The organism is Thalassotalea marina, from assembly GCF_014656435.1.
Taxonomy (GTDB): Bacteria; Pseudomonadota; Gammaproteobacteria; order Enterobacterales; family Alteromonadaceae; genus Thalassotalea_C; species Thalassotalea_C marina.
This window is the reverse complement of sequence record NZ_BNCK01000001.1, coordinates 1-115,343: the sequence shown is the minus strand read 5'-3', so window position 1 is coordinate 115,343 and position 115,343 is coordinate 1. Positions and strand designations below refer to the sequence as shown.

100 protein-coding genes and 1 tRNA gene (1 of these 101 running past the window's edge) are annotated in these 115,343 nt (G+C 40.0%); 53 read left to right on the top strand and 48 right to left on the bottom strand.

What is annotated here, in order from left to right:
* The 3 genes in view from IE199_RS00500 to IE199_RS00490 are tightly spaced (at most 16 nt apart) and all read left to right on the top strand, a layout consistent with a single transcriptional unit that may run on beyond the window.
* Positions 1–2,782: the 3' portion of a cobaltochelatase subunit CobN gene (locus IE199_RS00500; protein WP_189766762.1), read on the top strand. 1,634 nt of this gene lie to the left of the window's left edge; only the last 2,782 of its 4,416 coding nucleotides appear in the window; its start codon lies off the left edge, out of view; its stop codon occupies positions 2,780–2,782.
* A gap of 16 nt (positions 2,783–2,798) precedes the next feature.
* Positions 2,799–3,311 carry a MotA/TolQ/ExbB proton channel family protein gene (locus tag IE199_RS00495; protein ID WP_189766761.1) on the top strand — a complete coding sequence of 171 codons (513 nt, stop codon included), beginning with the start codon at positions 2,799–2,801 and terminating at the stop codon, positions 3,309–3,311.
* A 13-nt stretch (positions 3,312–3,324) separates the two neighbouring features.
* The gene (locus IE199_RS00490; RefSeq protein ID WP_189766760.1) at positions 3,325–3,651 is read left to right on the top strand and encodes a DUF2149 domain-containing protein; all 327 of its coding nucleotides are present in this window, start codon (positions 3,325–3,327) and stop codon (positions 3,649–3,651) included.
* 71 nt (positions 3,652–3,722) lie between these two features.
* Here IE199_RS00490 and IE199_RS00485 read toward each other — a convergent pair whose 3' ends face one another.
* Positions 3,723–5,924 carry a TonB-dependent siderophore receptor gene (locus tag IE199_RS00485; protein WP_229854442.1) on the bottom strand — a complete coding sequence of 734 codons (2,202 nt, stop codon included), beginning with the start codon at positions 5,922–5,924 and terminating at the stop codon, positions 3,723–3,725.
* 244 nt (positions 5,925–6,168) lie between these two features.
* Here IE199_RS00485 and IE199_RS00480 point away from each other — a divergent pair, with 244 nt between their 5' ends.
* From IE199_RS00480 to IE199_RS00410, 15 genes are all read left to right on the top strand, one after another.
* Positions 6,169–8,541, top strand: a complete 2,373-nt coding sequence (locus tag IE199_RS00480) for a TonB-dependent receptor domain-containing protein (RefSeq protein ID WP_189766759.1) — start codon at positions 6,169–6,171, stop codon at positions 8,539–8,541.
* A 48-nt stretch (positions 8,542–8,589) separates the two neighbouring features.
* Positions 8,590–9,192: a PepSY-associated TM helix domain-containing protein gene (locus IE199_RS00475; RefSeq protein ID WP_189766758.1), complete on the top strand. Its 603-nt coding sequence runs from the start codon at positions 8,590–8,592 to the stop codon at positions 9,190–9,192.
* A 16-nt stretch (positions 9,193–9,208) separates the two neighbouring features.
* Positions 9,209–9,727, top strand: coding sequence for a DUF2271 domain-containing protein (locus tag IE199_RS00470; RefSeq protein ID WP_229854440.1), 519 nt, complete (start codon positions 9,209–9,211; stop codon positions 9,725–9,727).
* 23 nt (positions 9,728–9,750) lie between these two features.
* A complete protein-coding gene (locus IE199_RS00465) occupies positions 9,751–10,584 on the top strand; it encodes a DUF4198 domain-containing protein (protein ID WP_189766757.1) in 834 nt (277 codons plus the stop codon).
* A 3-nt stretch (positions 10,585–10,587) separates the two neighbouring features.
* Positions 10,588–11,865 (top strand): NADPH cytochrome P450 oxidoreductase family protein, encoded by a 1,278-nt coding sequence (locus IE199_RS00460; protein WP_189766756.1) that lies wholly within the window; start codon positions 10,588–10,590, stop codon positions 11,863–11,865.
* Between the two features lie 158 nt (positions 11,866–12,023).
* The gene (locus tag IE199_RS00455; RefSeq protein ID WP_189766755.1) at positions 12,024–12,836 is read left to right on the top strand and encodes a hypothetical protein; all 813 of its coding nucleotides are present in this window, start codon (positions 12,024–12,026) and stop codon (positions 12,834–12,836) included.
* Positions 12,837–12,838: 2 nt separating this feature from the next.
* The gene (locus IE199_RS00450; RefSeq protein WP_189766754.1) at positions 12,839–13,876 is read left to right on the top strand and encodes an extracellular solute-binding protein; all 1,038 of its coding nucleotides are present in this window, start codon (positions 12,839–12,841) and stop codon (positions 13,874–13,876) included.
* Positions 13,873–15,393 carry an ABC transporter permease gene (locus IE199_RS00445; RefSeq protein ID WP_189766753.1) on the top strand — a complete coding sequence of 507 codons (1,521 nt, stop codon included), beginning with the start codon at positions 13,873–13,875 and terminating at the stop codon, positions 15,391–15,393. Before IE199_RS00450 ends, IE199_RS00445 begins: the two co-directional genes overlap by 4 nt.
* Positions 15,393–16,424, top strand: a complete 1,032-nt coding sequence (locus tag IE199_RS00440) for an ABC transporter ATP-binding protein (protein ID WP_189766752.1) — start codon at positions 15,393–15,395, stop codon at positions 16,422–16,424. Before IE199_RS00445 ends, IE199_RS00440 begins: the two co-directional genes overlap by 1 nt.
* A gap of 69 nt (positions 16,425–16,493) precedes the next feature.
* Entirely contained in the window at positions 16,494–17,063 is a 570-nt protein-coding gene (locus IE199_RS00435; RefSeq protein WP_189766751.1) for an RNA polymerase sigma factor, read from the top strand.
* 2 nt (positions 17,064–17,065) lie between these two features.
* Positions 17,066–17,434, top strand: coding sequence for a hypothetical protein (locus IE199_RS00430; RefSeq protein WP_189766750.1), 369 nt, complete (start codon positions 17,066–17,068; stop codon positions 17,432–17,434).
* Between the two features lie 347 nt (positions 17,435–17,781).
* Positions 17,782–19,005 (top strand): efflux RND transporter periplasmic adaptor subunit, encoded by a 1,224-nt coding sequence (locus tag IE199_RS00425; RefSeq protein WP_189766749.1) that lies wholly within the window; start codon positions 17,782–17,784, stop codon positions 19,003–19,005.
* The gene (locus tag IE199_RS00420) at positions 18,998–19,678 is read left to right on the top strand and encodes an ABC transporter ATP-binding protein (protein ID WP_189766748.1); all 681 of its coding nucleotides are present in this window, start codon (positions 18,998–19,000) and stop codon (positions 19,676–19,678) included. Before IE199_RS00425 ends, IE199_RS00420 begins: the two co-directional genes overlap by 8 nt.
* A 2-nt stretch (positions 19,679–19,680) precedes the next feature.
* A complete protein-coding gene (locus IE199_RS00415; protein WP_189766747.1) occupies positions 19,681–22,011 on the top strand; it encodes an FtsX-like permease family protein in 2,331 nt (776 codons plus the stop codon).
* 28 nt (positions 22,012–22,039) lie between these two features.
* Positions 22,040–22,612 carry a hypothetical protein gene (locus IE199_RS00410; protein WP_189766746.1) on the top strand — a complete coding sequence of 191 codons (573 nt, stop codon included), beginning with the start codon at positions 22,040–22,042 and terminating at the stop codon, positions 22,610–22,612.
* A gap of 67 nt (positions 22,613–22,679) precedes the next feature.
* On the opposite strand, the gene IE199_RS00405 is transcribed toward IE199_RS00410, so the two are convergent.
* From IE199_RS00405 to IE199_RS00385, 5 genes are all read right to left on the bottom strand, one after another.
* Complete coding sequence (locus IE199_RS00405; RefSeq protein WP_189766745.1) at positions 22,680–24,488, bottom strand: M61 family metallopeptidase; 1,809 nt, start codon at positions 24,486–24,488, stop codon at positions 22,680–22,682.
* Between the two features lie 240 nt (positions 24,489–24,728).
* Positions 24,729–26,132, bottom strand: a complete 1,404-nt coding sequence (locus IE199_RS00400; protein ID WP_189766744.1) for an MBL fold metallo-hydrolase RNA specificity domain-containing protein — start codon at positions 26,130–26,132, stop codon at positions 24,729–24,731.
* A gap of 114 nt (positions 26,133–26,246) precedes the next feature.
* Positions 26,247–27,161, bottom strand: a complete 915-nt coding sequence (locus IE199_RS00395; RefSeq protein WP_189766743.1) for a glutaminase — start codon at positions 27,159–27,161, stop codon at positions 26,247–26,249.
* 156 nt (positions 27,162–27,317) lie between these two features.
* Positions 27,318–27,404: transfer RNA gene (locus IE199_RS00390), tRNA-Leu, on the bottom strand.
* Between the two features lie 155 nt (positions 27,405–27,559).
* On the bottom strand, positions 27,560–28,180 hold the full coding sequence (locus IE199_RS00385) for a TetR/AcrR family transcriptional regulator (RefSeq protein WP_189766742.1): 621 nt from the start codon (positions 28,178–28,180) through the stop codon (positions 27,560–27,562).
* Positions 28,181–28,342: 162 nt separating this feature from the next.
* Here IE199_RS00385 and IE199_RS00380 point away from each other — a divergent pair, with 162 nt between their 5' ends.
* On the top strand, positions 28,343–29,443 hold the full coding sequence (locus IE199_RS00380) for an efflux RND transporter periplasmic adaptor subunit (protein ID WP_189766741.1): 1,101 nt from the start codon (positions 28,343–28,345) through the stop codon (positions 29,441–29,443).
* 11 nt (positions 29,444–29,454) lie between these two features.
* Positions 29,455–32,523 (top strand): efflux RND transporter permease subunit, encoded by a 3,069-nt coding sequence (locus IE199_RS00375; RefSeq protein ID WP_189766740.1) that lies wholly within the window; start codon positions 29,455–29,457, stop codon positions 32,521–32,523.
* Here the strand turns inward: IE199_RS00375 and IE199_RS00370 are convergent.
* The gene (locus IE199_RS00370; protein ID WP_189766739.1) at positions 32,515–32,871 is read right to left on the bottom strand and encodes a hypothetical protein; all 357 of its coding nucleotides are present in this window, start codon (positions 32,869–32,871) and stop codon (positions 32,515–32,517) included. The genes IE199_RS00375 and IE199_RS00370 overlap by 9 nt on opposite strands.
* A 167-nt stretch (positions 32,872–33,038) precedes the next feature.
* Here IE199_RS00370 and IE199_RS00365 point away from each other — a divergent pair, with 167 nt between their 5' ends.
* Positions 33,039–33,536, top strand: a complete 498-nt coding sequence (locus IE199_RS00365) for an RDD family protein (protein WP_189766738.1) — start codon at positions 33,039–33,041, stop codon at positions 33,534–33,536.
* Positions 33,537–33,560: 24 nt separating this feature from the next.
* Here IE199_RS00365 and lptG read toward each other — a convergent pair whose 3' ends face one another.
* Both lptG and lptF read right to left on the bottom strand, forming a co-directional pair.
* The gene (lptG, locus tag IE199_RS00360; RefSeq protein ID WP_189766737.1) at positions 33,561–34,628 is read right to left on the bottom strand and encodes an LPS export ABC transporter permease LptG; all 1,068 of its coding nucleotides are present in this window, start codon (positions 34,626–34,628) and stop codon (positions 33,561–33,563) included.
* Positions 34,629–34,633: 5 nt separating this feature from the next.
* The gene (gene lptF, locus IE199_RS00355) at positions 34,634–35,761 is read right to left on the bottom strand and encodes an LPS export ABC transporter permease LptF (protein ID WP_189766736.1); all 1,128 of its coding nucleotides are present in this window, start codon (positions 35,759–35,761) and stop codon (positions 34,634–34,636) included.
* 242 nt (positions 35,762–36,003) lie between these two features.
* Here lptF and pepA point away from each other — a divergent pair, with 242 nt between their 5' ends.
* From pepA to IE199_RS00335, 4 genes are all read left to right on the top strand, one after another.
* The gene (gene pepA, locus IE199_RS00350) at positions 36,004–37,512 is read left to right on the top strand and encodes a leucyl aminopeptidase (RefSeq protein ID WP_189766735.1); all 1,509 of its coding nucleotides are present in this window, start codon (positions 36,004–36,006) and stop codon (positions 37,510–37,512) included.
* A gap of 5 nt (positions 37,513–37,517) precedes the next feature.
* Positions 37,518–37,979, top strand: a complete 462-nt coding sequence (locus IE199_RS00345; RefSeq protein WP_189766734.1) for a DNA polymerase III subunit chi — start codon at positions 37,518–37,520, stop codon at positions 37,977–37,979.
* Positions 37,980–37,999: 20 nt separating this feature from the next.
* The gene (locus IE199_RS00340) at positions 38,000–40,855 is read left to right on the top strand and encodes a valine--tRNA ligase (protein WP_189766733.1); all 2,856 of its coding nucleotides are present in this window, start codon (positions 38,000–38,002) and stop codon (positions 40,853–40,855) included.
* 354 nt (positions 40,856–41,209) lie between these two features.
* On the top strand, positions 41,210–41,419 hold the full coding sequence (locus IE199_RS00335; protein ID WP_189766732.1) for a cold-shock protein: 210 nt from the start codon (positions 41,210–41,212) through the stop codon (positions 41,417–41,419).
* 82 nt (positions 41,420–41,501) lie between these two features.
* Here IE199_RS00335 and hemH read toward each other — a convergent pair whose 3' ends face one another.
* From hemH to IE199_RS00310, 5 genes are read right to left on the bottom strand one after another with little or no spacing between them, the layout of a single operon-like run.
* The gene (hemH, locus tag IE199_RS00330; protein ID WP_189766731.1) at positions 41,502–42,536 is read right to left on the bottom strand and encodes a ferrochelatase; all 1,035 of its coding nucleotides are present in this window, start codon (positions 42,534–42,536) and stop codon (positions 41,502–41,504) included.
* Positions 42,537–42,560: 24 nt separating this feature from the next.
* Positions 42,561–43,808 carry a c-type cytochrome biogenesis protein CcmI gene (ccmI, locus tag IE199_RS00325; protein ID WP_229854436.1) on the bottom strand — a complete coding sequence of 416 codons (1,248 nt, stop codon included), beginning with the start codon at positions 43,806–43,808 and terminating at the stop codon, positions 42,561–42,563.
* 4 nt (positions 43,809–43,812) lie between these two features.
* Positions 43,813–44,277, bottom strand: a complete 465-nt coding sequence (locus IE199_RS00320) for a cytochrome c-type biogenesis protein (RefSeq protein WP_189766730.1) — start codon at positions 44,275–44,277, stop codon at positions 43,813–43,815.
* Positions 44,277–44,822, bottom strand: a complete 546-nt coding sequence (locus IE199_RS00315; RefSeq protein WP_189766729.1) for a DsbE family thiol:disulfide interchange protein — start codon at positions 44,820–44,822, stop codon at positions 44,277–44,279. The genes IE199_RS00320 and IE199_RS00315 overlap by 1 nt, the downstream gene beginning before the upstream one ends.
* 5 nt (positions 44,823–44,827) lie before the next feature.
* On the bottom strand, positions 44,828–46,807 hold the full coding sequence (locus IE199_RS00310) for a heme lyase CcmF/NrfE family subunit (protein WP_189767280.1): 1,980 nt from the start codon (positions 46,805–46,807) through the stop codon (positions 44,828–44,830).
* Positions 46,808–47,090: 283 nt separating this feature from the next.
* Between IE199_RS00310 and ccmA the strand changes: the two genes are divergently transcribed.
* From ccmA to ccmE, 5 genes are all read left to right on the top strand, one after another.
* Positions 47,091–47,732, top strand: a complete 642-nt coding sequence (ccmA, locus tag IE199_RS00305) for a cytochrome c biogenesis heme-transporting ATPase CcmA (protein WP_189766728.1) — start codon at positions 47,091–47,093, stop codon at positions 47,730–47,732.
* A gap of 66 nt (positions 47,733–47,798) precedes the next feature.
* Complete coding sequence (gene ccmB / locus IE199_RS00300) at positions 47,799–48,449, top strand: heme exporter protein CcmB (protein WP_373304752.1); 651 nt, start codon at positions 47,799–47,801, stop codon at positions 48,447–48,449.
* A 1-nt stretch (position 48,450) separates the two neighbouring features.
* On the top strand, positions 48,451–49,197 hold the full coding sequence (locus IE199_RS00295) for a heme ABC transporter permease (protein ID WP_189766726.1): 747 nt from the start codon (positions 48,451–48,453) through the stop codon (positions 49,195–49,197).
* Positions 49,197–49,403 (top strand): heme exporter protein CcmD, encoded by a 207-nt coding sequence (gene ccmD, locus IE199_RS00290; protein ID WP_189766725.1) that lies wholly within the window; start codon positions 49,197–49,199, stop codon positions 49,401–49,403. The genes IE199_RS00295 and ccmD overlap by 1 nt, the downstream gene beginning before the upstream one ends.
* A 10-nt stretch (positions 49,404–49,413) precedes the next feature.
* Positions 49,414–49,896, top strand: a complete 483-nt coding sequence (ccmE, locus tag IE199_RS00285) for a cytochrome c maturation protein CcmE (RefSeq protein ID WP_189766724.1) — start codon at positions 49,414–49,416, stop codon at positions 49,894–49,896.
* Positions 49,897–49,940: 44 nt separating this feature from the next.
* On the opposite strand, the gene IE199_RS00280 is transcribed toward ccmE, so the two are convergent.
* From IE199_RS00280 to IE199_RS00255, 6 genes are all read right to left on the bottom strand, one after another.
* Positions 49,941–50,162 carry a TIGR02922 family protein gene (locus tag IE199_RS00280; protein ID WP_189766723.1) on the bottom strand — a complete coding sequence of 74 codons (222 nt, stop codon included), beginning with the start codon at positions 50,160–50,162 and terminating at the stop codon, positions 49,941–49,943.
* Between the two features lie 312 nt (positions 50,163–50,474).
* The gene (nagP, locus tag IE199_RS00275; protein WP_189766722.1) at positions 50,475–51,764 is read right to left on the bottom strand and encodes an N-acetylglucosamine MFS transporter NagP; all 1,290 of its coding nucleotides are present in this window, start codon (positions 51,762–51,764) and stop codon (positions 50,475–50,477) included.
* A 54-nt stretch (positions 51,765–51,818) separates the two neighbouring features.
* The gene (gene nagA / locus IE199_RS00270) at positions 51,819–52,952 is read right to left on the bottom strand and encodes an N-acetylglucosamine-6-phosphate deacetylase (protein ID WP_189766721.1); all 1,134 of its coding nucleotides are present in this window, start codon (positions 52,950–52,952) and stop codon (positions 51,819–51,821) included.
* On the bottom strand, positions 52,952–53,950 hold the full coding sequence (nagB-II, locus tag IE199_RS00265; RefSeq protein ID WP_189766720.1) for a glucosamine-6-phosphate deaminase NagB-II: 999 nt from the start codon (positions 53,948–53,950) through the stop codon (positions 52,952–52,954). Before nagB-II ends, nagA begins: the two co-directional genes overlap by 1 nt.
* 30 nt (positions 53,951–53,980) lie before the next feature.
* The gene (gene nagK, locus IE199_RS00260) at positions 53,981–54,874 is read right to left on the bottom strand and encodes an N-acetylglucosamine kinase (protein WP_189766719.1); all 894 of its coding nucleotides are present in this window, start codon (positions 54,872–54,874) and stop codon (positions 53,981–53,983) included.
* 231 nt (positions 54,875–55,105) lie between these two features.
* Entirely contained in the window at positions 55,106–57,787 is a 2,682-nt protein-coding gene (locus IE199_RS00255; protein WP_189766718.1) for a beta-N-acetylhexosaminidase, read from the bottom strand.
* A gap of 221 nt (positions 57,788–58,008) precedes the next feature.
* Between IE199_RS00255 and IE199_RS00250 the strand changes: the two genes are divergently transcribed.
* Positions 58,009–59,526, top strand: coding sequence for a tryptophan halogenase family protein (locus IE199_RS00250; RefSeq protein ID WP_189766717.1), 1,518 nt, complete (start codon positions 58,009–58,011; stop codon positions 59,524–59,526).
* Between the two features lie 35 nt (positions 59,527–59,561).
* Here the strand turns inward: IE199_RS00250 and IE199_RS00245 are convergent, their stop codons facing one another.
* The 3 genes from IE199_RS00245 to IE199_RS00235 all read right to left on the bottom strand — a co-directional run bounded on the left by IE199_RS00245 (position 59,562) and on the right by IE199_RS00235 (position 65,880).
* Complete coding sequence (locus tag IE199_RS00245) at positions 59,562–61,076, bottom strand: tryptophan halogenase family protein (RefSeq protein ID WP_189766716.1); 1,515 nt, start codon at positions 61,074–61,076, stop codon at positions 59,562–59,564.
* A gap of 16 nt (positions 61,077–61,092) precedes the next feature.
* On the bottom strand, positions 61,093–62,631 hold the full coding sequence (locus IE199_RS00240) for a tryptophan halogenase family protein (RefSeq protein WP_229854435.1): 1,539 nt from the start codon (positions 62,629–62,631) through the stop codon (positions 61,093–61,095).
* 126 nt (positions 62,632–62,757) lie between these two features.
* On the bottom strand, positions 62,758–65,880 hold the full coding sequence (locus IE199_RS00235; protein WP_189766715.1) for a TonB-dependent receptor: 3,123 nt from the start codon (positions 65,878–65,880) through the stop codon (positions 62,758–62,760).
* A gap of 692 nt (positions 65,881–66,572) precedes the next feature.
* Between IE199_RS00235 and IE199_RS00230 the strand changes: the two genes are divergently transcribed.
* Entirely contained in the window at positions 66,573–67,595 is a 1,023-nt protein-coding gene (locus tag IE199_RS00230; RefSeq protein WP_189766714.1) for a LacI family DNA-binding transcriptional regulator, read from the top strand.
* A 19-nt stretch (positions 67,596–67,614) separates the two neighbouring features.
* On the opposite strand, the gene IE199_RS00225 is transcribed toward IE199_RS00230, so the two are convergent.
* The 5 genes from IE199_RS00225 to IE199_RS00205 form a co-directional block, all read right to left on the bottom strand.
* Positions 67,615–67,776 carry a hypothetical protein gene (locus IE199_RS00225; RefSeq protein ID WP_189766713.1) on the bottom strand — a complete coding sequence of 54 codons (162 nt, stop codon included), beginning with the start codon at positions 67,774–67,776 and terminating at the stop codon, positions 67,615–67,617.
* 17 nt (positions 67,777–67,793) lie between these two features.
* Entirely contained in the window at positions 67,794–68,144 is a 351-nt protein-coding gene (gene rraB, locus IE199_RS00220) for a ribonuclease E inhibitor RraB (RefSeq protein ID WP_189766712.1), read from the bottom strand.
* Positions 68,141–68,854 carry a 1-acylglycerol-3-phosphate O-acyltransferase gene (locus IE199_RS00215; RefSeq protein WP_189766711.1) on the bottom strand — a complete coding sequence of 238 codons (714 nt, stop codon included), beginning with the start codon at positions 68,852–68,854 and terminating at the stop codon, positions 68,141–68,143. Before IE199_RS00215 ends, rraB begins: the two co-directional genes overlap by 4 nt.
* A 185-nt stretch (positions 68,855–69,039) precedes the next feature.
* Positions 69,040–69,795 carry an MlaA family lipoprotein gene (locus IE199_RS00210; RefSeq protein ID WP_189766710.1) on the bottom strand — a complete coding sequence of 252 codons (756 nt, stop codon included), beginning with the start codon at positions 69,793–69,795 and terminating at the stop codon, positions 69,040–69,042.
* 1 nt (position 69,796) lies between these two features.
* Complete coding sequence (locus tag IE199_RS00205) at positions 69,797–71,122, bottom strand: alpha/beta hydrolase (RefSeq protein WP_189766709.1); 1,326 nt, start codon at positions 71,120–71,122, stop codon at positions 69,797–69,799.
* Positions 71,123–71,308: 186 nt separating this feature from the next.
* On the opposite strand from IE199_RS00205, the gene IE199_RS00200 reads away from it, so the two are divergent.
* Positions 71,309–72,064 (top strand): hypothetical protein, encoded by a 756-nt coding sequence (locus IE199_RS00200; protein ID WP_189766708.1) that lies wholly within the window; start codon positions 71,309–71,311, stop codon positions 72,062–72,064.
* Positions 72,065–72,077: 13 nt separating this feature from the next.
* Here the strand turns inward: IE199_RS00200 and IE199_RS00195 are convergent, their stop codons facing one another.
* The 3 genes from IE199_RS00195 to IE199_RS00185 all read right to left on the bottom strand — a co-directional run bounded on the left by IE199_RS00195 (position 72,078) and on the right by IE199_RS00185 (position 75,363).
* Positions 72,078–72,734 carry a hypothetical protein gene (locus tag IE199_RS00195; RefSeq protein WP_189766707.1) on the bottom strand — a complete coding sequence of 219 codons (657 nt, stop codon included), beginning with the start codon at positions 72,732–72,734 and terminating at the stop codon, positions 72,078–72,080.
* 162 nt (positions 72,735–72,896) lie between these two features.
* Positions 72,897–73,469, bottom strand: coding sequence for a glutathione S-transferase family protein (locus IE199_RS00190; protein ID WP_189766706.1), 573 nt, complete (start codon positions 73,467–73,469; stop codon positions 72,897–72,899).
* A gap of 112 nt (positions 73,470–73,581) precedes the next feature.
* Positions 73,582–75,363 (bottom strand): acyl-CoA dehydrogenase C-terminal domain-containing protein, encoded by a 1,782-nt coding sequence (locus IE199_RS00185; RefSeq protein ID WP_189766705.1) that lies wholly within the window; start codon positions 75,361–75,363, stop codon positions 73,582–73,584.
* A 122-nt stretch (positions 75,364–75,485) separates the two neighbouring features.
* Here IE199_RS00185 and IE199_RS00180 point away from each other — a divergent pair, with 122 nt between their 5' ends.
* Positions 75,486–76,502, top strand: coding sequence for a hypothetical protein (locus tag IE199_RS00180; protein ID WP_189766704.1), 1,017 nt, complete (start codon positions 75,486–75,488; stop codon positions 76,500–76,502).
* A 70-nt stretch (positions 76,503–76,572) separates the two neighbouring features.
* Here IE199_RS00180 and IE199_RS00175 read toward each other — a convergent pair whose 3' ends face one another.
* Entirely contained in the window at positions 76,573–78,474 is a 1,902-nt protein-coding gene (locus IE199_RS00175; protein ID WP_189766703.1) for a beta-ketoacyl synthase, read from the bottom strand.
* A 108-nt stretch (positions 78,475–78,582) separates the two neighbouring features.
* Between IE199_RS00175 and IE199_RS00170 the strand changes: the two genes are divergently transcribed.
* From IE199_RS00170 to IE199_RS22045, 5 genes are all read left to right on the top strand, one after another.
* Entirely contained in the window at positions 78,583–79,596 is a 1,014-nt protein-coding gene (locus IE199_RS00170; protein ID WP_189766702.1) for a GlxA family transcriptional regulator, read from the top strand.
* 85 nt (positions 79,597–79,681) lie between these two features.
* Positions 79,682–80,308 carry a dUTP diphosphatase gene (locus tag IE199_RS00165; RefSeq protein ID WP_189766701.1) on the top strand — a complete coding sequence of 209 codons (627 nt, stop codon included), beginning with the start codon at positions 79,682–79,684 and terminating at the stop codon, positions 80,306–80,308.
* A 495-nt stretch (positions 80,309–80,803) separates the two neighbouring features.
* Positions 80,804–83,794 carry a TonB-dependent receptor gene (locus tag IE199_RS00160; RefSeq protein WP_189766700.1) on the top strand — a complete coding sequence of 997 codons (2,991 nt, stop codon included), beginning with the start codon at positions 80,804–80,806 and terminating at the stop codon, positions 83,792–83,794.
* A gap of 574 nt (positions 83,795–84,368) precedes the next feature.
* On the top strand, positions 84,369–87,362 hold the full coding sequence (locus IE199_RS00155; RefSeq protein WP_189766699.1) for a TonB-dependent receptor: 2,994 nt from the start codon (positions 84,369–84,371) through the stop codon (positions 87,360–87,362).
* Positions 87,363–87,740: 378 nt separating this feature from the next.
* Complete coding sequence (locus IE199_RS22045) at positions 87,741–87,869, top strand: hypothetical protein (protein WP_268245310.1); 129 nt, start codon at positions 87,741–87,743, stop codon at positions 87,867–87,869.
* Here the strand turns inward: IE199_RS22045 and IE199_RS00150 are convergent.
* Genes IE199_RS00150 through IE199_RS00135 form a run of 4 tightly spaced genes read right to left on the bottom strand, consistent with a single transcriptional unit; the run spans position 87,847 to position 90,020 of the window.
* Complete coding sequence (locus tag IE199_RS00150) at positions 87,847–88,296, bottom strand: protein tyrosine phosphatase family protein (RefSeq protein WP_189766698.1); 450 nt, start codon at positions 88,294–88,296, stop codon at positions 87,847–87,849. The two genes, IE199_RS22045 and IE199_RS00150, sit on opposite strands and share 23 nt — an antisense overlap.
* 1 nt (position 88,297) lies before the next feature.
* Positions 88,298–88,714, bottom strand: coding sequence for a YeeE/YedE family protein (locus tag IE199_RS00145; RefSeq protein ID WP_189766697.1), 417 nt, complete (start codon positions 88,712–88,714; stop codon positions 88,298–88,300).
* Between the two features lie 11 nt (positions 88,715–88,725).
* Positions 88,726–89,145 carry a YeeE/YedE family protein gene (locus IE199_RS00140; protein ID WP_189766696.1) on the bottom strand — a complete coding sequence of 140 codons (420 nt, stop codon included), beginning with the start codon at positions 89,143–89,145 and terminating at the stop codon, positions 88,726–88,728.
* Complete coding sequence (locus tag IE199_RS00135; protein WP_189766695.1) at positions 89,145–90,020, bottom strand: MBL fold metallo-hydrolase; 876 nt, start codon at positions 90,018–90,020, stop codon at positions 89,145–89,147. The genes IE199_RS00140 and IE199_RS00135 overlap by 1 nt, the downstream gene beginning before the upstream one ends.
* A gap of 136 nt (positions 90,021–90,156) precedes the next feature.
* Between IE199_RS00135 and IE199_RS00130 the strand changes: the two genes are divergently transcribed.
* The 7 genes from IE199_RS00130 (at position 90,157) to IE199_RS00100 (ending at position 94,845) form a co-directional block, all read left to right on the top strand.
* Entirely contained in the window at positions 90,157–90,459 is a 303-nt protein-coding gene (locus IE199_RS00130; RefSeq protein WP_229854433.1) for an ArsR/SmtB family transcription factor, read from the top strand.
* Positions 90,460–90,469: 10 nt separating this feature from the next.
* On the top strand, positions 90,470–91,243 hold the full coding sequence (locus IE199_RS00125) for a sulfite exporter TauE/SafE family protein (RefSeq protein ID WP_189766694.1): 774 nt from the start codon (positions 90,470–90,472) through the stop codon (positions 91,241–91,243).
* Between the two features lie 79 nt (positions 91,244–91,322).
* Positions 91,323–91,973 (top strand): DUF2726 domain-containing protein, encoded by a 651-nt coding sequence (locus IE199_RS00120; RefSeq protein ID WP_189766693.1) that lies wholly within the window; start codon positions 91,323–91,325, stop codon positions 91,971–91,973.
* A 138-nt stretch (positions 91,974–92,111) separates the two neighbouring features.
* Positions 92,112–92,822 carry a 5'-methylthioadenosine/S-adenosylhomocysteine nucleosidase gene (gene mtnN, locus IE199_RS00115; RefSeq protein WP_189766692.1) on the top strand — a complete coding sequence of 237 codons (711 nt, stop codon included), beginning with the start codon at positions 92,112–92,114 and terminating at the stop codon, positions 92,820–92,822.
* Positions 92,823–92,833: 11 nt separating this feature from the next.
* The gene (locus IE199_RS00110) at positions 92,834–93,799 is read left to right on the top strand and encodes a cobalamin biosynthesis protein CobD/CbiB (protein WP_189766691.1); all 966 of its coding nucleotides are present in this window, start codon (positions 92,834–92,836) and stop codon (positions 93,797–93,799) included.
* Positions 93,800–93,815: 16 nt separating this feature from the next.
* On the top strand, positions 93,816–94,205 hold the full coding sequence (locus IE199_RS00105) for a rhodanese-like domain-containing protein (RefSeq protein ID WP_189766690.1): 390 nt from the start codon (positions 93,816–93,818) through the stop codon (positions 94,203–94,205).
* A 7-nt stretch (positions 94,206–94,212) separates the two neighbouring features.
* The gene (locus IE199_RS00100) at positions 94,213–94,845 is read left to right on the top strand and encodes a trimeric intracellular cation channel family protein (RefSeq protein ID WP_189766689.1); all 633 of its coding nucleotides are present in this window, start codon (positions 94,213–94,215) and stop codon (positions 94,843–94,845) included.
* A gap of 3 nt (positions 94,846–94,848) precedes the next feature.
* Here IE199_RS00100 and IE199_RS00095 read toward each other — a convergent pair whose 3' ends face one another.
* From IE199_RS00095 to tyrS, 5 genes are all read right to left on the bottom strand, one after another.
* Complete coding sequence (locus tag IE199_RS00095; protein WP_189766688.1) at positions 94,849–95,448, bottom strand: outer membrane beta-barrel protein; 600 nt, start codon at positions 95,446–95,448, stop codon at positions 94,849–94,851.
* 139 nt (positions 95,449–95,587) lie between these two features.
* The gene (locus IE199_RS00090; RefSeq protein WP_189766687.1) at positions 95,588–95,911 is read right to left on the bottom strand and encodes a ribonuclease E inhibitor RraB; all 324 of its coding nucleotides are present in this window, start codon (positions 95,909–95,911) and stop codon (positions 95,588–95,590) included.
* Between the two features lie 122 nt (positions 95,912–96,033).
* Entirely contained in the window at positions 96,034–96,576 is a 543-nt protein-coding gene (locus IE199_RS00085) for a DUF4136 domain-containing protein (protein WP_189766686.1), read from the bottom strand.
* Positions 96,577–96,755: 179 nt separating this feature from the next.
* Positions 96,756–97,007 carry a hypothetical protein gene (locus IE199_RS00080; protein WP_229854431.1) on the bottom strand — a complete coding sequence of 84 codons (252 nt, stop codon included), beginning with the start codon at positions 97,005–97,007 and terminating at the stop codon, positions 96,756–96,758.
* Between the two features lie 241 nt (positions 97,008–97,248).
* The gene (gene tyrS / locus IE199_RS00075) at positions 97,249–98,448 is read right to left on the bottom strand and encodes a tyrosine--tRNA ligase (RefSeq protein WP_189766685.1); all 1,200 of its coding nucleotides are present in this window, start codon (positions 98,446–98,448) and stop codon (positions 97,249–97,251) included.
* 248 nt (positions 98,449–98,696) lie between these two features.
* Here tyrS and IE199_RS00070 point away from each other — a divergent pair, with 248 nt between their 5' ends.
* The 4 genes from IE199_RS00070 (at position 98,697) to IE199_RS00055 (ending at position 102,500) form a co-directional block, all read left to right on the top strand.
* Positions 98,697–99,977 carry a peptidoglycan DD-metalloendopeptidase family protein gene (locus tag IE199_RS00070; protein ID WP_189766684.1) on the top strand — a complete coding sequence of 427 codons (1,281 nt, stop codon included), beginning with the start codon at positions 98,697–98,699 and terminating at the stop codon, positions 99,975–99,977.
* The gene (locus IE199_RS00065; protein WP_189766683.1) at positions 99,977–101,107 is read left to right on the top strand and encodes an anhydro-N-acetylmuramic acid kinase; all 1,131 of its coding nucleotides are present in this window, start codon (positions 99,977–99,979) and stop codon (positions 101,105–101,107) included. Before IE199_RS00070 ends, IE199_RS00065 begins: the two co-directional genes overlap by 1 nt.
* 169 nt (positions 101,108–101,276) lie before the next feature.
* Positions 101,277–101,441, top strand: coding sequence for a hypothetical protein (locus IE199_RS00060; RefSeq protein ID WP_229854429.1), 165 nt, complete (start codon positions 101,277–101,279; stop codon positions 101,439–101,441).
* A gap of 183 nt (positions 101,442–101,624) precedes the next feature.
* A complete protein-coding gene (locus tag IE199_RS00055) occupies positions 101,625–102,500 on the top strand; it encodes an SMP-30/gluconolactonase/LRE family protein (RefSeq protein WP_189766681.1) in 876 nt (291 codons plus the stop codon).
* 63 nt (positions 102,501–102,563) lie between these two features.
* Here the strand turns inward: IE199_RS00055 and IE199_RS22130 are convergent, their stop codons facing one another.
* Both IE199_RS22130 and IE199_RS00045 read right to left on the bottom strand, forming a co-directional pair.
* On the bottom strand, positions 102,564–104,165 hold the full coding sequence (locus IE199_RS22130) for a methyl-accepting chemotaxis protein (protein WP_189766680.1): 1,602 nt from the start codon (positions 104,163–104,165) through the stop codon (positions 102,564–102,566).
* A 155-nt stretch (positions 104,166–104,320) separates the two neighbouring features.
* The gene (locus IE199_RS00045) at positions 104,321–104,935 is read right to left on the bottom strand and encodes a fumarylacetoacetate hydrolase family protein (RefSeq protein WP_189766679.1); all 615 of its coding nucleotides are present in this window, start codon (positions 104,933–104,935) and stop codon (positions 104,321–104,323) included.
* 210 nt (positions 104,936–105,145) lie between these two features.
* Between IE199_RS00045 and IE199_RS00040 the strand changes: the two genes are divergently transcribed.
* Positions 105,146–105,844: a hypothetical protein gene (locus IE199_RS00040; RefSeq protein WP_189766678.1), complete on the top strand. Its 699-nt coding sequence runs from the start codon at positions 105,146–105,148 to the stop codon at positions 105,842–105,844.
* An 86-nt stretch (positions 105,845–105,930) separates the two neighbouring features.
* On the opposite strand, the gene ssb is transcribed toward IE199_RS00040, so the two are convergent.
* Both ssb and IE199_RS00030 read right to left on the bottom strand, forming a co-directional pair.
* On the bottom strand, positions 105,931–106,590 hold the full coding sequence (gene ssb / locus IE199_RS00035) for a single-stranded DNA-binding protein (protein WP_189766677.1): 660 nt from the start codon (positions 106,588–106,590) through the stop codon (positions 105,931–105,933).
* 150 nt (positions 106,591–106,740) lie between these two features.
* A complete protein-coding gene (locus IE199_RS00030) occupies positions 106,741–107,145 on the bottom strand; it encodes an acyl-CoA thioesterase (protein WP_189766676.1) in 405 nt (134 codons plus the stop codon).
* A gap of 78 nt (positions 107,146–107,223) precedes the next feature.
* On the opposite strand from IE199_RS00030, the gene IE199_RS00025 reads away from it, so the two are divergent.
* The gene (locus IE199_RS00025; protein WP_189766675.1) at positions 107,224–107,919 is read left to right on the top strand and encodes a 2OG-Fe(II) oxygenase; all 696 of its coding nucleotides are present in this window, start codon (positions 107,224–107,226) and stop codon (positions 107,917–107,919) included.
* 14 nt (positions 107,920–107,933) lie between these two features.
* Entirely contained in the window at positions 107,934–109,481 is a 1,548-nt protein-coding gene (locus tag IE199_RS00020; RefSeq protein ID WP_189766674.1) for an amidohydrolase family protein, read from the top strand.
* Between the two features lie 52 nt (positions 109,482–109,533).
* On the opposite strand, the gene pssA is transcribed toward IE199_RS00020, so the two are convergent.
* The 3 genes from pssA to IE199_RS00005 form a co-directional block, all read right to left on the bottom strand.
* Positions 109,534–110,850, bottom strand: coding sequence for a CDP-diacylglycerol--serine O-phosphatidyltransferase (pssA, locus tag IE199_RS00015; protein ID WP_189766673.1), 1,317 nt, complete (start codon positions 110,848–110,850; stop codon positions 109,534–109,536).
* Positions 110,851–110,939: 89 nt separating this feature from the next.
* Positions 110,940–112,916 (bottom strand): methyl-accepting chemotaxis protein, encoded by a 1,977-nt coding sequence (locus tag IE199_RS00010; RefSeq protein WP_189766672.1) that lies wholly within the window; start codon positions 112,914–112,916, stop codon positions 110,940–110,942.
* Between the two features lie 115 nt (positions 112,917–113,031).
* On the bottom strand, positions 113,032–115,062 hold the full coding sequence (locus IE199_RS00005; protein WP_189766671.1) for an NADPH-dependent 2,4-dienoyl-CoA reductase: 2,031 nt from the start codon (positions 115,060–115,062) through the stop codon (positions 113,032–113,034).
* Positions 115,063–115,343: the final 281 nt, after the last annotated feature.

Sequence of the window (115,343 nt, the reverse complement as noted above, 5' to 3'; positions counted from 1 at the left end):
ATTAGAAGGCGTTGATCACAAAGGTCGTGCTCGTGCACTCGCACTTTTAGAACAATTAGAACATTGTTATCAGCAAGCGATTTCTGAAAAATCTAACCAAATCGCTTGTATGTCAGAAGCACCTAAAGTGATCACTGCGTTGCAACAAACTGGCATTGAAGGGTTAGGTGGCTGGGGCGAAGCACCAGGCAAAGTAATGACCTATCAAGGTAAGTTGTTATTCCCTGGCATTCAATTTGGCAATATTTATATTGGTCCTCAACCACCTCGTGGCTGGGAAATAAATGAAGAACTGCTACATGCCAATTTAGCGTTTCCACCGCCACATCAATACTTGGCGTTTTATCACTTTTTACAAAACCAATTTAAAGCAGATGCCATAGTACATTTAGGCCGCCACTCAACCTATGAGTTTTTACCTAAACGCTCTGTTGGCCTAGCCCAAGATGATTATTCACGCATTATTGGTGGCGATATTCCCGGCGTATATCCCTACATTGTTGATGGTGTCGGCGAAGGTATTCAAGCTAAGCGCCGTGGTTTAGCGGTGATGGTAGATCATTTAACACCACCACTTTCCAGCACACCACTTTATGACCAATTACTGCAACTTCGCCAGCTTATTGAAAGTTTTGAAGCCAGTCATGCCGCAGATAATGAAGTGGTTGAGCAACGATTAGTAAAACAAATTCGTGACAAGGTTGATCAGCTTGAGCTTAAAGATGAAATCGCCGAGGCCATTTCAGCTGAACTTGCCATCATGGGCATCAGTTTTGAAGAAGTTGACGATGACATGTTGGTACATGAAGTTGGCCATTACCTAACGGACTTACAAGAGCGTTTTATGCCTTTGGGTTTGCATATTTTTGGCAAAGATTGGCAAGATAACGCAATAGAGATGATGCTAAGCTCTATGATGTCGAAAAATCCACAAACAGCGGATCTGACATTAAACAGCGACAATGCCTTAAGTGAAGCATCATTAAAGGCGAGACTGATCGCCTCGCCGCAATCCGAAATGCAAAGTTTGTTAAATGGATTAAGCGGCGGCTACATTTCACCAGGCCCAGGCAATGATCCTATTCGCAGCCCTGCCAGCTTACCCACAGGCCGTAATTTTTATGCCCTAGATAGCTCACTTATCCCTAGCCGCTTAGCCTGGCAACTCGGTCAAGAAATGGCACAGGCTGCTAGGAAAAATAACCAGCAATCAGCGGATAAACGTGAAGCCGTTATTTTATGGGCCTCTGATGTAGTGCGTGATGAAGGGGTGATGATCGCCTTTGGTTTGGACATGTTAGGTCTTGAGCCAGTGTGGAATAGCCGAGGGCTAGTAAAAGGTCTAAAGCATCAATCACTGGATAATCGTGTCCGTCGTGATGTGGTGTTTACCACGTCGGGTTTATTTAGAGATCTATACAGTCAACAAATGGTGTTGGTGGATAAAGCCGTGTTGATGGCACTAGACGCCAGTGCCGATACTATTAAAAAAGAGCACCCTGCTCTTAGCCTAGCATTAACAGAAACCTTAGCACAACTGGGCAAGTATGCTAAAGGTGGCAATGAACCGCTTAGCCAAAACCAAGTGGCAGCTCATTGGGTTAAACAAACGCGCGCTTCAATGCAGGCGGGTTTAAGCGCTAAAGACGCCGGCACAAGCGCTGCTTATCGAGTATTTGGTGATGCACCTGGCAGTTACGGTGCGGGCATTAACCGTTTGGTTGAGCGTTCGGGCGCATGGGAAAAGCGTGAAGAACTTGCCAAGGTCTACATGCGACGTTTAGGTCACAGCTACGGTTTGTCAGGTTATGGTGCGCCAGCTCAAACGGCCTTTAAACAAGCGCTGGCCAATGTAGAAAATACGTATTTTGGCCGCTCAAGTAATTTATATGGCTTAATTGATAACAACGATGCTTTTGATTATTTGGGCGGATTAAGTTTAGCCATTGAATCCATTACAGGCCAAGCACCTAATAACTTTGTTATCGACCATGCTGATCCTAACCAAGTGAAAACTAGACCTCTAGGCTTAGCACTTAGACAAGAATTAAGAGGACGCTTTCTTAACCCTGAATGGCTAAAAGGTCAAATGGCACATGGTTATGCTGGTGCCCGTACCATGGGTAATGAGTTTTTAGAATACCTGTGGGGCTGGCAAGTCACTAACCCAACACTGGTTGGCGACTGGGCATGGGAAGAGGTTAAAGCTATTTACATTGATGATAGATATCAACTCGATTTAGATAGCTTTTTAGCCGAAGGCCATAACGCTCATGTTAAAAGCAATATGTTGGCTTTAATGTTAGTCGCTATACAAAAAGAATTTTGGCAAGCATCAGAGCAAACTATCCAAGATTTGGCACAACAGTTCTCGGCTTTAGTGGCACAACATGGATTACCAGGCAGTGGTCACACCGATCCTGACAATCCGATGCTGCCTTGGCTAGAGCAACATCTTAGTGCACAAGAGTTTCAAGCGATAGCCTCAGCCATCAAGTCGGCTAAAGGTGACATAGAGCAAAGCGAAACTGAAGTACATCGCATTAGCGAGTTAACGGTTGAACAAGACAGCAATTCACTAACTAAAAAGTCAGACACCTCTCAGCCAAATGCAGCTAGTGAGCAAAAATCGCCAAAATCACAAGAGCAACAAGCGGGAGGTGAGCAAACTAGTCAATGGCTTTGGTGGCTTACACTTGGAGTTTTATTGGTGATTGTTGCAGGTTTTTATCGCAGTAAACGTCAATCAGAACAATTAGCTAAGCAGCTCGCAAACAACTAGCCTAGGAGATTTAACAATGGAATATGGCATAGTACAAGGTGCACTGCACCTATTGGTCGGCTTGTTACTTTACCCAGTAATATTTGCTTTGATCATTTCACTTATTGTCACCTTATGGGAGCTGGGCAAAGCAATAGCGGAGCCTACCTTTGCATTAACTAAATTTAATATCGCGAGTTTGCAAGCAGAACAACTCTTTAAACACTACGCGACTAAACGACTAGAGCGCGTAGATTTGCTGGCACGCTCTGGCCCTATTTTGGGTTTAATGGGCACCTTGATCCCATTAGGCCCAGGGCTAACAGCACTAGGCTCTGGCAATATTGAACTCTTGGCGACAGCCTTGACGGTCGCCTTTGACACCACAGTCATCGGCTTACTAGTCGGTTTAGTGGCTTTTATCATAGGTCGAGTGCGCAGACGTTGGTATGAAAATACTTGGCAAAATATGCAACTTGTTCAACAACAAGAAACGGCAGTGATTGACATCACACAGCATCAAAAGCCAAGTAAAGTAGCCAGTCATTAGTAGGAGCGAGATTATGACTAAACCATCGTGGCAATCTTCTACCTTTGCTGAGCAAGAAAGTGACCCGCTAGCAGGTTTTGCCAATATTATGGACGTGATGTTAGTGTTTTCACTGGGCTTAATGTTAGCCCTTGTAGCCCAAAGTCCAGAATTACAGCAGAAACTCAATATTACCGCAGCACATAAAACTTTGGAGGTAAAAGCTGGCAAGGAATTAACCCAGTTGCCAGCACAGCTAGACCAAGCATTAAAAGGACAAACTCAAGGAATGGAGTCGCTGGGGCAAGTGTATAAAGACCCTAAAACGGGTAAGCTGATATTAATTAGTAAAGAGAACTAAGCTTAAATTAGTGTATTAATTGGCGTTGAAAGATAAAGGCGATAACTATCGCCTTTATCTTAATTAAGAAGTTACCAGTTATAGGTAAACTCAACAAAAGCACTGCGTGGTTTGCCCGGAAAATGCCCAGTTCTGTCAATAAAACCAGATTCAGCATATTCTTTGTCAAACAAGTTATCGATTCTAAACATTACTTTGTAGTCATCCACTTCAAAAATAATTGAAGCATCGGCAACAAAGTAAGATTTCACTTTTTGTCCAGACAGGCTTAACTGTTCATCAACATAATTGCCACCTAATGCAAACGCTAAATGTTGTTCAGGCAGTTGATAACGAGTCCAAAAGCCCAATTGATTTTTTGGTGCATTGGCAAAGCGATCACCAACGTTGTTGCGAATACCACTACCGCCAGCGCCTTTAGTAATTTGTGCATCATTGTAGGCATAGGCAGCACTGACTACCCAGTCTGGAGTAATATCAGCAATGACCTCAACTTCGACACCATCACTGGTTACCTCTCCAACAGCAGCTAAGTTATCTTCACCATCACCTTCAGGATCTAAACCCGTTGCTTGCAACAAATTTTGACGTTTAATTTGATAGGTGGATACACGCAATAACATAGTGTCATCAAATAGTTCAGCGTTAAGACCAGCTTCAACAATGGTACCTGTCGTTGGCTCAAATGGCCCACCGACAAGTTCGTTCTGACTGCCAACCCCCTGAGGCTCATAAGAATCAGCCCATTGTGCATAAAAAGAGATGTTGTCAGTAGCTTTGAATATACCACCTAATCGATAACTGACATTATTATCGTCAAATGACACTGTGCCCGAGGTATCGTCAAATTGGTCAAAACGCACACCGGTAACCAAAGTAAACTGCTGCCAAGCAAGTTCATTTAGCACATACGCCCCTGTGCGCTCTTGTTCTGTGTTACGCTTTGGGCGAAACTTTACATCGTACTTGTTCGATTGTGTTTTACCATAGTTAGGCTTGAACAAGCTAAGCGGTAAAATATCAGAATCAAGTGAGCTATTGCTTAAATAACGCTTGATATGATCTTTAGAAAATTTTGCGCCACCTAACAAAGCGTCTTCTTCACCTTGATAATAATCACCACCAAATGCAGTGCGTTGTTCAGCTCCCAATAATTGGCTTTCATAAACAAAATTGATACCAAATGATAATTGCTGCTGTTCACGCAACTGATCTCTAAATTCGCGCCCGACCAAATCAATTTGACCATCGCCATTGCTGTCAATTAAGGCTCTAGGCTCGTGATAATTTTGCTCCTGTTCATTATCGATGTAACGAATGGCTGCATCATAAGAAAGTTGCCCAGTTAAATGGCCAACTAACGATGCCTGCAACACATCAGAGCGCATATTTAAGAAATCACTTGGCTCGTTATGATTCCAGTCAGTTCCGGTTAAAAAGTTGCCATTATCATCTACTGGCACACCACGTAACCGGTTTGCCGCTAGGTCTTGTTGATAATGTGTGTATTGTAAAGTTAACAGAGAATCTTGCAGCTCTAGCGAATATCCAGTATCAACAATTGTTACTTCACTATCACTGTGTACTCTATGGGTATCTTGCTGCTCGTGAAACACCGCCACGCGTGCATTTTGTTTATCGGCAATTTCACCATTTAACTCCAAAGAGCCACCAAAGCGACTATCTGTACCAGCAATAATACGCCCCTGCGCCCTAAATTCACTGCTTGGCTTTTTGGTAACGTAGTTAAATAAACCACCTGGAGCCCCTGGACCATATAACATGCCAGCCGGGCCCTTCAAGAAATCGACACGCTCAACGTTAAACAGTTGTGGTACGTTAAAACCCACGTAAGGGTCACCACGTAGTCCATCAAAGTAAATTTCTTCCTGTCTAAAGCCGCGTGCGGTAACGCCTGCATAGCTAAACTGACTAACACCCGCAATGTTTCGGTATAAGTCTTTAGCGTCACGTGCGCCTTGGTCACGAATTAAACTTTCGTTGATAGAGCTGATCATTTGGGTGGAATTTAACGGGTCTGTAATTAACTTCCCTGTAGCGGAATCACCGTTACGATATAAGTTTACCGCTCTTCCGGTAACGGAAATAACTTCAATGTCTTGTTGTGCTTGTTTATCTTCGCTTAACTCTGAAGAGTTTTGCGCAAAAGTCGGTGTGCTTAATATCGCGGCAATCATTATTGCGGTTTTGGTTAGTTTTATCACGTATGCGTTCCAATGTTGAATATCGACGCGAATGATAATGATTTTCAATTATAGTTCAATAAATAATTTAGATAATGTATTAATCACACAAAAATTAAACTAAAAGTCCTTTAATTGCACACCGAATAAGTATTTATATTGATAATTATTATCATTTACATTGCGTTTAATATAATCATTGCTATAATCGCGCCCAAGAAAACAAGGCGTACCGCCAAATAATAATCGTTTTAATGCTCGCCCTTTAAAACAAATTTAAATATATCAACCAGTTGTAAAAGTTAGACACAATATGAACTCTTTAGTAAAACTTTCCTCTGTGGCTCTAGCCATGCAAGCTGCCTTTATTAATGTAGCTCAAGCCAACACATCACCTGAGCCAGAAGCAATTGAAACTATAGTTGTTACAGCCACAGGTTTTGAACAAAAACTAACGCAAGCACCAGCTAGCATTTCAATTATCACTTCTGACGATATTAAGTCTCGCGCATTTACTTCATTATTAGATGTAGTGAAATATCAAGAAGGTATTGATATTGGTACAAGCCGTGATAAAACAGGCCAAGGTAGCGTTAGCATGCGTGGCTTAACTGGTGAATACACTTTGCTACTTATCAACGGCAAGCGCCAAAATAACCATGGTGATATCTACCCAAATAATTTTGGTGGTAACGCGTTTAACCACTTACCTCCTTTAGAAACCATTGAACGTGTAGAAGTTATTCGTGGTCCAGCATCAACACTTTATGGTGCAGATGCACTAGGTGGTGTTATTAATGTGATCACTAAAAAACACGCTAAAGACTGGGCTGGTACTATTACATTTGGTCGCAGTTTACAGTCAAATGATGACTTTGGTGACGACATCACCACCGACGTAGCAGTTGCCGGCCCTATTATCGAAAACGTTTTAAGTTTGGGTTTACGCGCCAGTATTTATGAACAGCAAGCCTCATCACCAGAATTTTCTCCAGCGGTTGATCCAAACGGTAAAATTCATACTCGTTCATTAGGCTTTGGCAGTGGCGGTCAAACAGTTGATAATCAAAGCCAACACTACGGTTTTACACTTAACTACACACCAGTTGAAGGTCATGAGCTTTCTTTTGATTATGACAACTCTCACCAAGAATATGACAACACGCCAAGATACAATCTCGAAACTGGAAGCATTGTTTATCCACTGGGTACTAAAGACAGCATTGAAGCGCTTTGGCAAGATCGTCGTGGTCAAGTAAACCCTCGTGCAGGTTACGCTGCTGAGCAAGAGTTTGATCGTCAATGGTGGTCATTAGCCTATGATGGTGAATTCAGCTTTGGTGCAGTTTCTGCCTCTTTGGCCTACGTCGATACACAAAACAACGGCCGTACTTTGCCATTAAGTGTTGCAGAACGTCAGCTTTTACAAAAAATGTATGACGGTACTGGTGAATATGCAGATATGAGCGAAGATGAGCGTCGTGATCTAGCTGAAGCAACTTTCTTACCGCGCCCAGATCGCCCATTAGACAGCAGCCAATATACTTTTGATTTACGCTTTGATATTCCTATTGACAACGCAGCAGGAGATCACAACTTTGTGCTTGGTTTACAAGCAATTGACGGCGAGCTAAAAGATGGCGTTTTTGGCCTTGAATCTGGACAAGCAGGTGCGATTCAAGAACAAAAAATGTATTCACTGTTTGCCGAAGACAACTGGATGATTTCAGATAGCTTTACCTTAACGGCAGGTGTACGTTTTGATGATCACGACGTATTTGGTAGCCAAACATCACCTAGACTTTACGCCGTATATAACATCAATGACGAATGGACAGTGAAAGGTGGTGTAAGTACAGGTTATAAAACACCACAAACCACAGACTTATATGACGGTATTACTGGATTTGGTGGACAAGGCACTAGCCCTTTTGCCGGTAACCCTGAACTTGAGCCAGAAACCAGTGTTAACAGCGAAATTGCACTTTACTGGAGCCGTGGCGACCACAACTTCAACATCACCTACTTTGAAACTGATTTTGAAGATAAAATCGCGCGTGGCGACACAATTCAAAGCTGTGAAGTTACAGGCAACGTGCGTCCATGTGTCAACTTAGGTCAGTACGACCAACTGGGTTACACCAGCTATAGCCAAAAAATTAACATCGACGAAGTATCACTGAAAGGTGTTGAAATGGCGGGCCGTTACCAATTTAACGAACAATGGTCTGTTTATGCTAACTACACTTGGACAGACAGCGAACAAAAAAGTGGCCCTTATGAAGGACAACCGCTAACCAATACTGCAGAGCATATGGCTAACCTCAATGTGAGCTGGTCTATCAACCAAGATATCGATGTGTATTTACAAAGTGAAGTGCGTTCAGACAGATATCGCGGTTACGATTCAGTTCACGAGCGTGAATTGTACTTCAAAAATTACTCGTTACTTAATTTAGGTGCACGTTGGACCTTAAGTGACAATGTGATGGTTAACTTGCGTGTAAACAACTTACTAGATAGAGATTTTACATCATACTCAACTAGCTATGACGACCTAAATGGCGATGGCGAGTATGAGTATTTGACTGGCCGTGGTGTTGTCAGTGAAGTTGTTTTTGAAGATGATTACAACGTAAAAGACAAAGCTCGTAACTTTTGGGCTAGTGTTTCAGTTAGTTTTTAATCATGATGACGACACGTAAAGTGTCGTCAATTTATTTTTGGAGTCTAAATGCAGTTGACTTTAGGGTCAGTCAGACAATGGCATTGGATAAGTTCGGCAGCATGTCTTATAGGCATGCTGCTTTTTGCCATTACTGGGATCACATTAAATCACGCCAGTGAAATTAAAGTATCGCCAACAGTAATCCAAGTGGAATCGAACTTGCCCAAGAGCGTTTTGGAAGACTTAACGCTCGTTGCACAGACCGCAGATCAAACCTTGCCCAAATCACTGGTTTTCTGGCTTGCACAAACGCACAGTATACGGCTTTCTCAGCATGCAGTCGCTGAATGGTCGGAAGAAGAGCTGTATGTTGTGCATGCAGGCCCTGGTGTTGATACCTGGCTTTCAGTAGATTTTCTCAATGGTGAGCTAAGTTACGAAAGCACTGATAGAGGTTGGATAGCCTATTTTAATGACTTACACAAAGGTAGAGATACTGGCGTTGTTTGGGGCTGGTTTCTCGATATTTTTGCCCTAGCCTGCGTTGTATTTTGTCTTACTGGATTATTACTACTTTACCGCCAAACCAATCATCGTTGGATGACATGGCCGGTAACTATTTTGGGTGCGATTATTCCAGCAATACTGTTGCTGTTATTCGTGCATTAACAACAAGGAGAACTCAGTGTTAAAGCTTTCTAACCTAATATTAATCATGACTTTTTTATCCTGTGCGTTTATTGCTAAGGCGCAAGATAAGCTTCAGCTGGAGGTAAATATTCCTCGATTACAAGTTGCTGAATATCACAAACCTTATGTCGCCATTTGGTTGGAAGATTCACAACGTAAAGTTACCCAAGTTGCTGTTTGGTATGACGTTGAAATGGAAAATAAAAAAGGCGAAGAGTGGCTAGCCGATTTACGTCAGTGGTGGCGTAAAGGTGGCAGAAAACTAGCGCTACCTGTTGATGGTGTAACTGGTGCTACTAAAGGCCCAGGCAGCCATGTTGTCACCCTAGATTTAAGTAAACTATTAACAAAACAAGCACCGGGACAATACAAGTTAAGAGTGGAAGCTGCCAGAGAAGTAGGTGGTAGAGAATTAATAGAAATACCTGTTGAGTTACCACTAAACCCTAGCAACCTACCGTTAACTGCATCAGGCAAAAGTGAACTTGGCAAAGTTCAACTAACAAAAAATTAAACTAAAAGTTGGAGAATACAAATATGTTATCAAACAAAATCTTAAAGGCTGCAATCGTTGCGGCAACAGCGCTAGCTATTAGTACTTCAGCTAACGCACATCGTGTATGGATAAAACCAAGTAAAACAGTATTATCTGGTGACAGCAATTACGTTACTTTTGATGCTGCTGTATCTAATACTATTTTTGTTCCTGAACATTTCCCTTATCGTACTGATGGCTTAGTAGCCACTGGCCCAGATGGTAACACCATTGACCTGCAAAACGTTTCGACAGGTAAATACCGCTCAACCTTCGATATAGAGTTGACTAAAGACGGCACGTATCGCATTGGCGCGGCTTCTGCTGGCATTCGCGCTTTTTGGCGTGACGAACAAGGTAAGCGCCAAATGTGGCCACCTAGAAGCGGCGCAGCTGAAGGTGAAACCTTTGAAAATGCAGTACCTAAAAATGCAAAAGAGCTACGTGTTACTTATGGCTCACGTCGTGTTGAAACCTTTGTAACGCTTGGCGCGCCAAGTAATAAATCATTAGCGCCGACAAACAAAGGATTGGAGTTAGTTACTGTGACTCATCCAAATGACCTATTCGCTACCGAAACGGCAACATTTAAATTTATCATCGATGGTGAACCTGCTAAAGGCGTAGAAATTGAAGTAGTTAAAGGTTCAATGCGCTATAGAAATTCTTCAGAAACCATCACATTAACCACCAATGCAAAAGGCGAGTTTTCAGTGACTTGGCCACAAGCTGGTATGTATTTCCTTGAAGCTTCGTACAAAGACGATAAAGCAAAAGCACCTGCAACTGAACGTAGCGGCAACTACGCCGCAGTTTTTGAAGTACTACCACTTTAATTTATGAGTGATACATTTCGTATTAGCATCTCATTGGCACTGGGTTTATCTTGGTGCCTATGGGTTGCTTGGTTATGGTGGAAAAAACGCCCATTGATTGCCGTTAATGGTGGTCAACGTATAGTTGTATACGCCAGTCAAACAGGTAACGCGCAAACAAACGCAGCGTTGCATCAAACAAAGTTAGCCAACGCCATTGTATTGCCACTCAACAAACTCAAAACACAACATTTGACATTGGCAGATGAAATACACTTTCATCTGAGTACATATGGCGATGGTGAAGCACCCGATAACGGCAGAGGCTTTTTAAAGTTACTTAATCAGGTCAGCCAAGACATCATTGAAAAAATACAGTTTTCAGTGACCGCATATGGCGATAGCAGATATCCGAAATTTTGTGCCTTTGGCAAAGAAGTTCATCAATCACTGTTAAAAAAAGGAGCGACTTCACTTGCAGATATTCGCCTCGTCGACGCGAATAATGCACAATCAACCGAGAATGACCCGTCAACATTTACCGATGTTGTGATCACAGAGATCACTCATTTAAATCCAAAGAGTCAAAGTCCTGGATTGTATCGCTTAACATTAAAAGCCGAGCAGCTTACTTGGCAAGCAGGCGATTTACTTGATATTTTGCCGCCCGAGGGTCAAGGTTATAGCATTGCCCGTACCTATTCCATCGCCAGCGCTTCTAGTCATTTGCTAGACGAGTCACTGGTGACTTTATTGGTACGCTTACACATAACGGCCAACGGAGAATTTGGTTTAAGCTCTGGCTTTTTAACCCAACAATGCCAAGTTGGCACTAGTATCAAAGTCAAAGTGCGCCCCAACCCATCGTGTCAGCTCACCACAGAAAAGCACCCGCTGTTATTAATTGGTGCAGGCAGTGGCTTGGCAGGTCTACTAGGGCATATCGAACAACGTGCATTACTCAATAATTGTGGCCCTATTTGGCTGGTTTATGGCGAGCGCGAACCCGGGCATGATGAACACTTATCTACCCAACTCAACAAATGGGTTCAAAGCCAAGTAATACAGCACTTTGATAAAGCATTTTCACGCCAAGAAACTCAGGCAAAGTATGTTCAACAAGTCCTATTAGCAAACGCATCAATGGTGAAATCTTTTATTGGTGAGCAAGGGGATATATATGTTTGCGGTAGCCTATCGGGCATGGGAGAAGCGGTAAACACCACCTTAGAACAAATTCTTGGCTCAACGGCTCTAAATACACTAATACAGCAAGGTCGCTACCATAGAGACCTGTATTAAAAATAACAACATGAGATAACTGTACACGTTGAAAATATCAACTTCTCTTTTTAATTGTTAACACTTGTGTAAACGCTTTACTATCTAATTAAGAATAAGTATCATTTTCAAGTTTAAAAATATAGCTTAGCTCTCTGTATAAAAGGAATCCTTAACATATGAACCCTGTAAGCAAAAAATGCATGAAGTTGCTGCAATCTGCCATCGTTTGTACGGCATTATTTTCTGTAACTGCACAGGCTAATGGCCCAATTGGCGATCACGTTAACCACTTAACAGATAATCTTCCAACGTATGAAAAAGAAGTACATTGGTTATTAGAAAAAGTGGACGGTATTGTGGCTCGCTATGAAGAAAAAGGTGCCAAAGCCGCTCATTCAGATGCGATTGTAGAACATTGGGAAGACGTAAAGTTTCATTCTGCCATTGAATCAAATTATGTGTTAATTTATGCCTCAATTTGGCAAGGTCTATTTGGCGTAAAAGAAGCCATTGATAACGGTTTACCGGCAAGCGCGGTAAAAAATGAGCGTGAAAAATTGTCTCAATCACTATGGCAAGCACTAGGCGCTGTAAAAATGGCGGCAACGTTCCAAGACAAAGGCCTGCTTGCGCAAGTACAAACGCGCGAAGGTGCACCTAGCAATTCATTAGAAGCCTTAGATCAGATCAACGTTCAACTTAACCGTGTTGTGGCAAAATACGCAGAAAAACTAAACGATACCTCAGTAAAAATGGTTGCTGAAACCTACTTAAATTTATTTGAAGGTGTTGAAGGCGAACTTATTGCGTTAGATGCAAATTTAGTAGAAGATTTGGAAAAAGACTTCAACGTCACCTTACCTAAAGCCATTAAAGCAAACGCTAGTGTTGGCCAAGTGCGCGAAATTATTGCTGCGATGACCAGCAAAATTAACAAAGCGAGTGCACTACTGAAAGAAAAAGCGAACAATAAAAAGGATGTATTTTAATAATGCAACGTAGAACCTTTATACAAGCCCTATCACTGGCAGGATTAGCCGCAGCGTTTCCCAGCATGTCACTTAGTGCTTTTGCCAGTGCGCGTCAAAACGTATCGGTTAACGATCTACCTAAGCTAGAGGGTGAGTTAACCCTCTATTTAGGGCGTGGCGAAGGTGGTTTGTATGAAGATGTTCTTAATGCCATTAAAAAACGAAATCCTAACTTTAAGCTAAACATACGCCGTGGACCTACCGCGGCGCTTGCTAATACTATCCTCGCTGAAGCAAAGGCAGGGATCACACGTGCCGATTTATTTTGGGCGGTTGATTCAGGCGCAATAGCGCAGGTGGCTAATGCAGGTTTAGCGAATGCTTTACCACAAGATATTAAAGAACAGTTTAAGCCACAGTTTCAATTTAACAACTGGGCACCGGTAAGCGGCCGAATTCGTACCATGCCGTATAACCCCAAAAAAGTAGGAAATAAGCCATTACCGACAAGCATTATGGATTTGCCAAACAGCGACTTTAGAATCGCTTGGGCGCCATCGTACGCTTCCTTTCAATCCTTTGTTACTGCCATGCGCCTTACAGAAGGTGATGCTGCCACCACCCAGTGGCTAAAAGCAATGAAACGCAAAGCCAGAAAATATGCTGGTGAATTAGGTGTTGTGATGGCCGTTGAACGAGGTGAAGCAGATATTGGTTTAGCGAACCATTATTACACCTTAAGGTTAAAATCTGGCAAACCAGATGCTAATTTAAAACTTGCCTTTACTAACAATGACGCTGGCTGTTTAGTGAATGCCTCAGGGGTTATTGCCTTAAAAGAAAGCAAAACCGCTATCGACTTTATCCGTTATTTACTGAGTAGTGAAGTACAAAGTTATTTATCAAGCGAAGCCTATGAAATTCCGCTCGCGGGTATAAATCCACCGCCTAAAGGCATTCCAAGCTTAGATGAAATTTCGCCCCCAAAAATTGATTTAACCCAATTAGCCGATTTAAGACCAACCCTTAATTTAATGAGAAAAGCTGGCGTATTATGAAGCCTTGGCCAACCTCTTATATAATCGCCCTTATCGTGGCGATTTTTTCGTTATTACCTGTTGCCGTTTTGGTGTCACTTGCTGCTGATGGCAGTGAGTTATTCGACGCTTATAATCTCGAAGTGCTAACCAACACCTTATTATTAATGGGCATTACCGCTTTTGGCGCTATTTTACTCGGTGTGCCATTGGCCATTTTGTTAACCTACGTGCAACTGCCTTGGAAAAAGTTCTGGTTAGTACTATTGGCAGCGCCACTCGCCATGCCTAGTTACTTAGGTGCATTTACCTTTTACGCTGCGTTTGGTTACAGCGGTGAGCTAAACACCTTAACGGGTATAGAAACACCACCGTTTGAAGGCCTGTTTGGTGCCAGTGTGATCATGACACTTTACACCTACCCATTTGTTTTATTAAGTACTCGGGCAGCACTGAGTAGCTTAGATGCCAGCCAAGTTTATGCCGCAAGAACTTTGGGTATGTCACTATTTCCAGCATTATGGCGAGTTGCTCTACCACGTATTGCCAACGGAATCGCCGCAGGTGCTTTACTTGCCTCGCTCTATGCACTGTCTGATTTTGGCACGCCCGCTTTTATGGGCTTAGATACTTTTACTCGAGTGATTTATGTTGAGTACAACGCCTTTGGTTTAAGTCAGGCTGCCATGTTATCGCTACAGTTATTGGTCATTGTGGCCTTAGTGTTGTATTTAGAGTCGCGAGTCAAAGGGAGTCAAGAGCCTCCTGGTCGCCACTTAATGTTTTGGCCTAATCTGAAACAAAGCCTGTTAATGATATTAGCCATGTTACCTGTGGTGTTGTTTGCCATGGTATTACCACTGGCGGTATTTAGTTTATGGCTATGGCGTGATGGCGCAGGCAATTTTGAAATAGACTATGCATGGAACTCCGCTCAAGCGTCACTACTTGCTGCAATCGCTGCCGTCATCGTCGCCCTTCCTCTGGCACATGCTTCCATTAAGGGCAAAGCAGGAAAGTTGATGGAACGTATCGTCTTTGTTGGCTTTGGTATTCCTGGCATTGTCATGGGTACAGCATTAGTTTACCTTGGTTTACAATTGCCGTTTTTATATCAAACCTTAGCCTTGTTAGTCGCCGCCTATGTACTTCGTTTTATTCCTCTGGCGGTAGGCAGTATCCGCACCGCTCATGAAAACTTAGATGGCACTATGGTTAATGCCGCCAGATTATTAGGAGCAAGTCCACAAGAAGCATTTCGCCGCATCACTCTCCCTCTGATCATGCGCGGCGTCGTTGCCGGTGGTGCTTTAGTTTTTTTGGAAGCGATGCGAGAATTACCAGCAACTTTATTACTCGGGCCAACTGGCTATGAAACCTTAGCCACTTATTTATGGCGAGTATATGAAGCGGGTTACTTTGGTTTAGCGGCAATTCCTGGGCTACTGCTTATATTTATTTCCGTCCTTGCGCTGTTACTGATGTTAACTGGCGAGCGTTTTAATGATATCGAATTGAATAAAGGTTCAGAAAAATAATGATCAACCTTGAACACTTAACCATTAATTATGGTGATAACACCGTCGTTAAAAATCTGAACTTTTCTCTTGGGCACGATGAAATCTTAATGTTAGTGGGCCCTACTGGCTGCGGTAAATCAACCATTTTAAAAGCGATTGCTGGCCTAGTACCTATCGCCGATGGAAAAATCACCAATAGCCACTGGGTAGCTGACGCCAAACATCAGGTACCACCTGAAAAGCGTAATTTGGGCATGGTATTTCAAGATTTTGCGCTATTCCCTCATTTAAGCGTGCTTGATAACGTTAGCTTTCGCTTAAAAACAACAAAAAAGGCTGAACATTGGTTAGCCGTATTGGGGTTAAGCGAGTTTAGCCAGGTAAAACCAAGCCAGTTATCGGGCGGACAAAAGCAACGTGTTGCATTGGCTAGAACCTTAGCCCATGAACCTGCCTTGGTGTTACTAGACGAGCCGTTATCTAGCTTAGACGCCGCACTAAAAGATGAGCTTCGCTGGCAAATTCGTGACGCATTAAAAGCCGCTGGTGTGCCGGCGATTTGGGTAACACATGATCAAGAAGAAGCGTTATCAATTGGCGATCAAGTAGGTGTTTTGCGTGCAGGCAATTTAGAGCAGTTAGCCGACCCACAAACCTGCTATAACACGCCAGCTAATGAGTTTGTTGCAGGCTTTTTAGGTGATGCCAACTTTCTCGATGGCCAACTCGACTCCAACAACAACAACAACAACTGCGTTAACACCGTACTTGGCAGCGCAGCTATTCATCCAAATCAACACAGCACCAATCAAGTAAAAGTGCTGCTGCGCCCTGAAGATATTGATTTACAAGCAAACGAGCAAGGCAACGGCAAAGTTATTTGGTCACGATTTGAAGGCAAAAGCAGTTTAGTGTTAGTTGAGCTAAGCGATGGCGAACAAATACGTGTTAGACAAAGCAATAAAGTGACGTTGCATACCAATCAAACCGTACAACTAACCATTAACACACAAGCACCACTTAGCGTTTTTCCTGTTACAGAAAAATAAATAAAAAAGTTTGAACCGACTTTTGACTCGCTTCGTCCTTTAGTCATAAAGGTTTGATTTAGGCAATAAATGGATATTTACGCTGCTAATAATTTGAAAGTTCAATTAATTGTTTTGAGAGCCCAGTCGGGCTCTAAATCAGCGTTTAAAGAGCTATATGAACTTTTTCATCAAGCAACATTTAAATATCTAGTGTCATTAATCAATGAAGCAGATGCTCAAGATGTTAATCAGCGGGTTTGGCTTAAGGTCTATCAACAACTGACTAAATTAGTGAGCCCGTTTGGTTTTAAACGTTGGCTCATGCAAATTGCTCACCGTGAAGCTATCGACTTACTTAGAAGAGAACGTAAATACTCAGTGCTTGAACAAGTCGATGAACAAGTTGACGAGCAAAACAGTGAGCAGCAAGCAACATTAGTGACGACGTTTGAGCTGCCAACCGATTACCAGCATTTACACGCCGCGATAAAATCTCTGCCTTTTACACAAAAAGAAGTATTGCTATTGCACTACTGGCAAGACTTTAGCTGTATCGAAATAGCACACATTTTAAGTTGCTCTGAAGGTACAGTGAAATCCCGGCTGTTTAATGCCCGACAAAAACTGCAACTGATCAACAAGGTTAAAGGAGAATAGCAATGGACAACAACACACCAAACTTGTGGCAAAAGGTAGAACAAGATCAGAAAAAATATAAATGGTTAACCTTGGTTGGTGTCACCATGTGGCTTATCGCCTTGGGCGCATTGGCTTACATTGGTTATTTGTTTTACCTTGAACTTCAAATTCTTACGCGACGGTATGAGGTTGGTTTAGTTCAAATGGTCGACATTTACAATGCGAAAAAAAATATCTATGTCGTGGTACTGGCAATCTCCATTATCATCGCCTGCCTGACCAGTATTGTGTTATTGATGCGCCAGCGCAGTAATGCCTTACACGATATTCAAATACGTTTAGCCTTACTGGAACAACATATTAGTGGCACCAGTAAAGAAAAACTTTAATTACTAATCTTAACGTTTTAACGTTGCGGGAAATTTAATCAATGTTCTCGCAACTCATTTGCTCATACACCTAAATAGGTAAACTGACAAAGCTTTAGCTGTAGTGCACTCGGCTAAGTTGATTTAGTGTGCAGTGTTTGACATGAACGGTAAATAATGTAATTTATTAAATGCTTCGTAGTTATTTTTATTTTTTAATAAAAATAACTTAGTAACATTTAAGGATAGTAAATGGAAATTACATCGCTCACGGACATTGACGTCAAAAATAATTTACTGTTTAGCAAACACATTAACACCAAATTCAAAACACTGAGTACTCAGATGAATCAGTTTGGGGTTAAATAATGCAAATTCCAAACGATAAACCGTCCTCAACTAAAAAGCTGCTGATAATACCTAGTATATTTTGCCTTGGTTTATTAGTCGCTGCGCTACTTTGGCCTAGTGCTAAAGGCAGTACAAATTTCGCCTATACATCACCTATACATGCGCCTATTGTAACAACCGTCGCGGCATTTGGCAGTTTACAACCAAAAACTCGACACACTATTTTGGCGCAGGTGAGCGGAATTGTTGAACATATAAACAAACGTCCAGGGGATAGAATAACAGCTGGCGTAACCATATTATCGCTAGCCAACCCTAAACTTTCACGAGAAGCAGACCAAGTGTTGCTTGATTTACAAACTGAACAAGCAGAATTAGAAAAACTAGCAGCTATTCAGCAAAAGGCGTTTAAAAATCATCAAGCACAAATCACTCTAGCCCAATACGATTTAACTATTGCAAAAAGTAAACTCGATGCACAAAAAAGGTTAAAAGAGCTCAGTGTGGTATCTGCGTTGGATCTACAACAAGCTGATCTCGCTCATCAAAAAGCTAAACTGATACTTGAACAACAACGAACCGCTTTAGCTACATTAGAGGTCACACAAAAAACAGAACGTAAGGCACAGTTATTATCGCTGCAACGTGCCGAAAAGCAGGTGGAGCTGCTGAAAAAAGATCTAGAAAACCTTGATATCAGTGCTGGAATAGATGGCGTGATTGTCAAACTAGATGCTGAATTAGAAGAAGGTATGCACATTTCAGAAGGTCAAGTACTGGGACAAATTGCAGAACCTTCAAGCTTATATGCGTTATTGCGTGTACAAGCAACACAAGCCTCTTTACTCGCGTTGCAACAAAAAGTGGATATCACGTTAAAAGGTCAAAATATCGAAGGAAAAATTTCAAGAATTTCACCCAATGTAGACAATGCTACTATTGAAATAGCAGTAAGTTTTGATAAAACACTACCAAGTAGCGCCATGTCTAATATGGCTGTAACTGCCAATATTCACATAACATCTGCGCAACCGACTTTGTTAATAGATAGACCTGAACATATTAGTTCCCCCGGGGCACATAACGTAGTTGTACAGCAAGGCAACAAACAACCGGTACTGCAGCAGATCAACGTTGGTTGGGTAGGTGACAGCCAAATCGAAATACTGCAAGGGCTATCAGTTAATGATCAAATTTTATTAATAGACCCAGATAAATGGCAGGAATCCAGAAATGAGTGAGCCAATACCGTTAATTCAACTAACTTCGTTATCTAAAACGTTCAACAGCAAAGCAGGCCAGCTATCCGTATTGAGGGATATAGACTTAGCGGTTAACCGTGGTGAAAGTGTAGCCATTGTTGGTAAATCAGGTAGTGGTAAATCAACGTTACTTTCTATTATTGGCTTGTTAGATGATGCAAGCTCTGGCGCATATCACTTATGTGATACAGAAGTTACGACACTTTCACATTATCAAACCAGCATATTACGAAACCAAAACATAGGTTGGGTCTTTCAAAATTTTAATCTAGTTTCATCACTGACAGTACAAAAAAATGTAGAAATGCCTTTACGTTACAATAAAAACATTAGTAAGTCAGACTATCAAAATATGGCTCTAACACAACTCAAATTAGTGGGGTTAGAGGATAAGGCTCAGAGTTATCCCGATCAATTATCAGGAGGTCAACAACAGCGAGTTGCCATTGCAAGGGCCTTAATTAGCAACCCAGATGTTCTGCTATGTGATGAACCAACGGGTAATTTGGACTCTGAAAACTCCGATCAAATCATTAATTTATTATTAAAATTAAACCAAAATGGCACCACCTTACTCATGGTCACTCATGATATGAATCTAGCTCAGCGTTGTCGACGAGTAATAGAAATTAAAGACGGCACGGTGATCTAACAATGTGGCAAGATATTCAATTTGGCTGGCGCTGCTGGCAACATCAGCGACTTCGTTGGCTATTTCTGGTCATTGCTTGGGGCATTTTTAGCGCTTTAGCCGTCATTGTTGTTCAACTTGCTTGGAGTTTAAGTGACGATAGGCCGAAGTGGGCAAACAATACCTCAACACTCTATACGGTAGGCTATAGCCTGCAACAACAGTTGATGACGGCAAAAGGTATTCATTTAGATACTGCTCAGTCAACACCTAGAGTCACTGGCTATAGCAAATACGCTTTGATGTCACAGCAGATTAAAATAAACGGTAGTGAACACAAAGTCAGTGTGCTTTTTTATGACAGTGCTTTTTTTGATTTACTTGGTGTTGATGAGCAATTTGCCTTTGTTGATCAAGGTGGTATTTTTGGCACAAACTACTTGCGCGATAGATTAAATTTAACTTCTGCCAACACAACTATTACTTTAGGTAAATCACAATCACCAATCACTCATTGGTTTCCTAAAGAATTTGATAGTTTGTCTAATAAATTTATCGACCTTTATTTACCTTTAGAGTTTTTCAGTACACTAAACCCTTTTTTCACTGGCGCGAATGCCACTGAAACTCAAGTGATGTTGAACTCGTTGCCCTTTTATTTTGGCTTAATCGCTGTTGATGAGCAATTTAACCCCGATGTAGCCACAGCCACCATGCAAAGTCAGGTTGATGAACTAGGTAATATCCAAGTTAACCTTAATTTGGACACCAATATTAGTTTAGTGGGCGGTGTTGAGTTGTTCCCTCAACAGCGTCAAGAATTAACAAGACAACTTATCATTCTAAGTATTATTTTAATTGCTTTTGCTTTTGTCCTTTTCAGTAATTACTTTTCCGTGATGGCAGCAATGGCATTAACACGCAAACAAGAATTATCATTAAAGTTTGCTTTGGGTGCTCCTAACCAAGTTCAGTTGTTGCATTTATTTCGAGAGAATATTCCAATGCTAAGTTTGGTATTTATCGTTGGCCTTTTAAGCGCCCTTTCAATACAAAATTTTCTACTTAATAGCGACATTTATCAAAAATATTTTGGTGAAAACATCCCCTTTTCCTGGTCCTTGTGGGCGGCGGTACTGATTTCCTGTTTACTTGCCATTACTTTTATAAGTCTGTTACCAATGCTTAACTTATTAGTTAACTCTCATTTCAGCCGCACCAAAGCGGGGTTAAGTAAAAGGCAACAACAACTTAATTATTTGCAATTTGGCACTCAAATACTTCTAACTTTATTCGCCATCAACTTTGCATTGGCGAGCGCCTATCAAGAATGGCTTAACCAAAGAACAGACACTGTTGATATGACAGTGCAAGGCCATAAAATTACACGTACAGACAACAGAGCATTTTCAATACCTTCAGCCTGGCTATTGGGACAAAACAAGCAGCTAACTGTTAGTGACAGTCCACTGATAAAGAAGCACTTTCCAGAATTGAAAATACAATTACTAGGCGACACGGAAAGCGACACAATTTTTACTGACAAAATGTCGGTTGCTAATAACTTTTTTTCGCTTCTAAATGCTAAATTTATACACTCAGGTGTGCTTTCACCCGGATCAGTGATTATTAATCAAGCGTTAGCGAAAAATCTAACAAGTAATACTGACCTAAGCCAACTTATCAATAAACAATTCACTGTAGAAAACGATCCTGAACAAATATTTACAATTGCCGGCATTGTGGAAAACTTGCCACACGCTGGCGTAAACTTGTCAGAAGTACCTATGCTTTATACCTCAATGCAGCAGTTGGGCGCATTACACGCTGAGATCTATATTTACACCGCTTCAAGTTGGCCTGATAACAACCTTTTAGCGCAACTCGATTTGACAAACGAATGGGGGAAATTAGAACAATTAGGTGATGTTGAACAACAACTTATCGAATTAAATAAAAGCCGCAGAGGGCTGTTACTAATTACCTTACAGATTGCCTTGTTTATTTTTGTCATGTTAACAATTGGTGTACTTTACCAATTAAAAGCGATGTTAATGGCTGAACAACGGACCTTAGGTTTACAACTTGCTCTAGGGCAGCACAAATCACAACTTATTATTCATAAACTTTTGCACAAGTTGTCACTTTGTTTAATAAGTATTGTCATTTTTATTAGTGCATCTTGGCTGTGCACCTCTTCATTTAAAGAATTGATTGGTTTAGATATTTGGCAGATTCCATCTATATTAACCAGTATAGTTTTAGTGTTATTCAGTGTCGTTTTTGCTTCAACTCTAACCCTGAAAACTAGTACCAAAAAAAATATCCAACAGCTACTCACGGCTGCAGTTTAAGTGAGAACATTCAAAGGAAGGTTTAATCGTGAATACAAAAATTAGAATTTGTTTATCTTTTATCATTTTTGGCTTGCTTTCATCGGTAGCAAACAGTGCAACTATTAAGGAGCTTGATGATGATACTTTTAAAAAAATGTACAATACCATGATGATTGATACATACAAATTGCCCAACAATTCACCGTTTGCAGGTATGGGTGGCGCACCGGATCCGTATGTACTAATTTATTCTACCGCCGAACAAAAATTTGTCAGCGACATTAAAAAATTTGAGCTTTTAGAGCTAAAAACTGCTGATAAAAAACAACTCACAGATCCACCAAAAGTTATTAAAAATCACCCTGTAAATCATCATTACTTTGATTCGTTACCGTTTAAAGAGTTACAGCAGTACCTACCAGATGCGAACATAAACAGTGAATACATTGTCTTCATGTCACTACCGACACACGAAGCGGCTGTTATTACCGAAACTTTATTGAAAAAACTTCGTAAAAAACAAAAGACCTATATCAAGGTACCGCAACTTGTTGAGCACATTCATCAAGTATTAGAAAGAAAAAATTGGCAGGTATACCGCAGAATAAGTGAAAATTAGTAATACTTTGAGTAGAAAAAAGGCTTGCCGAAGCAAGCCTTTGATTTTTAACTGAATTAAAAAGGCATTACGACTTTTCTTTTTCCTTGGTTTTACTTGGAAAATCTAAACCCGTCCAAGCTTTAAAGAAGGCTTTTTGCTCATCGCTTGCTTCTTTCATCGCTTTTACTGTTAGTTTTCCTTTAGGTAATGCACCTAGTTTTATCGTCTTGGTCATTAACTGATCACGTCTGAAGAAGGTAAATTCAACGCTATCTTCTGGTTTAAAGTTTTTAAGGCGAGTATCTAAACTTTTGTCAGCCATACGTAAACCGTCAACCGCAACGATTATGTCGTCAGTAGTAAAACCGGCTTGCCACGCAGGGCTGTTTTTCTCAACTGAACTAATTTTTAAACCGTTATCATGTGATCTAGCGCTGATACCTGTCCAAGTTTTCTTTTCGTCTTTTTTGCCATAGCTAATTTCTAAGCCAGCTTTAGCAAGCAATTTATCAAAGTCAGGTTTTGCGTGACCGTCGATATTTTTAGCCCACCATGCTTGATAATCATCGCCAGTGACCTTCTTCAAAACATCTAACATGTCTTTATCATTGAAAGTTTTTGGAATACGGTACTCGTTATAAAGCACATTGTGTACATCACGATAGCTTTTCTTTAAGTTGGTATTTTCTAGAATGTGAAAATCAAGTAACCACGAGGCCAAAAAGCCTTCAGAATAAATGTTTACGCTGTGGTTTCTCGAGTAGTCGCCACCTTCACTGATCCACTTATCAAAACTTGCTTCAGCAACTGACTGAGCATCACGGCCAGGTTTACGCAAATAGCCATTAATACGTTTAGACAGATCCTTAAACAGTTCTTTTTCAGTAACTAAGTTACCACGCATCAATAATTGATTTTCTAAGTAACTGGTTGAACCCTCTGACAGCCAAAGTAAGTTAGAGTAATTTTCATTTTGATAATCGTAAGGAACTAAACCTTCAGGGCGATACTGTTTAACGTTCCAGGTATGAACAAATTCATGTGCTGCAGTGCTTAAAAAGCCTAAATAATGATCTCTTTCAGCAAAACTATAACGTGAGCGTTGGATGATAGTTGAGTTTAAATGTTCCGTTGCTCCACCTGCACCGCTGGTAGCGTGTACCATAAAAACGTAGCGTTCAAATGGGTAGTCTGACCAAATGGTGTTGCCTTGTGCAACAAGCACTTTAAGATCATCGACCATTTTTTTACTGTCGTAATTACCTTTACCCCAAATGACTAATTCATATTCACGGCCATCAACTGTAAATTCATGAAATTCGTTGATCCCAGTTTCAATCGGCGAGTCGATCAGAATGTCGTAATCTGCAGCAATAAATTGATGTGCATTTTTACCGGCATCTAAACCTGACACGCTGCGCCATGTTTTAGGGGTATTTAATTGAATAATATGTTTATCATCACGTGTTTCTTCGGTGTACATAACCACACCTGATGCATCCAAAAATGCATGGCTGTCGTCAACATGACGTGTACGATAACCCAACTGGTTAGCATATACTTGATAACTTACTTCAACACCTTTCTTGAAATTTCCAGTTAAACGCCAAGTATCTTTATCAATTTTTTGCCATGTTACAGAGTCATCACCGACAGAAAATTCACGTATGCCATTGGCAAGGTTTAATATTTCATATCGTCCTGTACGCCAAGTTGGCAATTTAAGGTCAATAGATTTTTTTGCTGACTTAGGCAATGCCATAGTGACATTGGCATAATGATGTTCAGCTTGACTAAGATCGATATCGACTTTAACGTCTGCAAAAGCATTTAAAGAAAACAAAGCCGCAGATGCAAAGGTTAAACATGAAGTAATTTGAGTAGTTTTGCGCATAAAAACTGGGTCATTTTATTATGTTGAATTATGGAGCAAACAGTTTACCGAAACGCGGACTAAAATCTACGATTGAGTCAGATTATTCGACAACAGGAAGGAATAGCGCGACTAAATGTTGTTAACTCTGGACAAAATTACCACTAAAGACAGCTAGATTTGCACAACAAATTTTTAAGTCCTTTGCTTATTTGCTGTGCAATAGCCTCTATTTACCTACTAGCGGCGCTACGGTTTTGGCTAAAACGCAATACATTGCCCCTTCATCGGAATCTCACTGACAATGCCCTTTTCCTGCCAAAGAGTGTGTGATAGCACATCAAGAGCACCAGCTTCACCATGCACAAGCACCACTTTAGGCTCATTGTTAAAGGCTGATACCCACTCAATTAATTCTCTCTGACCAGCGTGAGCAGAAAAACCACCGAGTGTTTCAACATTAGCCTTAACTGCAGTATCTTCGCCAAACAATTTTACCTGCTTAGCACCATCAACCAACAGCCTGCCTAAAGTTCCATTTGCTTGATAACCTACAAACACCACTGTGTTTTTGCTGTCCCATATACGATGTTTAAAATGGTGTGTTATACGCCCGCCAGTGCACATACCACTACCTGCAATAATAATGGCGCCATTTTTAATGGTATTAATCGCCATAGAATCTTCCGGTGTCACCGTTAAATGCAAGGTTGAAAGAAAGTTTTTTAGTAGCGTTGACTCTCCGCTGCACAAAGATTTAACGCCCTCACAATCAAGTGTGGGTAACCATTGATCATAAATTTTGGTTATTTCAATCGCCATTGGGCTGTCTAAAAAGATTTGCCAGTTATCCAATTCACCTGCTTGTTGAAGTTTCCCCAAATAGAGCAATAGTTCTTGTGTTCGGCCGACAGCAAAAGCAGGGATCATCACATTGCCACCTCGTTGAAACGCTGTTGCTAAAATCTCTTTAAATTGTGCCAAGGTGTCACCCAGATCTCGATGTTCTCGATCACCATAAGTACCTTCCATCAACACAATATCAGCAGAATTTCGAACGGTTGGATCATTCATCAATAACGTGCCTTTTTTACCTAAATCTCCGGAATAGACTAAGGTTTTTTGTTGGCCCTTTTCTTTAAAGCTTATCTCAACAATAGCTGAGCCCAAAATGTGACCCGCATCAAAAAAAATTAATGAAGCCTCTTGTCCTATGGCCGTTGGCTCCTTATAAGCAACAGGCACCAATAAGGATAATACTTTTAATACATCTGACTTGGAGTACAGCGCTGGAATTTCGGGTTTACCTTTACGTCGGCGTTTACGGTTATCTCGCTCGAGATCATTTTCATATAAACTGAGTGCATCAAATAACATAACTGGCAATAATTGTGCTGTTGCCTGCGTACAATATATTTTCCCTTCAAAACCGTCATGTACCAGCGAAGGCAAACGACCTGAATGATCCAAATGTGCATGTGAAAGAATAACCGCGTCGATAGCATGAGGGTTAAATTCAAATTGTTCTCTTGATGTTTGGTGTTTAGCTCGCATGCCTTGATGTAAACCACAATCAAGCAATACTTGCCCTAACGATGGTGAAGATAAAAGATGGCAAGATCCCGTTACCTCCTGTGCCGCACCATGAAATGCAATAGTCGCCATAATTCCCTCTCATTAGACATGTTACTCAAGTCAGTAGCAATATAAACCGTTATCACATCAGGTTTATTGTTCTGGCGCAACAAACCTGTTCAAAAAGCCGACAAAAGGCACAGCTTAAAAAATTGACCACCCCGTGCGCTGCACTAACATTTCAAGGGCTAAAGTGCCAAGTTTACTATTACCTATGGTATCTAACCCTGGCGACCAAACAGCAATTGATGCTTTACCTGGCGCTATCGCTAAAATCCCGCCGCCAACACCACTTTTACCTGGCAACCCAACTCGATATGCAAATTCACCTGAGCCGTCATAATGTCCACACATTAACATCAAGGAATTAATTCTGCGCGCTCGTTGCGCTGAAACGACTCTATATCCAGCACTTTGATTAACGCCCTCAGACACTAAAAACAAGCCAGATTTGGCTAATTGCTGACAATTCATCGCGATGGAGCACTGATGAAAATACACGCCTAAGATTTTATCAACTGGGTGATGTAAACGACCAAACGACGCCATAAAATGCGCCAATGACGCATTGCGGTGACCACAAGATAATTCAGAAAGTGCAACTTTATCATCAATATGTATGTTTTCATCATTAGCAATGTAGCGCACAAACTGCAACATTTCCGCCAAGCACTCTTTGGGTTCATGTCCCATCATGATGGCATCAACCACAGCTATAGCACCTGCATTGATAAAAGGGTTACGCGGCTTTCCTTGTTCATGTTCAAGTTGCACAATGGAATTAAACGGATCGCCTGACGGCTCTCGACCAACATTTGCCCATACAGCATCTCCCAGTTTGCCAAGCGCTAATGTTAAGCTGAACACTTTAGATATACTCTGAATAGAAAACAGCTGTTCAGCGCACCCTGCGCTATAAACTCTCCCATCGGGTAAAGCGACCGACATGGCAAATTGATTAGCATCGATGATAGAAAGTTCGGGTATATAATCCGCAACTTTACCTCGGTCTATTTCTGCCGCCATGGTTTGGGCAATTTCATCTAAAATTTCTTGCACAACTACCTATTAGTTGAAGGGGATTATCAAAATTTTTAACATATCGGCGGGAATAAAGGCAAAATATTTTGTTATTTAGCAACTAAGCCTTTCACATAACAAATTTCAGGCACAAAAAAACCAGCTAACGCTGGTTTGATGTTTGACACTTGTATATGGTACCGGAAGCCGGACTTGAACCGGCACGCCCGCAAAGGCAACGGATTTTGAATCCGTCGTGTCTACCAATTCCACCACTCCGGCATACACGCGTCATAACTTCTTGAAGAAGTGGAAGGCATTATACGAGAAACGCATCGTTTGGCAATAGCTTTTTCATACCCAAATGATTGATTGGCTGATATTTATCCAAAGCACTAATGATTCCATAATATAAGAAGAAGCAAATAGTGTAATAACTACACTTTATAGGCACGAAGAAACACCTTAACGGCTTTTTCTATATGCTGTTTAATTTGTGCTTCGCTCGGCGAATTACTCGGCACTAAAATCGCTTGAAGGTGTAACCTTGATTTAACCATTTCTATCAACATGTGAGCGGCAAATTGTGCATCGTCGATATCAAGTACACCTTGCTCAGCCAAATACTCAAGATAGTTGCTGATGGGTTTACAACCAGTTAGTGGACCCGCTTGAAATATCAACTGCCCTACTTCGGGAAAACTCGGCACTATGTTTGTGACTAAGCGAAATAAACCAATTAAGGTTTCAGATAAAAAGCCTTTCATAAAACGAAAGCTTACCTGCGATAATGCTTCTTGTGGCGACAATTGATAGTCAATGTCGAGCAGAGTATTCAGTTGTGTGGACACATGCTCGCGCACAACCGCCAACAGTAGCCCTTCTTTATTTCCAAATTCACTATAAATATTGCGGCGAGAGCCACCAGACTCTCTAATGATCATATCCAGCGAAGTGTTGTCATAACCATGCTCTAGAAACAGCGCTTGTGCAGCTGTGAGTATTTTTTGCCCACGTTCTGATAAAGGCTTTTGTTCAACAAGTAGCTCAGGATTCATGACTAAATTTTTTACCACAATTAAAATAAAACATTGACACTGGTACTGCATAGTACCACAATATTTGGTACTGAGTAGTACCAAATGTCAGCTAATAGGTTATATTTGACATAGATGCACTACGCTTAACATGACTTCGATTGACATAGACGGAATTTTTACATGCGTATTTTCACCAGTATCTTGCTTGCAATAATACTAACAGCCTGCTCCAAGGAAACCCCAAAATCAGAGCCTATTGTTCGACCAATTGCCTGGAGCAAAGTTTCCATCTCCTCGTTAGAGCAAGTTAGAACCTTGTCTGGCATTATTGCACCTGTAGAAGCTACTACCTTGAGTTTCGAAGTTAATGGTAAAACTCAGGACGTTTCGGTAAACCTCGGTGATAGCGTAACAAAAGGACAACAGCTAGCTCAGTTGAATCAGCGCACCTTTAAGTTAAGTTTACAGTCTGCACAAGCAACACTTAAGCAAACCCAAGCAAGTTACGCTGAAGCTAAAAATGAATACCAAAGATACAAAACATTAATTGAACAAAAGCTAGTATCACAATCTGGTTTTGATAACGCTAAAGCGGCTTATGAGTCTTCTCAAAGTGCTGTTGATGTTGCTCAAGCACAAGTTGATATCGCTCGAAAAAATCTGCAAGACAGTACCTTATTAGCACCATATGATGGCATTATCACCAAGCGGTTAATCGAGCCTTCTCAGCAGATAGCTGCTGGCCAAGCAGTATTTGAAATTGAAGGTAAACATGGTCTAGAAGTACAAGTAATGGTACCAGAAACCTTAATTCGTGATTTAAGCAAAGAAACTAACTTGTCGATAACTTTCCCTGTGCTGCCGCAACTATCAATGACAGGACATATTACTGAAATTGGTACCCGTGCAGAATCGGCTAATGCATTTCCGTTAACCGTCGTTTTAGATGACGACCATGACGCTTTACGTGCAGGTATGACGGCGGAAGTCAAAGTAACCTTTGAAGGTACAGGGCGAACTGGCTATAGAGGGCCGTCGATTAAAGTGCCAGTATCAGCTATTGGTGCCGACCTAGAACAAAAGTCATACGTATTTGTTTTTGATGAACAGAGCAGCAAAGTTAATAAGCGCTACGTACAAACTGAAAATGTGATCAATAACCAAGTGTTATTATCTAGTGGTTTGTCAGAAGGTGAAATTATTGCAACTGCGGGTGTCGCTTTTTTAAGTGATGGCCAAACGGTAACCTTACTCGATCCGCAAACACAGCGTTTTAATTAAGGGTAAGAACGATGAATATAACTGCTCTTGCCTTTGCGCATAAAAAAACCGTTTTATTGGTGGTCGCACTGTTACTGATTAATGGTGTGTTTGCCTACTTTACTTTGCCGGCACAAGAAGACCCTTCAATTACTATCCGTGAAGCAATAGTTACTACTCAGTTTCCGGGTATGGCGCCAGATAGAGTTGAGCAACTTATCACTAAGAAATTAGAAGAAGAAATTCGAAAAATTCCTGAAGTGAAAGAAATTAAGTCATCGTCATCAACTGGTCTGTCGACAATACACGTCAAAATATATGATCGTTACTTTAATTTGGACGATATATGGCAAGACTTACGCAATAAAGTAAATGCCACCCAACATAGACTGCCTAAAGGCACTAGAACCTCGCACGTAAACGATGAATTTGGCGATGTATCGGTAGTCACACTGGCCTTAACAGCCGATGGTTTTGACATGGAGCAAATGTATGACATAGCCCAACACATTCGCGATACCTTATACAGCGTAGAAGGCACCAAAAAAATTGATATCTTAGGTGCACAAACAGAGCACATTTTTTTAGAAGCATCAAATGCTAAATTATCTCAACTCGGTATATCACCTGGCGCCTTGATCGCAGAATTACAAAATCAAAATATCGTACAATCAGGTGGTGAACTAGATACCGGAGTTCGCAGCTTTATTATTGAACCAACCGGTAATTTTAATAGTTTAGAAGATATCGCCAATACCTATATCACGATTCCTAACACTCAAGATTTTATTGCGTTAAAAGATATTGTATCGATTAAAAAAGGTTACATCGATCCGCCCGAACGATTAGCTTATTTTAACGGTAAACCTGCGATATTTTTTGCAACTGCAATGCTGCCTGGCTACAACATTTTAGAATACGCCCCTAGATTTAAAGACAAAATAGCGAATATTACCTCAACCTTGCCTATTGGCTATGAATTAAGCATTGCTACTTACCAAGCTGAACAAGTAGAAAAAACTGTGCATGGTGTATCAATTAACGTGTTGCAAACCTTAGCCATTGTATTGGTGGTAGTGGTTTTATTTCTGGGCGTTAGAACTGGTTTAATTGTTGGAGCCATTGTGCCATTTGTGATGTTAGCAACACTCACGATTATGCAATTTGCCGATATAAAGCTTGAGAGAATGAGCTTAGCGACATTAATTATTTCACTCGGTTTATTGGTTGATAACGGCATTGTTATCGCGGAAGATTTCAAAAGGCGACTTGAGCAAGGCATAAAACGATATGACGCAATGATCCAAGGATGCCAAGAACTCGCCTTGCCGTTATTAAGCTCGTCAGCCACTACAATATTATTTTTCCTACCATTAATGTTGGCAGAGCATGTCGCAGGTGAATATACCCGTTCTATTTCATTAGTGATTCTTATCACCTTAATGACAAGCTGGGTATTGGCATTAGCCGTTACCCCCATTTTAAGTTATTACTTTATCAAGGTAACCAGCACAACAGACGATGTAAAAGAACAAGCAGAAGCTGCGGGTATTGGTAAATATTATCAAGCTTATGAATCTTTCCTACATTGGGTAATGCGACACAAAGCGTTATTTATGGGCTTGATGTTTGTCATGTTTATTGGAGCGGTTGTTTCAATGAAGTTTGTCGCTAAACAGTTTTTCCCAGACTCAGATCGGACACAAATTTTAGTCAATATTGACTTACCAAACGGTACATCTTCTCGAGAAACTAACCGACAAATGCAAGAAATTTTTGCTTGGTTTAATCAAGACAAGCAGCAGTTTGATTTTATCGAGAGTTACTCCGGTTACGTAGGCTTTAGCGGTCCTCGCTTTGTACTGTCACTGAATCCGGAAGACCCTGTTGAAAATAAAGGCTTTATTGTACTAAATGTTAAACCTGGTACCGATATCAGTGCCAAAGTACTTAAGCTTGATCCTCAAATTGAATCGCGTTTTCCTAACGTTTCAGCTCGCGTTAAAAAAATGTTTTTAGGCCCATCAGACTCTTCAATCTTAAATATCCAAGTAAAAGGGCCAGATAAAGACGTAATCTACAAAAAAGCACAGCAGATCATGGCTTTGTTAAATGAAACACCAAACACCATTAATGTGCGCAACAACTGGGAAAATTTAATCATAAAAATTGCGGTGAAAATAGATCAACACCGAGCCAAACGTGCTGGCCTCACCTCAAGTGACATCGCCGAAGCACTTGATAGTTATTTTACTGGTGCACATATCACTAACTTTCGCGATCAAGACGAAATCATTCCTATCGTATTTCGTGCTGGTGAATATGAACGTAACAATATCGACAGACTGCGCACATTAAATGTATTTTCTCGAAAAACTGGTAAAACCGTGCCTTTATTTCAGGTCGCTGATTTTGAGCCAATTAATCAATTTTCAATGATCCATCATGAAGATATGTTCAGAACTATCACGATTGAAGCACGCAATACACAAATGGCAGCAGAAGATCTGAAAAAAATAGTTGATGATAAACTCGAAGCGCTAAAAGCTGACTTACCAGTTAACCATATCATTGAATATGATGGCGTTATTGAAGACTCAGCGGCTGCACAGAAATCGTTAAGTGCTAATATGCCAGTGGTGTTAGGCTTTATTATTATTCTATTGGTAGCGCAGTTTAATTCATTCAGAAAACCACTGATCATATGTCTAACCATTCCACTTTCTTTTATTGGAGCAGTTATTGGCTTACATCTTATGCAAGCACCGTTTGGCTTTATGGTAACGCTTGGGCTTTATAGCTTGGCCGGCATTATCATCAACAATGCAATCGTGTTAATTGACCGAATTAAAATTGAAGAATCAAGTGGTAAAGATGCTTATCGGGCGATTATTGACGCATGTTTAATGCGCTTAAGACCAATAGCTATGACAACTATTACCACTATGATGGGGTTAATGCCATTGATCATCAGCAAAGATGCTCTTTTCTATGGCATGGCAAACGTTATTGCCTTTGGTTTAGGTATAGGTACGGTATTAACTTTAGGTGTTGTGCCGGTGTTATACGCCGGCTTTTATAAAATTAAGCCGTCAAGCTAATTGCTCATCCAACCATTTCATGCCTTCTTTTTCAGTATCAAAGAAGGCATGGTTAATGTTACATGCGCTATACACACGGCCAAATAACATGCGCGATATCGCTGTAGTTTCACAGTGTTCCAAAATCACCGCTACAGCAGTCGCATTGCCGTGTTGAACAAAGTTTTGGTGGGCTTGAACGACGTCTTCACCCGCAACTGCTTCCCCATGAATTGACAAAAAAATGCCATACTTATCATGGGCAACTTTGGCAACGTTTTCCGCTAGCAGCCGATGGAGTACATCAGTAAATTCGATATTCCATGGACCCGTTGCGTTTACGACAACCTTATTTCCTTGTATTTCCATAGTACAATGACCATGGGGATCATTAATTATTTCCAAAGCACTGACTTCGACATAAACAGGTAGGGCCTATTATAACTAAATTCTAACAGTAATAAATTAACTGTTTTTGAGTTTTATTAGACTTTGCTACACTAGCGCCGATTAAAAACGAATGAGTAGTTAACATTATGGCAACAGACTTTACCCTTTTTCCTCGCGCGGGGTTCTTCAGACGATTAGGTGCATGGGTTTACGACGCGCTGTTAGTGGTCGCTATTTACATGTTTGTTTCACTATTGTGTTCAGCATTTTTTATTGCTTTATACACCAATGGGGTAATTGGTAGTGGGTTGGATATTGCACCCAGTGATTACTTGGCGCAATCGATGGTTTTCAAAATCATCATGAACAGCTTGAGCTTTGTTGCCATTGTGTACTTCTTTGTGTTCTTTTGGTCCAGAAGTGGCCAAACACTAGGGATGAAAGCATGGCGATTACGCATTCAGCATTTAGACGGGCAGTTAATGTCAAAAAAAATGGGACTAAAACGCATGCTGTTTAGCCTACTTGGCCTAGGAAATTTTTGGCTGTTCTTAAACTGGCAGCACAAACTTAGCATACAAGATAAATTAACCGAAACGGAAGTGGTTGTGCTGTCACTTGAAGCTAATAAAGCAAAAATCTAAACGAGAGCATTAAAAAAGCCAGTTTTAACTGGCTTTTCTTTTCATTAAATAAATCGCAATGCTTGTAAAAATAACACTTGGCATCAAAGCGCCAAATGCTGCTGGCAGTTGATACACCAAACTCACAGAGCCTAAAATTTCGTTGGTAATAAAAAACAATATACCTGTTGCTATGCCCATGACAATACGCGCTCCCATAGACACCGAACGCAGCGGTCCAAAAATAAACGACATTGCAACTAATAACATTACAGCCACCGTCAATGGCTGAGCGAGTTTACGCCAAAAGGCCAATTCATAGCGGCTAGGATCTTGTTGGTTTTTTTCTAAGTAATCAAGATATTCAATCAATCCACGAACAGATAAAGATTCAGGTTTAACCGTTACAACACCTAGTTTATCCGGTGTTAAGCTTGATACCCAAACTTGATTATCTGCTGTAACTGTTTCGATTTGATCATTATTAATATAAGTATCAACCACATTAGATAATTGCCACGCATCAATACCATAAGTTGCACTTTCAGCTGATAACCAACTGGCAAGTTTCAAATTCTCATTAAAACGGTATATTTGAATGCCAAGAAGTGAGCCAGTGTCCTGTACCTCTGCAATATGGACAAAGTAATCACCATCTTTGGCCCAAGTGCCACCACGAGAAGAAATTAAATTACCATCAGATATTGCCTGCGCTTTGATTTGCCGAGCAGATGCTTCACCCGCTGGTGCAAGCCACTCACCAATTGCCATACTCAAAATTATTAATACGGCAGCAGATTTCATCACAGATTTAATAATATCTAATCGGGATAACCCCGAGGCTTGCATAACGACTAGTTCAGAATTAGAAGCCAGCATACCAATGCCAATCAAACCGCCAATCAGCGCCGACATAGGAAAAAACAGCTCAACGTCACGCGGTACTGCATAAAGTACAAATAGTGCTGCATGTGATAAATCGTAGCTGCCTTTACCAACAGATTTCATTTGTTCAACAAACTTAATAATTCCACTTAAGCTGACAAATACCGCTAGTGTTAAAAACGTTGTTGAAGCAATGATACGGGCTATGTATAGGTCTAAAATTTTCATCTAAATTAAGCCCCTGACTTCGAGAAACTAGGTAAAATTGATCTGAGCTTTAAGCCAGAGCTGCGACTCTTCATCAATAAAGCAATACCTAATAGTAAGGCAGATAGGTGAACAGGCCATAAACCAACAACCGCCGGTACTTTGCCACTTTCTAAGCCGCTACGCATTGCTGTTAGCAACAACAAGTAACCTAAAAACAGTAAAAGTGCCGGGAACATTTTGGCAAACTTTCCTTGCCTTGGGTTAACCACGCTTAGCGGTACGGCAACTAAAGTTAAAATCAAACAAGCCAACGGAAATGCAATTCGCCAATGAATTTCTGCTTTGTATTCTTGTATCGGTTCAGCAAATAGTGTTGACGTAGGAATAGCACTGAGCTTACGCCTTTTATGCTCTACTTTTTGATCTTGGATCTGAATATAATATTTGCTAAATGCAACTTGCCTAAACTCGTTATTGGTTTCATCTTTTTGATATCGAGTACCATCTTTTAAGATCAATCGCTGTGAACCTTCACTCTCTTCAATAACTTCACCTTGGGCGGCATACACTAAACTAGAATTGATGATACTACGTTGAGATTCATCGTTATTTGGAAGCTGTGCGACAAAGACTTTCTCCAAGGTATTAGTGGATCTGTCTTTATCATGGATAAAGACAACGGCTTTCTTATTTCCAGTCGTTTGAAAACGCCCTGCAACCAGAGCACTTAAACCGGAATCCGCAGCGAGTTTTTCTTTAACTTGGTATTCATACTCCGCAGCCATGGGTGATAAATACAAAGTCAGCGCGCCAGTTAGCACTGCCGTAATTAAGCCCAGTATCAATGTGACACGAACAATGTACCATTCACTCATGCCAGTGGCATGTAAAATGGTCATTTCATTGTCTGCATAGATTCGCCCGTAAGCCAGTAAAATACCGAGGAAAAAACTTAAGGGCAACACCGTGCCTGCCAGCTCTGGCATATAAAGGCCAAGGTAAACCATGATCACTTCACCAGGTGTACCACCTTCAGAAGCGTCATCTAAAACCTTAACAAATTTATTACTAATAAAAATGGTCATCATGACCACAAAAACGGCTAACTGCGTCTTAGCCACTTCTTTTAACAAATATCGAAAAACGATCACAAAGAGATCCTACAAAAACTTAGTTTTTTTCTGACATTAAGACAATTTTTAAGTAAACTTGTCATTTTCATAACTAAAATAATGCAAAAGCCTTTAGGTAAAGCTTCTGTGTATGGCTATAATTATAGCCTTTAGCGCAGCATAAATAACAGTAAGCTTATCTATTAATAGTAGATTTAAGCAAGTTAAACTGAATTTTTTTACCATAAAAGTTCATATTTACCTGAAAACTAGGAGAGCCCATGGAATTTAGCGTAAAAAGTGGCAGCCCAGAAAAACAACGAAGCGCTTGTATCGTTGTTGGTGTATTTGAGCCACGTCGCTTATCGGCAGTTGCCGAACAACTCGATGAAATAAGTGGTGGCTATATCAGCAACTTATTACGTCGCGGTGATTTGGAAGGTAAATCAGGCCAAATGCTTTTGTTGCATCATGTACCTAATATTCTAAGTGAACGTGTATTATTAGTAGGTTGCGGCAAGGAACGTGAACTTGATGAACGTCAGTACCGTCAAATTATCAGTAAAACGATAAATACCTTAAATGAAACAGGTTCTATGGAAGCGGTATGCTTCTTAACTGAATTACATGTTAAAGGGCGTGACAATTACTGGAAAGTAAGACAAGCAGTCGAAGCAACTCAAGATTGCTTATACAGCTTTGACAGCCTAAAAACTCGAAAAGAAGAGCCAAGACGCCCATTACGTAAAATTGTATTTAACGTACCAACCAGAAAAGAATTACCACTGGGTGAACGAGCAGTAGCTCATGGTTTAGCAGTAGCAGAAGGTATCAACACTTGTAAAAACGTGGCCAACATGCCGCCAAACATTTGTAACCCTGCTTACCTTGCTGAACAAGCTGAAATTTTAGCCAATGAATATGAAAAAGTAACAACTGAAATCATTGGTGAAAAAGAAATGGAAGCGCTCGGTATGACCTCTTATTTAGCGGTTGGTCGAGGCTCAGTTAACGAATCAAAAATGAGCATTATCCGATATCAGGGCGCTAGTGACGAAACAAAGCCAGTTGTCTTTGTTGGTAAAGGTTTAACCTTTGATTCTGGTGGTATTTCATTAAAACCAGGCGAAGGCATGGATGAAATGAAATACGACATGGGTGGTGCAGCGGGTGTACTTGGGGCAATGCATTCATTAGCCGAGTTGAATCTACCTATTAACGTTATTGGTGTACTTGCCGGTTGTGAAAATATGCCAAGTGGTAATGCCTACCGTCCTGGTGATGTACTAACTACGATGTCAGGTCAAACAGTAGAAGTTTTAAATACTGATGCTGAAGGTCGCTTAGTATTATGTGATGCCCTAACCTACGTTGAGCGTTTTGAGCCTGATTGTGTTATTGACGTAGCAACCTTAACCGGTGCCTGTGTTATCGCTTTAGGTAAACACGCAACGGGTTTAATGAGTACTCATAACCCTCTTGCTCATGAGCTATTAAACGCTTCTGAGCAAAGTGGCGACAGAGCATGGCGCTTGCCTTTGTGGGATGATTACCAAGAGCAGTTAGAAAGTCCGTTTGCCGACTTTACTAACTTAGGTGGTCGTCCAGCCGGTACAATTACCGCGGCATGTTTCTTATCTCGCTTTACGAAAAAGTACCACTGGGCACATTTAGATATTGCTGGCACAGCATGGCGCAGTGGCGGCAAAGACAAAGGCTCTACAGGACGCCCAGTCAGCATGTTAACCCAGTTTTTATTGAATAAAGCTGGTGTAGAACAAGGTGAATAAGCTCAATGGCTAATACTCAAGTGATGTTTTACCAGCTTGAAGATCAAGCTGGTCATAGTATTGCTCTTGATGAGTTGCATGCTTGTTTCCAAGCAGCATACTTTTATCGACAGAGACAACGAGTATTTATATTGGCAGAATCACAAGAACAAGCTCATCAAATTGATGAGCTTTTATGGTCTTTTGACCCAGAAAGTTTTGTACCACATAACTTAATTGGCGAAGGCCCAAATAACGGTTCGCCTGTTGAAATAAGTTGGCAAGCCCCAACTAACAGGCGTAACGTGTTAATTAATTTAACGAGCACAGTTCCCGACTTTGCTCAGCATTTTGCAAACATTGTTGATTTTGTACCGCATCAAGAACAGTTAAAACAACTGGCTCGCGAACGCTTTAAAGCGTACCGGCAATTAGGTTTTCAAATTGGAAACCAAACGGCGGCTTCCGTTTCAACAAAAACTGACTAAACAATTAAAGTATTATTCTGATGGAAAAAACATTTAACCCAACTGCTATTGAGAAGTCGCTCTACCAATCATGGGAAGAGCAAGGTTATTTTTCACCTACCGGCGAAGGTGACGGCTATTGTATCGCCATTCCACCACCAAATGTCACAGGTAGTTTGCACATGGGTCATGCATTCCAGCAGACTATCATGGACACCTTGATCCGCTATCAACGTATGCAAGGCAAAAACACCTTGTGGCAATCAGGTACTGACCATGCAGGTATTGCTACGCAAATGGTTGTTGAGCGTAAAATTGCTGCCGAAGAAGGTAAAACGCGCCATGATTATGGTCGAGATGCTTTTATCGATAAAATCTGGGAGTGGAAAGCACATTCAGGTGGCACTATCGGTAAACAAATGAAGCGTTTAGGTAACTCTATTGATTGGACACGCGAACGTTTTACCATGGATGATGGTTTAAGCGATGCCGTACAAGAAGTATTTGTTCGATTATACGAAGACGACCTAATTTACCGTGGTAAGCGCCTAGTAAACTGGGATCCAAAATTGCACACTGCAATTTCAGATCTTGAAGTTGAAAACAAAGATAAAAAAGGCCACATGTGGCACTTACGTTATCCACTAGCTAATGGCGCCAAAACTGCAGAAGGCAAAGAATACTTAGTGGTAGCCACTACGCGTCCTGAAACCATGTTAGGTGACACGGGTGTTGCAGTAAACCCTGAAGACCCTCGTTATAAAGATCTTATTGGTCAGCACATTTTATTACCTTTAGTGAATCGTTTAATTCCAATCGTTGGTGACGAACACGCCGATATGGACAAAGGTACAGGTTGTGTAAAAATCACACCTGCACATGACTTTAACGATAATGAAGTGGGTAAGCGTTGTGGTTTAGCCATGATCAACATTTTCGATAAAGATGCTGCCATTCTTAAAACCGCCGAAGTCTACAACACTAAAGGTGAAGAAAGCGACGAATTTGACGCTGCGTTACCAGCCGATTTAGCAGGCTTAGACCGCTTCGTTGCTCGTAAAGCAATTGTTGAACAGTTTGAGCAACTAGGTTTATTAGACGGCATTAAAGATCATGACTTAGTCGCGCCATACGGCGATCGCTCGGGTGTCATTATTGAGCCATTATTAACTGACCAATGGTATGTACGAACTGAGCCACTAGCTAAACCAGCGATTGAAGCAGTAGAAAATGGCGACATTCAATTTGTACCTAAACAATACGAAAATATGTACTTTGCTTGGATGCGTGATATTCAAGATTGGTGTATTTCTCGCCAGCTTTGGTGGGGTCACCGTATTCCTGCTTGGTATGATGAGTCAGGCAAAGTTTATGTTGGTCGATCTGAAGAAGAAGTTCGTACTAAACACGCATTGGCAGACGATGTCGTGTTACGCCAAGATGACGATGTACTAGACACTTGGTTTTCATCTGCGCTTTGGACTTTCTCAACCTTAGGTTGGCCAAACGAAGAAGAATTAATGAAACAATTCCACTCGACTGACGTATTGGTCACAGGTTTTGATATCATTTTCTTCTGGGTTGCTCGCATGATCATGATGACTATGCACTTTATTAAAGATGAAGATGGCAAACCACAAGTACCATTTAAGCAGGTTTACGTTACAGGCCTTATCCGTGACGAAAACGGCGATAAAATGTCAAAATCTAAAGGTAACGTAATCGATCCTTTGGATATGATTGATGGTATCTCATTAGACGACTTGCTAGAAAAACGTACTGGCAATATGATGCAGCCGCAACTGGCAGAAAAAATTGGCAAAGCGACCAAGAAAAACTTCCCTGACGGTATTGAAGCTCACGGTACAGATGCTCTTCGCTTTACTCTATCAGCACTGGCATCAACTGGCCGTGACATTAACTGGGACATGAAGCGCTTAGATGGTTATCGCAACTTCTGCAACAAGTTGTGGAACGCAAGCCGTTACGTATTGATGAATACTGAAGAACACGACTGTGGCAAAGATGGTGGCGCTATAGAGTTATCGTTGGCTGACCGCTGGATTCGCTCAGAGCTGCAAAAAACAGTGAAAGCAGTGCATGAAGCATTTAACACTTTCCGTTTTGATATCGCTTCACAAGCCTTGTATGAGTTTACATGGAACCAATTCTGTGACTGGTACCTTGAGCTGACTAAGCCGGTGTTATTTAAAGGTAGCGAAGCGCAGCAGCGCGGCACCCGTAAAACATTAGTAGAAACGCTAGAAACCTTATTGCGTTTAATGCACCCTATTATGCCATTTATCACTGAAACCATCTGGCAACGTGTTGTACCGTTAACGTCATTTGAAAAGTCTGGTGATAGCATTATGATCCAGAAATTTCCGCAAGTTGATGATGCTTTAGTTGACCAGCAAGCGGCAGATGATTTGGAATGGGTAAAACAATTTATCATTGCTATTCGTAACATCCGTGGCGAAATGGATATAGCACCAAGCAAGCCACTACCTGTGTTTTTGAAAAATGCAACTGAGCTTGATCAACGTCGAGTCAATGAAAACAGCACCTTTGTTAGCGCATTGGCAAAACTAGAATCTATTGACGTATTGGCACAAGGTGAAGAAGGCCCAGCATCAGCTACCGCTGTTATTGGTGAAATGTCAGTGTTAATTCCAATGGCAGGCTTAATTGATAAAGATGCAGAAATTGCACGTTTATCTAAAGCTATTGAGAAATTAGAAAAAGACACACAAAAAGTTCGTGGTAAGTTAAGCAATGAGAATTTTGTTGCAAAAGCACCGGCTGCTGTAATTGAAAAAGAACAAGCAAAACTGGCTGAAGCTGACTCGCAACTTGCTAAATTACAACAACAAAAAGCGCAAATAGAAGCGTTATAGGTCTTAACTAATAATTGCATACAATTGTACATTTGTTGAATTTTTAAAGGTCCTGTTTTTGCAGGACTTTTTTTATGTAATAAAAAGTTCCATGAAAGTTCATTTATTTTCAAGCTATTGGTTAATTTGTGTGTTACTATGAGCGTGCGTTGAGTTTTTGCGTTTCAGGAGAGGGACTAAATAGTCTTTGTTCATCAGGTTATTTGACTATTTAACCTAAACGCACCTGTGTTATGGATACCTTTCTCTGTCTGTACTTTTGGGTAGAGAGCATTTACTCCGTACATGGCTAAAGCAGCATGTATGCTTATATTAGCCACTTTTTGTTAAACCTATATAGAGAGAAATGTTGGTATGTCTGATACAGTTACTGGCAAAGTTAAATTTTTTAATGAATCAAAAGGCTTCGGCTTCATCGAGCAAGAAAGCGGTCCTGACGTGTTTGTACACTTCAGCTCAATCACTGGCGACGGTTTCCGTACGTTAACTGACGGTCAATCAGTATCTTTTACTGTTGAGCAAGGTAAAAAAGGTCCAGAAGCGAAAAACGTTACTGCCCTTTAATTAAAAAATAGAATTTACAAAAACGGTGCTAATTAGCACCGTTTTTTTTGTCTGAAATTTTGAATTGCCTAATACCAATTCGTTATTGCTGTTTACACGCTTCAATTTGCGCAGCAATAATAGCGGCCAAAGCATTGCAGTGATCATCCCTATCATTGAGCGCAGGTATATAGCTGTATGCCTCACCACCCGCTTCAATAAAGATATCCTTATTTTCGTGCACCAGTTCTTCTAATGTTTCCAAACAATCTGCACTAAATGCTGGGCTGATAATAGCCACGTTTTTAACACCTTGTGCAGGCAAACCTTCCAATGTTTCATCCGTGTAAGGCTTAAGCCATTCGGCTTTACCAAAACGTGACTGGAACGTTGTCATAAACTTATCTTCAGCTAAACCTAGTTTCTCAGTCACTAACCGCGTGGTTTTATGACAAAAACAAAAGTACGGGTCACCACTATCTAAAAAATGTTTAGGCATACCATGGTATGACAAGATTAATTTGTCAGGTTCACCGTGAGCCTCAAAATGTTCTTTGATGCTGTTTGCTAATGCTTGGATATAAAGCGGATGATCATGGTAACCGTTGATAAAATGAAGAGAAGGGATCCAACGCCATTTGGCAAGTTCATTGGTCACTTCATCAAAAGCTGAGGCCGTTGTAGGGCCTGCGTATTGTGGATACAAAGGCAGCACAATAAGTTTATCTACCCCTTGCTCCTGCATACGGTTTAGTGCTTTAGGAATGGCCGGTTCACCGTAGCGCATGGCGATATCAATAACCAATTCATCCTGCTCTGATGCATTAAGCTGTTGGGCTATTTTGTCGCGCATATCTTGCGAAATAACCATCAGTGGCGAACCTTTGTCAGTCCATATACTTTCATACAATTTGGCAGACTTTTGGGGCCTAACACGCAAAATAATACCATGTAGAATGATCATCCAAATAAACCTTGGAATTTCAACTACACGAGGGTCAGATAAAAACTGGCGTAAATATTTGCGTAATGCACCTGATGTTGGTTCATCAGGTGTGCCTAAATTAGTTAACAAAACGCCTATTTTACGTTTTTGCTGATGAATAGCTTTATCACGGCCTAAATAACGAGACTTCAACGTTTATTCCTTAAATTGTTTTGATCAGTTAACTACGCTATTAATCACAAGTTGGATCGGATTTTTTTCGTCAACACTGACCTGTGCAAGTTCTCCTTTGAAATCTCCAGGTTTGATACCAGCACTACCTGTGTCAGACACAATAGCAAACACGTTAACTTGTTTTACGTCACTTAGTTTCGCCTGCGGTGTCATTGCGCGACTATCGTTTAACACGATGCGTGTGGGCAAATCACTTGCTTTTAGTTTGACCGCCGCTAATGGCATACGCGATGTTTCTGATTCTATCGCATAAACGAAAACAACTTTGTCGTCACCTTGTGCTAACTTCTCGATGATTTCATCACTTAAACTAACATCAAGGGTTATTTGAGGACCTGATAAAAACTCTTGTTCTGTCTCTTTACCGGTTAAAGCCAAACGATTTTTGGCCTCCGCCAACGCCCCTTTAAGCGCTTCAACATTAACAGATGGTCTATTATCTGTAATCACTTGTTGCCAGTAGTTAATTGCCTGCTGGTACTCATTATTTAAAAACGCATTCATCCCCAACAAAATATTGGTTGAAGGGTCTCTAACATCAATTGAAAGCGCTTTATCAATCAGAGCTTGTACTTCAGGTGTAATTTTTTGATTATTTTTATAAAAACTTGCTTGCGCTTTTGCACCAAACAAGTCTGCCATCTCACCATCAATCTCAATAACTTTATCAAATGCTAACAATGCAGCGTCAAAGTTACCAATACCAACAGACGCTTGTCCAAGAGCGTACCAGGCATCACTATCGTCTGGCTTTTGCTCAACTTGCTGTTTTAACATGGCTATTTGCGCTTTGAGTTGATCTTCAGGGTTTTGGCTTTGATTATTTGGCTGTTGCTGAGGTGTATTGGCAATACGTGAATAAGCGCCATTGTCCACGTACATGTAGGCACTAAAGCCAATCAAAAATACAGACATCATCACCGGCCAAATGATTGGCAACGGCTTGTGCTTAACTACCTGCTCTTTTTCTCGGCTGTTTTCTTCGATATCTTGCAATAAACTTTGATCAAGTTCACTTAATAAATAGTCGTAACTTTCCTGATCTAAACGACCCTGTTGAAAATCGGTTTCGATTTCTTGTTTATGTTCTTTATATAACCGAACATTAGTCGCGTCTCTAAAGGTATTATCGACATTGTTTCGGTATTTATTTTGATTAATAAAATGTGCCCAGACTACAATTAACAACAATAGAATGAAGGCAATAACAATAAAAATTAGCTCTATCATGAAGTTATTTATCTTTTAGTAATTCGTTTAATTTCGCTTGTTGTTCTGCTGTCAACGCAATGTTTTTCTTGTTTTTAGAACGGCGACGGCTAAGCACAACAACTATAGTGATTCCAATAACCAATAGTACGCCAGGCCCAAACCATAAAACGTAGGTCAAGCTCGAAACCTTCGGACGATACAAGACGAAGTCACCATAACGTTTGACCATAAAATCCACGATTTCTATATCAGTTTTGCCCATCTGCAATAACTCGTAAGTTTCTCTTCGCAGATCTTGTGCTATTGGCGCATTCGAATCGGCCAAGTTTTGATTTTGACACTTTGGACAGCGCAATTCTTTAATCAGCGATTGGTAGCGCTTTTGAGTAACCTCATCGTCAAACTGATAAGTATCAGTGGCAATTGCATCACCACTGAATAACCATGAGCCACAAGCGATTGATAAAACAAATAGTAGACGTAGCATTAATTCGCTCCTTGCTCAGCTTCAAGGGTTTCAATGATTGGCAAGAATTTTTCAGTCCACACTTTAGTATCGATAGGGCCAACGTGTTTCATCCGTATCGTGCCGGTTTGATCTAATACAAAAGTTTCTGGAGCCGCAGTTACACCTAAATCAAGACCTAATTTTCCGGTAGGATCAAAAATTGAAAAAACGTAAGGGTTTTCATAATCGATAAGCCATTGTTTGGCGTCTTCACGAATGTCTTTATAGTTCAAACCATACAAGGCAACGCGATTGCTTTTTGCAATATCAACTAAATAAGGGTGCTCATATTTACAATAAACACACCAAGTACCCCATACGTTAAGCAACACAATTTTTCCTTTAAGGTCTTGCTCAGTTAATGTCACTTCTGGTTTTTGAAGTTGCGACAATGAAAATGCTGGCATTTTTTGCCCAACAAGTGCAGAAGGCAACTCTTGTGGATTGAGAGATAAACCACGGTAAAGCACAATTCCCAGGGCTACCACCAACACAAGTGGGATAAAGCGAATCATTTTATTCATATTAATTACCCTGTAACTGCACTAGCATTATTGGCTTTTAGTTGCTCGGTTTGTTTGGCCTTTTTACGACGATAGCGTTTGTCTAACATCGCCAATAGCCCACCAAAACTCATGAAAATAGCGCCTAGCCAAATCCAACGAACAAACGGCTTATAGTGAATTCGAATCGCCCAAGCGCCTTCCGGCAACGGGTCACCCAATGCCACATAAACATCACGGAACAAACCAGGGTCTATGCCAGCTTCAGTCATCCCCATAGTTTGCACTAAATAAGTACGACGCTCTGGTTTTAACAAGGCCACAAATTCACCGTCTTTTTCAACCTGCAATTGACCTTGTTCAGCACTGTAATTAGGCCCTTGTACTGGCTTAATACCATTAAAGGTCACTTTGTAGCCTTCAACTGTGTATGATTCACCTGCATGAAGCTTAACACTGACTTCTTGTTCATAAACTGAGACTAAAGTGACACCAACGATAGTTACCGCAATGCCCATGTGAGCAACAGTCATGCCCCATTGGCTCAAGGTAACTCGAGAAAACTGATAACCATCTTTACCCTGTGCTTGGTTACGTAGATCTTTAATCACCACTAACGATACCCACAGCGCTAACATCATGCCAAAGCTAACCAGCAAGTTAAATTCACCCGCATAAACGAATGGGAACAACAAACCTAAACTGATAGCGGCTATTGATGGTTTGGTAATTTGTTTGCGTAACTCACCTTGTTTTGCTTTTTTCCAGCGAATTAAAGGCCCTATTCCCATGACAATAAACAAAACGCTCATGATGGGAATAAATACCGCATTAAAATATGGAGGCCCCACTGATAACTTACCTAAACCTGCGGCATCGATAAGCAACGGATATAGCGTTCCAAGAAGTACTGTGACGGTAGCAACCACTAAAATAATGTTACAAAGCAATAACGCAGTTTCTCTTGAGTAGAAAGAAAATCGGCTGAAGCTGGCAACATTTGATGCTCTAAATGCAAACAGTGTCAGTGAACCACCTACCGCGATAGCGAGTAACAATAAGATAAATGCACCACGAGTTGGATCTGCGGCAAATGAGTGAACTGAGGTAATAACACCAGAGCGCACAATAAAAGTACCTAACAAACTTAAGCTAAACGCCATGATAGCTAATAACACAGTCCAGTTTCTGAACGTGCCGCGCTTTTCGGTAACTGCCAGAGAGTGCAATAGTGCAGTGCCAACTAACCAAGGCATAAACGACGCATTTTCAACTGGATCCCAGAACCACCATCCGCCCCAGCCAAGCTCATAATATGCCCACCAACTACCTAATGCGATGCCAATAGTTAAACAAATCCAAGCGGCAACAACCCAAGGACGAGCCCAACGTGCCCAAGCAGCATCTAACTTACCTACCATAAGAGCGGCAACAGCAAAAGCAAACGCTACAGCAAAACCAACATATCCCAAATAAAGCATCGGGGGGTGAATGATTAAGCCAACATCTTGCAATAGCGGATTTAAGTCTCGACCTTCAGTCGGCACTATCGGCCACAAACGGTCAAATGGGTTAGAAGTCAGTAAGGTAAACAACATAAAGCCTACGGCCACCATACCTAATACAGACAATACGCGAGCAATAAACGCCTCATCGATACCTTTACTGTATTTGGCAACAGCCATAGTCCAAGCGGTTAGTGAAAACACCCACAATAATAATGAACCTTCATGGCCGCCCCAAACTGCACTTATTTTAAAATAATAAGGTAATAAAGAATTGGAATGACCGGCAATATATTTGACAGAAAAGTCATCGACAACAAAGCTGTAGGCTAAAATGACAAGACTAATACCAGTAAATGCAAACATGCCAAACGTAAGTGGTTTTGCATAACTGATCAGGATAGGTTGACGGGTAAAAATACCAACAAGTGGTACAACGCTTAAACAGATGGCAAAGGCCAGACCTATAATCAAGGCAAAGTGCCCCAACTCAGGGATCATAAATACTTCTCCGACGTTAATCAGCAAAATGAATGGCGATCTAGCTTGCTCTACCTTGAACGCTTCTAGCACCAAGCATAAAAACGCTGCAATTCTATCATTGTTTTTCGTCAAATAGCAGCAAACTTGAGGTAATAGATATAAATTTTGTTTATGTTACCAATTAAACGAATGGTATGATAATTCTACGACTTAGTGTAGGATCTAGATCAAAGCATCTTTGTTTAAATGATGTAAGCTACTCACAACATTTAATCAACCAGTAAGGCCCTTTTCAACTCACATGTCTGATCGTGTTTCACCTCTGCTTCAACTCAAAGATTTAACCTGTATTCGCGAAGACAGAATTCTGTTTGAACAATTAAATTACAGTATTAATGCTGGTGATATTGTGCAAGTTGAAGGACCTAATGGCGCGGGAAAAACCAGTTTGTTAAGAATTCTGGCTGGATTGTCAGCGCCATATGAAGGTGAGGTTAGCTTCCAAGGTCAATCAATCTATCAAGAGTCTGAACTCTATCGACAGCATTTGTTATACCTTGGACACCTTGTTGGCATCAAAGGTGAGCTTACTGCACAAGAAAACCTGATGTTTAATTTAGCCATCAGTGGATTAGATGATCAAACAGCAGAAGACACGCTGGAACAGGTCGATTTATTGGGGTTTGAGGACGCTTTAGCCTCACATTTAAGTGCAGGCCAACACAGAAGAATCGCTTTAGCTAAATTATGGCAGAGTCAAGCAAAGCTATGGATACTCGACGAACCTTTTACCGCAATTGATAAAAAGGGTGTATTAAAACTTGAACAGCTGATGCAATCTCATGCTGATAATGGTGGTGCGGTTATTTTAACGACTCACCAAGATTTACAAATGCCCACAGAACGCTACCAGAAGCTAACGCTTGAATATCGTTTTTTCTGAGGAATTCTTTTGACTAATTCATCTTCATTTACACCAACAACATTATCCTATCGCCGTGCTTTTGCTTTGGTTTTTCGACGTGATTTGACCATTGCACTTCGACATAAAGACGATATATTCAATCCGTTATTATTTTTCATCATTGTGGTCACTTTGTTCCCTTTAGGTATAGGGCCAGAATCCAACATGCTCGCCCGTATTGGTCCAGGCATCATATGGGTTGCCGCATTGCTGGCAACATTATTATCACTCGATAGATTGTTTAAAAACGACTATGCCGATGGCTCATTAGAGCAACTACTGCTGAGCCCTTGCCCTACATTTATTATTGTTTTTGCTAAAATAACCGCGCATTGGGTGATAACAGGGTTACCTTTAATATTGGTTTCGCCACTGCTAGCTTTATTGTTATTTTTGCCTGACAACAGTTACGGCGCCTTGTTATTAACCCTATTGTTAGGAACTCCGGTTCTAAGTTTTATTGGTGCTATAGGTGTAGCGCTAACCGTTGGTATAAAAAAAGGAGGCGTATTACTTAGCTTATTAGTACTACCTCTTTATATTCCTGTACTAATTTTTGCCACGAGTGCGATAGATACTGCTGCAATGAACTTACCCTACAGCGGACAAATTGCTATAATCGCCGCGCTATTTGTTGGCTCAATCACACTTGCCCCTATTGCGGTGAGTGCAGCTTTAAAAGTGAGTACTAATTAACATGTGGAAGTGGTTACATCCTTACGCAAATCCTGAGAAAACTTACCAACTAACCAGTAAGTTAATCCCATGGTTTGGCTATATTGCGTTAATTTTGTTGTCTATCGGAATGACCTGGGCGTTACTTTTTGTTCCACCCGACTACCAGCAAGGAAACAGCTTTCGAATTTTTTATATCCATGTTCCGTCAGCGATTTTATCTCTGAGCGTTTATGTCACTATGGCAACCATCGCTTTTTGTGGCTTAGTATGGCAGTTAAGACTTGCTGAAGCTTCTGTCGCTGCCATTGCCCCTGTGGGTGCTGTTTTAACTGCAGTTGCATTAATCACTGGCGCAGCTTGGGGGAAACCAACTTGGGGTACCTGGTGGGTTTGGGATGCTCGTTTAACCTCTCAACTTATCCAGTTATTTTTATATTTAGGGGTTATCGCACTAAACAATGCGTTTGAAGATAAATCTCAAGGCGGAAAAGCGGCTGGTATATTAGCTATTGTCGGCGTTGTTAACGTACCGATTATTAAATATTCCGTAGAATGGTGGAACACGCTCCATCAAGGTCAAACCGTAACGCAAATGGGTAAACCCGCCATGACCATGGATATGTATGTACCGTTTGTTGTGTGCTTTTTTGGTATGGTCTGTTTGATCGGTTGGTTAATTTGCATTCGTTTTCGCACTGAAATTTTATCGCGAAATGTAACACGTCCTTGGGTTAGAGAACTGGTTAAAACGGTGGGAGCAAAATAGTGCAGTTTAATAATTTCGCTGAATTTATCGCAATGGATGGCCACGGTTTTTTTGTTTGGTTGTCGTACGGCATTACTATCTTGTTGTTTGTGTTAATCACCATTTATTCATTAGTGAATCACAAATCAACCATCAAACAAATTCACAAACGACAACAAAGAGAATTAAAGTTAAAGCAAGCTGCTCAACGTAACGAGCAAGAGTAAAGGGTGAATCATGAATCCACGTCGTAAAAAGCGTTTAACCATAGTTGCTTCAGTATTGGCAGGTGTTGGAGTAATAACTAGCTTAGTTTTATATGCACTAAGCCAAAACATAGATCTTTTTTATACTCCACATGAAATTGTTCATGGTAAGGAAGATACCGGCATCAAACCTGTCATTGGTCAACGACTGCGGGTTGGTGGCTTAGTTGTTGTAGGCAGTGTTAATCGTGATAAAGACAGCTTAAAAGTAAAGTTTGATTTGACCAATAAAGGTGAACAAATCACGGTAAAATATGATGGTATTTTGCCTGACTTATTCCGAGAAGGCCAAGGCATTATCGCCAATGGTACTCTAGTGGCTGACCGAATTTTAGAAGCCTCAGAAGTACTAGCTAAGCATGATGAAAACTATATGCCTAAAGAAGTTGCCGATGCTTTAGGTGAAGGCCATACAGCACCAGAATACTCAAAAGAGCAAAAGAAGAGTTATTAAACGATTTAAATTCGATGTTAAAAAAAGCGCCTAAGGCGCTTTTTTTATGCAATATTTTCATTTGGTAAAATGCGGTCGCCTATTTTATTTAAAATATCAACTTCGCCTCTACATACCGCTACAATTGATTTATTCTTTTTAAAACCATCGGGCAAGATCACTCTACCAGATGCCGTTTTATCAAAATGACCAACATGAAACATCAACTCAATAGAGTTATCACAATAATAGATTACCGTGACCAACTCAGAACTACTACTACTCATCACCAACCTTTATTATTTTTACAACAGGCGATCCCGCCTATATGAGGCATACTACAGTAGTGCTGCTGCACAGTACCGATTGTACAAAATGTGACAACATCTTACTAAAGAGAAATTTGATAAGCCAGTAACTTATTTTTCTGTTAACAATCTAATAACAATTAAAGTGTAAGTATACAAGTGTAGGTTTTTTAAAGATAAAAAAAACCCTGAGCCTAAACCCAGGGCGATCAAATAAGATCTTTTTAACGCACCCTCAACTAGTGAGATGGTATGCCCTTTCGGGCAAATACTTTCCAGAGATATATAACTTTAAGCTTTCTTTCTCATTTTATGGCCTTTCAGCGCATAGAATAGGATAAACAAATAACATGGAAGCATGACTGCGTAAGCGCCTTGTTGTCCAAACGACGTCCCAGTAGACATACCCCAAAATAGTGGACCAAATGCGCCACCAGCAATACCCATAACTAACAATGCAGAACCCGTGCTAGTTAGTTTACCTAAGCCAGAAAGCGCTAGAGGGAAAATTGCAGGCCAACAAATCGCATTAGCCAAACCTAACAATGCAATCAGTACTAACGGATCTGGTAAATTTGCACCACCAAAAGGTACTAAAATTGCACTGGCAATTACAAAAGATTGTGCGTCAGCAATTAATACACCTACAGATAACACGACACCTAAAATAGCTGACGCTGCAAGTGCCTTTGCACCAGAAATAAAACGAGGAATAAAGATGATACCTAATACGTAACCGATAACCATACATACCATAGTGTATGACGTCATCACGGCGTAATTTTCAATGCCAAGAGACAAGGCGTAAGTTCCGATAGTATCACCGGCAATTACCTCAACAGCCACGTATACAAACAGTGCGATAACACCATATCTCAAGTTTGGATGTGACCAAGCTTCTTTAACTTGTCCTTTATCACCTTGCTCATCTTCGTTTTCAAGTTCAGGCAAAGGAGATTTTTTAACGGCCAACGCCAATAAACCAATAAACAATGCCATGCCAAGGTAAGGTAAAACCAAGCCATTCGCCATTTGATCCACTTCTTCTGCGCTAAGTTCTTTGCCTACAGAGCCAGTAAAGTTACTTAAGATCAAGGCAGTAAACACCATAGGAGCGATAACGCCAGCACTCTTGTTTAGAATACCCATAACACTGATACGTGCTGCAGCAGATTCCTCAGGGCCTAAACGAACAACATAAGGGTTAACCGCTGTTTGCAATAACGTTTGTCCTGTTCCCATGACCAGTTGAGCAAATAAGAATAAGGCAAAAAATTGCGTTTTAGCCGCAGGTATGAAAAGTAAACCCGCAACCATCATCGTTGCCATACCAAGCGCCATACCATTTTTATAACCAACTCGACGGATCACCGCAGCAGATGGAATTGCAGTAAAAGTCACGGCAATGTAGAAAGAAAAAAGAATCAAAGACGCTTCAATCGGTGTTAAGTTTAAAATTTGCTTGAGATAAGGCATTAATGAGCCGTTTAACCAAGTAGCAAATCCCAGGATAAAAAAGAGCGTGGCAACAATGGCCATTGGGACCACACTGCTCTGCTTTTTCTCTTTCGACATTGTCATTTCCATAGTTTCCTCAAATACTTGCGTGTTGTTATTATTGTTTAATTGTAATCGTTAATTTGTATATATTGTTTGCCCTGCAATCCAAGTACTTTGTACACTGCGATCTGCATTGAGCACGACAAAATCTGCCGCTTGTCCTACTTTCAGTTCACCACGAACACCTTGCTGATTTATGTAAGTGGCTGGGTAACTACTCGCCATGCGAACAGCTTCATGATAACTAATATTTAAAAAGTCTGCGGCATTATTTACAGCAGTTACCATATCTAAAGCGGCGCCGGCCAATTCTCCAGTTGTTGAATTTAATCGCCCATCTTTTAAATACACAGTGCGGTCAAAAAAGGAGAATTCTGTTTGATCTGTGCCAATAGTAGACATCGCATCAGTAACAAGAAATACCTTGCCAGTAGGCTTAGTTTTAAGGGCTAAATTAGCACTGGCATACGATACATGATGACCGTCAATGATGATCCCGCAGCTAGCACTGTCATTAAGTAATGCACAGCCTGTTACGCCTGGCTCTCTACCTTGAAGGGGCGACATCGCATTATACAAATGGGTAAAGCCATCAGCTCCGGCATCTATCGCTCTTTGAGCAACTTCATAACTAGCATTGGTATGGCCTAAACACACTTTAATGCCCAGTGAGACCATGCGTTCAATATCTGCTTCGCTGACAGTTTCAGGTGCAAGTGTGACTAAAATTTGCCCTAAATCTTTACGTTCTAAAATTTGCCACTCCGCTTCAGAAATAGGTCTAATGTACTCTTCGACATGTGTACCTTTCTTCGCTGTAGAAAGATGTGGGCCTTCAAAGTGAATGCCTAAAATTCCAGGAACGTTTTCTGCAATAGCTTGCGCCATTGCATCTGCAGCTTGTGCCATTACCTCGACTTTATCAGTGATAAGAGTGGGTAACATGCCAGTAGTACCAAACATGGCATGTGCTGCAATCATGGTTTTTAGATTTTCTAATGACGGGGCGTCATTAAACAACACGCCTCCGCCACCATTAACCTGCAAATCAATAAAGCCGGGCACAACAAGCCCAGCTATTTTTTGAACAGCTGTTTTGATATCACCATCAATAGCAACAATTTTCCCGTTTTCCACAGATATTACTTGATGATCAAGTAACTGCTCGCCATCAAATAACTGTTCTATGTGAATACGTGTGGAAGTCATTACAGGGTCCTAGTGACTTTTTTAAGGCCTTTTGGCTCATCAGGGTTAAAACCGCGAGATACCGCAACTTCGGCTACATCTAAGTAGAAACGCTGAAGGACAACCAATGGTGCGATACGAGGATGAACACTGTTATCAATTTGACGAATATGCACCAAGTCGGCGCCACGTTGCGTCACTTCAGTAATTTGCTCTTCGTGAGAGTTAGCGCTTTCATCATTTACTGCAGCGTTAAGAATTGCTAAACCTTGTTCAACAAGAGTAACTGGGCCATGTAAAAATTCAGCAGAACTGAAAGCTTCCGCATGAATTGAGCTAACTTCTTTTAGTTTTAGCGCCATTTCTTTAGTGATTGCATAACCTAAACCACGGCCAAGCACGACCATATTTTTAACACCTTCAATAGATTGAGATGTTAACTGTGGCTCAGAATCAATCATAGCTTGTAATGCAGCAGGTAACGTATCTAGTGCTTCAACTAACTCTTGGTTTTGCGTCCAGTATGCGGTTAGTTGAAGTAACGCTGACAATGTCGCTAAATAGCTCTTTGTTGCTGCTACTGAAATCTCAGCGCCAGCTTTAAGTGGTAACACTTCGTCAACAATATCTTTTAATGGTGAAGTTTCATCATTCACCAAGGCAACAACAAAAGCACCGCCTTTTTTAGCCATTTCAGCTTGCGCTAAAATGTCAGGGCTGCGACCCGATTGTGAAATAACAATCGCTAATGCGCCATCTAATTTAAGTTGTTTACCATAGACACTTGATACTGACGGTGCAGCTGCAAATGTTGGTACACCTGCTTCAATTTCGATTAAGTATTTGCCAAAAACACCAGCGTGATCAGACGAGCCACGGCCAATGATCATCACCATTTTAGGAGAGATTTCACGTAGTTTGGCACCAATCGCTTGCGCTAATTCTTTGTTTGCAGCCAATTGGCCTTCAATAACTGAGGGAGCTTGTTTAGCTTCCTGCTCCATAATCGTTTGAGTCATGTTATAACCTTTATTGAAAAATACGTTAAATTAAAGCAACGCGAGCTGTTGCTTAGCATAGATCACTGAACCGATTTCTGGTGGGCTCAATGGGTCTTGCAATATGTTTTTTACATCATCATCAAGCCAAGGCTTAATGCGTGGTGTTAATCCGCCAATTAATGAGATGCGAGGAGGTTGCTGTTTAAGTAACTGCCTAGCGATACCACTGATATATTCAGCTCCTTCTTTGACAATTTCTTGTGCAACTTGGTCACCTTGCTCAGCCGCATCAAATACCAAATTTGCCATTTTGGCGTAAAAAGCAGCTGGTTTACCAGCAATAACTTCCACCATTTCTAACCCGTCTTTAACTTGCAACAGGCTTAGTAATTTTTCATTGATAGCTGAAGGCGCTTTTAGCCCATCTAATGACATTAATACGTAGTTCGCCGCTTGGAAACCAAACCAAGCACCACTTCCTTTGTCGCCATGAGGGAAACCGTGACCACCTAAAGTATAAGGATGCCCTTTGACATAGGAAAATCCACATGAACCTGTTCCGGTGATCATTACTGCACCATCACTGCCATTGTGAGCACCTAAACAAGCAATAAGCAAATCTGTTGCTAAGAACATTCTGCCAAAAGGGTGTTGCCAGTTTGACATTTGTTCAAACAATACAGGTAAATTAACACCCGCAAGGCCAACACCAGCTGTTAGGTCACCTAGTGAAATAGATAAACCTGAATTGGCTAAAGCGATTTCGGCAGATTCTGTGATCGAATTTACGGCTTGTTCAAAACCGTGTAATGGATTTGCAGGCCCAGAGATACCCTCTCCTAGCACCTTATTGTTTGCATCGACGATAATAGCTTTAGTTTTGCTACCACCACCATCGATACCTAAGAAGTATGAATTGTTGTTGTCACTGCTGTTAGGCATGTGGACCTCATGCTCTTTTCATTTGTACTGCTTAGTCACAGACAAATTTTTCTATGTAATCGTTGATATTTTCATCTTAACCAGAAATGACAGCGTTGTCATTTATTTTTTAACAAAAATTAACACGTTTTATTTATTAATTATGAATATTTATACATCATTTGGATAAAACAGCCGTAATTACAGTCGGTTGAATTGCGCACAATTCAACCATATTTTTTGTTTTTAGCACTATAACACCACAACAGAAACTGAACGGCCTTTTCTTTGTCCATCTTTAGTAACGGCTCTTACCTGAACATTATCTCCAACAGCCGTCGGTTCGTTATAAGTTGTCCAGGGCTTATTGCCATCTTTAAATTCAATGGTTAATCCTGGAAAAGCAATGTTTGCATATAAAACGCCTTGTTCAACCTTGGCACCAACAGTTGGCAATCGATAAGTGACGTTTGCTTTATCTAACTTAGGCAGCTCTTTCTGACCCAGAGCATTGGCAAACAATCGCCACTGTTGATCTCTTTGGTGCTTTAAGTTTTCATTAAAAACACCACTTGTTTGATCATACTTAGCACCAAGATAATTATATGGCACTGCCCAAGTCGCTTTATGCCATGCTCGTTCAGCCAATGCGATCAAACGAGGGAAAATTTTATACTCAGCCATATTGTCAGTGCGAACATTTTCACTCCACAGTTGCCCTTGCAAGCCAAAGTAGGTTTTACTTTCCTTCATTGGTTGATGTGTCGTTTTACCTGAAGCATCTACCTGTAAGGTGTCATCGATAACAAAAGGATTGTCTTGTCTGTCTAACCAAAATTCGGCGTGTATTGGAATATTTTGCGGCATAAATTGGAATACTTTTTCGGTATTAGTGCGCCTCGACGCCCAATAATAGCCATGCTCCTTGGGATCTGCTTCATAGGGAAAATCAAAATAAGTGACATCCGGAATTGACAGTACAACCTGCCAATTTCGATTGACCAATTCGCTTAATGTATGGTGTGCGCCCCAAGGCAAGTGACCCCACGCATTTGCCTGCACAACTGCAGGCATATTATTGGCCTTAGTGTGCTCTAGTCCATCACTCCAAGCAGCAGGTTCAATTCCCATATCAGCTAACATGTTAGCGACTCGTTCAACAAAATAAGCCCCTAGCTGTTTCATGTCTGTAATACCTTTATCGTTATTTTCAATAAAGGCTTTGCAGACTGGAGAGTCCAACCAAGCACCTGCTGTTTCGTCAGCGCCAATATGATAACGAGTTAAAGGTTGGCCAGCATCGTTATGTATTTTTTTGACTTCTGTCATCACCTTTTTCACAAAAGCATAAGATGATTCCTGGCAAGCGTTAATGGTATTGTCATTATAAAACTGAATAGATGAATACTGAGTTTTGTCATTAGGATCATATAACAAATATTCATTGGCTTTGTCTTTTTGCTCAAGTGCAGAGTATTTGTTGTACCTTGCTTCCATGGCTTTGATGGCAGCTCTTGAATGACCTGGCATATCTAAAGAAGGCAGTACTTGAATATGGCGTGCAGTTGCCGCTGTTAAAATTTCTTTATAGTCTTCAACGCTATAGTAGCCATTGTTTTTGCTGCTAGGATCAATACCTGCTCCGAGTTGAGGCATTAAACATTTTTGTTCATTTGGGTCGAAACACCTCTGGGCCCCCACTTCTGTCAATTCGGGTAAGCCTGGAATTTCTAATCGCCAACCTTCATCCTCTCCCATATGCAGATGTAACTTATTCAACTTATAAGCAGACATTTGATCCATCAGCTTAATAATAAAGTTTTTGTCTCTAAAGTTTCGCGCTACATCGACCAGTAAGCCCCTAAATTCGTATAAAGGTTCATCTTCAATTGTCACCATGGGAATAACTGGCTTATTTAGCGTGATCAAACTTGCTAATGTTTGTAACCCATTAAACACCCCTGACGCATCAACACCTGTGATCCTGATGCCAGCTTGTGTTGCCGTTAGTGAATAGCTGCCTATTATTTTATTACTATCAGCTTTCACCGCCAGTTTCACTGTTAAGCCATTATTAGCTTCTTTGATACCTAAGCTTGCCAATCTTTTTAATGCAACATCTACCTGACTACGTTCAACCCCCTGCAATGTGACTTGGATACCACTAGCTAAATTTATATCACTTGATGGCTCGGGAAATATCACTTTCTTTGGTGTTGGAATAATCACCCGACTGACATCGGTAAGCTCTGTACCTAATGCGAGATTACGTTGATAGAACCCATGGCTATCTAGCCAAGGCGTAGAGTCTGCAGGCGTGCGCTGAAAATGATCTCTGTAATTCGTGTAGCTTTGTACAAATGGTAAAAACTCCATTTGTGTTTCAGGATCTATAGCCGGTTTTGTACTTTGTATCACTCTAGGGGCTAAGTTATCTGCCACGATAAACATATTGGGCATGATGTCTGATTCTGCCAAACTCCAAAAAGCAGCACGAAAAGGAATCTCGTACGTAGTGTTTGCTTTAAAACCAGTAAATTTGTTGCTAGGTGTTAACCGATGTAAGTCACCATTGAGATGTTCTAATTGAAATAAATCACTGTCGTTATTATGTAACGGAGCTATTTGGCTGTAATAAATGCTCCAACCTGCGAGAGGTAAATCAATGGGAGTGGTAAAGCGAAACTTAGCCGCAAAACACAAGCCATCAGTTTTTGATTTGTCACATCTATCTGAAGCTTGATTAGATTGGTGAATAAACTGCACTTGTAAGTTATTTGCCAATAAATCAATGTCAGCTTGTGTTAGTTGGCTAAGCGTTTGATGGGGTTTGGCTATACTTTCACTGCTTTTGTGCGCAGGAGGTTTTTCTGCATTACAGCCTGCTAGTAAGAGTACAATTCCTAACGCAGATATAGAACACTCTCGTTTCATTTGCCTACCCTATAAACAATTATTATTGATTAACCATGAACGATACTGACAACGCTGTCAAAAAATTCTTTACATCTCTATGGCTGCTGTATAGTTTACCAATCGTATCTGCACTTAGATATTGGACAGTCATGCGACGACATTCATTTTGATATACAACAAAAAAAGCAAGTTGCAACTGTGTCAAACTCAATCAACATTTAATGGAAAGAGAGTGGTTCATGTCAAAGCCTATTGAAAAAATTGTTATTGTCGGTGGTGGTACGGCAGGCTGGATGAGTGCCGCCAGTTTGGCACGATATTTTGGTGATAAAGCCAATAATATTACGATTATAGAGTCTTCAACACTGGGCACCGTTGGCGTGGGTGAAGCAACAATCCCAAACATTGTTACTTATAATAAAAACTTAGGGATTGATGAGCTTGAATTAATTAAAGCGACACAAGCAAGTTTTAAATTGGGCATTCAGTTTGAAGATTGGCATAAAGAAGGAGAATCTTTTTTTCATCCTTTTTCTGATTATGGCTTGCCAGTGAATCAGGTAGATTTTCACCATTACATTCATCGAGCTAACAGTGAAGGACAACAGTACGCTTTAAAAGACTTTTGCTTTCCAAGCGTTTTAGCCAAACATGGAAATTTTGCACAACCTCATCCTAATCCCCCCTCACCATTAGCTGATTATCAATACGCCTTTCATTTTGATGCAGGGCTATACGCCAAGTTTTTAATGAATTTTGCGACAAAACTGGGCGTGAACCATATTGATGCTTTAATCAATGATGTAACCGTAGACGCTAAATCTGGCGAGATTGAATCAGTAACACTCGAAAATGGCCAAAAGATAAAAGGCGACTTATTTATCGACTGCTCTGGCTTTACCGGTCTTTTGATTGAAAAAGCCTTAAATACTGGTTACGAAGATTGGAGCCACTGGCTGTTATGTGACAGAGCACTAGCTGTACAAACCGAGCTTATGGGAGAACCAACGCCATATACACGTTCAATTGCCAAAGCCAATGGTTGGCAATGGCGCATACCTCTGCAGCATAGAATGGGCAATGGATACATATTTGCTAGCAAATTCCAAACAGAACAAGCAGCAAAACAGGTATTGTTAGAATCAGTAGAAGGTAAAACCTTAAATGAAGTTCGACCGTTTAAGTTTGTTCCAGGGCGTCGCAAAAAAGTGTGGAATAAAAACTGTATTGCCGTCGGCTTATCTTCTGGTTTTTTAGAGCCGTTAGAATCGACTAGCATTTCATTGATTCAATCTATCATCGACAAATTGTTAACCTTTTTCCCTCACTCAGGTTTAAACCAATTCGATATTGATGAGGTAAATCGTTTGCATAACACTGAAGTGGAACATGTACGTGACTTTTTAATACTGCATTACAAGCTGTCTAAACGCGATGATTCAGAATTTTGGCGCTATTGCCAAACAATGGACATACCGGAGTCACTTGAGCATAAAATTGGCGTATATCAAAGCCGAGGGCATTTAATTGAAAGGGAATGTGAATCGTTCGAACAGGCGAGTTGGTTGAGCATGTATAATGGGTTTGGCATTCAACCAAATTCATTTGACCCAAGAGCAAGCCAAATTCCGCTTAATGATTTGATAAATAATCTAAATCAAATGAAGGATTCTATTGATAATGCAGCAAAACAAGCTCTGTCACACCAAGCATTTATCACCAAACACTGTAAAGCAGAAGAAATTGTATTCAAATAAACAAAGCAAAAAAGGCAACAAATGTTGCCTTTAGCTTATAGTTTAGGTGCAGAGCAATACTGCTGAATAAATTGTTTATGACTGGGTTGTTTGTCACAAATATTAGCCAGCCCTTGTGCACCTTGCGCTAAAATACTTTTGAGCTTTTCAGCTTGCCATGTATCGAGCGTAGGGTTGTATCTCGAAGGTTCAACGTGCATACCATGAAAAACCGCATGCCAACTTGTAGACTGAAATAGCTCTTCAGCTTTGATATTTAAGCCTCCTGCGACTTTATAGTAGTCAATTTTATACTGTAAACTTTCTGGAATTTCCATAGTTTGACAAGAACGCCAAAACTCAGAGTCATCTCTAGCTGTAGTACAATAATGCAATACTAAAAAGTCTCTTATTTCTTCATAGTCTTTGCGAATTGCCCTGTTGTATTCGTTTACCAAGGTTTCGTTATGCGTTGAGGCCGGGAACATTCGAATAAAAACCGCTAAAGACTTGGTGACCAAGTGAATAGCGGTAGATTCTAATGGCTCTAAAAACCCTTGTGCTAACCCCAATGAAAGGCAGTTTTTATGCCATGTTTTATTTCTCATCCCCGTAGTAAACGGGATAAAGCGAGGCTCCATCAGTGGCTGCCCCTGTATACTATCTAGCAAAGTTGCTTTTGCTTGTTCATCAGAAATAAATTTGTCACAAAAAACATAACCGTTACCAGTTCTGTGCTGTAACGGAATTCTCCATGTCCAACCAGCTTCTCTAGCTTTAGCGACTGTATATGGTGCTGGTTCTCCTACGTTGTCAGTTTGAACCGTAACAGCTTTGTTACAAGGTAAATATTGAGACCAATCCTCGTATCCTACCTTTAAGGTTTCTTCTATTAGTAGGCCTTTAAATCCAGAACAATCAATAAAAAAATCAGCTTCAATAACTTGTCCAGAAGCTAGGGTGACAGACTTAATATCACCATTTGGATGCTGCTGAACAGTTTCAACCTTTCCTTCGGTTCTAACTACACCTTTTTTTTCGGAAAAATCACGTAAAAATTTTCCTGCCAACCCAGAATCTAGATGTAAAGCATAGTCCGCTCGCTCTAAAGGCGTGTTTTTCACATCAAATGGTGGAAAAAATTTATTTTTGCTTGCCAAAATGGTCTCTGGTGAATGCGCCATCAACGGCGTTTTATCTCCTTCGGCACGGCACTTTAACCAGCATTGAAAGAAGTCGTAGCCATCAATTGGTTTACCAATACTGCCAAATGGATGAAAAAAGTGTTCTCCTTTGGTATGCCAATCTTCAAACTGGATGCCAAGCTTAAAAGTACCTTGGGTTGCCTTGATAAAATCAACTAGATTAATATTTAAGCCATGCAAAACAGAAATTAGAGGAGGAATAGTTGCTTCTCCGACACCAATGATACCAATTTCTTCTGATTCAATAAGCTCTATTTGCAAACCTGAACTTTTAAAAACACTGATCAAAGTAGACGCGGCAAACCAGCCGGCGGTGCCACCACCAACAATAGCAATTTTTTTAATTGGATCTTTATTAATATTCATTTGTTCTTATCCCAAACTATTCATAGGTATATCGGCAATGTTGTTTTAAAAAATCACCATGGCTTTGCCCACTTTCAACAGTGTTTGAAATTCGTTGCTGCATATAAGTTAAATGATCAAATAAGTATTGTTGTTTCATATTGTTAGCTCGTTGATCATGTTCTTCGGGATAGACAGCAAAACCATCTAATATGGCTAACCAACTGTCTTTTCCAAAGATCTCCCAGTTTAAGCGCTGGATGTTCCCAGTTTGAAGATAAAAATCGAGTTTTTGTTGAAGAGAGTCAGGTATTGCCATTTGTTGGCAACTTACCCAAAACTCTGAGTCCTCTCGTTGGTTTAACTTGTAATGCAAGATGATGAAATCTCTTACTCGTTCATATTCCTGTATCGTAGCATCATTAAATTTCGAAATTATTTGGTCGTTATAAAAACCTTCATTGATTAGGGACGTTAACTTTTCGATCGCCGTTTGTACCAACGCGATGCTGGTTGATTCTAGTGGTTCTAAAAAGCCAGATGAAAGTCCTATTGCAACACAATTTTGGTTCCACGCTTTTTTTGCTCGACCAGGAGTAAAATTGAAATGTCTTGGCTCGTGAAGGACTGCACCATCAATATTATTCAATAGTGTTTCTGTCGCTTGCAACTTATCGATGTACCTCGAACAATACACATGACCATTGCCTTGGCGATGTTGTAAGGGAATTTTCCATTGCCAGCCTGCATGATGAGCAATTGACTGAGTTCGAGCCAATGGGTTATTTGTTAATTCAGTTTGTACTGCGACAGCACTATCGCAAAATAGCCATTGGCTCCAATCTTCATAGCCCGTTTTTTGCGCTTTTTGCAGCAGCAGTGAATTGAAACCAGAACAATCGACAAATAAATCAGCCTCTATTTTTGTACCACAGGCTAATGTTAGCGACTGAATGTTGTTATTTGAATCGACGGAAACTTCTTTTATTTCTCCATCGACGTGAGAAACCTTGTTGTTTAACGCATTTGACTTCATCATTTGTGCAAACAAGGCAGCATCAAAATGTAGAGCCCAATCAAATATCTCAAGCTGGCTCTCGGGACTATTTGATGGCAACATAAACTTATTATGTTTTGCCAACTGCACCCCTAAGGAAAACTGCTCCAAGGCTGTCGACACACCTTCTTTTTTTGCTCTAAGCCAGTAATGATGAAAAGCTACTTCTGGAGTACCTTGTCCGTAAATACCAAAAGGATGGATAAAACTGGTGTCTTTTTTATGCCAATCAATAAACTCGATACCTAATTTACAGGTTGCAGCAGAATTTTTTAAGACTTCTAGATCTGTCATACCGAGATTTTGATAGAATCGTCTAAGCGTAGGAATCGTTGCTTCGCCAACGCCAATGGTGCCCATTTTGCTAGATTCTATTAGTGTGATTTGAATAGATTTAGATTGATTTTGATGAGCTAAGGCCGCTGCCGTCATCCAACCCGATGTTCCACCACCCACTATCACAATATTATTAATTTTTTCTTTTGAACTTGTCATCGATACGCTCGTCAACTTACTCATTTTTGATCTTACAACTCGATCAAAACCTGTCCCCCATGGTAACAAGGCTTTCTACTTTTGTATTGATTTATCACAAAGTAAAAAGCCGCCATTAGGCGGCTTTTATTCGTTAGCTAACTCTTGTAATTAAAATTTAACGCGAGTACCAACTGTCCAACGTGCTTCATAAACGTTTTGGAAAGCTTTTTGCTTTTCAAACTCGATGAAAGTTTGTTGGTATTCTTCTGTAATATTAGAACCGTTAATGTAGAAGCTAATATCTTCGCTGAAGTTGTATGTGGCATTGAAGTCAAGTTGCGAATAATCGTCTTGGTATAGAGATTGGCCGCCTGTACCTGCATTACCAGATGTCATCAAACGAGGACTACGAGAGTTCCAAGCTAAACGAGCTGAGAATGTTTCATTTTCATACCAAACAACTGCGTTGTATGTATCTTTTGACATTCCTTCAAATGGTAAATCGCTACCGCGGGCATCTTTAGCTTCTTGTTTTGAATCTGTATATGTATAGTTCAAATCAAAACCAACATTAGCTAAAACGCTGTCTTCACCTAAGAAATCACTAAGTGCAACTTTACCACCCAATTCAAAACCACTAACTTCACCACCTTTAGATTGCGCAGTAAATGTTGTTGGATGTGGACCACGAATTACGCCGTCACCATCAGGTTCTTCATTACGTAGTTCTGTTTTACTTTCAGTAAATTCAGCAATGTCGATACCAAACGCTGATACGAATGCCATTGATGCATCACCTGCATACCATTCAGCTGATAATGACCAGTTGTCTGAACGCCATGGGTTTAGGCTTGGGTTACCGTTAAGTGTAACAGTTTGAACACGCATACAGCCACAATCATTATTGAACACCATACCAACGTCTTTACCTGCGCCCCATTGAGCTAGATCTAAGGCTTGCATATTTTCAGAATATGCAGCACGTAATACTACCTCATCAGTTAATTGGTAAGCAAAGTTGAAAGATGGTAGCTCATCTTTGTATGTGCGTTCAGTTACAACATCACCGATATCTGGACCTAAGCCAGAGTGAGGTAAATTACCACCAATTAAGTTTTGCTTAACAAATAGTGTTGTTTCAATAACTTTAAGGCCAACATTACCGCTTAGTTTACCGTATTCAAAGTTCGCTTGTAAGAAGTAAGATAGTTCATCTAAACCTACATCATACGTTGCGCCACCATTTTCTGTACGGGCAACATTACCAAAAGTATCTAAATGGAATTGACGAGGATTGCGGAAATTACTTGGGTCAATTACCCACATTCCAGGAATACCTTTTACATTACCAAAATTTGTCTGCCAAGATACTGTCGTATGTTGATCAAGTCGTGTAGGAGGCAATAGTGTATATGGCATCCAATCACCAGCGGTTAATTGACGTGTTTCATCGTCTGCAATCTCACCATCACCATTTACATCAAACGGTGCCATTACTGGAGTGCCATCAGCATAAAATGCATCTTCAGTTAAGTATTCACCCGCACCAGCAACACCAACACAAGGGTTATCTGATAATAGGCCTTGACCACGATCTAAGTTTTGGTCAACCGCTTTCCATTGTGCGATATCACAACCGTTACCAAAGTCTGATGTGTAAGTAAATTGGTCATGATCAACATCACGCTGAGAGTAACGAATACCAAAATCTACACTCGTAATAAATGCATGATCTTCAAGAGCGTAATTCCATTTTGTGCTAAAGGTACGCATATCAGCTTCATCATCAGTGTTACCTTCAGATGAAAATGCACCAATATGGTATGAATCTAAGCTCGCCATGTAATCAGCAACAGACATTTCGCCTTGACCGCCACTAACAATAGTATCAAAACCACCAAATGTCGGATGTTCACCACTTGCGTCATGCGTTAGGAAGAAGTCTTTATCTTCGATACCTTGAGAGAAGTCTCCGAAACAACCGCCATTTTGACCTACGATTGTATTGCTATCATTACAATATGCAGAAGAAGTAAATCCACCAGGGCCTGTTACAAGAGCACCACGGTCAGTACTCATGATGTCGCCTTCACCGTATGCGTGGCGCATTCTTGCCGTCGCATTTGCGTCAGTAAAACGCACTTGACCAGTTAGGTTACCACCATTGTCGTAATCTAATTGAAGGTTAAAGTTTCTAGATTTTTCTTCGTTAACATTTACTTGAGTAAATGTTTGTAAACGATATGGACGCATCTTAAATGCATCTACACCACGCCATTCATTTCCATCTGCATCTTTAAACGAATCACCAGTATAGTTAGTTGCAAATGCATACTGAGCAAATGTTTGCCAACGGTTGTTGTTGTTAAAACCTGAACGCGCGTTAAAGCGATCTTGTTGCGTGTAAAAATAATCAGCTGTTAACGTGAAACCTTCACCCAAATCAGCTTGGAAAGATGCTTGAATTGCATCACGCTCACGCTCTTCTGTTTTATTAAATGCAGTAAAACCGTGTGGAACGATATTACGGTATTCAGCACCTTCAGCAGGTGTACTCCATGCGAAGTTGTTTGATGTCCAACCTAAACCACCATTTTCCGACGTATCGTTGTGGCCATTGTAGTCAGTTGCTAGAGTAACTTCCTGTGTCACTGCTGAAACTAAAAAGCCCCAGTTACCAGCGTTGTAGCTTGCTAAACCGTGAAGTGTAGGATCAGTTTCTTCAGTGATCGAACCACGAGTCGCTTCTGCACCACCAGCAAACTGCCAACCCTCTTCCATAGCGAATGGGCGACGAGTTTTAAGATCAATTGCACCAGCAATACCTTGCGCTACATTTTTTGATGTTGCAGACTTATAAACATCTACGCCACTGAATAACTGCGCTGGTAAATCACCTAAATCAGCACCAGAAGTATCAATTGTTGTTGCAGATAAGAAGGTTTCACCGTTCATTGTTGTATCAATTTGAGGTAAACCGCGAATTTGAATTGCACCACCTTCACCAGCAACACGCTCAATTTGAACACCGGTAATACGCTGAAGTGAATCAGTAATTGTTACGTCTGGTAACTTACCAATATCTTCTGCTGCGATACCGTCAACTTGTGAGCTAGCAAAACGTTTTGCGTTAATACTTGCTTTAGTTGAACCACGGATACCCGTTACTTCAATTACTTCTACGTCTTTATCTGCGCCGTCATTAGCCATTGCAAGTGGTGTTGCACCACCAGCAAGGACCATAGCGATTGTGCTCGCCAAGACGCCTTTTTTAAATGTTTTAGATGACATCGACTTTCCCTTACACACGTTTTTTAAATATGTTTAGTTATGTTTATGTAACCCTTTTAAAAGACAGCGCTGTCTTTTGTTTTGATGACAGCGTTGTCATAGGTTAGAGCAAACCATACACAAAAAATGAATCTATGGCTATACTTGATCGACATTTTATCAATATGATCATTTTATATCATTGAATAAAAAGGAATTTAATTTGTAAAAAAATTGCACACCTAAGAAAGGATCACCACTAAAAACCGCTTAGTTATAAGGTATACCTGAATAAAAATACAAATTACCCACAAAAAGTGAATAAAAAACCGAATATAAATATTAAAAGATCATAAAGTTGATTGTTCAGCAATCTCATTTTGTATACATATCACTCACATGGTTATCAAAATTTAACCGGCCAAACTAAAGAAATACTTAATAAGCAAACTATACATTTATTAAAAACAATCTCCTTGACAGTTTTCTGCTGCTTGCATAACGTAAGACTAGTTGCAGGCACAGTCACAGCAAAAAATGACAACGCTGTCAACGAAATTTGTAGTGCTTTGGCTGCAAATTCAGGGAGTTAAGAAGAAATTTTGACATTTATCATTAGTAAGCCTTGCCGCTCGCTACAATAATTCATATTCTTATGCCCCTTAAAATAAATACAAAAATTATTACGTAAGAATATAAGGCCGTGCGCATCAATGAAAGCTACCATTACAGACGTTGCTAAAGAAGCAGGCGTATCTATAAAAACCGTGTCGAGGGTGATGAATAACGAACCGTCTGTTCGCCAGCCGACAAGAGATAAAGTAATGGCTGCGGTAAAATCATTAAATTATCAACCTAACTTGGCCGCGAGAAATTTAGCCGGTACCAAAGCATTTAGTATTGCTTTTATTTACGATAATCCAAATGCTTATTACGTCATTGATATGCAAAACGGTATATTGTCAGCATGTAAAAAACAAGGGTTTGAATTGGTTATACACCCTTGCCAAGCTAAATCTGAAAACCTGCTTGAAGAAATCACCAACATGATTAAACATTCGCGCATTGCAGGATTAGTGTTGACCCCTCCATTTTCCGAACGACCTGAATTTGTGCAACATTTATTAGATCTTGAAGTAGAAGTTGTCAGAATTATCTCAGGTAGCAGTTTGCCTGACAACCTAGCGCCATGTGTTATGGTCAATGACCGTGAAGCCGCTTTTAATATTACACAGCATTTAATCGATTTGGGTCACAAAGATATTGGTTTTATTGCTGGTGGTGCCGAGCACATGTCAACCGTAGAGCGTATGAGAGGATTTAAACAAGCACTGCATGATAACGATATCTCACTTGATGAGTCGTTAATTGTACATGGCGAATATTCTTTTGAATCAGGTGTGCAAAGTGCCAAACAATTATTGTCTGCTGATAAAAAACCAACAGCAATATTTTCTTGTAACGATGAAATTGCAGCAGGGGCATTATTTGCTGCGCGGCTAATGGGCGTTGATATTCCAACTCATCTTTCTATTACCGGATTTGAAAACAGTCCCTTCTCGAGACAAACTTGGCCAAGGCTTACCACGGCAAATCAGCCAAACGTAAAAATTGCAGAAGATGCAGCAAACTTGTTAATCGCAAAGGCGAGAAAACAAACGGCTAAACTTCCAATGCCGCAATTTGTCCCGCAGTTAATTGTTAGGGATTCAACTGCTGATATTAATGCACAATAAAAAATAGCCTGTTAACAGGCTATTTTGCGTCTGGATCTAATCCGTTTTTTATTCGTTCAATACGTTCTTGATGTCTATGGTGTGCTTTTAATCCCGCGATTGCAAATGCACCAATTATCGCAACAATAGGAATTAGCAGGGGTAACACTGCAGGATTTAATAGCTTATCTAACCATTCCATAATTTTTTCCTTTTTTATTATTCTTCGAAATATGTTCCCCAACCATCATACTCAACGCCATGTTGCTTAGCCATATCAAACATCAGTTTTGTCTCATCTTTGATAATTTCAGGCTCGAGAGGTTGTTCGGTTATGATATCAAACGCAAATACTTTGCTGCCATCTTCTAGTTCAGCTTCTTCTGGCTCTTCAACATCATAGCCCATTTTGAACGCAGCAATGGCGGCTTTTTCTAGCATATCAAAATCAACACTGGAAAAATGATGTTCTATCGTATGATGCACTTCTTCATTAGTGCCATCTTCAATTAAGGCATCAATTAATTCGTCGGTATGGGTAAACCATTCAAGTAATTCTTGTTCAATCATGACTGTGCCTCTTGGTTAATTTGTTCAAACTTTTCTGCCATTTGCGTTCTCGTTCTGTCAGCTAAAGCACGCACCTTATCTATATTTAAATCCTCAACCTGAATCGGCGGCATATATTCAATAATGAACTTGCCATTGTTCCAGCGATTGAGCTTTATTTTACTGGTATCGCTACATAATACAGGGACTATTGGCACTTGTGCTTGAACTGCAGTTCTAAAAGCACCTGTTTTAAAAGGTAAAATACCACGACCATAACTTCGTGTGCCTTCAGGGAACAACCACACCGAGATTCGTTGTTTTTTAATCCGTGCAGCAGTTGCCGCTATAGTATTCGAGGCTTTGTTCTTATTATTTCTATCAATTAAGATGTTGCCAGTTAACCAATACATTTGGCCAAAAAATGGGATCCAAGCAAGGCTTTTTTTGCCAACACTTACCGTATTTGGCAGTACCGCATTACTAACAGTAAAAATATCGTAACTGTTTTGGTGATTACCGATATAAACAACAGGCTCATAGGGATCCAAATTTTTAGGCACACGAATTTCTACATGTAAACCTAATATTCTTGCGACGAATCCCATACATTTTGCAGTATGAAATACATTATTTCGATGAAATGGTCTGACTAAGCACATCACTGTTGATCCTAAAGTGATCACAACAATGGCCAAGGCCATCAAAATAATTCGAATGACAGCTAACAAAGATTCTTCCTACTGTTAAAAAGAGCGGCGATTATACCCGATCTCCTAGAGAAATATCCAAGAAAAAGGCTACAAAGGTAGCCTTAAACTAAAATACGAAATTAACCTTAATAAAAAGAGTGCCTTGCTCTGCAGGTAGACCAATTGAAACTAGTCATCCATGTTTTCTATGCAAGCACGCCCTTTTAACGTTTAATCTGAAGTTCCCGATATTTCATATACAGTACTTTCATTTGGTCATATTCAAAAGCAGAGCCTGATTCATAATATCTAAAAGGGAGTTCATTTCTGGCGTTAATACTTCTTAAAAACGATAAAAACAGTTCTTCGTCATTTTTTAATCCTAGCTCGCTAACCGCTGCATCATAAGCAACAAGATCCACCACACTGCTAAAACCATCTCTTACATTAGAAGGCCCAATAAAAGGCAGTACTAAGTAAGGTCCTGGCCCAACTCCCCAGTAGCCTAGAGTTTGTCCTAGATCTTCATTTTGTTTGTCTAAACCAACCGGTGTAGCAATATCAAATAAACCAGCTAATCCCAACGTAGAATTTAGTGCAAATCGGCCAAATGTTTCTGCCGCAACACTACCTTTAAACTGTAACAGAGCATTGATAAAGGTAGAGATTTCACCCAGGTTACTAAAGAAGTTAGACACGCCAGTTTCAACAAAATCAGGCGTAACCGCCTTATATCCATTAACAACTGGAAGCACCACGTATTCATCTGCTTTTGCATTAAAATAATAAACTCGGCGATTAAAGCCTTCAAAAGGATCAGAGTATTCAAATAACAAGGGTTGAGCCCCCTGCTCATTTGGCAATGGTACGCTAGGCTTTTGAGCATTAACACTCAGGTTAGGTTTGGCAGAACAAGCCGTCAGTGTTACAAGCAATAACAAACAAGCAAAGCGATAACAACGATGAACAAAACTACTCATATCAATTTCCTCCTTTAAATTGCTGTTTTAAGTAATGGACAAAATTGACACGATCAATATTGCCACAATGACCACCTCGTTCAAAAACTTTTGCTCTATCACCAAACACATCCTGTAAATAAGCCAATTCTCCTTTGGCTAAAATGATGTCGTCGGCGTTGGTTACCATAGAAATTTTTTCACTGCGGCGTAAGTAAGAGTCGAGCGATCGTAGACTAAAATCGAAGATAAGCTGTGCTCGCGTTTTAGAACTATCTTGCTCCTTCGCCCACGGCACCATGCCTTTCTCAAAATAATCTAAAAACGTTACGTTGTAGGCTCGTTTCATTGAATGGGTAACACTTTCAAACTTACCAATATCGTGGTTCCGGTAAATAACAGCACCAACATTGTAGGTTGCATCTATGGCAAACAGCATATCAGCAGAGGAAACACGAAATGAGGTGCCTATGAGTAGTTTTAATTCTTCTTCAGATAAATTAGCGTGTTTAAACAGTTTATAAATATTACTGGAATTAAACTCTGATGTTTCCTGTAAATTATAACTTTCAGCAAATTTATCAAACACGCGATTAAACATTTTAGTCACGTTTTCTCTGTCGTTAGCTAAATCTAAATAGCCATCGAGAATACTGGCAGAACTATATAAACTTACCGGCGGGTTTATTAATAAAACATTTTTAAAATTAAAGACTTTTTCCTTCTCATCCAAGAAAGATACAAACGCCGAGTGAGCGCCACCTAAGCTGTAGCCGGTAAGTTCAAAATGACTGACTTCAATTTCTTCTTCCGTTTTAACTTGTTGATAAGTTTTTTGCATTACCTCGTATAAGGTTTCAGCGTCCTTTGCCAAATAACCTGGGATATCATCTTTGGTTGTGGCGTTAACGATAAAGTTAGCGAAGGTGGGAGAGGATAAGGCGATAACATGATATCCCTGCGCGTATAACACCTTCTGTAAGCTGATCATTTTTGCTGAATCATGTTTAGCCCCTGTACCGGCAATAACAAAGATTAGCGGTGCTTTGTTTGGTTGCTTAACAAATGAATATTGAAATTCTCTATTGAACCAAAATACTTCTGGGATCGTTTCAATAGGCCTAATTTCGAGCGACTTTTCCTCTCGAGGTAAATCTTGCACTAAGTCAGCCAAGGGTTCTTGGCAATAGCCAGTAACGGTTGCTTGATATTTACTGTATTCAATTTCACAAAGCTTTTCTTCTTCATCAGAAAATAGAAATTGTGGTGAACTTTGACAGGCTTGCAGAGTAAACAATAACAGTGTGATAAATAACAGTTGTTGGAAAAGAGATACTTTGTTACTCACTCAGAGGGCTCCCTAGATAGTTGCAGAAACTATTTTTATCAAAAAAACAGTAGCATAACAGAGAAGCGTTAAGTTTTAATATAATTTAACCTGATTTTGCCTAAACCATAGCTATAGTTAATAAACCCCCGTCAAAAAGCACTGACGTTTTAAACGTCAGGCAGACAATAATAGTTAGGGTTAAACATGAAGCACTTGTTCGTTTACTGTCTATTGATGATCGCTACGGTCGTTCAAGCAGTGCAGCCTAATTTTGATCAAATAAATTCAACAAGTCACGGTAAAAATATTGCAAAACAATGGGGCATCGACGCCTTACAAATCCCTAAAATAGTGAACCCAATTAACACAAATATCACAACATTTGAGGCAACCAATAGCAAGTTTTACACCCATAACTTGTTGATGGAAAACGATATAAAAAATTCAACTTTGAGCCAAACTCCAACGGTTTATTGGCGTGTTGAACACTTTTATGTTGAAGCAGCGATAGAATATGATGATCAAACATTTAAGCAACACAATAACATCAACAGGATAGTGTTTGGTTATACTGGAAATAGGTTTAGCGCCGAATCCACGGTGAAACAATCATTAGATCCGTTAAACGACAGTGCTTTGTATCAAGTTCAGGGCGCTTATAAATTGTATAAACAGGATGACTTTTCAATCGCATTGACCGCCAAAATAGCACTTCAAGAGTCAAATAATCCTTCCTTAATTGAAAAGTATTTGGAGCCAATAAGTATTCAAAACATCACTGAAAATCGGTCTGGATTAAATACAACATTGGGCGTGGTTACCACATGGCATCTAAGCAAGAACTGGCAGCTGTTTGGTAGTCTAAGTTCACAGAATATAATCCCAAGTTCAGTGAATGAGCTAGCCATCGACGACAAGCATATACACAGTGCAACAATTGCCACTCGCTACTCGTTTTAGCCTATGTAGATCGTCAAGAAAGCTGTGTTTTTAACGACTCAATCGCATTAGATGCTGTGGTAAAGTTGTCTTTTTCTATCGCGATTAAAGCACTATCTAGAAGTAACTCCTGTGCTGTTGTCACCTTGTAAAGATACATTTTTAAGATAAGCTCAAAAGCTTGCGGATTTTTCTCTAGCAATAGTTGTTCAATTTGTAACAACAGTTGCCACCTGTCTTCCGCCAAAATACTTAATGAATGTATTGGCTCTGCATGGTTACAAGTCAAACTGATAAAATGTTCAATGCTTGCCATTGACTCAATGAGAAGCAAATCGACTTGTTCAACAAGAGACTCAGTAACAGAGTCTTGATCAATGGCATCATGCAGTTTTCTACCTTCCGTCAATAAGGCAGTAAGACCCAACTTTTGACAAGGGTCCAGTAGTTCATTAACTAACCTTAACATTGTTTGTTTGACGCTTTTAACTGCATCTTGTTGAAATACTGAAAATGCCTGATTAAAGTGAGTGATAAAACCTGATTGTTGTTGCAGAAAGCTTTTCAGCGCCAACAAGTATTCAGCTTGCTGACCATCAAATAACTTCAAACCTTGCTTAGGCTCAAAAAAAGCGCTCTTAAATGAATTGATATCGCTATCAAACCATACACGTTTACGTTCAGTTTTCACGTTACGGTCTCCTTTGACAGCTCATAGCACAAACTTTGCTTTAACTTAAAGTGTATATGGCATATCGCCAATTTTCCATCATTCAAACATTTAGTGGTAGCCCATATTTTCGGATGATTATTTAAAAAACAGGCGTCTTTTTAACGCCTGCTCGGTTTACTTTTAAATACGTGGATCTGTTTCTGCCAATATCGTTCTAGAAGCGTTCAGTTCAAAAAATTGTGATAAGTGTGAATAATGACGCCAGTCAGTTAATTCTCTAAATTGTGCCCAATCGAGCAAACACCACAGACAAATTGAAGGATAGTGCCATTGTGTAAAACTTCCTTTTGCCGCTTCGTCATCTAACACTTTTAATACCGTATCAATACGCTCTCTTTGCAAATTAAAAAATAGCGCATCTTGCATGGTATCAATGTTACTGCGTTTTAAGATTAAAGTAGAAACCAGTGAATCATTCACTGAGTCGATAAGTGTAAGTAAATTTTCTTGCTGCCAAGACAAAGGTTGCTCGTTGTATTTTTCTGCTAAATATCGAAATATCACACGAGAATCATAAATACACTGCTCATTGTCAATAAGCGCAGGAACCTTTAACGCAGGATTGTTTTCAGTTAAATATTTACGATCTGCTTCAGCGAAAATATCTAGGTTAACAAACTGATAATCTTTACCTTCAAGATACGTTCTCAGTCGTCTAACAAAAGGAGAGGTTGTTGAGCCTAAAAGTTTCATAAATCACCATAGAGTACCAATTGAAATGCTTCCAGTATAACTACTGATTTAGGCATCACAAACAAAAAAGCCCACACAAAGTGCAGGCTTTCACAAAGAATGAATAAACTAACTAAAACAATTCATCAGGCATATCAAAGAGCGGCGCAGACCCTGCTTTAATAGCGGCAATTAAAGATAAACGTCTAGGCAATAATCGTGCAAAAAAGTAACGTGCCGTGTGTAGTTTACTCTGGTGAAATTCTGGATCTTGCGCTAATTGCTGACTAGATACTTCACACATTTTGCACCAGACATACGCCATAGCGGTATAACCTAATACATGTAAATAATCATTGGCAGAGGTTCCTATGATTTCAGGATCTTTTGCAGCATTGATTAAAATAAACTGGCTAACCTCGCGCAGTTCATTTAGTGCAGTTTCCAGAGGTTGAATAAATTCCTGCATTTCAGTCGATTGTGTTTGTTCAATATAAGCAGCAACTTCATCAACAAACAAATTAAGCAACTCACCTTTACTACCAGCAACTTTACGACCCAATAGATCCATCGCTTGAATACCATTAGTGCCTTCGTATATTTGAGCAATACGTGTATCACGCACTAATTGTTCTTGCCCCCACTCACGAATATAGCCGTGCCCACCTAAAACTTGTTGTCCAGCTACAGTATTATCAAAACCAAGATCGGTAAAAAAGGCTTTAGCCACTGGCGTCATTAAAGCAACTAAACCGTCAGCTTTGGCTTGCGCCTCACCCTCACCATAAGTGGCAATATCAAGTTGATTGGCAATATACATTGAAAGCGCTCGCGAGCCTTCATTTAAAGCTTTCATGTTCAATAGCATGCGACGGACGTCGCCATGCACCATGATAGAGTCTGCCGGCTTTTCAGGAGATTTAGCACCTGATAGTGAGCGACTTTGCAAACGGTCTTTAGCATACTCCAAAGCATTTTGATATGAGCGTTCGCTTGCGCCTAGCCCTTGAATGCCAACACCAATACGTTCAAAGTTCATCATGGTGAACATACAAGCAAGCCCTTGATTTAATTCACCAACTAAAAACCCACGTGCACCATCAAAATTCATCACACATGTCGCAGAGGCATGAATCCCCATCTTATGTTCAATTGAACCGCAAGAAACATTGTTAGATTCACCTAAACTACCATCGTCATTGACTTGATATTTAGGCACAAGGAAAAGTGAAATACCTTTTGGACCTGCAGGCGCATCAGGAAGTTTTGCTAACACTAAATGGATAATATTTTCGACCAAATCATGTTCACCTGCTGTGATGAAAATCTTATTACCCGTAACTAAATAACTGCCATCATCCTGAGGTACTGCTTTGGTGCGGATCATACCTAAATCAGTGCCAGCATGAGCTTCGGTTAAACACATACTAGCTGTCCAATCGCCGGCATATAAACGAGTTAAGTACTTTTCTTTTAGTTCTACACTAGCATGTTTAGCTAAAGACAAGGCCGCGCCAGCAGTTAAGCCAGAATAGAGTGAAAATGAGATATCAGCGCTGCACAACATTTCCTCATGAAGTGAGGTAATGGCTTTAGGCATACCCATGCCACCAAATTCAACGTCACCACCTAGTGCAGTCCAACCACCTTCTACGTATGTTTGAAACGCTTCTTTATATCCGGGAGCTGTGGTTACTTTACCTTCGTCAAAACTTACACCTACCTCGTCGCCTTCTCTAGCAATAGGCGCAATGACCTGCTCAGCGATTTTTCCACATTCAGAGATAATAGCTTGTGATGTTTCTTTATCTACATGCTCTGCTAGTGCTGGCAGTGTCGCCCACACTTTATCGACGCCAAACACGTCCCATAGTAGATAATTCATGTCTTTAAGTGGCGCTTGATATTCAGCCATGTTGTAACCCCGATTCAAACAATTATTTCAAACAATTGTTTGAATATAACGAAATTGATTAAAAAGTAAAGTGTCGACATAAATAACTTGTCGAAATCACACTCCTTACCTAAAGTATCAGTATGAGTGTTAAACTATTTACAAACAGCGATAGGTCATCGAATAAATATAGCAGGATTACAGCGATTTTTACGCTAATCATCTGCTTGTTTTCATCAAGTATAGCCGCTGAGCAAATCCAATTTTCAAAAGTAGAAGAAAATGATAATTATCGCTTTAGCTATCAATGGCTCGATCATGATAAAACTGAACAGTCTTTAAGCTTTTTGCTATCAAAAAGTGATTTGTTTCAACGCTACAGAAGCTTTTCTGCTTACCAGCCTCATATTGCACAAGAATATGTGCAAAATGCGCTAAAGCGACATTTAAGAAAAAAGCCAATCTCTGGTGTTCAAATTAGCTTCTCTAAACAAGGCGGAGAATATGCCACCTTGATAAAAAGCCCCCGCAAAGGTTTGATCAAAAAAGCGCAATTGGAAATTAACCAACTACAACTTAGGTTAATGGCAGAGTATTTAACTGATCACTACTATCATCAATTTTTAACACCCGACAACATTTTAGCGGTTAAGCCAGACCACTCAAGAATTGCACATGAGAGTGCACCTGTTTTTAAAGGTATCAAAGAAACGGTAATCGCCAAGGCTTCTGTGAAAAATATTCGCCGGGTAAGTAACTTTGTTTTAAGTTTTGTACAAAGTATTCCCTATTCAACATTAGAATCTCGAGTTTCATCCTCTGGCGCAGGATTTAATCCTCCCTTTAAGCTGCTATGGGAAAATCAAGGGGATTGTGACAGCAAAGTCACTTTGACAGCCGCATTACTTAGGATGTTAATGCCAAGAATAAAAATGGTATTAGTATTTATAGACAATCATGCACTTATTGGCATCGATGTAGCTGCGGAGGCAGACAATGTCACGGTTGATTATGAAGGTACGCGGTTTGTCCTTGCCGAACCGACTGGACCAGAATTAATGCCACTCGGCAACATAGCAGAACAATCAAAATTGGCTATTTATAGCGGTCGTTACTCTTTAGAGCCTTTTTACGGCAACGATGACGATACAGAAGAGTAAGCAACTTTAAATTACTACCACCAATAAAAAAGGCTGGAACATGCCAGCCTTTTTTATTCAATCTTTATCGTTACACCATATCTGAAAATGGGTTTTTCTTAGGTAGTTCTATGGCATTTTTCATCCCCGCCATGGTGATATTACTGTCAGACAATGTAATATCTTCGTCACCTAATACTCCGTCACCAAAGCGATAGATCAACTCAAACTGAGCATTATCAGCTTTAACTTTGTACTCAGCTTGCGCTTGTGCAACCATCGATAATTTATCTTGATAATTTGCCATAGCTGCACTGCCATGGCGTTTTTCCATCATAGATAACGTCACTGAAGGTGATAACAAGGTTGCAGTTGCATTATTGCCACCAAAACCTTTTGAGTTAATAAACGCTACATCCATCGCCTGACAATGCCAGTGATCTGTTGCGATATTTAAGTGATCGGCATAAACATCATCTGCGACTTTATCAATGGTAGTGATACCTGGCATGATGTTGTACTCAAATACCCCTAATGCCCACGCCACTTGGTCACCACTAGCTGGGCCAATAGTATGCCCTAGGTAAGCTTTAGGTGCTGCAACTGGCCAATTTTCGATATTGAATGATTCGGCAACACGATGATAAATCAATGATTCAGTCACTCTATTTTGTGGTGTACTAGAACCATGTGCCAAAATAAAGCTACGTTTTTGCACGGCTTCTTCACCAACTATTGCAGTTGCTAACGCTACAGACTTTGCCATAGTGACATAGTTACCAGGGCCAGGTGCAGTAATTGACTTTTTGATACCGTCGGCATTGGTAAATACATCGGCAATAGAACCTAGTACCTTAGTACCTAATTGCACTGCTAATGCATCATCCATAATCACTAAAAACTGTGCCGCTTCACCAATTGTAAAACCACAGTTTTCGCCAAACGGGCGACTTGTTTTGCGGTGATCAGCACTACCTTCTGTAATGCCATCTAACTTTTTAAGGCCTTCTTCATTCGCTAATGCACTCATGTTACCGAAGCCTTCAATAACTTCAGGCGTAAGCGCACAATCGTTACTACCAACAATAGCTAAACGGATGCGACCAGCTTGAATATCATTTACAGCAGCTTTTAAGTTGTATAAAAATGTCGCACAAGCGCCTGTCGAGGTAAACGTAGTGCCTACGCTACCTGTTACATAAGCATTAATAAAGTCGGTCGACATGGTGTTTAAACCCAGCGCTAGATTTTTCGTGGTAACGCGATCACCTTTAAGGCGATTTTGCATCATGCCACCAAATCCTTCCGCTTGTGTTTGACCAAAAACAGATGCTGAATAGGTACCTATTTCGTCAGGGCTAACGTGCTCGGCAAGCTGTTCCCAACTGTAACCCGTTGAATGAATTGCATCAGCCGCGCCAAAAATCGTCGCCTGTAATCCACGAGGTTGATAGCGACTATTGTAAAGAACTGCAGGGTTGAAACCCGTAGGGAATTGGCCTGCCGCTTTTATTGGATTGTCACGAGTTGAGTCATGTTTAACTTCTAACTCTCCTGCGATTGAAACTTGTACGGTTTTGTCGTCAACATCAGATACTTGCCAAGTGCGGGGTAATGGTGAAGGTAAATCACGCTTTTTCGCTTGGAAAACAATGGCATTGTCTGTTGAAGTTAATGTGATTTTTTGCTGCCAGTTAGTCGCATCTGGATCAAAGTGCTCAGCTTCTATTTTACGGATTAACGTGCCTGCTAATATTTGTTGACCAAATTTGTCTTCGATTTCAGCTGCGCTGACCACAGTACCTTGTTGATCTACATATTGACCATTGTCAAAAGTTACTAGGTTCATCAAAGTCGCTAAACCGACAAAAGTTTCTTGCCTTGCTTCGTCATTTAATTTTTCAATGACGATACGGCGGAAGCCTTGATGAAAAGAAGTTCGACCAGCAGCATTAATGCCACCCATACCGACAATCACGGGTAATGCAGTCATATTAATCTCTATGATAATGATGGTTAATCTAATGCTTGTCAGTGTAAAAACATTCAAAAATAAATAATTGTTAAAAAAAGCCATTTAATGTGTTTAAATGGCCAAATTATGCAAATATCATCTAAAAATAGCGATGAAATCAAGATCGCCTTGGTTTTATACGACCATATGCTGGCAACAAGCGTTAGCTTACCCGTTGAAATGTTGCGTGCCGGCGAGGCCGCAGGCAGGCAGGCTAACCCATCGGCACCAAAACTTGATATTCAAATGGTGGCAGAAAAAAATCGCCCAGTTACTACGCGTGCGCTTATTAAACTTTTACCAGATGTTTCGGTAAAAAAAGCAAACTTACCTGACTTTGCTTTTATTCCCAGCCTATGGCGTAACCCTAGGCCTGTGATCAACAAACATCCTAACTTAGTCAAGTGGCTCAATAACATTTGGCATCAGGGCACTACATTAGTTGGAGGTGGTACAGGCGTTTGTTTTTTGGCAAGTGCGGGGCTGCTTGATGGGCATGCAGCAACCACACATTGGCATTATGTAGACCAGTTTAAACGCGATTACCCTGACGTCATTCTTAAGCCAGATTATTTTATTACCCAATCCGAGCGTATTTATTGTGCGGCAAGTTTAAATGCTTTAGCTGATATTATTGTGCACGTTATTGAGCAAATATACGGAAAAACCGCGGCTAACATGGTGGAGCGTAACTTTTCACATGAAATTCGTCGCCCCTATGAAGAGCAACGTTTTTTAGAAGGTGCTGCTGATCGTCACTCTGACGAACTTATTTCGCAAATTCAATTTTGGATGCGCACCAACTTACAAGCTAATACCACAGTTAATGATATCGCCTTACAATTTGGCACCAGTCAAAGAACCCTCACGCGCAGATTTAAAGCAGCCAACGGCATTAGTCTCATACAGTATTGGCAAAACCTTAAGCTTGAGGCCGCGAGAGAGTTACTGACCTCAACCAATTTGTCCATTCAAGAGGTGGCTTACCAAGTCGGTTATCAAGATCAAAGTAATTTCTCTCATTTGTTTAAAAAAGCATTAAATATTTCACCAAAGGATTACCGAATGATGGCAAAGAGAAAATTGTTTAGCGCCAATTAAAATAAGGTAATTGCATGGATTAAAACTTGTTTGCTACAACTCACTCGGGCAAACTATAGCGCATCGAAATTTACTGAGAGAAATTATGACAAACGCAGTCGCAATACAGCAACTTGAGCAAATGTTGTCACTACAAGACGCAATGAATACACGTGTGAGTGAAACATGGCGTGAAAATGGTTACGAATGGTACCGTGCTATTTGGGTTGAGTGTGCAGAAATGTTAGATCATCACGGTTGGAAATGGTGGAAACACCAAGAAATCGATGTCGCTCAAGTACAATTAGAACTTGTTGATATTTTTCATTTTGGCTTAAGTTTACAACTAATGGCTGGCGACAGTGTGCAAGACATTGCGGCTAAGTTAGCACAGCAATTGGCAACTGAATCAAACGAAAGTGATTTTAAAATCGCGCTAGAATCACTGGCATCTGCAGCTGTAACTCATCGTTCATTTGATGCTATCGCATTTGCCAACTGTATGCAGTTAATGCAAATGGATTTAAACGAATTGTTCCGCCAATACGTGGGTAAAAACACATTGAACTTCTTTAGACAAGATCATGGATATAAAGAAGGCTCATATATTAAAGTGTGGCACGGCGAAGAAGATAACGAAGTATTAGCAAAAGTGGTTAATGACCTAGATGTAAGTGCTGACGACTTTCAACAGCAAGTTTATGCTGCATTAAAAGCTAACTACCCAGCATAACCCCACTTAAAAGTTGAAGTAGAGCCAAATTCTCTACTTCACTCCCTCATTTATTTTGATCTTTGTTTTTAACACTTCGGCATTTTTTGACAATTCCACCAGCCTTACCTTGCCAAACTAAAAACCACAAATTTAGATAGTGCAAATATAGTATTGATTTATATCACCATTTTTAACGTATAAGCTTTACGTAAGCTTAAGATAACCTTTTTGAAAGACCCAAAAAACACCAATATCAATACGAACAAAAAAATAACAAAGAACGAATATTTATGAATGCGCAAAATGTTGTGATCAGCACCCCGTCTACACAAAATCCCCGAAGTGCTCTTACATTGAAAAACTAAGAGTAGTGGCTGAAATTGTCATTCTTATAAGTAATCAAGCACATACCAATAAGGCTATTAATAGTGTTCGACACATTGAATTTAGCCACAAACATAGAAGTAATTCAGTGTTGTTAGAACCAAAGAATAAAAAATAACAGGGGATCACATGTTAAAAAATACACTCGTCACATTAGCTATATCTGCAGCGCTTGGACTCACCCTCCCTGCAATAGCTGCTGACAATACATCAGGCTCAATTTATGGTACAACCCAAGCAGGTAGTACTGTAACCATTAAAAATCAAGATACGGGCTTAACGCGCACCATTACCGTTGGTAGCGATGGCCGCTTTACCTTCACACGTGTACCAACTGGTAACTATGTAGTCACTGATGCAAACGGTAAAAAACAGAATCTCGTTGTTCGCATTGGCTCTGGTACTTTAGCTAATTTTGACGATGAAATTGAAGTTTTAGAGGTGACCGGCGGTCGATTTTCGAAAATTGACGTAACTTCCACCGAATCTACCACAGTATTTACCTCTGAAGATTTAGATCTACTGCCAATTGGCCAAGACGTGACTAGCGTTGCTATGTTGGCACCTGGTACGGTTAAAGGCGACTCAGCTTTTGGTAATGTCGCATCGTTTGGTGGCTCTTCACCGGCTGAAAATGGCTACTACATTAACGGTTTTGATATCACTAACCTTCGTACCTTACTTAACTTTTCCGCCATGCCATTTGAAGCGATTGGCCAGCAACAAGTAAAAACTGGCGGTTATGGTGCTGAATTTGGTAAATCACTTGGTGGTGTTGTTAATATCGTGACCAAAAGTGGTACTAACGAATTTAAATTTGGCGCGTCTGTTACTTATCAACCAGATTCATTTACTGCAAGTGCCAAAGATGCCATCAGCCACGATCCGGCTGACGATGTCGATCACCGCTTTTTAAATTATTTATCTGCTGACAAAACCGACATACTTAAATACATTGTACATGGCAGCGGCCCAATTATCGAAGACAAGTTATTCTTTTTTGCTTTGATTGAAGGTATTCAAGAAGAGCGCAACGAGTACTTCCAAAATGACAGTAGGCTGATGAAAAACAATACGCCTAAATTCATTACTAAGCTCGATTGGTACATCACAGATAACCACATTTTAGAATTCACTGGTATTAAAAATGATAGAGACTGGGATCGCACCAACTATGTGAATCCTGAAAGACCTGATGAGTCAACTATCGCCTATACAGGTGAACACGGCGACTTAGATTCAAAATACACGCAAAATGCTGGTGGATATGTTGCGATCGCAAAATACACAGGTCAATTCACAGATGACTTCTCACTATCTGCACAGTGGGGTAAGTTACGCAATGAAATATTCAATGAGCCTGGCATTTTACCTGGTGCAGAATGTCCTCGTGTTTGGGATAGCCGCGGCGATAACCCTAGTGCTCTAAATTACTTAGGTTGTTGGAATCGTAACCAAGCCACGATTCGTGATGAATCCTTTGGGCCGAACTTCGACCAACGTGTTGGCTTCAGGGTAGACGCTGAATGGTTTATTGGTGATCATACCGTTCGCTTTGGTATCGACAATGAAACTTGGGAATCAGGTGTTGCAGGTACATTATATACAGGTGATAGAAAATACAATAACTACTACTTCCGTTACTTTACTGCAGGCGAAAACACTGTACTTAACGGCGAACGTGTTGCACCGGGCACTGAATATGTCAGAACTTGGGATGGTGGTGCAACATCAGGTGGTTATGAAGTGAAAAACTCTGCTATCTATCTAGAAGATAGCTGGCAAGTAACGGATAACTTCATGGCCTATGCAGGTCTTCGTTTAGAAAGCTTTGAAAACTTAAACGCTGAAGGTGCGACATTCATTGAGTCAGACAATAACTTAGCACCGCGCTTTGGTTTCTCATGGGATATGGATGGCGACAGTACACGTCGAGTATACGGTAGTTTAGGTCGTTACTTTATTCCAGTTGCGGCAAACACCAACCAACGTATGTCAGGTGTTGAATGGCGTGATACCGCTTACTGGCATTACGACGGCATGGAAGCAGGCACATCTGCACCGTTAAACATGGGCCCCGAAATTGGTAGCCATATTAAAGGGACAAGAAACGCGCCTGATTCACGTACACTTGCGGTTAAAGACTTAGATGCGATGCACCAGGACGAGTTAATTCTTGGTTACCAGCAAGAATTTGACGAGTTATATACTGTGGGTGTTAAAGCCGTTTATCGTAAAGTGCAAGACGGTATGGACGATTACTGTTCAGCTGGCTCTATCCAGCAATGGGCAGAAGATAACAACTATAACAACTTTGATTATCATAGCGTTGGATGTTTTATGTTAAATCCAGGCCGTGATATTCAAATAGCATTAGATTTAGAAAACAATGGTACAGCCACTGAAGTAACCATTCCAAACGAAGGATACTTTGACTTACCTGAATACAAGAGAACCTATAAAGCACTAGAGTTTACCTTCAGCCGCGCTTATGAAGATGGCTGGTACATTGACGGCTCATACACCATGTCGTTCAGTGAAGGTAATATGGAAGGTTATGTTAACTCAACTCTTGGTCAAGACGACGCAGGTTTAACGCAAGATTTTGACCACGGCCGATTTATGGATGGTACTTTTGGTTATTTACCAAGTGACCGTCGCCACTCTTTAAAAGTCTGGGGTGGCTACGATTTAACGGATGAAATCCGTTTAACGGCTAACCTTAACGTGACTTCAGGTCGCCCTCTAAACTGTAATGGTTTTGTGCCGCTAGACGGGTTAAACCCGATAGACCAATCAAACCTTAGTCGTTACAGTGGCTCATCATTCTACTGTTTAGATGAAAACAATGAGACGCAGTTAACACAACGTGGTTCACAAGGCAGAACACCATGGACATGGACAATGGACTTTGGTGTTAACTACAGACCAGATTGGGCTAACGACAAGTTAGACTTACAATTTAGGGTAACTAACCTGTTTAACAATGACAAGCCGGTCGAGTTCTTAGAAAGAAGCCAAGCGGAACAAGAAAACAGAATTCAAGATGTTAACTTCTTGAAACCAACTCGCTACCAAGCGCCCAGACAAGCGACTTTTATTGCTCGCTATAAATTTTAAAGCTCTTTAAGCCAATAACAGAGGTTCCTAATTACACTCTGACAATTTGGTAGACATCAAGGAAGCAAAATTCAGTCTGAATTTTGCATCTTTCGTCTTCTTAATTGGTGTTAACACAGTCCTAATTTGACTGTGTTAACAAATTGTAATCTCTTGCAATAAATTTAGACAAAACTGCTACTTTCAATCATTCATTTTATTAAAAAAAATGAAACATTTAGATACACTTAGATACACAATATAACATTAGAAAACACCTCTGAAACATTACGTAATTTTTACATATACTACTTTCTTCGTATATGCAATATACAAACATCAAGAATATAAAAAATATAGTCCAATATCGCTATTGCTTCTTCTGCTGCATTCATTTAAAACAGCTTGCGAATATTTCGTAACACTTAAAAGAAATTAGAAATTGTTATGTTTCTTTAATGGTTTTTACGACACATATTTATCAAAAAAATTGTTTTTCTCTCAAAAAACATTAAGAACAAAATCACACAATATAAACGCTCAAATTTTAAGTTTAATTTTTGCGATAACTAAAATAATTTTAAAAAGGGATCACATGTTAAAAAGAACTCTTACAGCAATTGCTATATCAGCGTCGCTTGGACTTACGCTTCCAGCAATGGCTGATAACACCTCAGGTTCAATCTATGGTGTATCACAAGCAGGCAGTACGGTTACCATCAAAAACCAAGAAACTGGTTTAACACGTACGTTAACTGTTGGTAGCGATGGTCGCTTCAACTTCTCACGCGTACCTACTGGTAATTATGAAGTAACTGACGCTTCTGGCAAAAAACAAACTGTTATTGTCCGAATTGGCTCAGGTAGCTTAGCTAATTTCAATGATGAGATTGAAGTATTAGAAGTAACAGGCGGCCGCTTTTCTAAGATTGACGTTTCTTCGACAGAATCTACTACAGTATTTACTTCTGATGACTTAGATTTATTACCTATAGGTCAAGACATCACGAGTGTTGCTATGCTTGCACCAGGTACAGTAAAAGGTGACTCAGCGTTTGGTAACGTAGCATCGTTTGGTGGCTCTTCACCAGCAGAAAACGGCTACTATGTAAATGGCTTTGATATCACTAACTTACGTACACTAATCAACTTTTCAACTATTCCATTTGAAGCCATTGGCCAACAGCAAGTAAAAACTGGTGGTTACGGTGCTGAATTTGGTAAGTCACTTGGCGGTGTTGTTAACATCGTAACCAAAAGTGGTACTAACGAGTTTAAATTTGGTGGTTCAGTAACTTACCAACCGGATTCTTTCCGAGCGACAAGAAAAAATGCCGTTTCTCGTGATCCTGCTGACACTGATGATTATAGATACCTATCATATGGCTCTGAAAATACAAGAGATTTATTGAAATATGTTGTATATGGTAGTGGTCCAATTATTGAAGATAAATTGTTCTTTTATGGCTTAATTGAAGGTATTAAAGATGAAAGAGATGATTACTATCAGTTTACCAGTAGAGAACTTAAAAATACGGCTCCTAAGTATTTAGCAAAAATTGACTGGTACATCACAGACAATCACATCTTAGAGTTTACCGGTATTCACAATGAAACCGAGTATGAACGTAAAAACTATAACAACCCTAAACGCAATGATGCAAAAGAAACTACAATCGGTTATACCGGCAAACACGGTGATTTAGATACAGAATACACACAACATGGTGGTGGATATGTAACTATTGCCAAATATACTGGTCAGTTTACAGAAGATTTTTCACTTACTGCACAGTGGGGTAAGTTACGTAACGAAACGTACAATGATCCTAGTGTATTACCAGGTGCTGAATGTCCTCGTGTTTGGGATAGCCGTGGTGACAACCCTGGAGTATTAAACTACTTAGGTTGTTGGAACCGCAACCAAGTTGATATCCGTGACGACTCTTTTGGTCCTGATTTCGACCAACGTGTTGGTTTCCGCGTTGATGCTGAGTGGTTTGTAGGCGATCACACCCTTCGTTTTGGTATCGATAACGAAACTTGGGAATCAGGTGTTGCAGGTGAAGTATACACAGGTGACAGAAAATACAATAACTACTACTTCCGCTACTTCACAGCAGGTGAAAACACTGTGCTTAACGGTGAGCGTGTAGCTCCAGGTACTGAGTATGTGAGAACTTGGGACGATGGTAAAACTTCTGGTGGTTACGAAGTTAAAAACTCAGCGATTTACATCGAAGATAGCTGGCAAGTAACAGATAACTTCATGGCATACGCTGGCCTTCGCTTAGAAAGTTTTGAAAACTTAAATGCTCAAGGTAAAACATTCGTAAAATCTGATAATAACTTAGCACCTCGCTTTGGTTTTTCTTGGGATATTGATGGCGATAGCACAAAACGTGTATACGGTAGCTTAGGTCGTTACTTTATTCCTGTTTCAGCAAACACTAACGAACGTATGTCTGGTGTTGAGTGGCGTGATATTGCTTACTGGCATTATGATGGCATGGAAGCGGGTACTTTTGCTCCTCTTAATATGGGACCAGAAATCGGTAGTCATATTAAAGAATCTCGAGATGCACCAGATTCAAGAACATTGGCTGTTAAAGACTTAGATGCGATGCACCAAGATGAGTTAATCCTTGGCTATCAACAAGAATTCAATGAACTTTACACAGCTGGTGTTAAAGCTGTTTACCGTAAAGTACAAGATGGTATGGATGACTATTGTGCTTCTGGCTCAATCCAGCAGTGGGCTGAAGATAACAACTATAATGACTTTGATTACCATAGTGTTAAATGTTTCTTATTAAACCCGGGCCGCGATGTAAAAATCGCACTTGATCTGAAAAATGATGGCAATGTTACACAAGTAACCATTCCAAACAAAGGTTATTTCAACTTGCCAACTTATGATAGAACATATAAAGCTCTTGAGTTTACCTTTAGCCGTGCCTATGAAGATGGTTGGTACATTGACGGTTCATACACTATGTCGTTCAGCGAAGGTAATATGGAAGGTTATGTTAACTCAACTCTTGGTCAAACAGATCCTGGTTTAACACAAGATTTCGACCACGGCCGCTTTATGGATGGTACTAATGGTTACTTACCAAGTGATCGTCGCCATGCACTTAAAGTTTGGGGTGGTTATGATTTAACAGACGAAATCAGATTAACAGCTAACTTTAATGCCACTTCTGGTCGTCCATTAAACTGTAATGGTTTTGTACCATTAGACGGCTTAAGTGATATCGATAGAAATACACTTGGGCGTTACAGTGGCTCTTCATTCTACTGTTTAGATGAAAATAACGAAACTGTGTTAACTAAGCGTGGGTCACAAGGTAGAACACCTTGGACTTGGACAGTTGATATGGGTGTTAACTATAAGCCAGGTTGGGCTGATGATAAGTTAGACCTACAATTTAGAGTGACTAACCTATTTAACAATGACAAAGCTACAGAGTTCCACGAGAGAGTTCAAGCTGATAAAGATTTCATCGAAAGAGATGTTAACTTCTTAGCACCAACTAATTATCAAGCACCAAGACAAGCAACTTTCATTGCTCGTTACAAGTTTTAATCTGAGTTAAAACAGTTTGATATAAAAAATAAAAGGATGGCATACAGCCATCCTTTTTTATGATTAATGTGTTGTCTCATATTATAGTGAATTCCTATCACTTTAGCTCAACTACTAAACCTATTTTTAAAAGATCTCACATAAATTTAAATATCCCTAAGCCTGTGCTTTTAGCATCAATAGGAGTTGCTTCGTGAGCGCACCTATTGCCATTAAGAAATGATAAAATACTGTTAACTCGATAGTTCCTTCGCTACTTTCAACCTTTCATTTGCAAACATGTTTAGCAAAATGTTCAAACCATTATTCTGGGTAATTGCACCCATGACAGCTTCAGAATATACAAATAACACAGTGGACGAGATAAATAGGACTTGAATGAAAACAAATAATTGGCAGGTGGAAAACAGCCCCATCATTGGGGCTGAGGAAAAACAACTTAAAATTCAATTGTTTTTTGATTTACTTATTTTGCCAACAAAAACTAAACCTGTAAAACTTGTTTAATTTCATCGGTGTATTTGGTTAATCCGGCACTTAACCCAAGATTAAATGCGTCTTCTGCACCAGCGCCTTCTAGCCAGTATTCTTTAAGGGCAATTAAAGCACCAACACGATTTCCGCTAGCGCAATGCACTAAGGTTGGTTCTTCTTTATCCAGAATATCTTTTAAGTGCTGCGCTTTTTCCTTAGTGCAAGATTCGGTCGTAGTAACCTCGATAACATGATATTGCATCCCCCATTTTTCAGCGATTGCAGCCTCATCAAATGGGATACTTTCCGAAGGTGGACGAAGATTGACAACCTGGGTAATTCCTATTGCAGCTAACACTTCAAAATCATGCTCGCTCGGTTGTCCTCCCACCATCAGATGCTCATTAGGAACTAAAGTATTGCTCATAGATAAAGAGTCAATTAAATGCTTTACGATCATACTAACCTCTCTTCGCAACAATAAGTTGTGCGCATTTGATACCTAAGATCATGGCGATAACAAAATATAATGTTTCAAGTTGACCTAATGCCAAACCAGCCACTGCTGGCCCAGGACAATAGCCTGCTAATCCCCAACCGATACCAAAAATAACTGCACCTATGATGAGCGACTTATCAAGGTGTTGCTTAATTGGTAAATGGAACTGGCTATCAAACCATGGCTTGTCTTTTTTTAACACGAACCTAAAGCCGATGGTGGTCACCAACAATGCGCCAACCATGACAAACATTAATGCCGGATTCCAATCACCAGTTATATCTAAGAAACCAATGACTACAGTCGGGTTAATCATTTGTGATAACGACAAACCTAAACCAAAAAGGATGCCAGCAATCAAAACTAAGAGATATTTCATCAATGTTCCCCTTAACCTTTTACAACATAGACAGTGATAATTGCCGCCAGCATAAACACGACAGTGGCTACGATAGAACGAACAGAAAATCGACCAATACCACAAACGCCATGGCCACTTGTGCAGCCACTACCAATATAAGTGCCAAAACCGACTAAAAAGCCAGCAATTGCGATAATGTAGGTCGAAGGGGATTCTCTAAATGGTAAAGCTTGCGGTGCTATATTTTGAAAAATAGCCGCGCCAAGGATCAAACCGGCAACAAACACTAATCGCCATGAAAAATCTTTTTTATCTTTACCAAACAGTAAATTCGCAAGAATTCCACTGATACCGGCTATTCTACCCAATGCTAACAGTAGCAATAAGGCAGATAAACCAATCAAGATCCCACCAAACAACGCGGGTAGAAATGGTGTAAACCAATCCATTATTGGTCTCCTTTTTTCTTAAAGGTAATAGGTGTTTTTAAATAAACAGTACCGTTTGCACCTGCATCAGGGAAATGCCCAGCAGCAATATTGACTTGGACAGAGGGGTACAAAAGATGAGGAACCGCAAGTTGACTGTCTCGCGATGTGCGAAATTGAATAAAATCTTGCTCAGAACAGCCATCGTTTACATGGATATTTTGGGCTTTTTGTTCGGCAATAGAAACTTCACAAGTCGCTTCACGCCCTTCTTCCGGGTAGTCATGACATAAAAACAAGCGTGTGTTTTCAGGTAAAGATAATATCTGCTGAATAGACTGATAAAGGGTTGCGGCATCTCCACCGGGGAAATCACATCGTGCGGTGCCAACTTTAGGGTGGAACATAGTGTCGCCAATAAAAGCAGCATCACCGATGATATAAGTGACACTATCGTTGGTATGGCCAGGAGTCGCCATTACACGAACAGTTAAATTACCGATAGTAAATTTATCGCCATCGTCAAAACAATGATCAAATTGTTCACCTTCAACATTAAAGCTTTCAGCTAAGTCGTAGATACCTTTGAAGGTCGCCTGTACTTTAGTGATCCCTCGGCCAATTGCTACTTTTGCCCCTGTTTTATGTTTTATGTATTGAGCAGAGGTCAAGTGGTCAGCATGAGCATGTGTTTCTAGAACCCATTCAATATGCAAATCTTTCTCTGCGACAATCGCCAAAATTTGATTAGCACTTTCATAACTAACACCACCTGATGCCATGTCAAAATCAAGTACAGGATCAACGATTCCACCTATACGTGTTTCGGGATCGAAAACAAGGTAACTGAATGTGCCACTAACAGCGTGGTAAAAGTCGATAACGACGGGATTCATATTCCACCTCAATTGATATCATTTTTAACTAGTTTATGCAGGAACATTATATTAGTCAATGCTAATTTAGCATTTGCTTAATTAGGTTTTTCTGATATAAATAAAAGAGTAGAAATTACAATATGCAGAGATCAACTTGAACGATATAGAAGCTTTTAAAAGCGCAGCCAAAGACACAGCTGGTTTACTCAAAGTATTAGCAAACGAAAATAGGCTATTGATTTTGTGTACATTAATGAATCAAGAAATGTCAGTGTCTGAGCTTAATGATCACATTAATTTAAGCCAATCCGCCCTTTCACAACATTTGGCGGTGTTACGCAAAGAGCAAGTTGTAGAAACAAGAAGAGAATCTCAAACCATTTATTACTTAGTGAAGAACCCACAAGTACTGAGTTTACTCAAAGTGCTACACGAATTGTTTTGTCCAGAAAACTAGAGAGAAAATTATGAGCTTTTCAATAGCAGCATGGTTAGGTGCAATTGCCATAGGCGTCAGCTTAGGGTTATTAGGTTCAGGCGGTTCTATTTTGACAGTCCCTGTTTTACTTTACTTATTTGACCAGCCTGAACGCGTTGCTATCGCTGGTTCATTAGCCATTGTTGGTTTAATTGCTCTGGTTGGTGCAATTCCTTATATATTGAAAAAACAAACGCATTGGCAAAGTGTTGTTTGGTTTGGAATCCCTGGCATGATAGGTACATACGGTGGCGCATTTTTCTCACAGTTTGTCACCGGCGCAGTACAGCTAATCACCTTTGCAGTTGTTATGTTAATGGCTTCATTTTTTATGCTTAAGCCCAAAAAGCAAGTAGCGCTTGCAAAGGTTGAAGAGAGAAAAAATTCAAAAATTTTACTCGATGGATTACTGGTTGGTGTACTGACAGGTTTTGTTGGCGTCGGCGGCGGTTTTCTTATCGTTCCAGCATTAGTATTACTGGCTGGTTTGTCAATGCATCAAGCCGTTGCTACCAGTTTAGTCATTATATTCCTAAAGTCTTTTGCAGGCTTCTATAAATACTTAGATGTGTTATCACAAGAGTCATTGTCGCTTGATTGGCAGGTTATTGGATTAGTTACTATTCTTGGCATTTTAGGCAGTTTCTCTGGCAACCTTATCGCCAACAAAATTTCAGGACAAAAGTTAAAAACAGGCTTTGCTTTATTTTTACTCCCTATGGCAGTCTTTATCATTTGGCAAAACCTTGGGGTGTTTAACTAAAAGCGTCAAATGGCACAATAAATGCAAAGTACTTTTCGAAATCAAATAACGTCAAAAATTTGTAAGTTCGGAGAGTATTATGGAACTGATTCTATTTGCCATGATCAGTTTGATCGTCATCGTTGCTTTATTGGCCAATCGATTAAACGACAATAGTTTTCCATTTCCATTTGAGAAAAAAGCGACTGTTTTTACTGGCGCAGAAAAGAATTTTCAGCACTTGTTAGAACAAGCCGTTGGTGATGAGTATCGCGTTATCAACAGGGTAAAGCTATCTGATATCGTCACTATTCGAAATGGCGTATCAGAGCGTGCAGCACAAGCTGCTAAAAACAATGCAGAAACAAAATATGTCGATTTCGCGATATGTGAACGTAATTCGATGAAGTTGTTTGGTGTTATCGATCTGGTTGACACGCAAGGTAAAGGCTACAAGATTAAAAAAGATTGGTTTGTTAGTGGTGCTTTAGAAGCAGCGGCAATTCCTCATCTGAGAATCAAGGTGAAGGCGACATACTCGGTAGATGAGATCAGAACCTGTATCAATACTCGTTTGTTTACCCAAAAGTTACCAGAGCCTAAATTTAAAGGAAAAGTCATTCCTGCTCCAATGGTGAAAGCGCGACCTCGTCAGCCACAAATTCCCTCTGGTGTGATAAGTTCAACCGCAGCGAGAGCTGCAACACCAGCCAAGCTACCCAATCCTCGCGTCGCAGCATTACCACATTAATTCTTTGACAGAAGAGCCGTATCGGCTCTTCTACAGCTCTATTTAAAACCCTATTACCTATTCAAAGAATTCTGCCCTTTCTTTTAAAGTATCAAGTATACTAAGTAACTATTTATTTTAAACATTAAAGGCCTAACCATGACCGTAGGTATTATTGGCGCAATGGAGCCAGAAGTTGCCATTTTAAAAGACAAATTAACTGATTCAAAAACCACTACTATTGGCGGTTATACGTTTTATCAAGGCCAATTAAATGGCACAAACGTTGTCATTGTACAATCAGGTATCGGCAAAGTAGCTGCCGCCTTGGCAACAGCATTTTTGATTCAAGAATTTTCACCTCAATATGTTGTAAACACTGGCTCTGCCGGCGGCTTTGATCAATCGCTAAGCGTTGGTGATATCGTGGTCAGCAGCGAGGTACGTTATCATGATGTTGACGTAACGGCATTTGGCTATGAAGTAGGACAATTACCGGCTAATCCTGCGGCTTATATAGCTCACCCTCAATTAGTTGAGGCAGCTAAAGCAGGGATTAATTCACTTAATGGCATTCACTCATTAGTAGGGTTAATTACCACTGGCGATACATTTATGACTAAAGATGATGACATCGCTAAAGCACGAAAAAACTTCCCATCAATGGCTGCTGTTGAAATGGAAGGCGCTGCAATTGCTCAAGCTTGTCACTTGCTCAATACACCGTTTGTTGTGATTCGATCAATGTCTGACATTGCAGGAAAGGAGTCACCAACGTCATTCGAAGCATATTTGGAAACAGCATCAGTAAACTCTTCGCAATTAGTAATGAATATGTTAGAAGAGTTAAAAGGTAAAACAATTAACTAAATTAAGCATTTATGGATATTATTAATAACCTGCCTCCTCTAGGCTTAGACATTGTTGTTTTATTGTTAGTAATAGCCATTAAAAGCCTGATAACACATTTAAGCTCAAACACTGGTTTGAGCTTTTTTCATTTTTATTGCCAGCAGTTATCGAGGAAAGTTAACAAGCCTAATAATAGCAATCAACAAAGAAAGATCGCCGGCTTTATCGCCTGTTTAATTACTATTGTTCCTGTGATGATCATTCTCTGGCTTTTTGAAAGTTATGTAGAGCTTAATATCATTTGGCATGCCCTGTTACTCTACTTATCACTTGGTAGTTTTGGCCACGTAAAAGCGGCAAAAAATATTAGTTTAAGCTCACAAAAGCATCTTAAAGATCAAGCTCGGCAACAATTAGCACCCTGGGTACTAAGAGATGTAAAACAGCTTACTTTTTTAGGTATGCACAAAGCCTGTATTGAAATGTTGCAGTCTCGCTTTCTCCAGCATCAATTTTCCATTGCATTCTATTTTTTGTTATTGGGTCCTTATTTTGCCTTATCTGCACGTATCTTGATTGATATGCATCATTGTTGGAATTTAAAACTAAAAACTTTTCAGCCCTTTGGCTTTTTTGCTAATTGGTGTACTCAATGGCTTTTATGGTTACCTACACGCCTATATACCACTGTGTTATTTTTGGTGAATATTACTCGCCCTAGAATTAGCAAAATGACATCATTTAGCGCTGTTATTTTTAGTATAAACAATAACCTTGCGCTAGCGGCGTTGGCATCGATACTTAATGTTAAACTCGGTGGTGTTGCCATGTATGAGGGCGAAAAACAAAGGGCTATAGAGTTTAATGGTAATGCTAGGATGCCAAACACCGACGACATAAACCACGCCATTGGGCAGCTAAATTTAGTTAAAACATTAGCTTTGGGCAGTTTAATTTGTATAGTTGTTGTATTGGCTATTATTCCTACTAGGTAAACTGGAGAAATATAAGATGAAAAATATATTAGTGATTGGCTTGCTAATCTTTACCACTGTCACTGCATTTGCAAATGAAGTGACACCAATAACTGCTGAGCAATTGGTTAGCATTCAGCAGGCGGAGAAAAAACCACGCCATGTTATTTTAGATGTCAGATCAGCCGAGGAGTTTTCACAAGGTCACTTAGCAGGTGCGATTAATATCCCTCACGATGAAGTTGCACAGCGTTTAGAAGAACTTTCAGGCTTTAAACATGACATGGTCATTGTTCATTGCCGTTCGGGAAGAAGAGCTAAAGTGGCGGAAGCTGTTTTAACCGAGCAAGGTTTTTCAAAAGTTAAGCACCTAGAAGGTGACTTTATTGGCTGGCAGAAAAAACAACTTCCTATTGTTAAACAGTAAAAACTAAATGACTGACCTACTCTACTTCCTCGATATATTCGGCGTCATCGTATTCGCCTTATCTGGTGCTTTAATGGCTGGCCGCTATCAACTTGACCCATTTGGTGTTGTTGTTCTTGCCGCTGTTACAGCGATTGGCGGAGGTACCATCCGTGATGTAATTCTTGGCACCACGGTATTTTGGGTAGCAAGTCCCATTTATTTGTACATTATTTTAACGACAGCGCTACTTACCATTGCCTTGATCAGAAGACCAAAACGCATCCCTAAAAGGTTTTTATTATTGGCAGATGCCTTTGGCTTAGCACTTTTTGCAGTCTTAGGCACAGCCAAAGCAATTAAACTGGGAGCTCCTGTTAGTGTTGCTATTGTGATGGGCACAATCACTGGCGTAGCAGGAGGCATGATCCGCGATGTATTGTGTAACGTGATTCCAATGATCCTAAGACAGGAAATATATGCGTTAGCAGCAATGCTTGGTGGTATTTTATTTGTATTTCTAAGTTATTTTGGCTTTAGTGAAAATGTGGCAACAATATCGGCTGTTTCCGGTGCACTGACACTGCGCTTAGCTGCTATTTATTGGCAGGTATCACTACCTGCCTTTCAAATTATTGATAAAGAAGGAAATTCAGAATAAAAATTAAAACACGTAGTTAACACCTAAATTAGCTACGTCGTATTCAAGATCACCCATGTCATGTTTTTGTAAACCAAAATTGATCCCAAAGCCATTATCCCAACGGTACTGCCAACCCGCTTCTAAAAACAAGCCCGTGCCGTTTTCATCAATGACTTCCTTCCTTTCAACGTCAAATTGGTAATCGTAAAACGAAGCACCGATCTTGCCGTAAAAACTATTGCGTTTAGTTATTTTAAACTCACCTTTAACAGCTAGAATTAAAGCGCCTAACTCAAAATTATCGTACGGCAATTCAAAGTCATCTGATTCATCAGTTCGACAATCAAACACACCGTTAATTTTGGTACATTCCCAATCATCGATGTCAGTTGCAGTCATTAAGCCAACTTCACCTGAAAAATGCTCTAAAAATTTGTAGTTATAATACCAGTAAGAATTGCCTACCCCTTGACCATCAGAGTCTTTTCCTTTGAATTTGACGCCTCCACCACCGGCTTGTAATCCCATGGTGTGTTGTTTAGTGAATTCCTCTGCCAAAGTAGCAGAAGACAAGCATGCTGCAATAAGCATTAAACTAAAAAGTCTGCTGTTAAATTTCATGTTGTTTTTCCATAACGTATTTTGAATAAAGCACATTATGATAAAAAAGTTCCGTTGAAACTGTTATTCAAGTGTCAGGAAAGTGTTCACTTTTGTAAGCAGAATACTTAAAAATGCAAACACTTCTTAAGAAGAGGTTTTAGGCTTCAATGCCCCAGCCGTCATTATAGCCTTCAAATTTATTCGCTAACTTTTCAAATTCAGCTTCTTGGGCAATGATCAGTTCATAATCGGGGATCATGGACACAGTGCAATCTAAGTCCCAAACGTTAGGAGTTTCATCTGGGTGGAGGTGACAGTCAATATGTGGCGCATTAGCTTGCAGGTGCTCGGCCATTGCTTGAGCTTGTTCCTTTTTTTCGAATAATTGAAAAAAGGTAACTTGATGAGATGTTGTTAAATCAATACCAGCAGCATGCATTTCAGCTAGTACTTGTCCGCTTTCATCGTTTGGGAAATTCATATCATAGCGATTAAAAAATTGAGTTAGGTAAATAATACCATGTAAATGCAATTTTGTTATTTTTATCTATTGCACTAGAAAAGTGTTAAATAAAGCGCCATTCAAACTAAGCAAAATAATATTTATGATCTTGGCAAATTTTCTAACATCGCCAAAATGTTTTTTTCCAGTTTTTCCTGAACTTCAAGACTGTTGTCGTTATCTTTTAGTTTAAGTTGGCTAACACTGCGCCAAACAGTACGATTGTTTTCTAGGTTAATAATGTCGATGATCAAACTGCCAGTGCTCGCAGTTTTACTGTTGCTTTTTTCTGTATTGCTATTGGGAAGGCATACTCGACAATAACGAACACTGCGATTATAGGCCCTCAACTCTTTTGCACGATTAACGATGTGATAACCAATGACGACATCAGCACTTTCAAGTAATTGGTAGCGATAGCCTAGAGCGTCAAAACCATTTTCAATAGCAATCTCAATACTATTACGTGTTACATCACTAATACTCTGTAATTCGCTAAACGGAGAATTTCTGCCATAAAGGCTGTAGCTTTCTATGGATGAGAAATCAAAGGACTGCAAATAATTAACGCGAAATTGAGGACCAGTTGAACATGAAACGAGCAAAAAAATACTAAGCAAAGCTAGACTAATCTTGGTACGCATAAGGATAATTGCAAACAAAAACGTATACTTAGCCTACCTGAACAGTAGAGAAAAACAAGGCCTTAAACTAGGGTGAGTTGAACTTGTCAGCTTGTTAATAGCACACTAACGCAGTGCGGCTACCCAAGACAAAATGCATTAAATTGAAATAAAATTTAAACCTAAATTATCAATGCCCACTAACGCAACTTAATATCTGGCAAAGTATCTAAAGCACCATCAATATCAATGGTGGTGACATTACTTTCAAATGTCATAAAAGCGACATTGCCTTTGGAGGAGTGTCGAATAAAGGCAAGTTCATAGCCATACTTTAAAAGGCTACTGGCTGAAAACTTTTGTGCTAACGTCAATTCTGACCACAAGTCCTGATGTGCAGCGTCAAAATGCCTGCGTTCTATCAAAGGATCTCTTTGTCGTTGCTGTGCCATGTTAATTACCTAAACCCCAACTCACCATCTAATATATCGAGATCTATAACATTAGCATATTGTATTCCAACATAAATAAAACCATGTTTTTCATTAAGATAAAGACGATTTGAGTTCTAAAAGTACTCTGATTGTAAAAAAAATCGACAATGAAAGTATTAAAATAATCAAACGCAGACTGAAAGAAATAAAAAAAGCAGTATTAAATACTGCTTTTTTTGCTTTATGTAAAAGCCAATAATTACTTTACAGTAACTCTGGCAAACTTACGTTTACCAACTTGGTATACCGCTTCACTACCAACAGCTACCTGTAGCTTATTGTCAGTAACTTTTTCACCTTCAATTTTAGCTGCACCTTGCTTGATCATACGTAAAGCTTCTGATGTGCTTCCCACTAAACCAGCTTCTTTAAGTAAATTCGCAATAGCCATACCTTCGCCATTAGTTTCAAAGGTAAATTCAGGCATTTCGTCAGGGATAGCCCCTTTTTGGAAACGGTTAATAAATTCTTGATGTGCTGCTTCCGCCGACGCTTGATCGTGAAAACGTTCAATAATTTCTTTAGCTAGCGCAATTTTTACATCACGCGGGTTTGCACCTTCGTCTACTTGCTTTTTAAATCCTTCAATTTCCTCTAAAGGCTTAAAGCTAAGTAATTGATAGTAACGCCACATCAAATCATCAGAAATTGACATTATTTTGCCAAACATGTCTGACGGCGACTCTGTAATACCAATGTAGTTACCTAAAGACTTAGACATTTTTTGTACGCCGTCTAAACCTTCCAGTAATGGCATCATTAATACCGTTTGTGGACGCTGCCCTTCACCCTTTTGTAACTCTCGTCCCATCAACAAGTTGAATTTTTGATCGGTTCCACCTAATTCAACATCTGATTCAAGTGCCACTGAATCCCAGCCTTGGACTAATGGGTACATAAATTCGTGAATTGCAATCGACTGACCGCCAGCATAACGTTTTTTAAAGTCGTCACGCTCCATCATACGAGCAACCGTTTGGCGTGATGCTAACTTTAACATACCGGCGGCGCCAAGTTTCTCCATCCAAGTCGAATTAAATTCGACGCGTGTTTTTTCTGGATCTAGGATTTTGAATACTTGTTCTTTATACGTTTCAGCATTGGCCAAAACATCTTCTTTGGTTAACGGCTTACGTGTTACGTTTTTACCTGTTGGGTCGCCGATCATACCGGTAAAGTCACCAATTAAGAAAATGACTTCATGTCCTTGTTGCTGAAACTGGCGCAGCTTATTGATCAATACAGTATGACCCAAGTGAAGATCTGGCGCTGTTGGATCAAAGCCCGCTTTAATTTTTAGTGGCTTGCCTTCCTTTAACTTTTCCAGCAACTCATCTTCAAGCAAGATTTCCTCGGCTCCGCGTTTAATTTCAGCAAACGCTTGGCTGACATCTGACATGGGTGTGACTCCAATTGATCAATAAATTTTTACAAAATAAGAGCCGAATTCTATAGCAAATATAGCCTTGGTGAAATCCCCAAGATTGTTTATCCGTACAATATTTTGTTATAGTGGTGCAGGCTATCTATATTTTAACCAGCAGTAAGAGTCGTACTCCATTGAAAAACATTAAAAAAATTTATAAAGAGTTGCCTAATCAGCACAAAGCTCTCTTATACAGTACGAGCTTAATTTTACTAATTTTGATGTTAATCCCATCCGAAAAGGCTAGTGCAAGCCGTCAAAATAATGCAACGGCATTAAAAGTTGGCGAACGTTATCAGCTAGACTTACCACAGCAGCTGGTTTATGAAGACACGACCGAGACAGTTAGTTCTGAGACACAAAATCCAAGTGATGATGTAGAACCCGAACAAGAAAGTCGACAATGGCAAACTGCAAAGGTTAAACGTGGCGATTCGTTGGCAAAAATTCTTAAACGTTTGGGCTATAGCGCTCAAACTACGTATAAGCTTACAAAAGCTTCTGGTGATTACCGTAAGCAACTGTTGAAAATAAACGTTGGCGATACCTTAAGATTTAGCAACAACGCTGATGGTGAATTAGCATTCATTGAATACCCTATCTCTAAGACCCAAACTTTGTTGGTTGAACTAACTGACAAAGGTTATCACACTGATATGTTAACCAAAGAAGTTGAAATCAGAGAATATGTTACTCAAGGCAGTATCAACTCAAACTTCTGGACCGCTGGTGTATCTGCAGGGTTAAATGATAATCAAATTATAAATCTTGCTCATATTTTTAGTTGGGACGTCGACTTCGCGTTAGATATTCGTAAAGGTGATACCTTCCACGTGGTTTATGAAAGCAAATATGTTGACGGTGAGTACATTGGCACTGGTAATATTTTGGCTGCTGAGTTTATTAACCAAGGAGAGGTATTTCAGGCGATTCGACACAATGATGGTCGCTACTACACGCCTGAAGGCAATAGTATGCGTAAAGCATTCTTAAGAGCACCGGTTGAGTTTAAATATATTAGCTCTAACTTTAAGCCTAAACGTTTTCACCCTATCCAAAAACGTTGGAAAGCACACCGTGGCACTGATTATCGAGCAAATACAGGTACACCTGTTGTTGCTTCTGGTGACGGAAAAGTTACTCACTCTACTTACAATAAATACAATGGTCATTATGTATTTATCCAACACGGCAATGGTATTGTGACCAAGTATTTACACTTTTCAAAACGTGCAGTTAAACAAGGTCAACGAGTCAAACAAGGTCAAGTAATTGGGTATGTCGGCTCAACCGGTATGTCAGAGGCGCCACACCTTCATTATGAATTTTTAGTCAATGGCGTACATCGTAATCCAAGAACAGTAACTTTGCCTGATGCTGAGCCAATCGCTAAAAGTGAGCGAGCAAGCTTTAATATTATCGCTCGTCAACGCCTCAATGACCTTGCTGGTTCTAGGTTAGCGTTAAATCCAGTAAAAGAAAAAGCAACACAGGCTCCTTAATGACACAACAATATTATATCGGCATTATGTCAGGTACTAGCGCTGATGGTGCCGATATAGCGCTAGTTAAGTTTAACCAGTCTACTGAACCTTCTCAGGCCTGCGAGCTGATTGCCCATCACTTTCATCCTTATCCAGATAATTTACATCATGCAGTAACAAGTTTATATCAGCCTGATGATAATGAAATTGACCGAGCATGGGACTTAAACGTTGAATTAGCACATTTTTACCATCAAGCTGTTCAAGCGTTATTAAATGCTGAAAATATTCAGCCAAGTGAAGTAATAGCAATTGGCAATCATGGGCAAACAATACGTCACCGCCCAGAACCTTTTGACACTATCAAAAACAGCTTTACTTTACAGATAGGTTGTAATCAAACCTTAGCATGTCTTAGCCAGATACGTGTTATTGGCGACTTCAGAACTAAAGATATGGTGCTTGGCGGCCAAGGTGCTCCATTAGTACCAGCGTTTCATCACTTTCTATTTGAACAGGCGCAACAAGACACCTTTATCGTAAATTTAGGTGGTATTGCTAATGTCACTTATTTGCCAGCAGATAAAGCTCAACCTGTTGTTGGTTTTGATACAGGCCCAGCAAATGCTTTATTAGATGCATGGTGCTATATGCATACGGGCAACCGGTACGACAAAGATGGTGAGTGGGCAACCACAGGGCAAATTATCCCAGCGTTATTGGATCAAATGCTAGCGGATAGCTATTTCTCTCTGCCATTTCCCAAAAGTACTGGTAGAGAATATTTTAATATAGATTGGCTCAACCAATTTCAGGTAACTGAATACTCTGCACATGATATTCAGGCAACATTAGTCGCATTAACTGCGACATCTGTTGCCAATGCAGTGGCACAACTAAGCCCGAAAGGTTTCGTATATTTATGCGGTGGTGGAATTAACAACACCCCATGTTATAAGCTTATAAATCATAACCTTAGTAATCATTCTGTAAATACAATTCATTCACTAAACCTGAATAATCAAGCGTTCGAAGCTATGGCATTTGCATGGCTTGCCTACGCTTATGACAAAAAAATCTATAATCACATACCAGAAGTTACGGGGGCTAGCCGTAAAACTATTCTTGGTATAGAGTTTTTACCTTAATAGCTACTAGACCAAATAATTCTTCTCCCTATAATAAATATTCCGCTGCATATTTTTTATGCAACTGTTAGCTTATTGGAACCTATTTTTAAATTGTAAGTCTAACGATTGTGCTGTATCCGACAGCATTTGAGGAGGAACTATGGAGTTTAATGATATTCACATTGGTATGAAATGTGGTAGTAAGAAAGGAAGTGGTACAGTTACATGGATAGATGGCTCAACTAGAACCATCTATATGGCCAATATAGATGATAACAATAGCTTCGAAGTAAACTTCGACGAAATCATCGAAGATCCTCAAGCGCATAACAGAGAAGATACTTATTACTAAATGCCGATGATCCTTTACTACGACAAAACCTCCTACGGGAGGTTTTTTAATAACTAAAATATATGTACTTCTCATCAAGCACTATACCAACTGTATAAAAACCAATTACTTATAACCTAAAATTCCTATCACAAATAGTATTGTGTGGTAATGTAATTTTAAAAGGATAAAAGAATTATATTTATGATTAAAAGTGCAATTTTTATGTTGTCGGCAATTCCATTTGCTGCCAGTACAATGACAATCACCTCTGATACCACCGACTGGATGCCAAATAATTCCTTCACACAAGGTGTAGAAGGTCCTGCGGTAAATAAAGACGGGGATTTATTTGCCGTAAACTTCAAACAACAAGGCACCATTGGAAGAGTTTTCGGCAAAGGCAAGGCAGAAGTGTATCTAACATTGGAAAACGGCTCTATCGGCAACGGTATTCGCTTTGACCAACAAGGCAATATGTATATTGCTGATTATGTTAATCACAATGTCCTACGTTTTAATTCTCAGAAAAAATCACTTGAGGTTTACGCACACAACCCCAAAATGAACCAACCAAATGATGTTGCTATCATGGACAATGGTATTTTGTTCGCCAGTGATCCTAACTGGAGCAACAACACAGGGAATTTATGGCGAATCAACACCGATGGCAGCACAGTGCTATTAGAAGCCAATATGGGGACAACTAATGGTGTTGAAGTCAGTCCTGATAATAAAACATTATATGTTAATGAAAGCGTGCAACGTAACATTTGGCGATATCAGTTAGATGACATGGGAAATGTAACCGATAAGGCATTGTTTTATCATTTTGACGATCATGGTATGGATGGTATGCGCACCGACAAACAGGGTAATTTGTATGTTGCTCGTTATGGTGCAGGTGAAATTGCCGTTATTACCCCTCAAGGCGAGTTAAAAAAGACAATAAAACTTACAGGACAACACCCAACCAATATAGCCTTTGGCGGTGAAGATGGTAAACAAATATTCATTACCATGCAAAAACGAGGCGCCATTGAAAGCTACCTCAACGATATTCCAGGGCGCAATCACTAAAACCCAAAAAAAGAGCAAGTATTAAACTTGCTCTTTCAAAACCTGTTGAGCTATGTCGATGGTTTACAGTTTAAACTGTGATACCTGCTCATTTAATTGATAGGCAAGCTCGAGCAAGTGCTCACTGATCTGTTTACCACGAATAGCATCTTCACTAGATTGTTCTGCAATATCGCTAATGTTAGTTACATTGTGGTTAATTTCTTCCGCTGCTAAGTTTTGCTGTTTAGCTGCATTTGAAATTTGGCAGTTTAGTTCATCAAGCTCTGCAATTTGCGCCGTAATTTCAACCAATAACCCGGCAACATTAGTGACATCTTCCGCTTTTTCATTTGCTTGTTGACTGGCAAGTTGCATCGAAGTTACGGCATTATTTGCGTCATTTTGCAACGCCAAAATAGTTGTCTGAATTTGATCGATTGACTCTCGTGTTCTTGTAGCCAGCGATCTTACCTCATCCGCTACAACGGCAAAGCCTCGTCCTTGTTCGCCAGCCCTAGCGGCTTCGATGGCGGCATTTAATGCCAACAAGTTTGTTTGTTCGGCAATGGCGGTTATCATCTCTAGAACCGTACCAACTTCATGAGTCTTATTGTTAAGCTCAGTGATCATGTCAGTGTTTTGAATAACTTGATCACGCAATTGGTAAATGCCCTCTTTGGCGCCCTCGACCAAAGTTAAACCTGATTTTGCGTGTTCACTGACAGTTACTGATTTTTGTGCTGCACTTTCAGTATTCTGCTGGACTTCATCTGCACTAGCATCTAATTCATTAATTGCCGCAGCTACAGAGTCGGTGCCATTTTTTTGGTTAAGCACAGCTTCACGAGTTAATCTAGAAATTTCATCAACTTGTGTTGCTGATTCTATCAATCGATTTGAGGCATCTGACACAGAAACAAAACTGGTTTTAAACCTTGCCATCATTTTATTAAGAGCAGTTGTAACAGCACCTAACTCATCGTGATAATTCACTTTGATTTCTTTATTTAAGTTTAAGTTTTGTTCCACTTCATTGATGGTATTACGTAAGCGTTTTAACCTAAAAAGAACCAATTTGTTAAAAGTAACACTGAGTAAAGTAAAACAAACAACCGTAATGATAAGTTGAAGCACACCGGCTTGTGTAATTGACTTACGGATTTCTTTCTCAACACCTGACAAGTCATACGTTACTTTTACTGCGCCTAAAACTTCCCCTTCTTGAACTTGGTGACAAGCTAAACAATTGGTTCCCCGGTAATCAGCACTAGCTTCAATAGGGCTGATAAAACTAATCATCCGCTTTCCATCTCGCTCTATGAAGTCGAATGCCTTTTTACCCGCCAAACCATCACGTTCAAACTGATTAGTTGGTGCTTGATCGGCAAATCCAGGACCAAAGGTTTTGTTGATAGCTTCGCCTCGTAGAATTCTAGCTTCTACGATGGAGGGCTGACTTTGGATTTTTTGTTGAATAATTTGACGGTTAGCAATTGTGCCCGTTAGCATCATGGTATTAACTGAATCAAAGTAATTTAATGCTAACGATTCTAGATTCTGTTTAACAAAGGTTTTACTGAGTTCCTGCTCGTCATGATAGAAAAAAACCATGGTAGTTGTTAAAAACAAAATGGCGAAGGTTACTAACGCCAAATTTATTTTTTTCGCTAATGTCATTTGCATAAAATCATCTCGAACGAGTTAAAGAGTAAAACAGCCCTATTTTACTCAGATAAATTTTAGTTTAAAAAATATTTAGGCTTTTCTTAATCTATCGCAAACAAATGATCAAAAACTTGATAAATCTTTACAAAAATTTTACGTCAAAGCCGCTAAACTTACTCTGCTTGCCAACTCTGCTCTAACAAAAGCAGGTTTTTGCTAAACAACTTTAATACAAACTCACTACCTGAGTTAACCACTCCGACTCCTTTCGGTGTACCAGTCATTACGATGTCGTTATCTTGCAATTGAGTATAGCTCGCTAAAAAGTCGCGAATAACGTTTGGTTGAGACATCATTAATTCGATATTTGCTTCTTGTGTTACACGATCATCAATTAACAATTGAAACGACAAAGCGTTAACTTCCAATTCATCTAATACTATAAACTTAGTAAATAACGCTGAATTATCAAATGCTTTTGCACGCTCCCAGGGTAAACCTTTCAGCTTCAATTTACTTTGTAAATCTCTCTTGGTTAAATCTAACCCCAAACCCACTGCGTGATATTTGCCATTCCTAATCAAAAAGCACAGTTCCGCTTCATAGTGGATAGGCTCTTGATGGAAAGAGATTAATCTCTCACCGATCGCTGAATTTGGCTTATTAAATACGACGATTTCACTCGGTACTTCATTATTCAGCTCTTGAATATGTTCAACATAGTTACGCCCAATACATACAATCTTATTAGGAATAACTTTTTCATTGTCGACTACAACAGTATTCATGCTTTGATATCCTGTTTTATGAATAGATAGTGTGCCTAAAAGTAGGCCAGCCTATTCAATAATAAATAACATGAAACTTATCATGTAACCCCATGAAAAAACAAAATTTCACGGGCAATATCGATAATAAATAAAATAAATTACATCTCTATAGTCCAACGGTATTAACATCAATTCCCTCAGACAACAGCAAATACAAAAGGGAAAGCTTTGTTAACCTATTACGACTTTTTTGGCGCAATAAATACGGCATTTATTTCTATCAGTGTGCTAGGAGTGATATCTCAATTGCGGACAATTTGGTTTAGGAAAGATGATGAAACCCTAAAGAAAGCACCAACTGAGCTACTTTCCCTAAACCAATTCACGGTAAGTTTTTTAGCTTACTTATCATTTTTTGTTTATGGTTATTCGATTACGCCATTTAATCATTATATTGTTTGGCCACGACTGATTGCTTCCATTATCGTTTTATGCATTTTGTTTGAGATAATGCGAGATCGCAAAACTCGTAGTGCTAAGGTAAGTGCTGCTGTATGTAGCCTCTGTTTGTTGTTCGCGACATTAGGGTTGGTTTTTGCGGGCACCGTCACAGACAGCACAAAACTGATCTCTACCTCCATCATCCTGATTGTTTCGGCATTGATTGCACAAGGTTACTACCACCAAATAAAAATGATTATTTCATCTGGTCGTACTGGTGCAGTAAATCTAAAAATGAGCCAATTTATTTTAATGATGGATGTTTCCACCGTTGCATTTGCTTTAAGTATGGGAATCAATCAAGGCTGGCCTTTATTGGTACTGGCGGTAACAAGCGGCATAACCAAAATAACTATTATGTACCTATTTAGATGGGTGAAAATAAGCCCTACGGCAAAAGAACGACGACTTTTGGCTGGCAATTAAAAAAACATATCTTGGTTATTACAGTTAATTAAATACATATAAAAAAAGCCGCTTAATAGCGGCTTTTAAAAATAATTTTATGTTATTTAGAACGGAATATCGTCATCAAAATCAATTGTTGGCTCTTGAGGGTTTACCTTAGCATTTGATTGATTCTGTTGCTGATAACCACCACTTTGTTGCTGTGGTTGTTGATAACCGCCACTTTGTTGCTGTGGTTGTTGATAGCCGCCACTGTGTTGTTGCTGAGGCTGTTGGTAGCTTTGTTGTGGAGCAGATTGTTGATGCTGCTGTTGTGGCGCACTCTGCTGATAAGCTGGCTGTTGAGCTGCTTGTTGCTGATAACCACCTTGCTGTTGAGGTGCTTGTTGTTGGAAACCACCACCCTGTGACATACCACCTTGACCACGAGAGTCTAACATTTGCATCTCATTAGCAACAATCTCAGTAGTATACTGATCTTGTCCCTGTTGGTTTTGCCACTTGCGCGTTTGTAAGCGCCCTTCAATGTAAACTTTTGAACCTTTTTTTAGATATTCGCCAGCAATTTCCGCTAAACGTTGATAAATCACGATGCGATGCCACTCAGTTTTTTCTTTTTGCTCGCCAGTTTGTTTATCTTTCCATGTTTCTGAGGTTGCAACGGTAAAATTGGCAACTGCGCTGCCATTTGGCATAAAACGCACTTCAGGGTCTTGCCCTAAATTTCCAACGATGATGACTTTATTTATCCCACGACTGGCCATGTATTAATCTCACTTTCTAATTTGGGTCAACACGTTTAAGTTATTGACAATAAAGCAGTATATTAAGCGCTAACACACACTACTTTATTCAGGTTTAACAGTTAAGAGATCCATTCTAACATCGCCCTTTGCGATGTGATAGTTCCAATTTTATTTCTTTAGATATTCCGTCATTTTTTCAACAATATCCTCCGGTATTTTTACCGCTTTTTGCGCTTGATAGTCAAAATGTACCATAACGGCAGTACCTGATGCGACTAAGGAATCTCGCTGCCAAATCTCTTGGTAAACATCAAAAGATGAACCACCTATGCGGCCAATGTAAGTTCGTACTTCCATTTCATATTCGTAATACATCTGCGCGATAAACGACACATCAATTTTTGCTAAAATTAAGCGCCATTTAGTTAAATCTAAATCAGGCGTAAACCACTTAAAAATCTCATCTCTTGCCCCTTCAAACCAAACAGGCACCATTGTATTGTTAATATGGCCTAAACCGTCAGTATCACTAAACCTAGGCTTAAATGTGTCAGTAAAGTATTTATCAGACATAGTATTCTCTTCATTGAAATGGTGCGTTAAAACTGATTACACTAGTGTTAAATAACAACCAACGGTTTTTTTAGATTTATGACCGATTTTATCGAAATATATCCGCAAACATTAACACCAGAATTTTGCCAGCAATTTATCGCCTCGTTTGAACAAAGTCCACATAAAACTGCTGGTCGCACAGGTGGCGGCGTAGATGAATCGAAGAAAATAAGTCAAGACATATATTTGAATCAACACCCAGAATTTCAGCAATCACTAAATACCATAACACAAGCTTGTACCAATAGGTTATTGGAATACATCAACAAATATTACTTCAGCTTAATTAGCTCAATTTCGTTGACATTAGAACATCCTGTTACCAAAAAACCGGTGCAATTGACGCAAGAAAACTTTGAAGAAGTCGCTAAACCAAATTTGTTTAATTTGGTACGCTATTTATTTCGGTTAGCGCCAATTAATGCGCAAAAATATAATAAACAACAAGGTAATTACCAATATTGGCACTCTGAAATATTTCCACAACCTGGCCATAACGACGCATTACATCGAGTATTGTTGTTTATTATTTATTTAAACGATGTTGCCGAAGGTGGTGAAACCGACTTCTTTTATCAAGAAAAATCAATAAAACCCGAAGCTGGCACTATGATTATCGCTCCTTGTGGTTTTACACATACACACAGAGGAAATATTCCAATTTCTAACGACAAATATGTGTTAACGTCATGGATGTTATATAACCCAGCTCAACAGATTTATACCTCTTAACAACGAGAAAAATAATGAAAAAACTGATCGTTCTATTTTGCACCCTGATTAGCTTGTCAGTCATAGCAGGCCCTGGAAAAAAAGCTCCAGATAGAGAAAGCGGTAAAGGCCCATATAAACGTTTAATATTGCGTGGCGGTATTGTCGTTAATGGTGAAGGCGCCCCAGCACGAGGCCCAATGGATATCGTTATTGAAAATGATCGTATCGTTCGAATGGTGAGTGTTGGTAACCCAGGCGTGCCAATTAAAGCAAACTATAGACCTAAAGCCGAAGAAGGTGATCTCGAAATAGATGTCGAAGGCCAATATATTTTACCAGGCTTTATCGATATGCACGGCCATATTGGTGGGAGTGCGGATAACATTCCTGCCGAATACGTTTTAAAATTATGGTTGGCACACGGAATTACAACCGTGCGTGAACCTGGCAGCTTTAATGGTGTTGATTGGGTTATGGATCATGTTAAACGCAGTGAAAAGAACACAATTGCAGCACCGAGAATCATTCCATACGTTGGCTTTGGCATGGAACAAAGCTCCCCTATCACCACACCTGAACAAGCAAGAAAATGGGTTAAAAACATAGCTAAACGTGGCGCCAAAGGCATTAAGTTTTTTGGTGCTCCTCCTAAAATCATGGCTGCAGCGTTAGATGAAGCAAAAAAACAAGGTTTAGGTTCAATGATGCACCATGCACAGCTTGAAGTAACCAATATGAACGTTGTGGACTCAGCGCGTTTAGGCTTAACAACCATGGAACATTGGTACGGTTTACCAGAGGCTTTGTTTGAACATCAACATATTCAAAACTACTCACCGGATTACAATTATAATGACGAACAAAATCGTTTCGGTGAAGCTGGCCGTTTATGGGATCAAGCAGCAAAACCTGATACCGAAAAATGGCAACAAGTACGTGATGAGTTGATTAAACTCGACTTCACCATCAACCCGACGATGACCATTTATGAAGCTAGCAGAGATTTGATGCGCGAAATGAATGCTGACTGGCACAAAGAATATACCTTACCTACGTTATGGGATTTTTTCCAACCTAACAAATATGCACATGGCTCATATTGGTTCGACTGGACTACCGATGATGAAATTGCTTGGAAAAAGAACTACCAACAATGGATGACGTTTATTAACGATTATAAAAACCATGGTGGCCGAGTAACAACTGGCTCAGATTCTGGCTATATTTTCAAAATATACGGTTTTGGTTATATCCGTGAATTAGAGCTTTTAAGAGAAGCAGGTTTTAATGCCTTAGAAGTAATACAAGCAGCAACCATTAATGGTGCGGAAGCACTTGGCTTAGAAGATGAAATTGGCTCACTTCGTGTTGGCAAAAAAGCAGATATGGTAATTGTTGGCGAAAACCCATTACGTAACTTTAAAGTACTTTATGGAACAGGCCATTTCCGCCTTGACGACAACAATAAACCTACACGCTCTGGTGGCGTAAATTACACCATTAAAGACGGTATTGTTTACGATGCCAAAGCATTGCTAAAAGATGTTCGTGACATTGTAAAACAAGCAAAAGAGCAATAACCTAAAAACATTAAGGCCGGCTTAACACCGGCCTTGATAGTTATTGTAAACATTACAAAAAACGTTTAATTAGGTGGTCAGTACGACTCATTTTTATACGTTTTAACAGTTTCAATACTTTGTCAGGATATTCATCAACTTGGCGAATATCGTCTTCACACCTTACCTGCATTGTGTGTTCTAATATGCCAGTTACCTCTTGGCTTACCCGAGGCAACAACTGTTGCTGTTTATCGTGAATTAATAACGCATTTTCTAAATCCAAGCGCCATGCTCTGGGGTTTAAGTTGCTGCCAGTAATTAAATGATATTCTTCGTCAACAATCATTCCTTTAGCGTGAAAGCTATTCGCCTCATGTCGCCAACAATGGATTGCTAAGTCGCCAGTTTCGATAAACTGTTGCCACTTTTTTAACATTCTACAGAGTAAGTGTTCATACAGGTATGGAATGATACCAATTGTTCGAAAAGGTTTTTCTTGGCATATAAAGAAGTCATTGGCTCTTTTATCACCAACCACTAATTCAACTTTTACGCCCCTAGCAAGCGCCGACGATAGCGCTTTTTCAATAGGACGAGGAAAATTAAAATAAGGCGTGATCAGCATAATACTGCGCTGGCTTTTTTCGATTAATTCGACACAGGTTTTATTTAATACGTTGCCTTTACTACCGCAGCCAACAATAGGATAAATCACTAATTCTTTTTTATCTTCCGGTTGCTCAATTTGGTATTGTGAGTTATTCAATCGATAAAACGTTTTACGACTCAGCTTTTTCAGCTGGCTTTTTGTTAATGAACATTCTTCGTCAAATGTGCGTACCAACTTTGTGTCAATTAAATTGTCATTTACAAACTGACACATGCTATCTGCTAGTGACTTGTTTTCTATAGTGTAATATCTGTCCAGTCGATACTGTTTTTGGGTATGCATATAAACATTATTGATACTGGCACCAGTATATAAGACTGTGTCATCGAAGATCATGCCCTTTAAGTGCATCACCCCCAACAATTCTTTTGATTTAACTCTGACACCATAAAGTTTTATATCAACACCAGCTTCTGTTATCGCCTGGCGATAAAATGCTTGATTACCTTCATCTTTGTCGTGACCAATTAAGCCTCTACGCGCCCGATGGTCATCGACTAAAACAATAATATCTAACGTTGGAATTGCTTGTTTTTTGCAGATCAAGCGTTTAAGAACATCCTGACCTGCTTCATCATTTTCAAGATACAACGCAGTTATCACAATGCGATTTTGCGCTTGTTCAATTAAATGAAGAACTTGCTGATAATAGTCTGTAGGGTTCTTTAATATAGTTATGTGGTCAGCAGATACGCTAACACAATTTAGATCATTCAATATTCAACCTAATAATGGCTTATTTCATTCCATTTTTCTGACTTTCCATGCCCGCCATTACACTATAACTACAAATTTTTTTCTACATGCTAACCAGTATTTTCTAATCTGAATTGTTGCAATTGACTAGATAAGTTATCTGCTAGTGAAGATAAATGTCCACCAGCTAACGCGGCTTCATTGGCAGCATTTAATATATTGTCTGAGCCTAGTGCTATGTTGTTAGTGTTTTTATCAATCGATAACACCATTTCTCGTTGTTGTATTACTGCACTTGAAATACCTAAAGTGGCATGTACGATATTTTTTACTGATTGCGTAACTAAGGTAAAAGACTCTTGTACTTGTTGAGTTTTTTCAACACCTAGATCTGCTTTGTCGACTCCTTGCTTCATAGCAATAACGGCTTGCTCAGCACCTGCTTGCAAAACGGTAATAATACGTTGGATCTCTGCTGTTGCCTCTTGTGTTCGATTTGCCAAGGTTCTGACTTCGTCAGCAACAACAGCAAATCCACGTCCCTGTTCCCCAGCCCTTGCAGCTTCAATTGCCGCATTGAGGGCAAGCAAGTTTGTTTGCTCAGCAATTTCCCGAATGACATCAACAAACCTGCCTATGTTTGTGCTGTTGTCAGCGAGTTCATTAATAACCTGTGCTGATTGATTGACTTCTTGTGCAATCGCTGTAATTGCTTGGGCGGTATCAACAACGATAGATTGACCTTGATGCACATATTCACTTGCGGTATCGGTAACTCCTTTTGCCTCGTCGGTGTGATCAGCAATGTTGTTCACTGAGGCGGTTACTTGACCTACTGCTTGAGCAACTTGATGGGTTTCTTGTTGTTGCGACGCAATGTTAATTTGCATTGTATCAGTCAGTTGGTGAATATTTTCAGACGCAGCCTTGAGATTTACCACATCATTTTGCAATAACATCAGCAACTGGTTCACTTTTGATTGCATTAAAGAAAAACTCTGGCCAATGTCACCTAACTCATCATAAGTATTGATGTTTAACGGCTTTGAAAAGTCGCCCTCTCCCATACGCTCTGCAGCCGCTCTGATCTGTTGCACATTGGTTTTAAGTGACCAATAAATACCAACCAATAAATAGCTTGTTGTAACAATAACTAAAATAATGATCATACAAACTAGTGCTAGATTGCGCCGACTTGTACTTTTTAGTTGTTCTATTCGAGAGGTAAGCAATTCATTTGTTAATTGTTTTGAAGCAAGCACTTTTTCAGTCGTTTTGTTGGCTAGTTGATGTGACTGACCTATTGTTATGCTAACCTCATCTGGCTGAATCACCTTGTTATTTATAGTGTTTATGTATCGGGTTATTTGCGCGGTAAGCTCATTATTGATCTGAATATAGTCATTTAGCTCTCCATCTGTGACTCTGGTAAGCTGTTCGAGCGATTTCTCCAGTTGATGGTTAATTTCCAATAATCGATTTTGCTGCGCAACCATTTCAGTGTAGCGCTCGGCATTAAATCCATCAGTGACCACAAGGTTTGTTAAATCTTGAAAGCGTTTTAGATACTCGATTAAGTTGGGCAAGCGACTTTCGCCAATTTCTAACAAATAGAAGGCTTTAGCATCACTTTCTCGACTCAAACCACTCAACGCGGCAATGTCTTCTCTTAGCGCCAATGTTTTACTGTAAAGACTTTGATAAGTGGTAAACGATTCACTCGTTAATTGGTTTTTAGCTTGTTGCCATTGTTTGGTTAACAAGCTGACTTGTGGCATCAGCTGATTAAAAAGTACAGAATCACTAAGTGCTTTTGAAAAATGATCAAGTTGTAAAGACACTGTAGGTAAATCTGTCGAAGAGGAGCGTACACCTGCGATTTTATTTTCTAACTCCATGACTCGTTCGATTAAATAAAAGCCATCAAGCTCATGGTGGTATTGAGTCAGTAACCTTTGTTGTTCAACAATGATCCAAGAGGATGTTATAAAAAGCGGTAAATAAAACATTACCGCTAAAATGAGAAACTTTGTTTTAAATCTTATAGCATTGGCTAATGTAATTACTGGTGATAAAAGTTGAGACATTAGTTTCCTTAATCACGGTTCATTGTTATTCATTAACAACACATGACCTGAAAACTAAGTAATTTGTTTCATCACGAAGTAATGCGTTTCTAGCTACTTATTTGTCGTACTTATGTTAGATAGTGATAGCTAGCTCTAACGCTTGTCGAATTGCCCGCTTGGCATCTAGTTCAGCTGCAACATCAGCGCCACCAATTAAATGTGTTGGTATATTTGCATCAGTTAATGTTTGCAATAAGCTTCGCTCAGGCTCTTGACCAGCACAAACAATCACGTCATCCACCGGTAAAAGCTTTGCTTGGCCATCTTGAATAATATGTAGACCTTGATCATCAATTTTCTCGTAGCTAACACCTGCCAACATGGTAACGCCGTTATCTTTTAACGTGGTTCGGTGTATCCATCCTGTGGTCTTGCCTAAGCCTGCGCCAACTTTAGTTGTTTTGCGCTGTAGTAAATAAATTTCTCTTTCAGGCTTATGCTTAGTTTTTTCATTTAATAAAGCGCCACCTTGCTGGTACTGTTTATCTACCCCCCATACTTTCATCCATTCTTCTGAATTTTTTGAAAGACCATTTTGTTCAACTAGGTAACAACCTACATCAAAACCAATGCCACCAGCGCCAATGATGGCAACCTTTTGTCCAATATCTACTTTATCTCTTATTACTTGTAAGTAAGTCTTTACTTTCTGATGGTTTGAACCTGGGATATTAAGCTGCCTTGGTACAATGCCTGTGGCTAAAACCACTTCGTCAAATCCTAAGTCAATCAACTCTTGAGCAGATTTTTTACTTCCTAATTCCACATTGACTTGATGTAGTTTCAGCTGCACATCAAAATAACGCAGAGTCTCATAAAACTCTTCCTTGCCAGGGATTTGCTTTGCGATATTAAACTGGCCACCTATTTGTTCTTGTTGATCAAACAAGGTTACTTTATGCCCTTTTTGCGAAGCATAAACACTAAACGCTAACCCTGCTGGGCCTGCGCCTATTACTGCCAATTTTTTAGCTGTTTTGCTAGGCTCAATTTTTAATTCTGTTTCATAACATGCTTGTGGATTCACTAAACACGAAGCTCGTTTTTGCTTAAAAACATGATCCAAACAAGCCTGATTACAAGCTATGCAGGTATTAATTTGTTCACTGTGATTATTGGCCGCTTTATTGACAAAGTCTGGATCAGCTAAAAATGGTCTTGCCATAGACACCATATCAGCGTGTCCTTGAGACAAGACTTGTTCCGCAACTTCTGGTGTATTAATTCGATTGGTTGTCACTAAAGGAACAGATACTTCCTTTTTCATGCGCTCAGTAATCCAAGTAAATGCTGCTCTTGGAACAGAAGTCGCAATGGTTGGCACACGAGCTTCATGCCAACCAATACCAGTATTGATAATGGTTGCGCCAGCAGACTCAATTGCTTTTGCCATGGTTACAATGTCTTGCCATTCATTACCACCTTCAACCAGATCCAACATGGAAAGTCTAAAGATGATAATAAACTCTTTGCCTGCTTTTTCTCTTACGGCTTTGACAATTTCGCAAGCTAAACGCATACGATTTTCAATACTGCCGCCCCACTCATCATCACGTTTATTCGTTCTAACACAGCTAAACTGATTAATGAGATAACCCTCTGAGCCCATAATTTCAACGCCATCATAACCAGCTTTAGCAGCCAATTTAGCTGAATAGGCAAAATCTTTTATCGTTGATTTGATTTGTCTAACCGACATGGCGCTGGGCGTAAACGGGTTTATTGGCGCCTTGATTTTACTGGCTGAAACATTAAAGGGATGATACGCATATCGACCTGCGTGTAATAGTTGCAGACATATTTTGGTTGGGTATTGGTGAACAGCTTCAGTCACAATACGGTGTTTGTTGACCTGCCAAGGGTAACTTAACTGACAGCCAAATGGCGCTAAACGCCCGCGGGCATTAGGACTGATACCCCCCGTTACAATTAGTCCTACACCACCTTTGGCTCGAGCTTGATAAAATGCAGCCAGCTTTTCAAAACCACCTTTTTCTTCCTCCAAGCCGGTGTGCATGGAGCCCATTAATACACGATTACTCAATTGCGTGAAGCCTAAATCAAGCGGGCTGAGTAAATGAGGAAAGGCTGAATTGTGTTGCATAATTTTATCCAAAAGGTCTAACCAGTGGATATAACTTAGATCCAGATAGGTAAAACTGCAAGCTTTATTTTGACACCTGTCAGATGAGAATTATTAAGAAGATAATAAAAAGGCTTCCTATGAAGCCTTTTTTAAATAACATGCTCATCGATGAGTAGATTCCCCCGGGCATGCCCGGGGTACTTACTGTTACAACTCCATTCGGAGTTGATCTGAATCCTTACGACCTTGATACTCAACGTAGTTCCGTATTACTGCTTCGTCTACACCTACGCTACTTA

Excerpts from the sequence above, each read along its gene's own strand:
- IE199_RS00480 (WP_189766759.1), top strand. The coding sequence starts at position 6,169 with ATGAACTCTTTAGTAAAACTTTCCTCTGTGGCTCTAGCCATGCAAGCT.
- IE199_RS00445 (WP_189766753.1), top strand. The coding sequence starts at position 13,873 with ATGAAGCCTTGGCCAACCTCTTATATAATCGCCCTTATCGTGGCGATT.
- ssb (WP_189766677.1), bottom strand. The coding sequence starts at position 106,590 with ATGGCCAGTCGTGGGATAAATAAAGTCATCATCGTTGGAAATTTAGGG.
- IE199_RS00165 (WP_189766701.1), top strand. The coding sequence starts at position 79,682 with ATGACAAACGCAGTCGCAATACAGCAACTTGAGCAAATGTTGTCACTA.
- IE199_RS00155 (WP_189766699.1), top strand. The coding sequence starts at position 84,369 with ATGTTAAAAAGAACTCTTACAGCAATTGCTATATCAGCGTCGCTTGGA.
- IE199_RS00340 (WP_189766733.1), top strand. The coding sequence starts at position 38,000 with ATGGAAAAAACATTTAACCCAACTGCTATTGAGAAGTCGCTCTACCAA.
- IE199_RS00010 (WP_189766672.1), bottom strand. The coding sequence starts at position 112,916 with ATGTCTCAACTTTTATCACCAGTAATTACATTAGCCAATGCTATAAGA.
- IE199_RS00400 (WP_189766744.1), bottom strand. The coding sequence starts at position 26,132 with ATGGCGACTATTGCATTTCATGGTGCGGCACAGGAGGTAACGGGATCT.
- pepA (WP_189766735.1), top strand. The coding sequence starts at position 36,004 with ATGGAATTTAGCGTAAAAAGTGGCAGCCCAGAAAAACAACGAAGCGCT.
- IE199_RS00150 (WP_189766698.1), bottom strand. The coding sequence starts at position 88,296 with ATGATCGTAAAGCATTTAATTGACTCTTTATCTATGAGCAATACTTTA.
- IE199_RS00375 (WP_189766740.1), top strand. The coding sequence starts at position 29,455 with ATGAATATAACTGCTCTTGCCTTTGCGCATAAAAAAACCGTTTTATTG.
- IE199_RS00005 (WP_189766671.1), bottom strand. The coding sequence starts at position 115,062 with ATGCAACACAATTCAGCCTTTCCTCATTTACTCAGCCCGCTTGATTTA.
- IE199_RS00230 (WP_189766714.1), top strand. The coding sequence starts at position 66,573 with ATGAAAGCTACCATTACAGACGTTGCTAAAGAAGCAGGCGTATCTATA.
- IE199_RS00030 (WP_189766676.1), bottom strand. The coding sequence starts at position 107,145 with ATGTCTGATAAATACTTTACTGACACATTTAAGCCTAGGTTTAGTGAT.
- IE199_RS00095 (WP_189766688.1), bottom strand. The coding sequence starts at position 95,448 with ATGAAATTTAACAGCAGACTTTTTAGTTTAATGCTTATTGCAGCATGC.
- IE199_RS00415 (WP_189766747.1), top strand. The coding sequence starts at position 19,681 with ATGTGGCAAGATATTCAATTTGGCTGGCGCTGCTGGCAACATCAGCGA.
- IE199_RS00460 (WP_189766756.1), top strand. The coding sequence starts at position 10,588 with ATGAGTGATACATTTCGTATTAGCATCTCATTGGCACTGGGTTTATCT.
- IE199_RS00210 (WP_189766710.1), bottom strand. The coding sequence starts at position 69,795 with ATGAGTAGTTTTGTTCATCGTTGTTATCGCTTTGCTTGTTTGTTATTG.
- IE199_RS00190 (WP_189766706.1), bottom strand. The coding sequence starts at position 73,469 with ATGAAACTTTTAGGCTCAACAACCTCTCCTTTTGTTAGACGACTGAGA.
- IE199_RS00250 (WP_189766717.1), top strand. The coding sequence starts at position 58,009 with ATGTCAAAGCCTATTGAAAAAATTGTTATTGTCGGTGGTGGTACGGCA.
- IE199_RS00100 (WP_189766689.1), top strand. The coding sequence starts at position 94,213 with ATGACTGACCTACTCTACTTCCTCGATATATTCGGCGTCATCGTATTC.
- IE199_RS00335 (WP_189766732.1), top strand. The coding sequence starts at position 41,210 with ATGTCTGATACAGTTACTGGCAAAGTTAAATTTTTTAATGAATCAAAA.
- IE199_RS00105 (WP_189766690.1), top strand. The coding sequence starts at position 93,816 with ATGAAAAATATATTAGTGATTGGCTTGCTAATCTTTACCACTGTCACT.
- IE199_RS22130 (WP_189766680.1), bottom strand. The coding sequence starts at position 104,165 with ATGCAAATGACATTAGCGAAAAAAATAAATTTGGCGTTAGTAACCTTC.
- ccmE (WP_189766724.1), top strand. The coding sequence starts at position 49,414 with ATGAATCCACGTCGTAAAAAGCGTTTAACCATAGTTGCTTCAGTATTG.
- IE199_RS00110 (WP_189766691.1), top strand. The coding sequence starts at position 92,834 with ATGGATATTATTAATAACCTGCCTCCTCTAGGCTTAGACATTGTTGTT.
- IE199_RS00045 (WP_189766679.1), bottom strand. The coding sequence starts at position 104,935 with ATGAATACTGTTGTAGTCGACAATGAAAAAGTTATTCCTAATAAGATT.
- tyrS (WP_189766685.1), bottom strand. The coding sequence starts at position 98,448 with ATGTCAGATGTCAGCCAAGCGTTTGCTGAAATTAAACGCGGAGCCGAG.
- IE199_RS00420 (WP_189766748.1), top strand. The coding sequence starts at position 18,998 with ATGAGTGAGCCAATACCGTTAATTCAACTAACTTCGTTATCTAAAACG.
- IE199_RS00200 (WP_189766708.1), top strand. The coding sequence starts at position 71,309 with ATGAAGCACTTGTTCGTTTACTGTCTATTGATGATCGCTACGGTCGTT.
- IE199_RS00430 (WP_189766750.1), top strand. The coding sequence starts at position 17,066 with ATGGACAACAACACACCAAACTTGTGGCAAAAGGTAGAACAAGATCAG.
- IE199_RS00475 (WP_189766758.1), top strand. The coding sequence starts at position 8,590 with ATGCAGTTGACTTTAGGGTCAGTCAGACAATGGCATTGGATAAGTTCG.
- IE199_RS00065 (WP_189766683.1), top strand. The coding sequence starts at position 99,977 with ATGACACAACAATATTATATCGGCATTATGTCAGGTACTAGCGCTGAT.
- IE199_RS00055 (WP_189766681.1), top strand. The coding sequence starts at position 101,625 with ATGATTAAAAGTGCAATTTTTATGTTGTCGGCAATTCCATTTGCTGCC.
- IE199_RS00245 (WP_189766716.1), bottom strand. The coding sequence starts at position 61,076 with ATGAATATTAATAAAGATCCAATTAAAAAAATTGCTATTGTTGGTGGT.
- IE199_RS00090 (WP_189766687.1), bottom strand. The coding sequence starts at position 95,911 with ATGAATTTCCCAAACGATGAAAGCGGACAAGTACTAGCTGAAATGCAT.
- IE199_RS00345 (WP_189766734.1), top strand. The coding sequence starts at position 37,518 with ATGGCTAATACTCAAGTGATGTTTTACCAGCTTGAAGATCAAGCTGGT.
- IE199_RS00070 (WP_189766684.1), top strand. The coding sequence starts at position 98,697 with ATGTTAATCCCATCCGAAAAGGCTAGTGCAAGCCGTCAAAATAATGCA.
- IE199_RS00280 (WP_189766723.1), bottom strand. The coding sequence starts at position 50,162 with ATGAGTAGTAGTAGTTCTGAGTTGGTCACGGTAATCTATTATTGTGAT.
- IE199_RS00425 (WP_189766749.1), top strand. The coding sequence starts at position 17,782 with ATGCAAATTCCAAACGATAAACCGTCCTCAACTAAAAAGCTGCTGATA.
- IE199_RS00085 (WP_189766686.1), bottom strand. The coding sequence starts at position 96,576 with ATGCGTACCAAGATTAGTCTAGCTTTGCTTAGTATTTTTTTGCTCGTT.
- nagP (WP_189766722.1), bottom strand. The coding sequence starts at position 51,764 with ATGACAATGTCGAAAGAGAAAAAGCAGAGCAGTGTGGTCCCAATGGCC.
- IE199_RS00255 (WP_189766718.1), bottom strand. The coding sequence starts at position 57,787 with ATGAAACGAGAGTGTTCTATATCTGCGTTAGGAATTGTACTCTTACTA.
- IE199_RS00225 (WP_189766713.1), bottom strand. The coding sequence starts at position 67,776 with ATGGAATGGTTAGATAAGCTATTAAATCCTGCAGTGTTACCCCTGCTA.
- ccmI (WP_229854436.1), bottom strand. The coding sequence starts at position 43,808 with ATGATAGAGCTAATTTTTATTGTTATTGCCTTCATTCTATTGTTGTTA.
- IE199_RS00465 (WP_189766757.1), top strand. The coding sequence starts at position 9,751 with ATGTTATCAAACAAAATCTTAAAGGCTGCAATCGTTGCGGCAACAGCG.
- IE199_RS00185 (WP_189766705.1), bottom strand. The coding sequence starts at position 75,363 with ATGGCTGAATATCAAGCGCCACTTAAAGACATGAATTATCTACTATGG.
- IE199_RS00370 (WP_189766739.1), bottom strand. The coding sequence starts at position 32,871 with ATGGAAATACAAGGAAATAAGGTTGTCGTAAACGCAACGGGTCCATGG.
- IE199_RS00315 (WP_189766729.1), bottom strand. The coding sequence starts at position 44,822 with ATGAATAAAATGATTCGCTTTATCCCACTTGTGTTGGTGGTAGCCCTG.
- IE199_RS00450 (WP_189766754.1), top strand. The coding sequence starts at position 12,839 with ATGCAACGTAGAACCTTTATACAAGCCCTATCACTGGCAGGATTAGCC.
- IE199_RS00020 (WP_189766674.1), top strand. The coding sequence starts at position 107,934 with ATGAAAAAACTGATCGTTCTATTTTGCACCCTGATTAGCTTGTCAGTC.
- nagB-II (WP_189766720.1), bottom strand. The coding sequence starts at position 53,950 with ATGACTCAAACGATTATGGAGCAGGAAGCTAAACAAGCTCCCTCAGTT.
- IE199_RS00240 (WP_229854435.1), bottom strand. The coding sequence starts at position 62,631 with ATGAGTAAGTTGACGAGCGTATCGATGACAAGTTCAAAAGAAAAAATT.
- IE199_RS00310 (WP_189767280.1), bottom strand. The coding sequence starts at position 46,807 with ATGATCCCTGAGTTGGGGCACTTTGCCTTGATTATAGGTCTGGCCTTT.
- IE199_RS00385 (WP_189766742.1), bottom strand. The coding sequence starts at position 28,180 with ATGAATCCTGAGCTACTTGTTGAACAAAAGCCTTTATCAGAACGTGGG.
- IE199_RS00170 (WP_189766702.1), top strand. The coding sequence starts at position 78,583 with ATGCAAATATCATCTAAAAATAGCGATGAAATCAAGATCGCCTTGGTT.
- IE199_RS00080 (WP_229854431.1), bottom strand. The coding sequence starts at position 97,007 with ATGGCACAGCAACGACAAAGAGATCCTTTGATAGAACGCAGGCATTTT.
- ccmA (WP_189766728.1), top strand. The coding sequence starts at position 47,091 with ATGTCTGATCGTGTTTCACCTCTGCTTCAACTCAAAGATTTAACCTGT.
- IE199_RS00125 (WP_189766694.1), top strand. The coding sequence starts at position 90,470 with ATGAGCTTTTCAATAGCAGCATGGTTAGGTGCAATTGCCATAGGCGTC.
- IE199_RS00060 (WP_229854429.1), top strand. The coding sequence starts at position 101,277 with ATGAAATGTGGTAGTAAGAAAGGAAGTGGTACAGTTACATGGATAGAT.
- IE199_RS00320 (WP_189766730.1), bottom strand. The coding sequence starts at position 44,277 with ATGCTACGTCTACTATTTGTTTTATCAATCGCTTGTGGCTCATGGTTA.
- IE199_RS00440 (WP_189766752.1), top strand. The coding sequence starts at position 15,393 with ATGATCAACCTTGAACACTTAACCATTAATTATGGTGATAACACCGTC.
- IE199_RS00295 (WP_189766726.1), top strand. The coding sequence starts at position 48,451 with ATGTGGAAGTGGTTACATCCTTACGCAAATCCTGAGAAAACTTACCAA.
- IE199_RS00365 (WP_189766738.1), top strand. The coding sequence starts at position 33,039 with ATGGCAACAGACTTTACCCTTTTTCCTCGCGCGGGGTTCTTCAGACGA.
- IE199_RS00120 (WP_189766693.1), top strand. The coding sequence starts at position 91,323 with ATGGAACTGATTCTATTTGCCATGATCAGTTTGATCGTCATCGTTGCT.
- IE199_RS00495 (WP_189766761.1), top strand. The coding sequence starts at position 2,799 with ATGGAATATGGCATAGTACAAGGTGCACTGCACCTATTGGTCGGCTTG.
- IE199_RS00025 (WP_189766675.1), top strand. The coding sequence starts at position 107,224 with ATGACCGATTTTATCGAAATATATCCGCAAACATTAACACCAGAATTT.
- IE199_RS00145 (WP_189766697.1), bottom strand. The coding sequence starts at position 88,714 with ATGAAATATCTCTTAGTTTTGATTGCTGGCATCCTTTTTGGTTTAGGT.
- IE199_RS00405 (WP_189766745.1), bottom strand. The coding sequence starts at position 24,488 with ATGCGCAAAACTACTCAAATTACTTCATGTTTAACCTTTGCATCTGCG.
- IE199_RS00235 (WP_189766715.1), bottom strand. The coding sequence starts at position 65,880 with ATGTCATCTAAAACATTTAAAAAAGGCGTCTTGGCGAGCACAATCGCT.
- IE199_RS22045 (WP_268245310.1), top strand. The coding sequence starts at position 87,741 with ATGAAAACAAATAATTGGCAGGTGGAAAACAGCCCCATCATTGGGGCT.
- IE199_RS00175 (WP_189766703.1), bottom strand. The coding sequence starts at position 78,474 with ATGACTGCATTACCCGTGATTGTCGGTATGGGTGGCATTAATGCTGCT.
- IE199_RS00435 (WP_189766751.1), top strand. The coding sequence starts at position 16,494 with ATGGATATTTACGCTGCTAATAATTTGAAAGTTCAATTAATTGTTTTG.
- IE199_RS00135 (WP_189766695.1), bottom strand. The coding sequence starts at position 90,020 with ATGAATCCCGTCGTTATCGACTTTTACCACGCTGTTAGTGGCACATTC.
- mtnN (WP_189766692.1), top strand. The coding sequence starts at position 92,112 with ATGACCGTAGGTATTATTGGCGCAATGGAGCCAGAAGTTGCCATTTTA.
- rraB (WP_189766712.1), bottom strand. The coding sequence starts at position 68,144 with ATGATTGAACAAGAATTACTTGAATGGTTTACCCATACCGACGAATTA.
- lptG (WP_189766737.1), bottom strand. The coding sequence starts at position 34,628 with ATGAAAATTTTAGACCTATACATAGCCCGTATCATTGCTTCAACAACG.
- IE199_RS00140 (WP_189766696.1), bottom strand. The coding sequence starts at position 89,145 with ATGGATTGGTTTACACCATTTCTACCCGCGTTGTTTGGTGGGATCTTG.
- IE199_RS00180 (WP_189766704.1), top strand. The coding sequence starts at position 75,486 with ATGAGTGTTAAACTATTTACAAACAGCGATAGGTCATCGAATAAATAT.
- IE199_RS00455 (WP_189766755.1), top strand. The coding sequence starts at position 12,024 with ATGAACCCTGTAAGCAAAAAATGCATGAAGTTGCTGCAATCTGCCATC.
- IE199_RS00490 (WP_189766760.1), top strand. The coding sequence starts at position 3,325 with ATGACTAAACCATCGTGGCAATCTTCTACCTTTGCTGAGCAAGAAAGT.
- IE199_RS00160 (WP_189766700.1), top strand. The coding sequence starts at position 80,804 with ATGTTAAAAAATACACTCGTCACATTAGCTATATCTGCAGCGCTTGGA.
- nagK (WP_189766719.1), bottom strand. The coding sequence starts at position 54,874 with ATGCCTAACAGCAGTGACAACAACAATTCATACTTCTTAGGTATCGAT.
- IE199_RS00380 (WP_189766741.1), top strand. The coding sequence starts at position 28,343 with ATGCGTATTTTCACCAGTATCTTGCTTGCAATAATACTAACAGCCTGC.
- nagA (WP_189766721.1), bottom strand. The coding sequence starts at position 52,952 with ATGACTTCCACACGTATTCACATAGAACAGTTATTTGATGGCGAGCAG.